Source organism: Mesorhizobium sp. WSM4840, assembly GCF_055811755.1.
The window spans coordinates 1-90016 of the sequence record NZ_JBVVQD010000027.1 but is presented as its reverse complement, the minus strand read 5'-3'; the positions used below and the strand labels follow the sequence as shown (position 1 = coordinate 90016).

Below are 90016 nucleotides of genomic sequence, written 5' to 3'. Positions count from 1 at the left end.
GGTGGCGATGGCGCCCTCGGCGACGCTGTTGGTGTTGGCGTTCGCCGTCGGCACGTCGTCGACGACGTCGATGGTGATGGTGTTGGTGATCGTGTTGCCGTTGGCGTCGGTCGCCTGGTAGGTGAAGCTCTCGACGTTGTTGACCGTGTTGGTGCCGTTGTTGGCATCGGCGCCGTCGACCGGTGCGGTCAGCGTGTAGCTGTAGGTGCCGTCGGTATTGAGGGTCAGCGTGCCATGCGAGCCGGTCGCGCTGCCGACCAGCGCAAAGGTGTAGGGGCCGCTGCCGCCGGAGACGTTGTCGGCGACCGTGCCGGTCACCGTCTCGGCCGGGCTCGGCGGATTGCTGCCGATCGCAAGTGCTGCTTCGTTGACCGTGGCGTCGTCATTGGCGGCCGCCAGGCCGCTGTCCGACAGGGTGATGGTCAGCGTCGTCGTCGACAGGTCGCCGTCGCCGTCCATGATGGTGTAGACGAAGGTGTCGGTGGCACCGCCGGCCGGCACGACGTTGGCAAAGCCGTCATAGCTGTAGGTGCCGTTGGCGTTCAGCGTCAGCGTGCCGTAGCTGCCGGCAATGCCGGCGCCGCCGAGCCCGCCGCTCACCGGGCTGGCGGTGTTGCTGCCGGCGGCCACGCCGACAACGCCGCCACCGGCGGCTGCACCGTCGGCGCCGAACACGTCGTCGGTGCCGTCGCTCAGCACGTTGCCGGTGGCGATGGCGCCCTCGGCGACGCTGTTGGTGTTGGCGTTCGCCGTCGGCACGTCGTCGACGACGTCGATGGTGAGCGTATCGTTGGCGCTCTGCCCGTCCTGGTCGGTCAGCACCACTGCAAAGTTCTCGAACAGGCTGTTCTCACCGAGGGCGGTGGGATGTGCCTCATTGTCGAGGAGCGTGTAGGTGTAGCTCACCTGACCTGTCGCGGCATCGTAGGCCGTCACAGCCAGCGTGTTGCCCTCCGGCGTCGTGAACGAGCCCGCCGTGAACACGCCGTTGGTGATGAAGGCCTGACCACCGATCGTCAGCGAGGCAATGCCGTCGGGCGAGGAGATGGTGAAGGTGCCCGTACCGGTCTCGGCCGTGCTTGACGGGTTCGAGCCGGGCCCGCCCGGCGTCCCGACATTTAACGCCTCTTCATTCACCGTCACGTCGCCGCCACGCGCCCCGGGCGTCAGGTCGCTGATCACCGGCGGTGCATCGCCGATCGAGATTGTCAGTGTCGTATGCGACAAGTCGCCGTCGCCATCCTTGATGGTGTAGGTGAACACGTCGTCGACGCCGCCGGGCGTGCCGGCATCGCGCGCATAGCTGTAGGTGCCGTCCGCGTTCAGCGTCAGCTTGCCGTAAGTCCCCTGGATCTGCATGCCAAGCGTGCCAGCGTCGTCCAGATCGGAATTCGTCGTGCCGCTCGTGACCCCGACCACCGTCGCGCCATCGGCGCCCTGCGTGTCGGCCGCCCCGTCAGTCACGTTGACGTCAAGGCCGTCTGTCCCGCCAGCAAGCACATTACCCGTCGCGGGGCCGAACTGACCCGCCGCGATGCTGTCCGTGTCGGCAATCGCCGTCGGCGCGTCGTCGACGATGTTGATGGCCAGGTTGCCTGGCGCTGCCGGATCGCCGTCGGCGTCCGTCACCGCGACCGGGAGGTTTACGCTGGTGGTGTCGCCGGAGGTGTTGTCGATGAGCGTATAGGAATAGCTGATCGTGCCGAGGCCGGTCGCGGGGTCATAGACATAGCTCGCTGTCAGCGAGCCGGTCGCGTCGGTGAAGGTCTGGGGCACGCCGGTCAGCACATGGCCGCCCAGCGAGACTTCCGACACGCCGTCCGGCGAGTTGAAGCCGATCGTGCCAGAGGTCGTCTCCGTGGCCGCAGGCTCGTTCGAGCCTTGTGACTCGCCGCTGCGTGCCGGCAGGCCAGCCTCATAGACCGTGGTCGAGGCCACAGGATCGATCGAAGGGGTAGAGTCTTTCTCCCTGACGCCAATCGTCAGTTCCCGCGGCTCCAAACGGCCAAACTGCAAGGCCGTCGGCGGCAGCAACGCCGACAGATCGAATCCATTGCCGATCCCACCGACTGGAACCGCGAAGTTTCCGCCGGCACTGCCCGGCGTCCCGTTTCCCGGCCCCGCCGAGATCGAGCCGTCGGCGCCGAAGGCAATGTCGACATGGCTTGCTTCAAGCGCCGCCAGCAAGGCGACGCGCGGCACCTCAATGTCGCCGAGAATAAAGGTCGGCACGTTCAGGGCACCGTCCTTGATGATGACCACCGAGCCGTCTGGCTGTTCGAGCAGAAGGTGGCGGCCATCGACTCGGATATTGTCGATGGCGACGTTGGCCGGAAATCTCACGGTGTTGCTGGCGTCGGCCACATATTCATGCGGCGCCGCGGCCGCTGGTGCATTGGCCGCTGCCGGCGCTTCCGTTTGCACTGGTGCGCCGTTGCCCACATCCGCCGGCACCGGCTCGGCTGCTGCCGGTTGCTCGGTCGAGGCTGCTTGCGCGACCTGGATACCTGCCGCCGATGCCAGGCCGCTGTGTTCATTGGAAGCAGAATGTTCGTCCGAGGAACCTGAAACACTGTCCAATTCGATAATGGTCGCCATAGCTGAAACCCCTCCGGTATTTCTCTGGAAGAGACAGCGGTCACCTCGGCTTTGCAACAGTCTGGTAATCTATTCCATATATCCTAATATGCATCTGCCACTATTTTTTACGCATGGTAAATCATATTTATATAACCCTATATATGTTGGCGCTGCAGACCGAATTGCTGGCAATCCTTACGACAATGACGCGAAAAAATAAGTATAAATATATATAAAAGTTTATACAAAATAGACGTATCCCTTTGCGGCAAAGTTATCCACCTTCCTTTCCAATAATTTGAGACAAGATTGGTAGCGTCCACAGTCAAAGGTGGGCGTTATGAAAAAAGAAAAGGCTGGCCTGGGCGGCCTCAAAATGCTCTTGCTGGCGGTCGGCCTTGTCGGCCTGTCGCAGCCAGCACTCGCGAATGCCATTGTGGCGGATGTCGATGCGGCCGGTGCGCAGCTGGAAAAGGTGCAGGCGCCGCCATGCCTCGGCGGCGTTTCGCTGGCGAGATTTCAGCCTTGGCGGCCTGCTGAAGCTTACCGCACAGATATGTTTCCCGGCAGCTACGGGCTAGCCGTTGCTGATTACGGGGAGGCTCTTTCGACGTCGCGAGGCGATGTCGGCATAGATCCTGTGCAGACGGCGGCGATAATCCCCGGTGTGTTCGGATCGGTTGCCTTGTCCATGCGCAACTCTCCCGTCTCGGCGCGCTGGGCACCTGTCTACAGGGCCATCGCCGGCTGCTCTGCGAGCAGTGCGTGCGAGCGCAAGAGCGCTGCTTTTGCCGAGATCGTTAACGCTGTCAAAGACCGGGGATTCAGCGACACGCTGTCCTTCGTCAACAGCAGCATAAACCGCGCGATTGCCTACAAGAAAGACAGTGCAGTTTACAGCAGGCTCGACTATTGGGCGAAGCCTTCGGAAATCCTCGAGCGGCGGGCTGGCGACTGTGAGGATTTTGCCATCCTCAAGATGGCGGCACTGCTGCGGGCCGGCATCCCGGCGCAGAGCATGTCGCTTGTTGTTCTCCAGGATCGCCGCAGAAAATTCTTTCATGCCGTACTGTCGGTGAGTACGGACAGCGGCACATTCATCCTCGACAGTCTCAACAACACTGTTTTGAAAGACAGCGATCTCCCTGATTATCTGCCGCTGTATTCCTTCAGCACTGACCGGGCGTGGATCCATGGCGCAAAACCAGGGGGCGCGCAAATAGCCGACATCAAAGGCGCTTTCGCAACGGTTGCTCCTGGCGAAGGTTCGGAGCCGGATATGTCCCTGTGAAAACTACGCGAAGCATCGTCAGCCTGGATTGAGCTGCACTTGCCCGGAGCGGCAGCTCTAAATTAGCCGTTGACGAACGCCATCAGCAGCTCCGGTTCGGGTACGGGCGCCCGCACTGCATTCAATTGACCCCGATACCGACGTTCGCCGGCGCCGATGACGAAGCCGCTGGCGATCGGAACTTCGCCATTGGCATCGAGTCGGGCAAAAATGTCAGCGACATTGAGATCCAGCGCAAGCTTGAGATCTTGTCGTGCATCATTGTTTGGTCCGGTCGGCAACTGACGCTTGACCAGCTGCTGGAACGGAGCATTGAAAGTCAGGATCTTCTTCGATGACGCCAAGGCAAAAGCGGGCGAGGGGCAGGCAACCAATATGGCATTGATCGTTCTGATCGATGCAAGCTTTCGCAGGATCAGGTTTTCATCCGCCAGCCCGAGTATGCAGGCCACGCGTATCGCCGACGTCAGATTGCCAGCCTTGGTTTGATTTTTGGCGATCTCGTCGATCAGCATGCCGATCGTGCATTTCCTGTTTTCAGCCATCTGCTTCAGCGACATCCAGAAAGCCTTTTCCAGACGAATGCCGCGGCGTATGCCGCCACGCGCGACAACCCGGAACTCCAGTCCGAAATCCTCTCTGGTGATCGGCAGGAGCAACCGATCATGGGTGCTGGGAGAAGAGTTGGCGCTAGCGCTCACTCATGGCCTCCTGACGCGCCTTGTTGATCGGCTTCAAAAGGTAACTGAGGATCGTCTTGCGTCCTGTCTTGATGTCGACCGAACAGATCATGCCGGGGATGATCGAATAGGCCTTGCCGTCCCTTTCGAGGGTCGACTTGTCCGTCGCGACACGCACCTGGTAAAAGGGCTCACCCGTTTTCTCGTCGACCAGGCTGTCGGCGGTGATGTTGGAGACCTTGCCTTCGATGCCGCCGAAGATCGAGAAGTCGTAAGCGGTGACTTTTATCAGCGCCTCCTGGTCGGGACGAATGAAAGCGACATCGCGTGGCGAGACGCGCGCTTCGACCAGCAAGGTTTCGGAGGTAGGCACGATGCCTGCCACGACCGAGCCAGGCTGGACGAAGGCGCCAACCGTGTTTAGCTCCAAGGTATTGACGATGCCGTCCACCGGCGAACGGATATCGGTGCGCGCTACCTTGTCGGTGGCTCCACGAATGGTTTCGTCCACGACCGAAAGCTCGGCCAGCGCCTGCGTCAGTTCATCCAGTGCTTCCTGCTGCAGCTGGAGGCCGAGCTCCTCAACCTGGAGTTGAGCTTCAGTGATCGTTGACATGATCTTCTTGACTGTCTCGCCGGACAGATTCAGCTGACCATTGAGTTCGGTTTGCTCCCGTTCGACCCGGATTTGCTCTGTCCTGGCCATCAGCCCCTTTTTGACCATTGATCCGACCAGTTTTGCCTCTTCGTCGCTAACGGCCAGATTCTTGGTGAGGCGTTCGGAATTGGCGGCTGCTTCGTCCAGTTCCTTCTCGCGCTGGTCGAGGCGCGATTTGAGAACCGACAATTTATTGTCGAAGTTTTCGCGCCGGGCTGTGAGAAGCTTTTGTTCATTGTCGCAGATTTGCGGAGCGATCGACTGAATGTCGGCCGGGCACGGAAAGGGTCCTGCGAGATTGCCGCTTTGTTCATATTTGAGCCTTGCGATTCGCACTTCAAGCGCGCGTGACTTGGCCTGCTGCTCGCCAAGGCTGGACGTATTCAGCGTGTTGTCGAGGCGAATGATCAGGTCGTTTTTCCTGACGACCTGCCCAATCTTGACGGCGATTTCCTGGACGACGCCGGCTTCGCTGGCCTGGATGATTTGGGTCTTGGACGCCGGGATGACCTTGCCGTCGCCGCGTGCGATCTCATCGACTTCGGCAAAAGACGCCCAAGCAACAAAAACGACGAAGAGCGCTCCTATGATGAATATGGAGGCCGACGCGAAAAGCGGCGGACGATCTTCTTTGGCAAGCATTTCCTTACGCCCCATTATATTGAACTCGCTCAATATAATCTATTTTTCATGAGCCACTTTTCTGCAGTGCCTTTACGACCTGTTCCTTTGGCCCATCTGCCACTATCCTGCCTTGCTCGACAACGATAAGCCGATCCACCAACTCAAGCATGCTGTAGCGGTGGGTCGACACGATCAGCGTCGTATTCCCGTCGAAAGCCACTTTGAGCTGTTTGATCAATTGTCGTTCCGAGGCCAGATCCATTGAACCTGACGGCTCGTCCAGGAAGACGATTTTCGGCTTGGTCAGCAGCAGCCGCGCAATTGCCACCGTCTGTCGCTGCCCCCCCGAGAGATTGGTACCCCGCTCGCCGACGTTCATGTCATAGCCGCGCGGGTGGCGAGAGACGAACTCGTCGACGCCGGCAGCCTTTGCGGCGTCGATGATTTCTTCGTCGGTCGCTTCGGGGCACGCCATCAGGAGATTTTCCTTGATGGTGCCTGAAAACAGATCGCCGGCCTGGGCGACGATCCCTACCGCAGCGCGAACCTCCGACGGGTGGTATTGGCGGATGTCGATGCCGTCGAGCAAAAGCTCTCCCGAGGTTGGGAGGAAAAGCCTGCCGATCAGGCGACCCATCGTCGTCTTGCCGGATCCTATGCGGCCGATGATGCCGATCCGTTCTCCCGGTTTCACCGAAAAATTGAGGCCGGCCAGAACCTCGTTTTCCGAACCGGGATAGACGAACCCGACATTCCTGAACACCATCGCACCGTTGCGGATGGGGCGGTTGACGAAGCCCACCGTGTCCGGCCGGTCTTCCGGTTGAGCCATGATCGAATTGATGATTCTCAACGAGAGCATGGCTTGCCGCAGTCTCGAAAGGGTGATGGCAATCTGGCCAAGCGGAGCAACCGCGCGGCTCGCGAGCATGACCGTGCCTATTATTGCTCCTGTCGAAATATGGCCTTCCGAGAAGGCATAGGCGCCGGCTACGACCAGGGCGACGGTCACAAGCTGTTGTATGGCCTGGGTGACGTTGCCGGCGGCGGCCGAAAGCTGCTTGATCTTTTCCGACGTATTGGCGGCGTTCTTGGAATGCTCGCCCCATTTCCGCAGCAGATACGCTTCGGCCCGCAGCGATTTGATCGTCTCCAGCGTCGAAATGGATTCGACCAGCAAGGCCTGGCGCTGAGAAGCCTCGTTCATCGAGGCGGCGACTCGCTTGCCGATACGTCGCTGCGTGATCAGCCCGACGATGACCGACGCCACGAAGGCCAATGCCGGTATGACCACCAGCCAGCCGCCTATCGCATAGATGACCAGAAGAAAGACGAACACAAAAGCCGTATCGATGAAGACGCTGATGGTGTTGGAGGTGAAGAACTCCCTCACGAACTCATATTGGGTTACGCGATTTGCGTATTCACCGGTCGAGCCAGGGCGCGCTGACAGAGACGAGTTGAGGACTTTTTCGAACAGAAGATATGATATTCGCAGATCTGCTTTGCGCCCGGCATAGTCGATGAGAGACGCCCTGGCGGTCTTCAAAAGCAGATCGAACAGAATGACGGCGCCGATGCCGATTGCCAGAACCCACAGCGTTGAAGTTGCCTTGTTCGGCAGGATTCTGTCGTAGACGTTCATGGTGAAGATCGGCGAGGCGATGGCCAGCAGATTGATGAATATCGCCGACAGGACCACTTTCGAATAGGTGCGCCAGAAGGCGCCCATCGTTCCCGTCAGCCAGTGACGCCTTTCTATCTTCGCCGCGGAACCGACCTTCATTCCTTCGGCGGCATTGGCATAGGTTATCGAAAAGGATACGCCGCCACTGATGAAACTGGCGGCAAGCTCGGATTTGGCGATGATCGTGCGGCCATCTTCCTGCGGGGCGGTCGTATATGCGCCGTCTTGCATCTCCGCCAGCAGAGCAACAGGCAACTGGCTGACGCGAAAGAGAATGGCAGGAAGATCGACACGACCGCGCAGAAAATCCCGGTGGCTGAATTCCTGGACCTCCAGACCGATCCGTTCGGCAAGATGCCTGATGTCCTCCACCTCTATTCGCGTCTCTGAAAGCGGAACCCCGGCGAACAGGACGGTTTCGGCGCTCGGCCTGCCGAGATATCCGGCAACAGCCGAAAAGCAGGCCTTGAATGCCTCTTTAGGGGAGAGGATGTTGGGTTGCTGATTCACGATCTGCCCGCAAGGACTCTCGATCGATCCTTAAACCGAGCTATTTTTTCCTGACCGGGGCGAGGATGTCGAAAGGCAGATCATTTTTCTGTTCCGACGGGGTGCGCGCATAGGTTTCGGTGTCAGCAGTCTCCGGCGTTGCAAACTCGGTCCTGGCATAAGCCGTCGCCTGTTTTGCCGGCTGAAGGTTCATCGTTTTCAGCAACTGCCCGGTCGCCGCCAGCAGCCGATACTCCGCGAAAAGCGATGCGTAGGAGGCAGTATCCGCCAGCGCTGCTGTGTTGAACCGCGTATTTTGCGCGTCAAGCACGTCGAGCAGCGAACGCTGTCCGACCTTGAATTGCTCGCGGTAGGACGCGACGATTTTTACGCTCTCGGCAGCTTGCTGCCGCAGAGTCTTGGCAAGTTCGGCTTGCCGGAAACGGCGATCCCACGAGGTGCGGACGGCTTCCTCGATTTCCCGCAAGACCTGATTCAATACAAGTCGCTGTTCGCTGGTACGACGTATCTGTTCCTGTTCGTTGGCCTTGTCGATGCCGCCTCGGTAGAGATTCCAGCGCAGCACGAGTCGCGCCTCCAGGTCGCTGCCGTCCCCGTAGTCGCCATCAATGTCATAACCGGCTCTAGCGACGCCCTCGGCGACAATAGCGGGACCGAATTTTGCGCGGGCCGCATCCACGAGGGAAGCGGCGGCGTCGATATCGCTATTGGCCATGTGGACGCGTGGATTGTTCTCCCGAGCCAGTCCCAGTGCCTCATCAAGCGACCTCGGCAGCGCGCCGGCGACATCGCCCGGCCTGGAAGCGTTGGTCAGCGGTTTTCCCACGGTCTTGAAAAACCGTATCTTGGACTGCTCCAGCTCTTCGGAAGCTTCCTGCAAGCGTGCCTTGGCTGCTAAAAGCCGCTCCTGGGCTTGTTGGCCGTCGGCATCGTTCAGCGCACCACCCGCGATGCCTTGCCGGATATCTCCGAGAATCCCCTGATGGAAGGCCAGATTCTTTTTCGCCTCGGAAACGATCGAAGCCTGCAGCATATATTCCAGGTAATCCTGGACGACGGAGAGCCCGATAAATTCCGACCGCTCCAACACCCGGAACGAGGCTCCGTCGACCCGCGACGCCTGACGGTCCAACTCGGCCCGCCGGGCCCCGCTGTCGTAGAGCGTCTGCCTAACCACGACGCTTGCTTCTGTCGGATAGAGGGGATCATCCTCCAGGGAAAGCGCCCGCTGGGACGAATTGTCGAGGCGGCGAACACCCGCCGACCCTTCGAGGTCGATGCTGGGAAGATAAAGGCCCTTGGCCTGGCGCAACTCGAATTCGATTGCTTCGCGGTTTTCTATTGCTTGGCCGATCTCCGGATTGGACTCGACGGCGACGGCCATCGCTTCCTTGAGCGTGAGGGCACCAGCGCTCCCGCAAGCCAGCATCGAAAATGTGAAGAGCAGGCCAAGGCGCTTGCCAATGGCCACTTTGATTGTCGTATTCATGGTCTACCCCACCCACGCTTCTGCCCGGTACTTTTTGTATGGCCCAAGTTTATATGGCCAAGCCTTCTCACCGAAGCTTTGACAAATTATCCGATAAATTCTTCGAATACGTCAGTGTTTATTGATTTAGGGCCGGCTCTAAATAGGGTTTGGGCCATAAAGTTTCGGGGATGTAGCAAAAATGGCACATAAAACGGGCGGCTCGCCACGGTTGTGGGCTGCGCCTGCGCCTGTATCAATGCTGCTCGCCGCCTTCCTTAAGCTTCGCGCAATCTTTGCAGTCTATTCTGCTTGTCGATTGGCGAGGGAACATGACGCGCAAGCCGCTACTGCTTTTTGCCTTCCCGGCTCTCATCCTTCTGATTCTGGCAGGGGGGCGAGCAGCGACGTTCCTGCTCGGAACCTATCCGGCCAGCCCCGCCGTGTGGCGGATCTGGCTTGAACTGCGCCCGTTGTCGATGATGTTCTGGCAGCAGGTCGACCTCTATCTCAGCGGTTCAATGGCCCTTGATGCCGCCATCCTGACCGCCGCATCGATCGTCTGCTGGATGGCTTGCCGGACGCGAAAATCGGCCGCGTTCTTCTTCCTTGCCAACCACGCCGCTCTGCTTTTCGCCGGGTTGATGATGGCTTCCAGCAGCCATTCTGAAACGGCGAGTACGATCGCGGCATTCACCGCACCCAGCGGCCATCCATTCTCGCTGATCCTCGATTTCACATGGCAGAACAGCCTGGTGCTGCTTCTGGGCACTGCGGCCTGCGCCTACTGTCATGTTGCGTTTCTCGGCGAGGCGCGACAGCGTTCCCGGGCGCTCGCCGTACGGCTTATTGCTCTGCAGCGGGATCTCTAATGCATGTCGCGCAAAAGTGCGCAGCGGTTTTGCGATAACGACATGCATAAGAACAAGAACTTAAAGCGCGTCGCATGACTCCATTCAAACGCGACGCGCTTTAGGACCCGGGGCACGCCGTGGTTTTCACGAAATAGGCCTTCACGTAGCCGTCCAGGCTGACCGACGGCAACGGATAGTAGGTGACCGGGCACCATTGCCGCTTTCGGTCGGCCCCGGCCGGCCGGCATGGGCCTGTGGCCACGATGATGCCGTTGTGATCGCTAGCGATTGCGCCCGTAGCCCTGGAGAGGTGGCTTGGCTGCGATCGGATATAGAGAACATCCCAAAAGTCGACATTGACAACATGGTAGCAGGTCGCAGCCGTCGCGCTCCCGATCGGCATTGCCAACAAGACGACGGCAGCTCTGCACGCAGCTGAACGCAAGAACCCGTCTCTCGATGTCTGTCGCTTCTAGTTGATTTTCTTGTAGTGGACCTTGCCGTCAGGCTGCACTATGCGCTGGTAGGACGCGTTTGGGGGAGGGGGCGGCGCCGCGATCCTCTTTTTGGGCGGGCGCGGCGCTTCGACGATACTGGGTTCGGTCGCTTCTTCGAGATCGGTGGCTGCTTCCGCCATGGTGCTGGTCGTGATCACGGAAGGTTCCGCGATGCTCGACATGTCGTCGTCACTATCCAGGGGCAGCTCCTGTTCAAGCCGGGCAATACTGCCTTTGACTTCGTTGAAGCTGCCATGCAGTTGACTGTCCAGTTTTTCAAATCGGCTTTGAAAGCCGTTGTTGACCGTATCGAGCCGGGCTGCGATCCGTTGCTCGAACGATCCGAGCTGTTCCAGCCGCCGTTCGACAAGGCGCAGATCGTTGATGCCGCGGTAGAAATAGACCGCGGCCGTTATGTTCACCGCCGTGATCAGCAAGGCGCCGACGGCGACAACGCCGATCATCCTTGCGTTGCTCGATTTCCCCACTGCGGCTTGCTCTTCAGTGTGGGTTGCCGGCCCAATGTCGATTGCCGGCATATCCGGGTCGCTGATCATCGTCATTGGACCACCACCTTTGCGCCGACCGAGACGCGCTTGAAGAGATCGATCACATCAGTGTTGGTAAGACGGAAACATCCCGATGTTCCGTCGAAGCCGATGCCCTTGGGATCGTTGGTGCCATGGATGCGGTAGAGCGTGTCGCGCCCGTCCCGCAGCAGATAGAGTGCTCTGGCGCCGAGTGGATTGTAGGGACCGGCGGGCACCATTTCCGGCAGCTCCGGCTGGCGGGCGCGCATTTCCCTGGGCGGGCGCCATTCCGGCCATTCCGTTTTCGCCCCGACCTTGACGATGCCGGTCCAGCCAAAGCCGTCGCGTCCGACGCTGATCTGGTAGCGCAGCGCCTGGCCCTGCCGGGTCACCAGATAAAGCGCCTTCTCGTCCTTGCGGATGATGATCGTGCCGGGATGTTCCGCGGTTTGGAGAGCAACCGCCTTGCGCAGGCTGGGGCCCATTGCCGGCAGCGGCGGCCGGTCCGACAGCGCGGATCGGGCATCGGCGAATTCCCAGGCCGGCATGCCCAAGGCAAGGCCGACGATACAGGCGCCGGCAAGCCTCGGGACGATGCGGTATCTACCGGGCGGCGTCATCGAGCCGCTCTTTGAACATCCGCTTCAGGTCCTTGTTGAAGCGCGCCCGTCCATCCACTTCGGAAGGCAGGATGGCCCGGTTCAGTGCGTCGGTCAGCAGCGCATTGTCCAGGCCGACCGACTTGATATGCGGCGCCTTGAAGATCTTCTCGAGTTCGCTGCGCGAAAAGTGGTTGCCGAACCATTTGCGCTTATGCTTGTTGGCGACCAGCGTGATGCTCACCGAATTGCCGCGCAGCTCGCGGATCTTCGTGTAGAGCCGCTTGCCTTGCCGCAGCGAGGCGACGTTGAGCTCGAAGACGATGAAGATCTCGTCGCTCGTCGAAAGCACGGAATTCTGCCAGGGGGTTTCGATATTCGGCAGGTCGATGACGATGTCGTCGAACCGGTAGGCGACGAGGTCCAGCAGCCGGAACACGAAATCGGCGCCCTGCGGCTCAAACGGCAGCTGCGGCCTCTCGAACGAATAGAGGGTCAGGCCGGACGGGCGAGAGAGCTTGATGACGTCCATCAGTTCGACATCGAGCCTTTCAGGCTGGCCGATAATGCCGGCCAGGTCGAACTGGTTGAACAGGTTGAGATAGGCGCCGCAGTTGGCGCTCTGGAAATCGAGGTCGACGAGGCAGGTCGAAGCCGCCCGTTCGGTGGATTTCGAGGCCAGGAATTCCGCCGCCGACAGAGCGATCGTCGTGGCGCCGGCGCCGCCGCTGGCGCTGATGAAAGTGATGATGCGGCTCTTGGTGCCCTGGTTGCCGGTGTCGTGAAAGGTGACCGCGTTCAGCAGCTCCTTGGCGTCGAGCGGCTTGTGCAGCCAGTCCGAGGCGTTCATGCGAACCAGGATGCGCGTCTTTTCGGAGGTCAACTCGTCGGAGACCGCGATCAGCGGTACGGTCGCCCACAAGGCGCGCGCCGCGACGATGCCGGGCTCGCCGAGCAGCTCGCCATTGGCCAGGTCGAGGATGACGATGCCCGGGCGCGTCTCAGCGGGCGGGCCCTTAAGGAAGTCAGCCGTCTCGGAAATCCTGACATCGTAGATGGCCAGCGCATCGAGCCGCGTCGCCACCTCGCGCTTGAACTGCGGATCCGACGAGAATAGGGCCACCTGCTTTCGTTTGGTCGGCAGAACCTTGGTGTTGATGGCGTTCATGACGCGGTACTCTTCAGGTCTTCGCCCGTAACCGTGCTCAGCATGGAGGGCATGGTGATGTTCGCAAACCCCATCAGCCCTTGCAAAAAGAAGAACTGGAAGGTCCGGTTCTGAAGGCTGACGGTGATTGTCGGCACCGGTCCGCCGAACCGAGTCTGGTAGCCCAGGCCAGTGGCGGAATAGGCGATGACGACATTGTCGCGCCGCAGGCCAGGAAAGAAATGACACATACCCGGCCGCTGGTTAGTCGCCAGCGCGGGACAGGCGTCGTCATTAGTGACTGCCGTATCGCCGCGGAAGATGCGACTGAAATTGGCAGCATTGAATGTGCCGCCATTGCTACAAGCCCCTGTGCCGGCGGTATATGCGCAGACGAAGGGTCCATAAGCGGCGGCCACCACCGGCGCGCCCGGTGTCGTCGTCGGTGCGGCTGTAGCTAGCGCGGTGGCAACCGGATCGGAAATAGACGCCAGGCGCGCGCCTAACTGGACGGCCTTGGTGGCGGCGTTCCATTGATAGAGGGCATAGCCGAAATCGACGAAACCGAGAACAAGGGCAAACAGCAGCGTCGCCACGATGGTCATTTCTACCATCGCCGCGCCGTCTTCCGATTTCGCAAAACGCTTGATCATGGTCAGAATCGGATCAACCGCTCCTCGTGAGAGCCGGTCAGCGTGATCGGACCGATTCCGATGAACGACAGCATGCCGACGCCGGCATATGGATAGTTGCCGGCCGCTCGGACGATGCAGACTTGTGCCGTGGTGGAGCGGTATTGGGTGACGCCGGCGACGACGGCGTCGTGACAGGAAGCGGGGGCGGCGATGGTCACCGTGACATCCGATGTCTGCCAGCCGCTGACGCGCGGAACGTCTGTCACTGTTACCGCCGCCTTGCCGAACACAGCAATGTTGGTGGCGATATCGACGCAGTTGATCGCCGTGAAACCGGGGTAGCTAGTATAGAGTTGGCTGTTGCACCGCGCGGCAAAGCGTGCCGCGTCCGACAGGCCGGCCTCCATCAGCAGCTTGTTATGGATCAGATTGCCGAACTCGAACACGCCCGCCGACAAGATCAGCATCAGCGGCGTGATCAGCGTCATCTCGACGAGCACCGCACCACGGCTGTCGCGTCGAAATCTGTCGAGGTGGCGCCATAGCGTTCGGATCATCGCCATCACCGATAAAGCTGGGCTTCGTCGCGAAGGAAGTTGTCGAGTGTGCCCTGGCCGCCGCGACCGGTAATGTCGACAAGTTCAACCATCACCGACGCATCATCCGATGGTGACGCAACCGGTTCAGTGAGGAAGAAGCTGCCGAAGGCTTCGACCGGCAGATTGGTGCTGTGGCCGGACAGGCCGTTGCCCGCAGCTTCGAGTGCAGCGCAGTTCAGGATCGCGCCATAAATCAACCGACGATCAACGGAGGTGACGGGCGGTTGGCAAGCTGCCGACGGGGTTCCAATCTCTCCACCTGTCGACGCGGTGCCCACCAACCCGGCCGATATCTCGTAACGGTAGACCTCATAGCGCGTCGGCTTGGTTGTATCCCATGACGATGGATAGGAGGCGGAACCGAAGTTGGTGCTCCAATAGCCGGAAAAATTCCAATCTCCGTCGCCCATCCTGCCGCCTTGATACGGCGTTGTCGCATCGCGCGGAAGACCCATCGTTCCAGCTTCGGTGAAGGAAAGCTGGTTCATGGCAGCGCATTGATTGACGCTACCTGTGGTCTGTATAGCCCCTTTTCGGACATTGGCGGCCGGGCCGTATTCAGCACTATCGAAGTGGTTACCGTTGGCTCCAATCCCGAAACGAACGTTGAAGGCGTCTTGTACCGGGCCGGCGTTCTGACCTGTCTTCGTAGTCACGTTCGCGGAGTTATAGCAGCCAATCGGCCTTGATGTCGCGATCGTCTGAGCCAGCGCTTGAGCACCATTTCCCACACTTGGCGGAGGCTCGAGGAAGCCGAAATTACCTGGACCAGCAGCAGCCCCATTTCCAACTTTCCGCAGTTCGATCAACCGACGATGGACAGCCGGATTGGAAACAGCCTGCTCAAGCGTATAACCCCCGGCATTGTTTGTCCCGTTCACCATCTCATAGGGGTTGCACATGAAGACAGGCGTAAAATCGCAGACGCCGGAGGTGAAGCCCGCCACGGCGACTGCCCCGACATTGAAACTGTTGCTGGCGCCGGATGACAAGAAGGAAGCCGGAAAGATCGCGGCAAATCCGACCGGGGTTACCGTGACTTCCACAAAACGGGCAAGTCTGGCGTCATTCAGTTCGTCGGTGATCACATTGGCGGCCACGATCGGGAGATTGTCGGTGGCCGGCAACGAGCGAAGATAGCGGCGTGTTACTCCGGCGGCAGCTAGCGTTTGAGGAGGGCCGGAGGTCGAGAAGGCGTATCGATTGCTTACCAGCGTAGCGATCGCCCTGTCAGCACGGATGATAGCGCCCGACGTCCCATCCAGCTCAGCCGCGCCCGCCAAAGCAAACGCATCCGCCCCCTTCTGAAGATCGTTGTGAAGGTTGTTGACCCGGCTCATATCGATCGCCAGCAGGGAAAAACCGATGATTGCCGGCAGCATGATGCTGACCAGTATCAGCGCTATTCCCCTTTGATCGTGCCAGAACGCGCGAACAATCCGCAGCATGGTCTTACTCTTGGCTCCCCTGACGCCAGTCACTTTGCCTGACGCTGAACCCGCACTCTTCTATTCAACCCCGGTGTTGCCGACGTTGACCGTGATGGCCGGCGGAGGCGGCGGCGGTGGTGGAAATTTGTAACTCTGGGCAACAGCGGCAGCGCGCGCGCCATCGCCTTCGATCGCCGTGTTCCTCGACGCCGGATTGAGCGGATCGACGGTCTGCAGCAGCGAATTGTATTTCTGCGTGTCGCCGGCAGCCAGTGTCACCGTTTCGTAATTGTTCAGGTAGTCAGCGGCGCAGCCCGTCAGCCCGCCGGCGCACAAGAGGATGAGCAAGATCCTATTTCTTGACATAGAGCATCTTGTCCTTGGATTTGAGGTCGAGCATGTGGCCGTAGGGACCGACCACGCCTTCGCCCAGTTCATATTTGCGAACCATGTCCTTGGTCACTTCGAGCTGACCGAGAATGAAGAGCTCCGGGTCGTTGGCGGACCGTGTCTTGTCGAACGGCGTCGCCAGCTGCTCGCCAGGCTTTACCGGCCGCACGATACGCGGCGTCACGATCACGACCAGTTCGGTCTCTTCCTTCTGGTTGCTCGAATTCCGGAATAGCGTCCCGACGATCGGCACCTGGCCGAGCCACGGCACCTGCCTCTGGATCTTGGTGTTCTTGCTGGACAAGAGCCCGCCGACCGCGAAGCTCTGGCCGTCGCGCAACTCGACGACGGTAGACAGCTTGCGGTTGGTGAAGATCGGGTCGCCGGCGACGGTGAAACCGGTGAGGTCGCTGACTTCCGGCGCCAGCCTGATGTTGATCTTGTCGTTGTTGAGCACGACCGGCGTGAACAGCAGATTGACGCCGAACTGCTTGTACTCGATGCTGATCTCGCCATCCTCGTCCAAGGTGCGGATAGGTACCTCGCCGCCGGCATTGAAGCTGGCGAGCTCACCGGAAAGAGTGGTGAGGTTGGGTTCGGCAAGCGTGCGCACCACCCCCTTGGCCTCGAGAGCCTCGATGATCAGGTCGACCTTGATGTTGCTGTCGATGACGCGAGTGATCAGCGCCGCGAATGGGTTGGTGTTCGAAAGAAGGCCGGTAAGCAGATTGCCGGGCCCCAGCACCACACCGTCCTCGTCGACGGCGGCTATGCCCGTTGCGGTGCGGGTCGTGCCGCTGCCGTTGGTGCTCCTGATTGAGACGCCAAGATCGCGGCCGGCATTGCGCTTGGCCTCCAGCACCCGCACTTCGAGGTTTACCTGCTGGCTGTCGTCGACGGTCACGGCGTTTATGATCGCATCGGGGCCATATTGCTGGGCAACCTCCATGATCGCCGCCAGCGTGGCGCCGTCCTTGACATGGCCGCCAAGCCTGACCTTGCCGTTGATCGAACCAATATCGATGCGCGCCGTGGGAGCGACCTGCCGGATCGCCTGCGCCATGTCGCTCACGTCGACGCCGACCTCGATCTGGATCACGCCGAGCGAACGCTTGTCTTCTGAAAAGAGGTTGACGGTGGTGGTGCCGGCGCTCTTGCCGATGACATAGAGCGTCCGGTCGGTCATTGGCTGGGCGTCGGCGATCTTCTCGTCGCCGACGACGATATCGCCGAGAGTGGCGTTCACCTGGATCGTCACCGACTGCGACATGGGCAGGAAAACACGGTGGACGCTGGGGTTCGACACATCGATCCTGCGGTCGGCTGCATGAGCAGGAAGATCGATCGGCAGTAGCATGACCGAACAGGCTAGCGCGGCAGCCGCCAGTGGTCCCCGGAACATACGCATCTAGACTACCCCCCTTGCCGATTCGTTCGGCAATACCCTAGCGCTATTTTTGTCGCGGCACGTCGTAAGATTCAAGCTTCACACCCCTGAAGACGCCGATTGTCGCACGTGTCGGCGGCTCCGGCTGCACATATTTGATCACTTCCTTAACCACTTCTTGCATCTGGGGTGCTGAGGCCACTGCCGGAGCAGGTTTTGCCTTGCTCAACAGGTCGAGCCTGCTTCCCACCCGTTCCACGGCCTGGGTCAGTCCGTTGATCTTGTCGTCCGCGCGCTTGCGCTCGGCTGCTGCCTCAGCCTCGGCTGCTGCCTGCTTGGCGAGTTCGGCCTGCCTAGCGGCAACATCGGCCGGCGTCTCGCCGGTCAGGTCCGAAAGCGTGACGCGTTCGGTCGTCTCGCCCTCGCTGGCGGCTGCCTGGCGAAGCGCCAGGGACAGCTGGCCGGCGTCGGCGGCGAGGGTAAGCTTCTGTGCGTCCTTGGTGCTGGCCTCGAGCGTGACCGCCTTCACCACCGTCGGGTTCTCGGTGCTTTCATCGGCGACCTGGTCGACGGCGAGCACCTTCATGCTCTGCAAAAGCACATCGACAAAACTCTGATCCGCCCCCTGGCCGGTGCGCACCTTGCGCGTCAGCAGCACATCGACCCGGTCGCCGGGGAAAACGAACCCGGCGACGCCGAGCACGTCGTTGACCCTGATGGAAACGGCCTTCATGCCTTCGCCGAGCACCGCTGAAAGTGTGGCACGCTGGCCGGGGCCAGTAATCTTGGTGGCGAGAACAGGCTCGTTGACACCGATCGCCTGCAGCGCCTGCCTGGTGCCTTCGCCCTCCAGCATTTCTTTCGTTGTCTTGAAAGCTCCGGTCGGAACCGCACCTGAGGGCCAGGCGACTTCGCGCAACTTGTCCGCCGACAGCGTGTCGCCGAACTTCAACGGCATCGCGGCCACCACAACCGTGTCGCGCTGGACATCATCCGGCCGCGCCATTGCACTGCGCTGGCTAGCCAGCCAAAGATTGGCGAGCACCACCGCCAGCACGCCGAACACGCCGGCGAGAACGATCATGATGACACTGTTTGCGCGCATTTCTTGCCCCACCCGACTGCGTTTGCACAGCTCACTGCATTACTCTTGATCATCGACGCCGGGATGTCACCGGCGTCGATGATTAGATCAAGATATCACGGCAGCGCCGCCTGGAGCGTCGTCCACTGGCCAGTGACCCACGCGCCGACAAGGATGATGGTGGCGATCACCGCCACGGTGATGATGCCGAGCAGAATGGTATATTCGACCATGGCAGCGCCGTTTTCGTCGTCGCGGAACTGCCGGGTCATCGTCATGAGCTTCTTCATGCCAATTTCTCCCTTTGGAGGTTTGAACCCGACGAGACGAGCCAAGGATGAAATCCATACCCAAGCATCCCCCGTCATCTCGATCTAAGTCCCGACGAAAATCAGAGTCAAACGGGATTAAGGGTTTCTTAACTTTCCTATACATGATCTGGCAAGAATATTGTCGATCTCAGGCGGACCAAAACATTGATTCGGCTCGTTTTTCAACCCTCTTAACCATTCGTTCACAATTTGGCCGCGGGTATGGCGGAAGTGGGGCAGCATTAGCGGTGATGCATATTCCTTTATATCTAAGGGCTTAGGTGGGCCCCATGACGGCTTTGTGGCAAAAAAGGCACTTGCATTGAAAAGCGAGTACTCGTGTTCCATTAGGACAGCGCCACTGACCAGATAAGCGTCGCGTTTTACTGATGCTTGATCTTAACTATGTCTGAAGTATTAAATTGCATGGTGTGCGGCTGGCGCTTGTGCCCTGCGTGGTTAACGTTTAGTTTCCGTGGCGACGGATTCTCGGGGGAGTATAACGCGATATGCTGGGGCGGTTCACCAAAGGGCCAAGCGAGTTGCGAGTCGAGCCAAAGGTCGAGCCGATGGCGGTTTTGCCCGCCACCCCGACGGTTTCTCCTGTTGTCGACCTCCAGCCGCATGGTGACGAGTTCCTGTCGCTCAAGGTCGAGCTCCACCGCCACCTCATTGATCGCTTCAACCTGACCGCCCTTGAAAACGCGTCCAAGGATGAAATCCTGAATGAGATCCGGCCGATCGTGCGGGAATTTGTCCGGGCTCGCAACGTGCCGCTGAATGCTCGCGAGCTCGATCAATTGACCAGCGACACCGCCGACGAGATGCTCGGCCTGGGGCCGATCGAGCCGCTGCTGAAAGACGATTCAATTTCCGACATACTGATCAACACGCACAATCGCGTTTTCATCGAGCGGCGCGGCGTGATCGAGGAGACCTCGATCCGTTTCCGCGACGAGGCGCATCTGCTGCGTGTCATCAACAAGATTGTCTCGGCGATCGGCCGACGCGTCGATGAATCGGCGCCGATGGTGGATGCGCGGCTGGAAGATGGGTCGCGTGTCAACATCGCGGTGCGGCCGATCTCGGTCGACGGCCCGCTGGTGTCTATCCGCAAATTCTCCAAGAATCCCTATTCGCTCGAACGCCTGATGGCGTTCAATTCAATCCGCCAGCCGATGATCGACCTTCTGCGGATCGCGGTGCAGGCACGCAAGTCGATCCTGGTTTCAGGCGGCACCGGCAGCGGCAAGACGACCTTGCTCAACGCCTTGTCGAGCTACATCCCGGCCAGGGAGCGCCTGATCACCATCGAAGACGCGGCGGAACTGCAATTGCAGCAGCCGCATGTCGGCCGCCTCGAAACCCGCCCGCCCAATGTCGAGGGCAAGGGCGAGGTCCGCCAGCGCGAACTGCTGAAGAACGCGCTGCGGATGCGGCCCGACCGCATCATCGTCGGCGAGGTGCGCGGCGAGGAAGCCTTCGACATGCTGCAGGCCATGAACACCGGCCACGAAGGCTCGATGACCACCATCCACGCCAACACGCCGCGGGACGCGATATCGCGATTGGAACAGATGGTCGGCATGGCGGGCATGCCGATGAGCCATGATTCAATCCGGGCGCAAATCGCGTCGGCGATCGACATCATCGTGCAGACGCAGCGTCTTTCGGACGGGGGAAGGCGGGTTGTTTCGATATCGGAACTGACTGGTATGGAAGGCAATGTCGTCCAGCTTCAGGAACTTTACCATTTCGTTCGCCGCGAGGTGAATGCGGAGGGTCAGATCGTCGGTGAATTTCGCGCCACCGGCATCCGTCCCCGCTTTGCCCAGGAAGCGGCGACGCTCGGCCATCACTTCGCCAAGGATGCTTTCAACCCGCAGGTTCCGCTTTGATGCCGTCGGGCCAGACTTTACTTTACCTCATCTATGTGCTGGTGGCAGCGTCGGTTATACTCGCGGCCGAGGCTCTGTACGTGACCTACGCCAAACGCCGCTCAACGGTCAGCACGATCAACCGTCGGCTGAAGCGGCTCGCTGACGAGGTTCCGGCCGAACAGACCTTGCAGGGATTGCTGCGAGAACGTGGGCTCACCGGCTCGGGCGACTTTCTGTTTGGCCTGATCGGGCTGAACAGGCTCTACACCCAGTCCGGTATTACCGGGAATCCGCTGTCGTTTGTCGCGATATTTATTCTCGCTGGACTGGTACTGGCACTGGTATTTGCGTTCCTGCTGCACTTTTCCGCCGTGGTTTCGTGTATCATCTTTCTTCTCGTCGGATTCGTCTTGCCGTTTCTGGTTCTCCGCCGCGCGCGCGCCAAGCGAATCCAGAAATTCGCGAAGCAATTGCCGGATGCACTTGACATGATCGTGCGTTCGCTGCGCGCCGGTCATCCGACTTCCGTGGCGATAGGTCTTGTCGCCCGTGAAATGCCTGATCCGCTCGGCACCGAGTTCGGCATCGTTTCCGACGAAATCACCTTCGGCCTTAGCCTTGAAAACGCGGTGCGGAAACTCTCGCAACGCGTCGGCTTCGAGGGCCTTCAACTGCTGTCTGTGTCGCTGTCGATTCAGGCCAAGACCGGTGGCAATTTGACCGAGATTCTGTCGAACCTCTCATCGGTGTTGCGCGAACGGCAGAAACTGCGGTTGAAAATCAGGGCGCTCTCGGCCGAGGGCCGAATGTCCGCGTGGATCATTTCCCTGTTTCCGCTCTTGATGTTCGGCATCCTCACAGGCCTCGCTCCGAGCTACTACGGTGATGTATGGGACAATCCGCTGATAATGCCTGTGTTCCTGATTTTCGGGCTGTGGGCGCTGCTGGGTGACTTCATCATGTATCGTATGGTCAATTTCGATTTCTGACGGAGGCGAGCCATAAACCTCCTTTCGAATACCCAGGATCTTAGCCTTCTGGTTTCCATTGCCGTCTTCCTGGCGGCCGTAGCGCTTTTCCTGGTTGGCTCGCTCGTCTTCTTGCCGGCGCTGCAGACGAGGAAACTGGTTTCGCAAAGCCTGATGGCAGAGAGCATTCCCAACCGGCGTTCGCTTGTCGGACAGGAAGAACTGGCAAGGATCTCAGCGCAGCGGCCGGTCGATGCCTATTTTCGATCGATCGAAAAGGAGCGGGACGAACCCAGCGCCCTGGACGCGAAGCTCTTTCGTGCCGGCTTCTATCAGACAAGCGCTCCACTCATTTATACTTTGTCGCGCCTTGGTGCGGTCTGTGTCGGCTTTGCCGTGACCTATGCGGTCCTGTCGCGGATATTGCCGCCCCAACTGCCCAGCCTTGTCGCTTTTGGAGGTTCAGCCTTGCTTGGGCTGGCATGCATTGTCATACCAAGCATCGCGCTCGACCGGTTCGAGAATGGGCAGAAGCAGATCTATCGTCGCGGCTTTCCGGATTTCATGGATATGATGATCACCTGCGCCGACGCGGGCATGAGCCTCGAGGCGGCCGTCGAGCGCGTCAGCAACGAACTAGCCGGCACCCACAGATGGCTTGGTATCCAGCTTTCGATCATGACTCTGCAGTTGCGCGCCGGCAAGCCATTGCGCGAGGCGCTGCGCGAACTGTCTGATCGCATCGGGCTTGAAGAGGCGCGGGCGCTGGCGGTTCTGTTCCGGCAATCCGAGGAACTCGGTACAAGTTTGACAGAGGCCTTGCGCGTATACAGCGACGAAATGCGTGGACAGAGAATCCTTCGGGCCGAGGAACGCGCCAATGCCTTGCCGGTGAAGATGATGATTCCATTGGGACTGTGCATCTTTCCGGTGGTGATGATGGTCGTCATGCTGCCTGTTATTATTCGAATGAAGGGCATTTTCTTCTAGGCAGGTATATGCTTTGGTCGAAATACAGAGTCGGGGGACTCTTTTGAGGGACAAAATGACAGGGACAATGCGCCTCGCAGCCGTAGCCGGTTTGCTGCTTATCGTGCTTTCCGGCTGTCAGACGGCTGATAGCGGCGTGGTCCGCACCAACGAGCCCTCAAAAGGTGACGTGACAGCCTTTGGCGATGCCTTCGATGGGCTGAAGACGGTCAGCGACGTCGAGTACTACGCCTCGGACCAGGCTGTTGCCGAAGCCAAGAACCAGTTCCGTGCGGAAAACTACGGCAATGCCGGAGCCCTGTTCTACAAGGCGACGCAACTGGCGCCCAATGATGGTGGTGCCTGGATGGGTCTGGCCGCCTGCAGCGATCGCATCCGCCGCTTCGACCTCTCCGACCACGCCTATCGCCAGGCCTTCCGGCTGGTCGGCGGGACGCCCGAATATTACAACAATGTCGGCTATTCCTATCTGCTGCGCGGCAAGCTGCAGGACGCACGCAGCAATTTCCTCAAGGCTTATGAGCTGGCGCCCAACGATCCGACCGTGGCCAACAATCTGCAGCTCCTGTCGTCCAGCGTGAAGAATCTCGAGCGGTAAGGCTATCGCATGTTGCTCGCCGCATCGCTGCTGCTGAAGGGACTAGCCATTCCTTTGCTGGCAAGGATCGCCTGGCTCGACTTCACCACCCAGAAGATATCCAACCAGAATGTGCTGCTGCTGCTTTGCCTGGGGTTGGGCTCGCTGACGCTCCTGTCGGTGCAATCCGGGTCGTGGTGGGACATGGGCCTGAGTGCGCTTGCCGGTCTTTTGCTGTTTGTTGCGCTCTTCCCGTTCTGGGCCCTGCGCAAGATCGGGGCCGGCGATGTCAAGCTGATGGCGGTGGTGCCGTTGCTGATCGGCGGGAGCGGCCTTGTCGTATTTTCAGTGCTGCTGCTGGTTTTCGCCCTCGCCACAGCATTGATCGTGAAAAATCCGTTCATGCTGCCCGCGGGAGTCTTTCGCCTGTACGTTCAGCACCTGGACCGCAAAGGCGTTGTGCCGTTCGGCGTACCGATCTCGCTCGCAGCGATCTGCACGATAGCGTTTCAGGCCTATAGCAACTTGACGGTCCTAAGCGGCATCTCGGTCTGACACTCGTGGCGCGCAAATCACCTTCTCAAATTAACCTTTCGGAAACCATTAACTTGCGCTCAAACCGGCGAAGTGCTTGGATTGGGCCTTGCCGGCGGGGCGCCGTATGGACATTCTCAATCTCAAAGCGCTTTTGATTGCGGTTCTGGTCTTCGTTCCGATCGAGCGCCTCTTCGCTCTAAGGCCAGGTCAAAAGATCCTCAGGAAAGCCTTCTTCAACGATCTCATCTACGCTCTGTTCAATGGCGTTCCTATAAGCCTTGGCCTGATCGCAGCTGTTACACTGGCAACAGGCACGGTGGGGCAGTTGATACCAGTCTACATCAGTAGCTCAGTTTCATCACAGCCATTTTGGCTCCAGGTTATTGAAATCATAGTCATCGCGGATATTGGCTTTTACTTGGCGCATCGTATGTTCCACGCCGTCCCGTTTTTATGGCGCTTCCATGCGATTCATCACAGTATTGAAGAACTTGACTGGCTGGCGGCGCACAGGGTTCATCCTGTTGATCAGGTTCTGACGAAGAGCGCGTCACTCGTGCCAGTTTACCTGCTGGGTTTCAGCAGCCCGGCGATCGCCCTGTTCGCGTTGATGTATCACGCCCACGGCTTGCTGCTGCACGCCAACGTAAAGCTAAACATCGGACCGCTTCGATGGATGATCGCCTCGCCCCAGTTCCATCATTGGCATCACGCTCATGAGCGAGTGGCATACGACAAGAACTTCGCAGGTCAACTTTCATTCATCGACGCGCTCTTTGGAACGATGTACCTGCCCGGTAAGGCTGTGCCGGAGCGCTATGGCGTCGATGATACCATTCCACCAACTTACGTCGAGCAACTCGCCTATCCATTTATTCCGAAGGGCAAAATCCATGAAGCTCCCACCAGCGGCGACGCGTGATTTCATCGGGCGCGCAATGATGATACTTTACTTCACGGTCTGCGCGACTTTGAAGGCCGGAGCATTGGTTACAGCTCTTCGCGGCGCAGAATGGCCAATAGCGCGAATTATCGGGCTCGTAGCAGACGTTGCCGCTCTCGGCTTCCTCGTTCTCGTTGTTGCAACGACAGTGGCGCGTCTTCCGCCGGTGAAGACAGCGCAGGGACTGGAACCTCGAATCTCGGCGCTGATCGGATGCTTTGCCACCGTAACATTGATCGCCGTCCCTCGAGTCGCGATACTTCCGCAGATTGAGTTCACTGCAGACCTGATTACCATCATCGGCTTCGCTCTTTGCGTTTGGTGCCTATGGTGGCTCGGCAGATCGTTCAGCATCGCTGCTCAGGCCAGACGGCTCGTCACCGCAGGCCCCTATCAAATCGTGCGCCACCCGCTTTATGTCTGCGAGGCGCTCGTCCTGCTCGGCATTCTTCTCGGTAATCCGACATGGGCAACGGTCGCAATCTGCGCGATCGCCGTTGCTTTCCAATACCGGCGGATAGTTAACGAGGAGAGGGTCTTGCGAGCGACATTTCCCGAATATCATGAATACGCCCAGCGCGTTCCGATGCTCTTGCCTCGTTTTTCTGGCGCATCTTTGCCGGCGGCTGACCCGCGATAACCTGTGTCGCATCTCAAAACACGCTCAAGGCGGGTAAATTCATCCAATACTGCGGTGAGGATTATGGCGCAAGAAACTACCTTTACGCGACGTTGATCACTTCAGGCCTGCTTGGGGCTGTTGACCTGCTGTGGCTGCCCTATTGGACCGTCCGCTTTTCGCCACTTAATTGGCATGACATTAGAGCAGTGGCACTATGCATCTGCTTGGCTGGTTTGGTTTCGTGGCTTGTCACGCGGCGCCTACGGGATGATTGTTCGCGGGCAGGCCAATTTGTTCGCCGGGCTTCCGAGTTCCTTGGAAGCTTGGTGCTTGTCGCGGCAGCCTTTGTCCCACTGCTGATCTGCACGACTATTTTAATCCATGTGGCCAGCGCCACTGGGCGCTCGCTTGCCGACCCGGTGCTCGCCGCTATCGATGCGCGAATGGGCTTCGATTGGCTTTGGTTCCTCTCCGTCACAAATAACCAGCTGGTAGCTCCTGTGCTGATCTTTGCCTACCATGCGCTCGGACCACAGGTGCCGTTTGTCCTATTGTTGAATATAGCTACAAACAGAAATGACAGGAGCTTGCAATTCATCGCCATGCTAGCCGTCTCATCGGTGCTCGCTGGAGCGATAATGACGCTCGTACCGGCTGAAGGCGCCTATGCGTACTTCAAGCCAACTGGAGAACAGTTCAACCATTTCACAGCCCAGGCAGGCATGTAGCATCACGAGACTTTGATGGCACTGCGATCCGGAGAACCGTTCGATCTGATCATGACCAGAAGCAATGGACTGGTTACCTTCCCGTCTTACCATACAGCTCTCGGTATAATAGTCGTCTATGCGCTTCGCGACTAACGCTGGCTGATGTGGCCGATAGCTGTTTTGAATGCTCTGATGATCATCGCCACCCTTCCCGAGGGTGGGCATCACCTGATTGATGTGCTTGCTGGCGCAATGGTTGGCGTGGCTTCGATCTTTGCCGTAAGAATGATTGGCGCTTATGAGCGCGGAAAGGTCGACAGCGTCGCGAGATCAGCGGTGAGATCGGAAGCGGGCCGCTGAGTCGGAAAGTTCGCCGCGCGTAAATCACAGAAAATTACGGCGGGGGCTCTCTAAGTGCCTGAAAATATGGCGATCCCGACAGGGCGGGACGAAGACGCTACCGGGTGAGGGATTTGTGTGACGTGCCTGATCGCGATGGCGGCGTCGACAGGAAACGCCCGCTGATGTTTTTGGCGCTACTTTATTGAAAAGCGTGGTGATCCCGACAGGAATCGAACCTGTGACCTACAGATTAGGAAACTTCCTACAATCCCTGCAGCGCAAGGCTTTGTCTGGCCAATGTCGCGTCCATGTCGCAGTCACTGCAGCAGAGCCGCCTCGGCGTTGGCCAATTCTGCGGCGTCATCGGACCGGGGAAACAGATGGCCGCAGGTGTCCATCGTCAGCCGGGGACATGATAGATGCGCTCGCCGGTCTTGATTGAAATATTGCCCTTGATGTCACAGCCAGCAGACGAGACGAATGCACTTACCGCATTCGTCAGATTGGATGAGTTCGACCACAGGTAATTGCCTGCTGTGCCGCCCATGGCAGCGACAAGTATCCAGCCATATGGAATGCTGTTGCGGGGCTTTGCTTTGCCCCATGGAAGATCGGCCATTGCCATCTCTCCCCCAGGGGAGAATGCGTTGGGGCGGCTTCGTCAAGCGGTTGCTAATGCAAGGCTTGACCTTGGATCGAGGTCGTGGTTCCTTTACCAAAAAAAGGAGGGAACCAACCCCCATGAAGAAGAAGCTGAAATTCAATTCAGCCAAAGTCCGAAGCGAACTGGTCGAGATCCAAGGCGGGAAATGCTACTATTGCAGGGAACCGTTCACCGAGACCGGACCGAAGCAAGCCACCCTAGAGCACAAGAAGCCCAAAATGCATGGCGGCACGAACAAGCGGTCCAATCTGGCCGCCGCTTGCCGTAAGTGCAATCAGCGTCTCGGCCGGCAAATGAACGCTGCCAAGCAACGAAAAGCTATGGGCGCCGAGCGCTCGAATGCGCCTGGAGTCTGAATGCGCGACAGCGGACTGACAGATCGTCCAGGCCGCGGCTGGACGCCCTGGGCGGAAGGCACCGGCGAGAGCGCCATCGATAAGATCTGGTGGGCGGCAAGGGTCTTGCACTTTCCCAAGCTGAGCGTTTCATGCTGGTTCGTCGGTATCGAGCACTGGGGATATCGCCAGCCTCGATGGTGTATGCGGAAGAAGCCGGCCGACTGGCAGCCTTTGCCCGATGTCTACGGATTGGCGCGCGAGGGGGAAAAGCTGGCGGCGATAGAGCGATTCCGGGCCGGAGCTCAGGCCAGGGCTTTGCAGCGCCTCATTCAGGCCGGCGAGAAGCGCCGGCGTGCGCGAGGCGCTTCGAGCGGCCAGCCGGAACGCGCGCTGGTGGGGCTCCTAAGGGCTAATCCAAGAGGCACTGGCACGCGAGCTTCCACTCGTCAGCCTGTATGATTCAGTAGTCTGGTGGAGGTGTCTCGACGATGTTCGGTATTGGCGCGATCGATGCCTTCTACGGTAATCGCGAACATCCCGTTTTCGACCCTTCCTATCCAGCCCTTTGCTTTTAGATACCAGAGATGAAACTCCAGATGTTCACGCGGACAGCCCGACATGCGTTCGAGTTCTTCATCGCCAATGCCAGGATTGTTGACGTCTTGTCGGCGTTTGACATAAAGTAGCGAGAGCAGTTTGGCCTGAATGACGCCGTCCCGTTCGATTCCTTTAGTGTTGCTGACTTCCTCAATCAACTCGCGGCGAAGTTTCAAATGGTCTTTATACTGAATGTCGTACTGCACGCGTTTGACCGGATCTTTGAGAGTATTATGGGCCTCCGCGATTTCACTGAAGCGTGATGCATCGCCGGTATCCTGATTGTCGGGATGGTAGCGCATAGCAAAATAACGAAATACCCGTTCTATCGTTTCCGAGTTGGCGTTCGGGCTGATTTCCAGGAGTTCGTAGTAGTCAATGAACAAAGTGGTGCTCCCACAACATCGCTATTGCGCACACAGTCGAGAGAACGTCGCCGGAGTGCCTTGCGGTCATAGCCAGTCGATGGTGCGCTCGATGATGCCCATCAACACGTTGAAGGCCAGAAATCCGCGCTTCCGGGTTTCTACTCGCTCAATTCGTGGCATTAGTCCCCCTCCCGTTTTGCAGATACTAGCGCGCAAGCTTCGCCCCTGCAAAGGGCTGCCCTCATTCCGGTCATCCGCCGATATACGTCGGCGATCATTCTCTCCAGTCGGGATCACTGATGCCCGCCTGGTAGTCCTCGTGCACCGATCCGATTTCGATTGACGGATCGTCTTCCAAGGCTCGAACTGCCCTCGCTATGAGTCGCTATTGGTGATCTCTGGTATAAGTGTCTGCTATGAAGGTAATCATGGACAACCGTTACCCGCCAGACTCGGACTTCGTCTGAATGGCGGCAAACGAATTCGGGCCGAGACCTGCGATGCCTTCAGGGCTTGTGTGGCGGCGCCGATCAATCGCGCCGGAATGTCCGTGATGGATCGGAGCAGGCGCAATGTGCTGATCGGTGCGTCTATCTTCGGAGCCCTGAGCCTTGCGGGGCTGCTTCCTACCATGTGCGCAATGCGGCAAATCAGGACAAAATCCCCCATGGCCGAAACCAGCCGTCCCAAACGGCCGCCGGGACAGGCGAAGCCGTTGCTGAAGGAAGATATCGCGCCGGTGCTTGCGCGCCTTGATGCCTGGTATGCTGCCCATCTGCCGCCAGACAAATATGTGTTCAATCCGCCGGCCACGGACGCGCAACTGGATGCGTTCGAGCGCCTGATCGGCCTCAAGATGCCGCGCGCCTATCGCGACCTATACCGATGGCACGACGGCGAAAACGACGACCGTAGGGGCCATATCTATGGGCATCCGCTGCTGCCGCTGCATCAGGCAGGGGCGCAATGGAAAGCCTGGGTCGATGTGCTCGCCGATTTCGGCGGCAATCGCTATGAAATTCCCGGAGGGGCGTGGCCTGAACACGCGGTTGACCCGGCCTATATCAATCCGCGATGGATACCGCTGACCCATGATGGCTCAGGCAATCATATCGGTCTCGATTTCGATCCCTGGCTCAGCGGTCGCGTCGGCCAGGTCATCCTCTTTGGGCGCGACGAAGACGTGAAGGCGGTGCTTGCGGAATCCCTTGGCAAGTTCCTCGAGTGGATCGCCGGCCTGCTGGAAAGCGGCAATTTCAGATTGGAAGCGGCGGAAGAGCCAGTGCTGCGCCGGTTCCGATTGAAAGCCCCCCCATCAAACGACTTCCACGAAGGCGCACGAAGTCTTCTGGGCGCACCTGGCCCCTTCCTATGACGGCACGTATTTCGGTGACGCACGTCCGTGCGAAGCGGGATAGGCATGGCATCGTGAGTCTGCAGGGTTGCAACTTGGTATTAGCCCTTGCCAGTGAGATCGAGACGAGGAATATAATCCTTCGTTGCGGCGACCACGAAACCGAGATCGCAATTCTCAAAGGGCGATGTGGCGCTCCAAAAACTTAAAATCGGTGGCTTCGGCTCTAGGCGTGCCGTTGGCGTTCATCGGGTTAGCCGGTTGACCGTCTCAATAATGGCCTTCGCAAGCGCTCCGCCCTCATGGACCGGCTCAGGACCATAGAGCAGCAGGAAAGCTTCTTCGCTCGGCAGCACGCCGGCGGGGCATGTCTGTTCAATAGCCATGCGAACCAGTTTGAGCGCGGCCCAGTCATTGCAGATGTTATCTTGGGCTTCCTCGCTGAGATGGTCGGCCCGACAGCCGCTGCGGAGTGGGCAACGACCGCCGGGCCTAACCGGCGGGGTGTGGGCGTGTCCGCCGGCTGGGACGAACAATAGCCATTTCATTCAGAATTGCTAATTTAGTAAATGATCATGATCCGCCCTCTAGCCACCAAATGGGACGGGCCTAGACTCGATTCCGTGCGTAAACCAGTGCGTGCCGACCCGGCCGGCTTGAGTTCATTCCTCCGATGATGCCTACCTTGGTCGCCAAGCCGCCCCAAGGCGATGACTGGATGCATGAAGCCAAATTCGACGGCTTACCGCTCGCAAATTATCATCGAGGACGGTGGCGTTCGCATTTTCACCCGGAGAGGCCTTGATTGGACTGCCAAGTACCGCGATCTCGCCGAGGCAGCCAAAGATCTCAACGTACAGAACGCCATCATTGACGGCGATGTCGTCGTCTTGAATGAGGCCGTTTGCAACATGGGGCGACATGAGCACCGAGAAAATCAAACGTAAGTATATGATTTTCTTGGTGATCCCGACAGGAATCGAACCTGTGACCTACAGATTAGGAATCTGCCGCTCTATCCTACTGAGCTACGGGACCACGCGGCCCGACACATAACCGCTTCGGACCGTTTCGCCAAGAGGCAGGCTTGATGCAATCGGCCGGTTGCGAGTGGATCGCAAAGATGAGCTGCGGATAGCGGAACTTCGGACCACCGCCGCGCTTTAGTGTGCCGAAGGAGAAGCCGCATGAGTGCTACGAAAGAGTTCTTTGAAACCTGGCTCCAGGAGAACGTCGGCGACCTGCCCGCTGAAAGCGAGGTGAGCGTGGCGGTCCTGGCTCAGCAATTCGAACAGGATGCCGACGCGGCCGGCTATGGTCACGAGGTGCGCGAAGACGAGATCGGCGACATTGAAGAGGCTATTGCGGAAGCCCTGAGCAAGGCCAGGGCAGGCGCAAAGCCGCAGGCTGCGGCCGAAGAGAGTGATCCGGCGCCCGTCATGGAGGCGCTGGAGGTCGACGACCCGAAGAGCGGACCATAGCGGTCCAGGCACCATCGATTGATTTTCGCATAGCTTCTTCCCAACGGTTGCGGCTCCCTCCACATGGCAGGGCTATCGCATATTGGTAAGTACCCCTCACCCGGATTGCCAACCGAATTGCGAAGGGCAATTCGGGGCAATCCGACCTCTCCCCAAGGGGAGAGGAGCCAGTGCTGACGCTTCTCTCTTCTCCCCGGCGGGGAGAAGGTGGCCGCCCACGGGTCTTGCCTCCGGCAAGCCCGAGGACAGGCTCCGCGGCCGGATGAGGGGCGGTTCTCATATGCGATTGCCCTACCCTATATGGGGGCAAGCCCGAGAGTAGGCTTTGTATGCATCAGGCGGCCAGCGCCGCCTCCGCGAGCTTCACCCAATAGCTCATGCCGTGCGGGATGACCTCGTCGTTGAAGTCGTAGGCCGGATTGTGGAGACCGGCGGTGTCGCCATTGCCGATGAAGATGAAGGCGCCGGGCCGCGCCTCCAGCATATAGGAGAAATCCTCGCCGCCCATCACCGGCTGGATGGCGCGGTGGACATGGGCCTCGCCGGCGACATCAGCCGCGACGTCGCTGGCAAAGGCCGTCTCCTCCGGATGGTTGAAGGTGACGGGATAATTGGCGTTGTAGTCGACCTCGATCGTTGCGCCGAAGGCCGCGCCCACGCCCTCGCAGATGGCGCGCACACGCTGCTCAGCCTTCCTGGCGACCTCCCCCTTCAGCGTGCGCACGGTGCCGGCGATCTCGGCGCTCTCGGGAATGACGTTGTAGGCGTCGCCGGCGTGGAACTTCGTCACCGACACCACGACAGCCTCGACCGGATCGGTGCTGCGCGAGGCGATCGTCTGCAGCGCGCCGACGAGCTGGCTGGTGATGACGATCGGGTCGATCGTGCCGTGCGGCATCGCCGCATGCCCGCCCCGGCCCTTGACGGTGATGGTGAATTCGGCGGTCGCCGCCATGATCGGGCCCGGCTTGATGGCGAATTGCCCGACCGGCAGGCCCGGCATGTTGTGCATGCCGAACACCTTGGAGATGCCGAAGCGCTCCATCATGCCGTCCTTGACCATCTCGTTGCCGCCGCCGCCGCCTTCTTCGGCCGGCTGGAAGATCACCGCAACGGAACCGGCGAAATTGCGCGTCTCGGCAAGGTATTTGGCAGCACCGAGCAGCATCGCGGTGTGTCCGTCATGGCCGCAGGCGTGCATCTTGCCCGGAACGGTCGAGGCGTAGGGTTTTCCGGTGATCTCGTTGAGCGGCAGCGCGTCCATGTCGGCGCGCAGGCCGATGCTCGTGCCTTCGCCCAGTCGGCCGCGGATGATGCCGACGACGCCGGTCTTGCCGAGGCCGGTCACCACATCGTCGCAACCGAAGGCCTTCAGCTTGTCGGTGACGAAGGCGGCGGTCTTGAAGACGTCGAAATTCAGCTCCGGCGTCTGGTGCAGATGGCGGCGCCAGCCGGCGACCTCGTCTTGCATTTCGGCGGCGCGGTTCAGGATCGGCATGATGGTTCCATCTCGCTGTTGGAGCAGACGGGCTCTGCCTGCTGCTTTGCAAATTGTGCCTGCTGTTTTACAATTGTCATTCAGGCACTTTGCCATGTTGACGTCACATAGGCTAAATAGCACCGCAAGATTGCGATCCGGATAGGGGCCGGATCACCATGCTGGCGATCGCGTAACAAATCTTACGGAGCCAGAGGCGACTGCGGCAAGAGGCGATTTCGGATTCCACCATGCGGTACAGGCATTTCCTCAAACTAAAGCGCGTCGCGTTTGACCGGCCTCATGCGACGACGCGCTTTAGCGTTGTTGTTTTTATGCATGTCGTTATCGCAAAACCGCTGCGCACTTTTGCGCGACATGCACGTTGGTTTATGCATGTCGTTATCGCAAAACCGCTGCACACTTTTGCGCGACATGCATTATTGCTGGCGGGCGCCGTGGCGCTTCCGGTGCTGGCCGGACCGGCTCTCGCCAATCCGACGATCGTGTTCGACCTGGGGAATGGCAAGATTCTCCAGCACCAGGAGGCTTTCAAGCGCTGGTATCCTGCCTCGCTGACCAAGCTGATGACCGCCTATGTGGCATTTCGTGCGATTGCCGCGGGCGAGGTCCAGCTCGATTCGCCGATCAAGGTCACGAAGCGTTCCGCCGGCGAGCCGCCGAGCAAGATGGGCTTCAAGCCGGGCTCGGTCATGCGGCTCGACAACGCGCTGAAGATGATGCTGGTCAAATCGGCCAATGATGTCGCCATGGCCGTCGGCGAGAACATCGGCGGTTCGCAGGCCGCTTTCGCCGAACGCATGAACACCGAGGCGCGCCGGCTCGGCATGACCGGAACGCATTTCGTCAACCCGAACGGGCTGTTTTCGCCGGACCAGTATACGACGGCGCGCGACCTCGGCTTGCTGGTGATGGCGATCCGCACGGAATTTCCGCAATATGCGCCATGGTTCTCAATCGAGGGCCTGGCCGTCGGCAAGAAGCAGATCGCGAATTACAATCTCCTGATCGGCCGCTATCCCGGCGCCGACGGCATGAAGACCGGTTTCGTCTGTCCCTCGGGCTTCAACATGATCGGCTCGGCAACACGCGACGGGCGCACGCTGGTGGCGGTGGTGCTTGGCGAGAAGTCGGCCGTCACCCGCGCCGAGACCGTCGCCAGGCTGCTCGACCACGGCTTTGCCACGCCGACACCAGGCTGGTTGACGGTGGCGGCGCTGCCTTCCTATGGCGACACCACATCGGTCAACAACCTGAATGACGAGATTTGCAGGAAGAAGCCGGCTAAGGAGCAGTCGGAAGCTGTCACTGTCGGCGACAAGAATGCGCCAAAATCTCCTTATCGGAAAAAGCTCGACCATGTGCCGACATTGGTCGCCGTCGGCCTTGGCGGCGCCACCGGGCCGAAGCCGAAGGCCATGCTCGATGCATCGGGCCGGGAATATGCCGACGTGCCGCTGCCGAGCTGGCGGCCCGACCTGCCGCCGCCGCCCGGCGCCGAGCCGGCAGTGATCGGTTCCGCCACTGCGGCCCGGGAGCCCGCCAAGGCCGTGAACTAGCCTGATGAGCAGCGGCTTTCCCATCGCCGTCTCGGTGCTGACCGGTTTTCTCGGCGCCGGCAAGACGACGCTGCTCAACCGGCTGCTCAGGGATCCCGCGCTTGCCGACACCGCGGTCATCATCAACGAGTTCGGCGAGGTGGCGATCGACCATCTCCTGGTCGAACAGGCCTCCGACGGCATCATCCAGCTTTCCGACGGCTGTCTCTGCTGCACGGTGCGCGGCGAACTGGTCGACACGCTGGCCGATCTCGTCGACCGGCTGCAGACCGGCCGCATCGCCCGGCTTGCCCGTGTCGTCATCGAAACCACCGGCCTCGCCGATCCGGCGCCGGTGCTGCAGTCGATCATGGCGCATCCGGCGCTGGTGCATGCCTTCCGGCTCGATGGCGTCATCACGCTGGTCGACGCGGTCAACGGCAATGCGACGCTCGACGGCCATGTCGAGGCGGTGAAGCAGGTGGCGGTCGCCGACCGCATCGTGGTGACGAAAGTCGATCTGGCCACCGATCCGCGCGACGTCGAGGCCCTGCGGGCCCGGCTGCGGCAGATCAATCCGGGTGCCGAGCTGCTCGATGCGGGTGACAGAAGGACCGATGTAGCGGCGCTGTTCGATTGCGGCCTCTACAACCCGGCCACCAAGTCCGCCGACGTGCGGCGCTGGCTGGGCGAGGAAGCCGCCCATGATCACCATGGCGATCATGACCACGGCGACCATGAGCACGATCATCGGCACGATTCCCGCGTGCGCGCCTACTCGCTGGTTCATGACGGGCCGGTGCCGTTTTCGGCGATCGAGATGTTCCTCGACCTGTTGCGATCGGCGCATGGCGAGCGCCTGCTGCGCATGAAGGGCGTCATCGAATTGCTGGAAGACCCATCACGGCCGCTGGTCGTCCACGGCGTCCAGAAGATCCTGCACCCGCCGGCGCGGCTGCCGTCCTGGCCGGACGGTCAACGCGGCACAAGGCTGGTGCTGATCACGCTCGACATGCCGGAAGACTACGTCCGCCGGCTGTTTGCCGCCTTCACCAACCGGCCATCGATCGACACGCCGGACCGCGCAGCGCTGGAAAACAACCCGCTGGCCATCGCCGGGCGTCTGTGAAGCTGCCAATCTCCCCCCTTGAGGGGGAGATGGCCGGCAGGCCAGAGGGGGTCGGCGCGACCGGACGCGGCCTCCTGCGGCAGATCAAGGTTGGCGCTTTACGCGCGGCGACCCCCTCTGTCGCCTTCGGCGACATCTCCCCCTCGAGGGGGGAGATTATCCCGCTCCGCGCTCGACGAGAAAGCGATGGCCGCCTGATGTCGCTGCCGTTTCGATCAGATGATGGCCGCTCTCGGCGCAGAAGGCGGGAATGTCGACGACGGCGAGGGGGTCAGTGGTTTCGAGCCACAGGCGGCTGCCCGGCTGCATTGAGGCCAACCGCTTTTTTGCCTTGAGCACCGGCAACGGGCAGTTCAGGCCTTTGAGGTCGTAGACGGCGGCGGTTGAGGGCCTGACTTCCTGGCCCCCATCTTCTTGTGCAGGCATGAACCTCAGCCGCCGAACATGCCGAGCAGCTTCTTCTTCAACCTTGTCGCCGTGCTTTCGGCGTCCGCAGCCTGCGTTTCGACTGCCGGGGCGGCCTGCGATGGCGCTACGGTGGCGGTGACGACAGGCATTTCTGCGGCGGTCTTGGCAGCTTCCTTCTCGGCCAGAGCCTGAGCCTTGGCCGCCTCTTTCTCGGCCTTGGCTGCCTCTATCGCCGCAAGCCTTTGCTCCTCGGCCTTCTGCTTGGCGGCTTTTTCCGCGTCGAGCGCGGCCATCTTGCGGCCCGCCGGCGAATCGATGCGGCCCATGCGCGCCGTCTCGGTCACCGAGCCGTCAGCGTTGAACGACGGCGGATCGATCGGCACGCGTTCGCCACGGGCGCGCTTCTTCGACCACTCGGAGACGATGCTGGCTTCCTTGATGCCGGCGATGGTCGGCTTGGGCGCCGGAACGCTGGCCTTGACCGCGCCGTTGAAGGCCGCTTCGTAGGTGCTCTGATAGGCATTGAAGGCGCTCTTCAGCGAATCCGGCTGCGTCGTCGCGGGGCAGGCGCCGGCCGGATCGAAGGTCGCGCCGTCAGCCGCGACCTGGTTGAAGACATAGCGCTTCTCGCAGACATCGACCTTCGGCGGCACTTTGGTGATTTCGAAATTATCGTAGCCGACCTTCAGCATCTTCCAGAATTCGTAGTTCGGATCTTTGCGATAACGCGCCATGTTGGCGGCGGTCATGCGGAACGGAAAGGCCTGGATCTGGAACTCGGTCTGCCCGCCCTGGAAGGCATCGCGGCCGAAGGCGTAGATCTGCTCGATCTGTGCGTCGGTCATCGAATAGCAGCCCGACGACGAGCAGGCGCCATGGACCATCAGATGGGAACCGGTGCGGCCATTGGCGCGGTCGTAGGCGTTGGGATAGCCGATGTTGAAGGCAAGGTGGTAGCTCGACCGCGGATTCATCTGCGCCGGACGGACCGTATAGAAGCCCTCCGGCGCCTGGCGGTCGCCTTCGGTGTATTTGGGACCCAGCTTGCCCGACCATTTGCAGATGTCGTAGCTGGCGACCAGGTCATAGCGGCCGTTGGTCTTGGCCTTCCAGATCTCGAGCTTGCCCTCTTCCTTGAAAATGCGGGCCATCACCGGCGAGGTGCGGGTCATGCCCTTGGCCTTCAAGCTGGCCAGGATCTTGTCGGGCAGCGGCTTGTTGGCCTGGGGGGCAAAATCCTTCATCGAAGAATCGGTGCAGCCGGCGACGCCTAACGCGGCAATCAGAAGTCCGGTGCGGGCAAGCTTGGCAAACATGGCTATGTCTTTTCTTTCGGCCGCAGGCATCAGCGCCGCAACCCTAAGTCCGTTAACCTTGAAAATTCCTTACCGCAAGCGCCGGACCTTACGGCAATCTGATTGAAACGAGCGCAGCGGCATTTTTGTGGCGGAAGTGCTCAATCTCGCCACATTGCAGCGCCGAAACAGTCTGGCGGTCCGTCCGATAGAAATCGGACGGCCTGAAGCTTCTTGTTTGACCATGATCTTTTCCGAAAACCGGTACCCACTTTTTGCTACGCTGACCTTCGGTTTGGGATCATGGTCTAGAGGTTTCGCCCCATGGCCAGGTACTTCTCGCGGCGCTGCTCACGAAAATCGGTGTTGGCGCCGGAGAATTCCTTCATTGTTTTGGCGATGAGATCGCCGGTCGCGGCAATCACCGTCTCCGGGCCACGATGGGCGCCGCCGAGCGGTTCGGGAATGATGGCGTCGATGATCTTCAGCTCCAGAAGATCCTGGGCGGTGATCTTCATATTGGTCGCCGCATCCTTCGAGCGGGTGGTGTCGCGCCACAGGATCGAGGCGGCGCCCTCCGGCGAGATCACCGAATAGATGGCGTGTTCGAGCATGTAGACGCGGTTGGCGGTGGCGATCGCGATGGCACCGCCTGAGCCGCCTTCGCCGATGACCACCGAGATCGACGGCACCTTCAGGCCGAGACAGGCGGAGGTCGAGCGGGCGATGGCTTCCGCCTGGCCGCGCTCCTCGGCATTGACGCCGGGGTAGGCGCCAGCCGTGTCGACCAGCGTCAGCAACGGGATATTGAAGCGGTCTGCGAGTTCCATCAGCCGCACCGCCTTGCGGTAGCCCTCCGGCCGCACCGAGCCGAAATTATGCCTCAGCCGGCTGGCCGTGTCCGAACCCTTTTCCTGGCCGATGATCGCGACCGGCTCGCCGCGGAAGCGGGCGAAGCCGCCGACGATCGCCTGGTCCTCGCCGAAATTGCGGTCGCCAGCAAGCGGCGTGAAATCGTTGAACAGGCCCTTGATGTAGTCGACGCAATGCGGCCTGTCCGGATGCCGCGCCACCTGCACCTTCTGCCACGGGGTCAGCGCCCTATAAGTGTCGCGCAATGCGTCGCGCACGCGTTTCTCGAGACGGCTGATCTCATCGCCGACATCGACCGCCTCGCCATTCTCGGCGAGCTTCTTCAGCTCGACAATCTTGCCTTCGAGATCGGCAACCGGCTTTTCGAAATCGAGGTAATTGTACATTCTTGAGCGGACCGATAAGCCGGGAGGCAAAGACTGACGGAACCTGGGAAATAGAGGCTCCGGGCGGTGGAACGTCGTCCTCACATAGCGATATGACGCCTAGTCGGCAAGCGGATGATGATCGTTGACCAGCCGCACCAGCCGCTCCTCCAGCACGTGCGTGTAAATCTGCGTCGTTGAAATATCGGCATGGCCAAGCAACTGCTGCACGGCCCTGAGATCGGCGCCGTTCTGCAGGAGATGGCTGGCGAAAGCATGGCGCAGCACATGCGGCGATATTTTCGCCGAGGCGATGCCGGCCCGCGCGGCAAGGCCCTTCAGGTCGCGGGCGAAAACCTGCCTGGAGAGATAGCCGCTGTCGCTTGCTGCCGGAAACAGGAACGGGCTATCTGCGAAAGCCGGCACCGTTGCCCGGGCAGCGAGCCAGGCCCGCATCGCCGTGCGCGCCTTTGTCGACAGCGGCACCATGCGTTCCTTGTCACCCTTGCCGCGCACCATGAAGAAACGATCGTCGCGCAGCGCCACCGTCATCGGCAGGCCGACCAGTTCGGAGACGCGCAGGCCGGTGGCGTAGAGTACCTCGACCAGCGCATGCAGGCGCAACGCCGCCAGGCTGTTGCCATCGTTCAGCGAGGCGTCAGCTGCTTCTTGCGCCGCACGGTCGATCAGTCGGCCGGTGGCGGCCTCACTCATCGTCTTCGGCAGCGGCCGGCCTTTCTTCGGACTGTCCAGGGTTCCGGTCGGGTCGTCGCCGCGCAGGCCTTCAGCATAGAGGAACTTGAAGAACTGGCGGATCGCCGACAGTTTGCGTGCCTGCGAGGTGGCGGCAAAACCGCGCGCGGCGACATCGTCGAGATAGGCGCGGATATCGGCGGCGGCGGCACCCGCGAGCCCGCCGTCGATCCCGACTGACGCGTCTTCGAGGTCGCGGCGATAGCTGGAAAGCGTGTTTTCGGCAGCGCCGCGCTCGGCACTCATCATTTCCAGAAAGGCTTCGATGCGAGCCGCGCTGTTCATTTCTCGGGTCAGTTTTTCTTGATTCAGTTTTTCTTGATTCAGTTTTTTTGGGGATTCAGCTTTTCGGGAGGAATGCGTACGCTCATTTCGGCCTTTCTCGGCTCGACGAACATCGCCAGAGCGAACATCGCGCCATAGACAATGCCGGCCAGAATCGTGAGCGTCACGACAAAGCGGAACAGTGTCGGCATCAATTCTCGCCCGTCTTGTTGTTCTGCGTTTCCAAACCCTGTGCCCTTATGAGACGCCAATCCGGCCAATTCAAGGGCCAAGCTCGGATGATGCGCGGCCGCGCCACGCTTGACGCAATCAGGCTTTTGATGTCGATACGCCGGCAAAGAGGGCCTAAGCAGGCATTCGTGGGCTGGCCCACGAATGCCTGCTTGGATTCTTTGGCTTGTCGCAGGTTCTTGTCGCGAAACCGTGGGACACTTTTGCGGAACCTGCTTAGAGACTGTTTCGAAATTCGCTCTGGCGAGTCATATGGTGGTGGTTTCGAGAACCGGCGCGCAGCGGACATTTGGGTCCGAGAGCACCGGAAGCGCAGGAAACGCCATCAGATGGCCGCCAGAGTAGATTTCCAAACGGTCTCTTAGAAACATCATGGTGTCATGAACGCGTTACCAGCAAATCCTCCTGATGAGAGCCATGCCGCGCTGCTCGGCCGGCTGGGCAGCCGTTCCATCGTCTTTGTCGGCCTTATGGGCGCCGGCAAAACGGCGATCGGCCGCAAGGTGGCGGCGATCCTGGGACTGCCTTTCATCGACAGCGATCAGGAGATTGAAAGCGTGTCGCGCATGAGCGTCCCGGAATTGTTCGAACGCTATGGCGAGACCGAGTTCCGGGCGCTGGAGCAGCGCGTCATCCTGCGTGTGCTGGAACACGGTCCGCAGGTGCTGTCGACGGGCGGCGGCGCCTTCATGAGTGCGCAGACGCGGGAGGCCATTGCCGGCCATGGCGTGTCGGTATGGCTAAAGGCCGAGATCGACCTCTTGATGGACCGCGTTTCCAAGAAGCAGAACCGGCCGCTCCTGAAAAGCGCCGATCCCCGCGCCGTGATCGAGCGGTTGATGGCCGAGCGCTATCCGGTCTACGCAGCCGCCGATGTGACCGTGCCGACCCGCGACGATCGCAAGGAGGTCATTGCGGCCGAGGTGGTGAGCGCGCTTTGCGGGCATTTCGGCGTTGCAGCCGCGACAGGCGAGGTGCGGTCGTGAGCATCAATGCGACAGTCACCGTCGAAGTCGGGCTTGGCGATCGTGCCTATGACATATTGATCGGCTCCGGCCTGCTTTTGCGCGCGGGCACCGAGATTTCGCGCCGCCTGCCAGGCACGCGCGCCGCGGTGGTCACCGACGTCAATGTCGCCGCAGCACACCTCGAAACGTTGAAGGCCGGCCTCGAAAAAGGCGGCATCCAGCCTGCCGTCATCACACTGCCGGCTGGGGAAAAAACCAAGAGTTTCGCGCATCTCGAGGAGGTGGTGGACGGCGTGCTCGCCGCAAGGCTTGAGCGCGGCGATGTCGTCATCGCGCTCGGCGGCGGTGTCATCGGCGATCTGACCGGCTTTGCCGCCGGCATCGTGCGCCGCGGCATGAATTTCGTGCAGATCCCGACTTCGCTGCTGGCGCAGGTCGACTCTTCCGTCGGCGGCAAGACCGGTATCAACAGCGCGCGCGGCAAGAATCTCGTCGGCGTCTTCCATCAGCCGAAACTGGTGCTGGCCGACACCGAAGTGCTCGACACGCTGCCGATCCGGGAATTCAGAGCGGGTTACGCCGAACTCGCCAAATACGGGCTCATCGATCGCCCCGACTTCTTCGCCTGGCTGGAGCAAAACTGGGGCAAAGTGTTTGCCGGCGGCCCGGAGCGAGCCGAGGCCATCGCCGAAGCCTGCCGCGCCAAGGCCGATGTCGTCGCCCGCGACGAGTTCGAGACCGGCGACCGCGCGCTGCTCAATCTCGGCCACACGTTCGGCCATGCGCTCGAGGCCGCCACCCGATATGACAGCGCCCGTCTTGTCCACGGCGAGGGAGTCGCCATCGGCATGGCGCTGGCTTATCGCTTTTCGTCACGCCTCAACCTGGCAAGTCCCGACGATGCGGCGCGCGTCGAGACGCATCTTCGCGCGGTTGGCCTGCCCTGGCGCATGGCCGACATCCCGGGCGAATTGCCTGATGCCGAGGCGCTGCTCGCCTTCATCACCCAGGACAAGAAGGTGTCGCGCGGCGCGCTGACCTTCATCCTGACGCGCGGCATCGGCCAGGCCTTCATCGCCAGGGATGTGCCGGCGTCGGAAGTGCTGTCGTTTCTGAGGGAGAACCATCCGGGTCAGCAGGAAAGCCGACCGGGTCAGCCGAAAGGCCGCCCGGGTCAGCAGAAGAGCCGCCTGGGTCAGCAGAGAGGCCGACCGGGATGAACGAGGGCGGCTGGATTGTCGCTGCTGTCCTGGCCGGGCTCGGCCTGCTCGCCTTCGCCTTTCGCGCGCGCCTGCTCGCCGCCTTCGGCTATGAATTGCAGCGCATCGAGCCGCAGCATTCGAACCATGATGAATCGCGCGGCGCCGTCGACGATTTTCGTCGCGACGGCCAGGTGGTGCGCGAGGATCGCGCCCGCATCGGTCGCCTGTCCGATCTCGATAAGCTCGAAGTGTCCGATGTCATGGTCCATCGCACCAACATGCGCTCGGTCAATGCCGACAATCCGCCGGAAGCGGTGGTGCGCGAGATCCTGCAGAGCCCGCATACCCGCATGCCCTTGTGGAAGGGCTCGCTCGACAACATCGTCGGCGTGCTGCATGCCAAGGATCTGCTGCGCGCGCTGAACGATGTCGGCAACGACTTTTCCCAGATCGACGTGATGAAGATCGCGACAAAACCGTGGTTCGTGCCCGACACCACGACGTTGCAGGAACAGCTCAACGCCTTTCTGCGCCGCAAGGCGCATTTCGCCATCGTCGTCGACGAATATGGCGAGGTCGAGGGGCTGGTGACGCTGGAGGACATCATCGAGGAGATCGTCGGTGAGATCGCCGACGAGCACGATATCGATATGCAGGGCGTCAAGCAGGAAGCCGACGGCTCCGTTGTCGTCGACGGCACTGTGTCGATCCGCGACCTGAACCGGGCGCTCGACTGGGACCTGCCGGACGAAGAAGCCACCACCATTGCCGGTCTCGTCATCCACGAGACGCAATTGATTCCGGACGAGAAGCAGGCTTTCACCTTTCACGGCAAGCGCTTCGTCGTCATGAAGCGCGACAAGAACCGGATCGCAAGGCTGAGGATCAGGCCGGCCGGCGACATTTAAAGCGCGTGGCGTCTGAAAAGATTCACGCAACGCGCTTTAAATTCTTATTTTTATGCATGTCGTTGTCCCAAAACCGCTGCGCACTTTTGGGCGACACGCATTAGTTCTGGTAGGTTCTGTCCCGGCTAACCAATCCTTGACTGGACGCTCGCCGCGCCGGCGTGCACTTTCGACTGGGCTGTCTGGAGACGACGGTGATCGATCGGCGAACCCTGCTTTTGATGTCGATGGCTTTGTTGCCGGCCAGCGCTGCGGCGGCATCGCGCCGGCGCTCGCCGTCTCCGCAAACCTTCGACTACGGACCGGCCAGGCTCGACGTCTACTCGCGCGATGGCGCAAGCTCCCTGCCTGTGGTCCTTTTCATCCATGGCGGTGCCTGGCGGGCCGGCAATCGCACCAACGTCAACGTCAAGCCGGCCTTCCTGCTCGACAATGGCTTCTGCTTCGTCTCGATCGACTACCGAATGCTGCCTAAGGCCGATGTCGCCACCCAGGCCGACGATGTCGAGCAGGCATATCGCTATGTGCGCGCCGACATCGCCAGATATGGCGGCGATCCGAACCGGATAGCGGTGATGGGCCATTCGGCCGGCAGCCATCTCGCCGCACTGACCGGGCTGCGCGGCGGTCTGCCCGGCGTCGCGGCGCTGGTTCTGAACGATACCAGGGCCTATGATCTGGAGGCGCTTGCGAGGAACGGCGGCATGACACCGGCCTATGCCCGGGCCTTTCCCGACCCGGCGCAGTGGCGCGCACTGTCGCCTGCCACCCATGTCGGGAGCCGCAAACATCCGCCGACCTTCATCGCCTATTCGCGCGCAGCGGGTCGTGCGGCAGTCTCACGGGCCTTCGCCGAGCGCCTGCGGGCGACCGGAACGGAGGTGACACTGTTCGACGGCACCGCCTATTCGCACATGTCGATCAATCGCGATTTCGGCGACGAAGGCGACGCCTTGACGCGTGCGGTGATGATTTTCCTGAAGGCAGCGCTCGGATAGAGCGGTTCATCGTTTCACGGAAACGCCGAACCGCTCTATCTCTTTGTTTTTGCGCAATTCCCTAGGGAAAGCGCTATGCGCTTTTCCCGGGAAAACCGTTTCACACTTTTCCTGGAATTGTTCTAATGCCTACCACCTGGTCTTTTCGTCCGGCGCGGCCGGCTCGATCGCCAGCGCATGGACACCAGCCTTCAATTCGTCGGCCAGCAATGCGTTGACCGCGCGGTGGCGCTCGATGCGGCTCATGCCGGCAAAGGCCGAGGAGACGATGCGGACGCGGAAGTGCGTCTCACCGGTGCCGTCATAGGTACCGTGATGATCGGAGTCCTGATGGTGATGGCCGGCATGGAGATGGCTTTCGTTGATAATGACCAGCCGCTCCGGCGAGAACGCCTTCTTCAACTTGCCTTCCATCGTTGACTGTATGGACATTCGTACTTCCCTTCACCACATATGGCTGGCGCATGACCCCAGAAAATCGGTGCCCTTTGCGCGTCCAGAAGGACGCGCGGTGCCGCCTCCGCGACAAAATTCGCCGATCGCCCGCTTTATGCCGCGATTCAGCGGTTAGGGCGATCATCGCGAAAATGTCAATTCTTGTTTCGCACCGGCGAACAGCCCATAAATGGGTGAGATGAAACCGTATCCCAAATATTTCGAGAAAATCCGCATCCGCCCGGAGAAGGATGCGGAGCTGAAGTCGCGCTCGCCGATCTGCCAGTGGGACGGGTGCAAGGAGGCTGGCACCCATCGCGCGCCGGTCGGGCGCATGAAAGAGGGCGAATATTTTCAGTTCTGCTTCGATCATGTGCGCGAGTACAACAAGGGCTTCAATTATTTCTCCGGTGTCCCCGATACCGAGATCGCCCGCTTCCAGAAGGAAGCGATGACCGGCCACCGGCCGACATGGAAGATGGGCGTCAACGGTGCCTCGACGCGCTCCTCGCCCGATTTCGCCCAGCAGCGTTCCGGCCGCGCCGGCTACTACAACCGCATGCGCGATCCGTTCGACCTGTTCAAAGGTCCGAAGGATCCGCGCGAAGCCCGCGAGCGCAAGGCCAAGCCGCTTGAGGCCAAGGCGCTGGAAACGCTTGGCCTTGATACAAAGGCGACTGGCAAGGACATCAAGGCGCGGTATAAGGAACTGGTGAAACGCCACCATCCGGATGCGAATGGCGGCGACAGAGGTTCGGAAGACCGGTTCCGCGATGTGCTCCAGGCCTATCGCGTGCTCAAGCAGGCAGGATTGTGCTGAGCGACCTTACGGTTCGTGTCGTTTTCAAACTTTCATAAGGTTGGAAAAGGCTTTAAGACCGCCCCCGGACAAAATCGATTGCCGGCGAAATCAGGCGTTTCGCCCGTGGAGACGTTGATACGATGAACAAGGTCGATCGCGACATCGCCAACCTGCCCGACACCACTGTGCCGGTGAAGGAGAAATTTGGCTTCGAGTCCAAGATGGTGGTGCCGGCCTATTCGGTGACGAGCGAGCATGTGCCCGACATCGACCCGGACTACCTGTTCGACAAGAACACGACGATGGCGATCCTCGCCGGCTTTGCCTACAACCGTCGCGTCATGGTGTCGGGCTACCACGGCACCGGCAAGTCGACGCATATCGAGCAGGTCGCCGCCCGCCTCAACTGGCCTATGGTGCGCGTCAATCTCGACAGTCATGTCAGCCGCATCGACCTCGTCGGCAAAGACGCCATCGTCGTCAAGGAAGGGCTGCAGATCACCGAATTCCGCGACGGCATCCTGCCCTGGGCCTACCAGCACAATGTCGCGCTGTGCTTCGACGAGTACGATGCCGGCCGTCCGGACGTGATGTTCGTCATTCAGCGCGTGCTGGAATCGTCCGGCCGGCTGACGCTGCTCGACCAAAGCCGGGTCATCCGCCCGCATCCGGCGTTCCGGCTGTTTTCGACCGCCAACACCGTCGGTCTCGGTGATACCACCGGCCTCTATCACGGCACCCAGCAGATCAACCAGGCGCAGATGGACCGCTGGTCGATCGTCACCACGCTGAACTATCTGCCGCACGACAACGAGGTGAATATCGTGCTGGCCAAGGCCAAGCACTATCGCGACGGCAAGGGCAAGGAGATCGTCAACAAGATGGTGCGTGTCGCCGACATGACGCGCTCGGCCTTCATCAATGGTGACCTGTCGACTGTCATGAGCCCGCGCACTGTCATCACCTGGGCCGAGAATGCCGAGATCTTCGGCGATATCGGCATGGCGTTCAGGCTGACCTTCCTCAACAAATGCGACGAGCTGGAACGCTCGCTGGTCGCCGAGTTCTACCAGCGCGCCTTCGGCCAGGACCTGCCGGAGAGCGCAGCGAACGTGGTGCTGGGCTAAGCATGGCTCGATTCCGATTTTCGGGGTCATGCTCCAAGGAATGATCGATGGCGGGTCCGGGCGACAACACGCGCAACAAGTCGAAGACGGGTTCTGAAGCCGACAGCTTCAAGCGCGCCGTCACCGTCTGCATGCGCGCGATTGCCGGCGACAAGGACCTCGAAGTCGGTTTCGCCAAGGATCGGCCGGCGCTCGCCGGCAGCCGCGCCCGGCTGCCTGAACTGCCGAAGAAAGCGTCCAAGGCCGACATCGCCATCACCCGCGGGCTAGGCGATTCCATGGCGTTGAAGCGCGCCTGCCACGACACGCGCATCCACACCAGGCTGGCGCCGGAGGGCAAACAGGCCCGCGCCATTTACGATGCGGTCGAGCAGGCTCGCGTCGAGGCGATCGGCTCCCGCGCCATGCAGGGCGTCGCCGACAACATCGGCTCGATGCTCGAGGACAAATACGCCAGGGCCAACCTCATCGACGTCAAGGACAAGGCCGATGCGCCGATCGAGGAAGCGCTGGCCCTGATGGTCCGCGAAAAGCTGACCGGCCGCGCCGTACCGAAGAGCGGCGAGCGGCTGGTCGACCTCTGGCGCCCGTGGGTCGAGGAGAAGGCAAGTGCCGATCTCGACGGGCTGTCGGCAAAGCTCGACGACCAGCAGGCTTTCGCCCGCGTCGTGCGCGAGATGCTGGCTTCCATGGAAATGGCCGAGGAACTCGGCGACGACCAGGAGACCGAAGACGCCGAGGACAATGACGAAAACCAGCCGCAAGGCGAGGACCAGAGCGAGGAGGGCGGCGAGGACGATTCCGGCTCCGAGCAGTCGCAGTCCGACGATACCGAGGCGTCGTCCGACGACGAGCAATCGGCCGAGACGGAGGCATCCGATGCCACCGCCGACGACCTGTCCGATGATGACGACGCCGATGCCGAGACACCCGGCGAGGCGCGCCGCAACGACAATCCCTTCACCAATCTGTCGAAGGAGATCGACTACAAGATCTTCACCACCGCCTTCGACGAAACGGTGGGTGCGGAGGACCTGTGCGAGGAAGAGGAATTAGATCGGCTGCGCGCCTTCCTTGACAAGCAGCTTGCCAACCTGTCGGGCGTTGTCGGCCGGCTGGCCAACCGGCTGCAGCGCCGCCTGATGGCGCAGCAGAACCGGTCCTGGGATTTCGACCTCGAAGAGGGTTATCTCGATCCGGCGCGGCTGGTGCGCGTCGTCATCGACCCGATGCAGCCGCTGTCCTTCAAGCAGGAACGTGACACCAAATTCCGCGACACGGTGGTGACGCTGGTGCTCGACAATTCGGGCTCGATGCGCGGCCGGCCGATCACTGTCGCCGCTACCTGCGCCGACATTCTGGCGCGCACGCTGGAGCGCTGCGGCGTTTCGGTCGAGATTCTCGGCTTCACCACCCGCGCCTGGAAGGGCGGGCAGGCACGCGAGAAATGGCTGAAGGAAGGCAAGCCGCCGAATCCCGGCCGGCTCAACGATCTGCGCCACATCATCTACAAATCCGCCGACCATCCGTGGCGGCGGGCGCGCCGCAATCTCGGCCTGATGATGCGCGAGGGCCTGCTCAAGGAAAACATTGACGGCGAGGCGCTGCTTTGGGCGCACAACCGCTTAATCGCCCGGCCGGAGCAGCGCAAGATCCTGATGATGATCTCAGACGGCGCACCGGTCGACGATTCGACGCTGTCGGTCAATCCGGGCAACTATCTCGAACGGCATCTGCGCGCGGTGATCGAACTGATCGAGACGCGCTCGCCGGTCGAGCTTTTGGCCATCGGCATCGGCCACGACGTTACCCGCTATTATCGCCGCGCCGTCACCATCGTCGATGCCGAGGAACTGGCCGGCGCCATGACCGAGCAACTGGCCTCGCTGTTTGGCGAGGAAAGTGCGCGGGACGCGCGAAGCGGCGGCGGCATACGGCGCGCCGGATGATTTTTTCGCGGGGCGGCTTTCGGCAGACGCTTTTCGCCGCCACAGCGCTTTTCGTTGCCGGCATCGCCCTGTCGCCTTGCATCGCCGCCGGCACCGCTTCGGTCGAGCCGATCGAAATCTCGGCACGGCCGATAGACCGGTTTCACATCGGCCGTGACGAGAAGCGGTTCGGCCCGCTCGAATTCGTCGGCGGGCTGGAAATGACCTCGCCGTCACGCGATTTCGGCGCGCTGTCGGCGTTTCGCTTCCTCAAGCCCGGCAGTGATTTTATCGGCGTCGCCGACACCGGTTTCTGGTTCTTCGGCACGGTTACCCATGATGCCGACAAGCGCCCGTCCGGCATTCGGAATTTCCGCATGCAGCAGATGGCCGACGAGGCGGGCCATGTGATCGATGAGAAATGGCAGGTCGACGCCGAAGGGCTTGCGGTCAAGGACGGCATTGCCACAGTCGGCTTCGAGCGCGATCACCGCATTGCACAGTTCAAGATCGAACCGGGCGACATGAAGCCGCCGTTCAGGCAGCTCGACTTCCTGGTTCCTGCCTGGGAGCTCCGACGGAATCGTGGCTTTGAGACCATCACCCACGCCAATCCTCACGGGCAGCACGAAGGCGGCCTGGTCGTGGTCTCGGAAAAGAGCCTCGACAAATCAGGCAACATCTATGCGGCTGTTATCGAAGGGCCGCACAAAGGCGTTTTCACCGTTAAGCGCAACGGCGATTTCGATATCACCGACGGCGCCTTCCTGCCGGACGGCGACCTCTTGCTTTTGGAGCGCAGCTATTCGATGGCCCGCGGCGTCAAGATCCGGCTGCGGCGCATCTATGGCGAGAGCGTTGAGAAGGGCGCCGTTGCCGACGGGCCGGTGCTGATGGAAGCCGACATGAGCTACCAGATCGACAACATGGAAGGGCTAGACGTCTGGACCCGCGACGACGGCGCGCTGATGGTGTCGCTGATCTCCGACGACAACCACTCGATGCTGCAGCGCAATCTCTACCTGGAATTTGTGCTGCACGAGGATTGAGAGGCGGTCGGCAAGGGACGGCTCTACAGCTTCGCGCCGGTTGCCGCAGGCCGGGGTCCGTTGGTCGCGATCCAGATGACGTGGCGCGCGCCGCGCTTGCCATTGGCGCGGACCTTGACTTCCTCGACCGCGAAGCCTGCCTGCTTGAGCCTGCGGGCAAAGCCGCTGTCGGGTCCCTGTGACCAGACCGCCAGAACGCCGCCGGGCTTGAGCGCTGCTCTCGCGCTGATCAGCCCGGCTATACTGTAGAGAGCATCGTTGGCCTGGTGGACGATCCCTTCCGGACCGTTGTCGACGTCGAGCAGGATGGCATCCCAGGCCGAGGCTTCCGATCGTATGAGCTGCCCGACATCCATTTCGCGAACAGTCACGCGCGGATCGTCGAGACAGCCGCCGAACACCGCCGCCATCGGGCGGCGCGCCCACGCCACGACGGCGGGCACCAACTCGGCGACAACGATACCGGCATCGGTGCCAAGCTCGGCAAGGGCGGCGCGCAGCGTAAAACCCATGCCCAGTCCACCGATCAGGATTTTGGCTTGCCGGCGGCCGGCAATCCTTTGGCAGGATAGCCTCGCCAGCGCTTCCTCGGAGCCGCTGAGGCGGCTGTTCATCAGCTCGTTCGAGCCGAGCATGATCGAGAATTCGGCGCCGCGTTGTTTCAGGCGAAGCTCGTGGTCGCCGTCAGGCGTTTGCGCGGTATCGAGCTGGACCCATGGGATCATGCTCGAGAACCTGTGAGCATGATCTTTTCCGAACCGAAGGTCAGCGATAGCAAAAACCGGTTCCCACTTTCAGGGATCATGCTCTATGCCGCCAGTGCCGGCTGGCTCCAGCGGGCGGCAAGCAGCCGGTAGGGGATCAGCGCCACCACGGCGATGATCAGCTTCACGCCGAGGTCGCCGAGCGCCCATGACACCCAGCGCATGGCCTCGACCGGCAGCACGCCCATCAGCGGCGCTGTTTCGAGCGCGAAGCCATCGTTCGGGCCAGCGAAGGCGAAAGCCGCGGAAAAAGCGACGGTGAAGAACACGGCGGTGTCGAATACCGAGCCGACCAGCGTGCCGACGATCGGCGCCCGCCACCAGCTCTGCCGGCGCAGCCGGTTGAACACGGTCACGTCGAGCAATTGCGCGATCAGGAACGCGGTGCCGGAAGCCGCCGCAATGCGCACCAGCCGGTCGGCGGCCGTTTCGAACTCGATCAGACCGTAGCGGAACAGCAAGGGCGGGATGACGACCGAGCAGATCACCGCCGCCGTGAAGCCGACAAACACGATCCGGCGCGCCACGGCCGGACCGTAACGGCGGTTGGCAAGGTCGGTGACCAGGAAGGAGAACGGATAGGTGAAGGCGCCCCAGGTCAGAATGTCGGCCAGCGACAAGCCGCCGATCGCACCTTGCAGCGGGAACTGCACGAGGATGTTCGACGCCACCACGACAAGCGCCATGGCCGCAACAAAGGGCAGATATCGGGAGAAAAAACTCATTTTTTTATCCTGGGTAATGGAACCAGCGGGGTGTCATGCCGAGTTCGGACGACACTCCTTGGAAGGCGGTTGCCTGAAAAATTAAGCGGCCGGCTGTTCGGCAAGCTTCTTGGCGATCTGCTTCTTCAGCAGGCGCGCGCGCTGCGACAGCTCCTTGGCGTCGGCCTTGGCCAGGAACGCATCAAGGCCGCCGCGGTGCTCGACCGAACGCAGCGCGTTGGCCGAAATGCGCAGGCGCACATTCTGGTTCAGCGCTTCCGAGATCAGCGTCACATTGACGAGATTGGGCAGGAAGCGACGCTTGCTCTTGTTATTGGCGTGGCTCACATTGTTGCCGGACATGACTGCCTTGGCAGTGAGTTCGCAGGTGCGGGACATGGTTCTAAACCTTCAGTTCTCGGTCTGGCCAAACATTCGACCCGCGCCGGGTGGCGCGCGGTTTCGGTCAGGCGGCCTTATGGAAAAAGTTGGCGTTCCATAGTTGCATTTCGCCGATGCGTCAAGCTCCGGCTTGCGCGCGGGTGTGACGACGCCTTTCACATAAAGGCCGGAATTCAGCCTATAAGCGGTCGCACAAGGAGATACTAGGCCGGAGTTGTCCGCTTCCGCTGAAAAATCGAGGATCAATCCCCGCCATGCTTCGTTCGTCTCATGCTCTCCTTGCCTCGCTTGCCGTCGCGCTGCCGACGGCAGCGTCTGCTGCCACGCCACAATCCTTCAAGGGCGAGTATACGGTGTCGATCCTCGGCCTCTCGGTGGCAAAGGCAACCTTTTCCAGCAGTTACGAAGGCGATACCTATTCGATCGACGGCAGCGTCTCCAGCGCCGGCCTAGCCACAATCTTCGACGACACACGTGGCACGATCTCGTCAAAGGGCAAGATTTCGGGCAAGCAATTGCAGCCGCAAGCGTTCCACGCCGACTACAAGTCGGGCGAGAAGGCGTCGATGATCGATATCCAGTTCGCCAATGGCGCCGTTATCGCGACGAAGGTCGTGCCTGCGCCGAAGAAGCGCAATCCCAAGAATTGGATACCGCTGGGCGCCGGCCATCTCGCATCGGTGCTTGATCCGATGGCCGCCACCGTCATCCATGCCGATAGCCTCGACAAGGTCTGCGGGCGCACGGTGAAACTCTATGACGGCGAGATGCGTGCCAATCTGACGCTGACCTACGAGTCGAAAGGCTCGACCTCGGTGCGCGGCTACGAGGGCGATACCGTCACTTGCAGGCTGGGTTTTGAGCCAGTGGCGGGTTACCGCAAGAACCGCAAAGCTTTGAAGTACCTGAAGGATCGCAGCCGCATCATGGTGACGTTTGCACCGGTCGGCCAAACCGGCGTATATGCGCCGATCCACGCCACGGTCGGTACGAAAATCGGCACCCTCACCGTCAGCGCGGAGCGGTTCGAAGCGACAGAATAGGCGCGATCGCGCGCCGCCGGAGACGGACATGGGGCGCGCAACACTGATCGGCTTCTCGGCGATCGCCATGTGGGCGCTGCTGGCGCTGCTTACGGACGCCTCCGGCGCGGTGCCGCCGTTCCTGCTTTCGGCGATCACCTTCACGATCGGCACCGGCGTCGGGCTCGTCGCGCGGCTGTTCACGCCGGCCACCGACAGCAGCGAGAAGATACCGCCGCAAGTGTGGCTGATCGGCATTGCCGGCCTGTTCGGCTATCACTTCTTCTACTTCACCGCGCTGCGCAACGCGCCGGCGGTGGAGGCGAGCCTCATCGCCTATCTGTGGCCGCTGCTGATCGTGCTCGGATCGGCGCTGATGCCGGGCGAGCGGCTGGCCTGGAACCATGTCGTCGGCGCGCTGCTCGGCCTTGCCGGCACTGTCCTGATCGTCACCAAGGGTGGCGGGCTTGCCTTCGACGCACGCTATGCCTTCGGCTATGCAATGGCCGGCGTCTGCGCCGTGCTGTGGTCGTACTATTCGCTGTTGTCGCGCCGCTTTCCGTCGGTGCCGACCAGCATCGTCACCTGGTTCTGTGCGGCTACGGCAGCGCTTTCGCTTGTCTGCCATCTCATGCTGGAACAGACGGTGCTGCCTGTCGGCGCCGGCCAGTGGCTGGCCGTGCTCGGCCTCGGCCTGATGCCGGTGGGCGCGGCCTTCTACGCCTGGGATATCGGCGTCAAGCGCGGCAACATCCAGGTGCTGGGCGCGGCGAGCTATGCCGCGCCGCTGCTGTCGACGCTGGTGCTGATATCAGCCGGTTTCGCCGAGCCGTCTCTGCGGATACTCGCCGCCTGCGTGCTGATAACCGGCGGGGCAGCCCTTGCGGCGAAATCGCTGTTCTTGCGCAAGAGGGCTGCGAGCGAGGCAGAGGCGTGATGCCGTTTCCCGGCGGCATCGACGCCAACGCCAATGCGACGCTGCTGTTTTCGCTGGTGGCGGCGGTGATCTACGTCTTCACCATCGACATGCCGCCGACGCTTGCGCGTTCTGCGGTCAAGACGCTCGCCGTGGCAATGCTTGGCGTGCTGGCATCGCTGCAGGGCGGTCCGTGGCTGCTCGTAGCGGCGCTGACGCTCAGCGCCATCGGCGACGCGTTGCTGTCACGCGAGGGTGAAAAGGCTTTTCTCGGCGGGCTGGCCAGTTTTCTCGTTGCGCATGGGCTTTACATCGCGCTGTTCCTGCGCTTCGGCGACGGGGTCGGGCTGCTCTCGGCCGAGCCGTGGCGCGCGGCGATTGCTGTGGCAATGGCCGTGTTCGCGCTCGCCATGCTTTTTGCGCTCTGGCGCCGTGTCGGCCCTGCCTTGCGCCTTCCGGTCGGCGTCTATATCGCGGCAATCCTCGCCATGGCGATTTCAGCCCTCACCCTGAGCAATTTCTGGATCATCTGCGGCGCCGCGCTGTTCATGGCGTCCGACGGGCTGCTCGCCTCGGAAAAGTTCCTGCTGAGCGCCATCTCGCCGCACCGCGCCTGGACGCGCCACGCGGTCTGGATGCTGTATTACGCCGCCCAGCTGGCGATCACGATGGGTTTCCTGCTGGGTTAGGGAGGTCGATATTCAAGTGATGCGGGCCTGCAAACGGGGGTTTTCCTGCGCTTCCCGTACTCATATTCCCAAACGTTACGCCCCGTTCCGGTTCTCGGAATCCACCTGTTTGGTCGCTTCGCATCCGTCTTCGACTCCGGCTCGGCCTGACCTGAATCTCGACATAGCTAGGGCGTTCCCGGCTGCCAGCCCGGTGCTGCCAGTTCGAAGGCGGCGAAATCGAAGCCTGGCGCCACGGTGCAGCCGACCAGCGTCCACTCGCCCAGGCTGCGTGCCGATTGCCACCAGCCTGCCGGCACGACGATCTGCGGCCGCTCGCCCGCCGCCAATGCCGTGCCGAGCACCTGCTCGATCACCGGTCCGTTTTCCCGGTGCATCGACAGCTCCAGCGAAGCGCCGGCGTAAAAGTGCCAGACCTCGGCCGCGTCCTTGACGCGGTGCCAGGCCGACACTTGCTCCTGCTCCAAAAGGAAATAGATCGCGGTCGAATGCCCGCGCGCGCCCTCCGCGCCATCGCGGAAGGTCTCGGCATACCAGCCGCCTTCCGGATGCGGTTTCAGGCCGAGCGTTGCGATGATTTCGGCGGAACTGGTCACGATTTCCAGTACGTCATGGTGCTCAGAAGTTGTCCTTGCGCTTGCGAATTTCGGCGAACACTTCGGCGTCGGAGGCTTTCTCCATGCCGAGATGCTTGCGGATTGCCGGGTCGTGCCAGCGCAGGAACGGATTGGTCGACAGTTCCTCGCCGATCGTGGTCGGCAGCGTCGGCTTGCCGTCGGCGCGCAGCGCCTCGATTTTCGCAGCGCGCTCCTTCAATGCCGAATTGGTCGGGTCGACGGTCAGCGCGAAGCGGGCGTTGGAGAGCGTGTATTCATGGCCGCAATAAACGACCGTCTCGGCCGGAAGTGCCGCGAGCTTTTTCAACGAATCGTACATCACCGGCGGCTTGCACTCGAACAGCCGGCCGCAGCCGAGCGCGAACAGCGTGTCGGCGGTGAACGCCACTTTCGATGCAGGCAGATGATAGGAGACATGGCCTGCCGTGTGGCCGGGCGTGGCGATCACGTCGATCCTCTCGTCGCCGAGGTGGATGACCGAACCTTGCTCGACGGTTTCGTCGATGCCGGGGATTTTTGCCTTTTCCGCTTCCGGTCCGACAATGCGCAGCTTGAACCGCTCCTTCAGCGCCAGATTGGCCTCGACATGGTCGACATGGTGATGGGTGGTCAGGATCATCGTCGGCGTCCAGCCGGTACGCTCGATCGCGGCCAGGATCGGCGCCTCCTCGGGCGCGTCGATGATCGCGGTCTGGCCGCTTTTCGGGTCATGCACCAGCACACCGAAATTGTCGCTGCGGCACATGAACTGTTCGATTTCAACCGGCATGGCGTCTCTCCACTAGTGCGCCGTGCGCCCAGTTGGACGCACAAAGGACGCTCTAACACTTTTTATCTGCTGCATCGTGCTTTCCGAAATCGAAACCGATTTCGGGCCGATGCAGTAGTCGCCGCAGACATAGGGCGCTTGCCCGCGGATGTCATCCGCGTTTGTAGAACTTGGCGCCTTTGTTGAACTTGGACAGCATCGAAGATACCGTCCCGCGCATGCATTCCGATATCGTCGACCTTCGCTCCTTCTATTCGACCACGCTCGGGCGATTGGCAGAACGCTCGATCACCATGGCGTTGTCCTCGATATGGGCTGTCGTGCCCAATGAGCGGCTGGTCGGCCTTGGTTACACCTTGCCGTGGCTGGAGCGGTTCGGCACCGACGCCGAGCGCGTCTTTGCCTTCATGCCGGCAACGCAAGGCGCGGTGGTCTGGCCGGCTACGGGGCCGACCGCGACCGCACTGGTCTTCGATGAGGAATTGCCGCTGGTCGATGCCTCCATCGACCGCATGCTGCTCGTCCATTCACTCGAACATGCCGAGAACCCGCGCGAGACGCTGAACGAAATCTGGCGGGTGCTGTCGCCCGCCGGCCGCGTCGTCATCGTCGTGCCCAACCGGCGCGGTGTCTGGGCCCGTTTCGAGCATACGCCGTTCGGCAGCGGCCGGCCGTTTTCGCGCGGCCAGCTCACCGAATTGCTGCGCGAAGCAAACTTCACGCCCGCGGCCTGGTCCGACGCCCTGTTCTTCCCGCCATCGCGGCGACGCTTCATGATGCAGTTCCACAATGTGCTGGAGCGCGCCGGCCGCAGGTTCTGGCCGATCTTTTCCGGCGTCATCGTGGTCGAGGCGCAGAAGCGGCTCTATCAGGGCGTGCCGGTCGTCCAGCGCGCCTCTCGCCGCGTCTTCGTGCCGGTTTTCTCGCCGCATGGCGCCACAAGGCTCGGCCGGATATCGCCGACCGGGAACGCAACATTGCCGGGCCGTCGATGACATGTTCGTGATCGGAATCGCAGTTTTTCTCACCTATCTGTCGAGGGCGGGTTAGGTACCCGATTGAGTCGACATGTTCATCGGTTCCAGCACCGCTTCCGAATTCAAGGACTTCACCAATGGCTGATTATCCGGATGTCGAAGCCAGCGCCAAGCCGGTTGCCGCGTCGATCGAAACCAGCAGCCTGCGTGACCAATTGGCGACCATCAAGCTGGCGCTGGGGACCTCGCCGATCCGCAAACACCTGCTCTGGGCCTGCGTCGGCATAGTCGCCGTCATTGTGGCAACCTCGATCGGGCAGGTTCTGCTCAATCGCTGGAACGAGCCCTTCTACGATGCGCTGGCTCGGCGCGACATGCAGGGCTTCCTGCACCAGCTTCTGGTCTTTGCCGCCATCGCCGGCGGGCTCGTGGTGCTCAATGTCGGCCAGACCTGGCTCGACCAGATGATCCGGCTGAAGCTGCGCGAGGCGTTGACCCTCGATCTGATCGGTGAATGGATGCGGCCGGCCCGCGCCTTCCGGCTCGCCAACGCCGGCGCCATCGGCGTCAACCCTGACCAGCGCCTGCAGCAGGATGCCGGGCATCTCTCCGATCTTTCCACCGGTCTCGGCATAGGGCTGTTGCAGTCGTTCATTCTGCTTGTTTCGTTCGTCGGCGTCCTATGGTCGCTGTCTTCGGGCTTCGTCTTCCATATCGGCGGCTATTCGCTGGCCATTCCGGGCTACATGGTGTGGGCCGCGATCCTCTATGCCGGCACGGCCTCCTGGCTGAGCTGGCTGGTCGGACGGCCGCTCATCCGCTTCAACAGCGACCGCTATACGCGTGAAGCGGAGCTGCGCTCCTCGGTTGTCCGCGTCAACGAGAATGTCGATGCCATCGCGCTTGCGCACGGCGAGGCCGACGCGAGACGACGGCTCGAGCTCGACCTCGGCACGGTGCTGGGCGCGATGCGGCGCATCTACAGCGCCCAGATCAATCTTTCCTGGGTGACCGATACCTATGGCTGGATCACTGTCGTCGCGCCGATCCTCGTCGCCTCGCCGGTCTATTTTGCCGGCGATATCAGCTTCGGCGGGCTGATGATGGCAGTCGGCGCCTTCAACCAGGTGCATGCCTCGTTGCGCTGGTTCATCAACAATATCGGCGGTATCGCCGATTGGCGCGCCACGCTGATGCGCGTCGCCGATTTCCGCATCGCGCTCGTTGAAACGGATGTGCTGCACGATAGCGAAGAACGCATCACGATCGGCGAAAACCCGAATGGCAGGCTGACATTCGAGAACCTCGAGGTCGCGTCGCGGGATGGATGTACGAAGCTCGCCGAGCCCCATATCGAAATCCGCGCCGGCGAGCGCGTCATGATCACCGGAGATCCGCGCGCCGGCAAGACGCTGTTCTTTCGCGCCATTGCCGGTCTGTGGCCGTGGGGAAGCGGGCGGATCGGCATGCCGGCCGGAGAGGTGCCCGCCTTCGTTCCCCGAAAACCCTATTTCCCGCTCGGCACGCTGCGCGAAGTGCTCGACCACGCCGATGCGGCGGTTAGCGACGCCGAGATCTCGGCGGTGCTTGCCGAGGTCGGTCTCGGGCGTCTGTCGTCCTCGCTCGACCGCTCGGCGCGGTGGGAGCGCGAATTGAGCGATGACGAGCAGCGCCTGCTTGCCTTTGCCCGGCTGGTCTTGCGGCAGCCGAAATGGGTGATCATCGACGAGGCCTTGGACACGTTCGACGGCGCGACGCTGAGGCGGGTGCTGTCGATGCTGGAGGCGCGTCTGGCCGACGCCGCAATCCTCAACATCGGCCGAGGCCAGCAGAACATTGAATTCTTTCCACGCTCATTGGCGATCGTGAAAGACATCGAGCGACCGGCTCTCAAGCCAGTCCGTGTCAGGGCCGGCGCGATCGAACCACCCCCGGCCGTCACCGCAGCCTACCAAGAGACGTAGCCGGCCATACGCCGGCAAGCTTTATTTCGCCGTGATCGCAGCGAAAGATTGCCGGTATCGTTCGGAAGTCTGCGGCGTTGGACCCATGCTTGACGCGCTTAAAGCGCGTCCCGGTGAAGAGATTCAAGAGATTCATGCGACACGCTTTAAGCCTCTGTTTCTATTCATGTCGTTACCCCAAAGCCGCTGCGCACTTTTGGGCGACATGCATTAGCCTGCTTGCCTGCCTTGCCTGCGCTCAGGCAGCACCACTGGCCGCGCCCGCCGATGCCATTGCAGTGGACGTCGAACTGGTGCTGGCGGTCGACATTTCGCACTCGATGGACGAAAAGGAATTCGCGCTGCAGCGCGCCGGCTATGTCGAGGCGCTGCGCCACCCCGACTTCATCAATGCGGTGCGTTCGGGCGTGACCGGCCGCATTGCGCTGGCCTATTTCGAATGGGCAGGCACCGTCCGCGACGATGCGGTCATTGCCTGGCAGGTCATCGACAATGCTGAGAGCGCTAACGCTTTCGCCGACAAGATCGAGGCGCGCCCGTTCAGGAGCTTTCGCGGCACCTCGATTTCCGGTGCGCTCGCCTTCGGCGCCAAGCTTTTGGATGGAGCCGCTTTCGACGCGACGCGCAGCGTCATCGACATTTCAGGCGATGGCCCCAACAATACCGGGATGCCCGTCACCACGACACGCGACGCCGCGGTGGCAAAGGACATCGTCGTCAACGGCCTGCCGATCCTGATCAGCCCGTCGCCCAGCTTTAGCCATCTCGACCGGTACTATGCCGAGTGCGTTACCGGCGGGCCAGGTTCCTTCGTGCTGCCGGTCTATGCCGCTTCCGAATTCGTGACCGCCATACGCCGCAAGCTGGTCCTGGAGGTCAGCGGTGTTGCCGGTCCCAGGGCCGCTCCCGCGACACTCCGGGTCGATGCGGCAACGCCGGTCGACTGTTTGCAAGGCGAGCGCGGCCGCCAGTTTTTCTCCGATCCGTATTTTCCGGAGCTTGATCGCTAGCTAGACTTGGTCGATGAATGGCGAACAGTCGCAGATGGTCTCCGGACTCTTGCCGGCCGCGCGCCATATGCGACGGCCGTTATCGCTTCAGCAGGAACACAGCTTGCTGGCCAAAGAAATTCCAGAACCACCAAGGCATCGACAGGCCGATTTTCTGGCCATTGGCGTCGAGCGCGGTTGCCTTTTCTACCGTTGCGCCGAGCTCTTCGCAGAGATTGACGAAGTCGCGGATGGTGCAGAAATGGATGTTGGGCGTGTCGTACCAGGAATAGGGCAGGTCCTTGGTCACCGGCATCCGCCCTTCGACGAACAGCGAAAGGCGCACCCGCCAGTGGCCGAAATTGGGGAAGGAGACGATGGCGTGCTTGCCGATCCTAAGCAACTCGTCGAGCACCAGCTTCGGGTTGCGGGTCGCCTGCAAGGTCTGCGACAGGACGACGAAATCAAAACCCTTGTCGGGATAGAATTTGAGGTCCTTGTCGGCGTCGCCCTGGATGACGGACAGGCCGCGCGCCACGCATTCGTTGACGCCGCGCTGCGACAGTTCCATCCCGCGGCCGTCGACCTGCTTCGTCGCCTGCAGCAATTCGAGCAGCAGGCCATCACCGGAGCCGACATCCAGCACCCGCGACTGCGGCGGGATGAGATCGGCGACGACTTCGAGGTCGACGCGCTGGGCGTGGTTGACACTCATGATCGTGGCTTTTGCTTGGCGCATGACCTTGATCCGAAAAGTCTGCAACTTTTCGGGGCCATGCGCTGCCTGGCACATGATCCCGGTCCGAAAAATCTGCAACTTTTCGGGGTCATGCGCTGATGCATGGCGAAAGATGCCGGTCCGGAAAGCCTGCAATCTTCAGGGATCATGCGCTGAGCCCCCTGGCGCGCGCCGCCGAGGCGATGAAGCCGTTGATGGCAGCAAACAGCTCCGGCTCGTCGAGCAGGAAGGCGTCGTGGCCGCGATCGGTCTCGATCTCGACGAAGGATACCGAGGCGCCGGCCGCGTTCAGCGCGTGAACGACCGAGCGGCTCTCCTCGGTCGGGAACAGCCAGTCGCTGGTGAAGGAGACCAGGCAGAAACGGGTTCTGGTGCCGGCAAAGGCGTCGGCCAGCCGGCCGCCATGATCGGCGGCGAGGTCGAAATAGTCCATCGCCCGGGTCATGTAGAGATAGGAGTTGGCGTCGAAGCGGTCGACGAAGGTCATGCCCTGATGGCGCAGATAGCTCTCAATCTGGAAGTCGGCGTCGAAACCGAAGGTGAGCGCTTCACGGTCCTGCAGGTTGCGGCCAAACTTCCGGTGCAGGGCCGCCTCCGACAGATAAGTGATGTGAGCGGCCATGCGCGCCACAGCCAGTCCCTTTTCCGGGCGCTTTCCCTGCTCGAAATATTTGCCGCCATGCCAGTCCGGATCGGCCATCACCGCTTGCCGGCCGACCTCATGGAAGGCGATGTTCTGCGAGGAATGGCGCGCGCCAGTGGCGATCGGCAGCGCTGAGAAAACGCGCTCCGGATAGCTCGACGCCCATTGCAGCACCTGCATGCCGCCCATCGAGCCGCCGAGCACCGAGAACAGTTTTTCGATGCCGAAATGATCGACCAGCATCAACTGCGCCCGCACCATGTCGCGGATGGTGATGATCGGCAGGTCGAGCCCGTAGGGCTTGCCGGTGGCTGGATTGGTCGAGGCGGGGCCGGTCGAGCCGAGGCAGCCGCCGATGACGTTTGAGCAGATGACGAAGAAGCGGCTGCTGTCGATGATCTTGCCGGGGCCAATCAGCACTTCCCACCAGCCCGGCTTGCCGGTCACTGGATTGGTGCTGGCGACATGCTGGTCGCCGGTCAGTGCATGGCAGACGAGGATGGCGTTGGAGCGGGCGTCGTTGAGGGTGCCGTAAGTCTTGTAGGCGATCTGGAACGGTGACAGCAGCGTGCCGGCATCGAGCTTGAGCGGCTTGTCGGCACCGAAACGCAACACCGGGCTCGATGGCTCGTCGGCCTCGTTGTTGGTTCTTTTAGTGCGCAGCGCGACCATCGCATCCTCTTACATTAACCCATCGCGCTTTCCGAAAGTCGATTCCGATTTTCGGGTCGATGCGACTGTCCGGCCGGCTACGGACAACAAAAAAACCGACATCGCCTTCGCAAAGCCGGTTACAGGATGCAAACGGCCCTTTAGCGAGTTGTTTAACGTGGCTGCAAGCCGACCGGCCAAATCACCACGGGATTTCGCCTTTCTTCTAGGACCGGAGCGTCTCGGCGTCAACGGCCAGTCGTTCACCCATGCCAGTCGCTCACCCATGATCGCCGCCTCTCGACATTCCAGGCCACGGCTTGTATTTCCGCTGCGGCTTCTAGTGTGGCGAATCCGAAATTCGCATCGCGTTGGAGCAGCGCAGTGGGCGAATTTCGGATTCGCCACACTAGCAACCAATGAATTCTAGTGTGCTGGATTTGAAGTTCCTGAGCGCTGTTGCCACCAAAATGGCAGGAACTTCAAATCCACCACACTAGGTGGAAGCGTTCTCGACGGATTTTTGCAATATGAACCAGGCATCGGATCAGGCACGTCCAACGCCCCGCGCGGGGATCATGGACATCGAAGCCTATGTGCCGGGCAAAAGCACGGCGCCGGCCGGCGTTGCCAAGGTCCACAAATTGTCGTCGAACGAGAACCCGCTCGGCCCCTCGCCGAAGGCGATAGAAGCCGCGCGCGACGTCGCGGCCAAACTCGACATATATCCCGACGGCACCGCCAGGCGCCTGCGGGAGGCGATCGCTGAGGTGCATGGCCTCAACCCGGCGAACATCGTCTGTTCCAATGGTTCCGACGAGATTCTCGGCCTGCTTGCGCAGACCTATCTCGCGCCCGGCCATGAAGCTGTGATCACCGAACACGGCTTCATGGTCTACAAGATCTACATCCAGTCGGCAGGTGCTGTCCCGGTGTCGGTCAAGGAAACCAATGAGCGCGCCGACGTCGATGCGATCCTCGCTGCGGTGACGCCGCGTACCAGGATCATCTTCCTCGCCAATCCCAACAACCCGACCGGCACCTATTTGCCGTTCCAGGAGGTGCGCCGCCTGCATGCCAGCCTGCCTCGAAACGCGCTTCTGGTGCTGGATGCAGCCTATGCCGAATATGTCCGCCGCAATGATTATGAAGCCGGCGTCGAGCTGGTGGCTGGCGCGGAAAACGTGGTTATGACCCGCACCTTCTCCAAGCTCGGCCTCGGCGGTGCGCGGATCGGCTGGATGTACGCGCCGATGCATATCATCGACGCGATCAACCGCGTGCGAGGTCCCTTCAACGTCAACGCGACGGCGATCGAGGCCGGCATTGCCGCGATCCGCGACCGCGCCCATGTCGAGCGCAGCGTGGCTCATAACGACACTTGGCTGCGATGGGTGAGCGAGGAGTTGACCAAGCTCGGACTGCGGGTGACGCCGAGCGTCGGCAATTTCGTCCTCATCCACTTTCCCGAGGACAAAAAACATTCGGCGGCGGCTGCGGACGATTACCTCTGTGCGCGCGGCTATATATTGCGGCGCGTTTCCGGCTACGGCTTCCCCAATGCACTGCGCATGAGCATCGGCACCGAAGAGGCCAATCGCGGCGTTGTCGCCGCCCTCGCGACATTTCTGAAAAGCTAGAAGACCATGACATCACCGATGTTCGAAAAGATCGCGCTGGTCGGCATCGGCCTGATCGGCTCGTCGCTGGCCCGCGTAATCCATCGCGAAGGCCTTGCCGGTCACGTCGCCATCTCGACGCGCAGCGAAACGACCCTGGCGCGGGCGCGGGAACTCGGCCTCGGCTCCTCCTACGCGATGGACGCGAAAGAGGCGGTCGGCGATGCCGACCTGGTGATCGTTTCGGTGCCGGTCGGCTCTTCAGGCGAGGTCGCCGAGGAAATCGCACCGGCGCTGAAGCAGGGCGCCATCCTCACCGATGTCGGCTCGACCAAGGCGTCGGTCATCGCGCAGATGCAGCCGCATGTGCCTGCTGGCGTGCATTTCATTCCCGGCCACCCGCTGGCCGGCACTGAAAAATCGGGCCCGGACGCCGGCTTTGCCGAACTGTTCGAAAACCGCTGGTGCATCTTCACGCCGTTGCCCGGCACCGATCCGGCCGCCTTGGAAAAGCTCTCGGAATTCTGGCGCCGTTGCGGCTCCAACATCGACACGATGGATCCCCAGCATCACGACATGACGCTGGCCATCGTCTCGCACCTGCCGCACATCATCGCCTATAACATCGTCGGCACCGCCGACGATCTGGAGTCGGTGACCAAGTCCGAGGTGATCAAATATTCGGCCTCCGGCTTTCGCGACTTCACTCGCCTGGCCGCGTCCGACCCGACGATGTGGCGGGACGTCTGCCTGCACAACAAGGACGCCATCCTCGAAATGCTGGCGCGGTTCTCGGAAGATCTGGCCTCGCTGCAGCGGGCGATCCGCTGGGGCGACGGCGAAAAACTTTTCGACCTGTTCACCCGCACCCGCGCCGTCCGCCGCTCGATCATCGAGGCCGGTCAGGACATCGACGTACCGGACTTTGGCCGGCAGGCAGTCGAGCACCCGGCCAAGGGATAGAGCATCGGACCCAAAGTGGGTACTGGTTTTGGGAAAATCCGATGCTCAAACAAAAAGATAGAGCAGCGGTACGATTCGATTTGAAGGCCCGCCGCTGTCTCAGGCCGGCCAGTGAGCCGCCATCATCGCCAGTGTCTCGGCCCTGTCCGGCGCGCCCAGCCTGCCGCCGAAGCGCAGGCATTTGAGCGCGGCGGCGGCGCTGGCAAAGCGCAATGTCCGTTCGATCGGCATCGCCTCCGCCAACCCGACGGCAAAGGCGCCGTGAAACACGTCGCCGGCGGCAAGCGTATCCACTGCCTTGATCCTTGGCGCTGCGACATGGCGCACGGACCCAGCCGAGCGGTCGAACCACCAGCTTCCCGCCGCGCCGCCGGTCACCGCGACAAACGCATCGGTGCGTCTGCCCAGCGCTTCACAGGCCTTTTGCGGACCTCGTTCCTCGCCGCCGAGGATGAACGCCGCCGGCTCCGACGCGACGATGTGCGAGGCCAGCGGAAACAGCCGTTCCAGCACGTCCCGTGGCGCGGTGTCGGCGTCCAGTATGGCCGGACGGCCGATTTCGCGCGCCGCCGCCATGGCCAGAGCTGCTGCGCCCGGCCAGCGCACATCGACCAGGATGGCGTCGAATGCGGTGAGATCTTGAATGGGGAGCGCCCCGGGGTCGGCCTGGGCGAGTTGGTCATAGAATGGAACGATGATGCGCTCGCCATGCGTGTCGACCAAGATGGCCGACAGTGCCGACCGCGCGCCGCCGACGCGCCGGACAAAGCTGCAATCGACGCCTTCGGCCTCGATCCCGGCGACCAGCTGATCGCCGACGAGGTCGTCTCCTGCGCTCGCCCATAGCGATACGTCCGCGCCGAGGCGGCGTGCGGCGCAGGCCGCGCTCGAAGCCATGCCCGAGGCGATCTGGACGCCGTCGGACGCGATGAACTTGCCCTGACGTGCCGGAAGCGTGTCGACGCGAAGGATGGTATCGAGCGTCAGCGCGCCAACACTCAGGAGCTTCACCGGGCTGTTCATCTATCTTCCTGTTTCATCATGATCTTCTCCGAACTGGAGGTTCGCAATCATGGTCTAATCGACCGGCTTGATCCTGCCCAGCGGGATAAAACCCAGCGAGGCCTTGCCCTTGACGACCTTGAGGGGCATCGACGGTTCGTTGCCAAGCATCGCCAGCCCGGCAAAGCCGGTTTTGATCTGGCTCTTTTGCTCGGGAATGGCCTTGCCGAGGATTGCCGCCACCGCCTTCGGATCGCTGAGCTTGATCATCAGGTCGGCGTCGATCAGCCCGTCGGCATCGACCGACACCGGTCCGGAAACGGTGACGCGCGCGGTCCCCGACGACAGATCGAGCTTGCCGATATCCATCGCCTGGCCGCGCAGGCTCTCTGTTTGTGTCTTGATCAGCGCCACGCCGTTCTTCAGCGTCACGTCGCCACTGCCGTCGAGCGGCGGCAGCACGCGGCCATCGATCGCCCCTGGTTCGATTTCGAGATTGGTGAAACTCCCGGAATAGTCGATGTCCTGGCCGTTCGGACGCAGTTGTCCGGCCGCTGTCCCGGCGCTGAACAGCTCGACCGGGTCTGTGCCATCCGCCGGATCGGTTTGGGCTGACAGGCCCTCGGCCTCCAGTGAAACGCGCCGGGGCAGGGGCCAGGACAGTTTGACGGTCGCTCGCAGATTATCCCAGTCGATCCACAGCGGCGCCATCCCCGGCACGGAGGTCCTGAGCGGCCCCCGCAGGTCGGCGCCAGGCGACAGGATCTGGGTGATATGCGTGACGGCGTTGAGGCTGCCGAGCGAGGCTGCGACGTTCCTGTTGTCGTCCTGATAAGCCAGGCTGTCGCAGGAGATGGCGAAGCTCAAGGGATAGCCGCTGACCGTGAGATTGGCGCAATCCGCCTCGATGCCATTGCCGTTGAGCTCGGCCACCGCTCTGTCGGCTTCGCTCTTGACCTTGTCCGCCAGGTAGAACCAGCCGGCGCTGTAGAGGCCGAACAGCACAAGGATGAAAGCGCCAAGCCAGAAGAGGCGGCGGCGAAAATTCGGCGGACGCTCGTCACTTGACGTCATGCTGCGGCTCTCGCTAGCGCGTGTTGCACAGGGGACTGTCGTTTCCGGCAACATCAGGTAGACGGAGACGGACTGAAAAAACACCGATTCCAGTGCGGTGCTGCAACCAGGCTTGGCGATATGGGCGATTTTTGGGTTTTTGGCTACGGTTCGCTGATCTGGCGGCCGGGATTTGCGCATGTCGAGACGCGGCGCGCCCGCCTCCACGGCTACCGCCGGTCGCTGTGCGTCTACTCCTTCGTGCATCGCGGCACGCGCGAACGGCCCGGCCTGGTGCTCGGCCTCGACCGTGGCGGCTCCTGCATTGGGCTGGCTTTCCGCGTCCCCGGTGATCTGCGCAACGAGGTCATCACCTATCTGCGCGAGCGCGAGTTGGTCACCAATGTCTATCGCGAGCGCATGCTTAGCATTCGCCTCGACAATGACGCTACGAACGGCGAGACGGATGGGGGCGAGACGGTCTCGGCCGTCGCCTATGTCGTCGATCGTGCCCACGAGCAATATGCCGGCGCGCTCGATGCTGCCGATGCGGCGACAGTCGTTCGCGGTGCGGTCGGCCAGTCGGGAAGGAACGAGGACTACGTGCTCAGCACGCTGGAGCACCTCGAAGCGCTGGGCATCCGCGACCACTGGCTGGAAGAGGTGGCGAAACGGATCGGGTCGTGATCTTCTTTCGTTGTTTGACCATGATCTCGAAAACCGGTTCCCACTTTTTGCGTCGCAACCCTTCGGTTCGGGATGATGGTCCGGGTTACATCCTGAAAATCTGCTTTCCGAGATCGGCGCGATCCAGGCTGTTTGTCACGGCGAGCTCGAACTCCGCCAGCGGATGGATGCCGCCGACAGGAACATGGAAATCGGGTTGGCCGAAGATGTCGACAATTTCGCGCAACACTGGCCGGTCGGCTTCGACAGGCGGCGAAAAGAAGTAGCGGTAGATATTTGCCCTGATCTCGAGGCCGCTCAGCAGCACGTCGAAATTGTGCAGTTCGAAACGCTCGGTGCTCATGCCGCCATTGATAACCATCTGCCCGCCCATCGCCAGGGTGCGGATCAACTCGCCAGTGACGGGTCCGCCGACATTATCGATGATCCCGTTCAGCTTGGCGCCGTCGGTCATGTCCATGACTGCTTCCCTGATGCCGACCTTCAAACCCGACAGATCGAGGATGGCGGTGGCACCAAGCCGCTTCAGGTCCAGCCTGTCGCGCGATCGTCGCACGAGCGCAATCACGTTGATGCCGCGCCGTTGGGCGAACTGCATCACCATCGTCGAAACCGATGAATAGCCGGCCGTGACGGCCAGCCACTGTCCAGGCTGCACACGGGAATCCGCCAGCAGGTCCCAGGCGGTGATGGGGTTCACCATCTGCCCGGCGCGTTCGACCGGATAGCCGGCGGGCAGCGGGATCAGCCAAGCGACCGGGACGGCCGCATATTCTGCCCAGCTGTTGTAGTAGCTGAATGCGACAAGCGTGCCCGGTTTCAAGGCGACGTTCGCACCCACGGCCTCAACGATACCGGCGCCATGGTTTCCGGCGATCTGGTGGGGGAAATGCGGCTTCTTCGGTTCGGGATAGAGGTTCTGGATGAACAGAAAGTCGCCAGGGTTGATCGAGGCGGAGACCATCCTGAGCAGCACCTCACCGTCGCCGATTCGCGGCATGGGCACGTCGCCGAGATAGAGCACGTCCTGCGGCGAGCCGATTGCGTCGAATACAACTGCTTTCATGGTGGTCTCCAATAACGGGCGATCTGGCCATGCAATCTGGACGCGGCCAGATCGCAGGCACCGGTGTTTGCATCGGCGTCGCGGAACCTAAGGCCGCTGGCAAAAATCGGAATTGGCAGATTTGACAATCTATGTGCTAAACTTGCCATAGTTGTTCAAAGGAGCCATCTTGGACAGTCGTCCCGTCCACGCCGTGATCTGGCTGCCGTCGACCTTCTATTCGGCCGTCGCCGCGACGCTTGTCGAAATGTTCGAGTTGGTGAATACCATTCGCGGCGCGCCGGCGATTTCCTTCGAATTCGTGGCACGGCAGGCCGACGCCACGACGACGCCTGGCATTTCCTTTCACACCCGACGCGAACCCTCGCAGCGTATGGACCTGCTGGTCCTGCTGGCCATGCCCGGTATGCAAATCCCGGAGCTTGTTGCCGCGCTGGAGGAAGAGAGCCGCCACGCCGCGCCGCTTATCGCAAGTGCGCAACGAGACGGCGCCATCATCGCCGCGCATTGCGGGGCCGGTTACTTCCTGGCAGACGCCGGTCTTCTCGACCGAAAGCGCGCGACGATCTCCTGGTGGCTGAAGACCGATGCCCAGCGTCGCTTTCCGAAGGTGCGTTGGGACGCTTCACGTGTGCTGATCGGGGACGGACGGATCTACACTTGCGGCGGCGGTTTTTCAGGCCTGGAGCTCGGCAAGGCGCTTCTGCGGGATCTTGGCTTCGCCAGGGAGGAGCGCCTGGTTCGCAAATTGCTGGTGCTGCCGCCGTCGCGGCAGATCCAGACACCCTACGAGTTTCCGCTTACCGATCTGCTGCCTTCGCAAGAGCCGTTCCGCGGCCGGCTCGAAACTTTGTCCAGAAAACAGCTCGGAGCGCTCGACCTTGCCTTCCTTGGTGCGCAACTCGGTCTGTCGCCGCGAACGCTTGCGCGCCGGTTTTCCGATGAATTGCACACCACTCCCGGCCGATGGATCCAAGACCGGCGCCTTGAGGCCGCGAAAACACTTCTTGAAAGCACCAAACTCGGTATTTCGGAAATATGTTACCTGGTCGGATACCGGGACACGGCCTCATTCAGCCGACTTTTCAACCGCGTGGTCGGACTGCCGCCTGGTGAATACCGGCGCCAGAGCCAGTAGACATCGGCTGGAACCTCGAACGCGGTGGATCGCGCCCCCGGATCGCGCCCTTGTGAAGCAGTGGTCCGTCGGAAAGAATGGCCAGGCCTTTGACCTCGGCGCGGTGAGACCTAGGTAAGCGAGGGCTTTTCGTCCGCTCCTTTCCATTCCCCACGGAGATCAGTCTTGCAGAAACGTCGTCTCGGTCAAACCGACCTGTCCATCGCGCCGCTGGTTCTGGGCGGCAACGTCTTCGGCTGGACCGCCGACGAGAAAACTTCTTTCGACCTGCTCGACCGCTTCGTCGGCGCCGGTCTCAACGCCATCGACACCGCCGATTCCTACTCGCGCTGGGTTCCCGGCAACAAGGGCGGCGAATCCGAAACCATCATCGGCAAATGGATGAAGAGCCGCGGCAATCGCGACAAGGTCGTGGTGATCACCAAGGTCGGGTCGGATATGGGGCAGGGCAGGAAAGATCTCTCCGCTGCCTATATCGAAAAGGCCATCGATGCGTCGCTGCAGCGGCTACAGACCGATGTCGTCGATCTCTATCTGTCGCACTGGCCGGACTCGACCACCCCCTACGAGGAAACGCTCGGCGCCTACCAAAAACTGCTCGCCAAGGGCAAGATCCGCCATGTCGGCGCTTCCAATCTCGACGGCGGCCAGTTGCGCGCCGCGCTCGACGTGGCAAGCCTGCGGGGCCTGCCGCGCTATGCGGTGCTGCAGCCGGAATACAATCTCTATGATCGCGCCTCCTTCGATGGGCCGCTGCGCGATCCGTGCATGGCCGAGGATATCGGCGTCATCAGCTATTTCAGCCTCGCCAAAGGGTTTTTGAGCGGCAAATACCGCAGCGAAGCCGATCTCGGCAAAAGCGCGCGTGGCGACGGCGTGAAGGGCTATCTCAACGGGCGCGGCATGCGCATCCTGGCAGCACTCGACGCCGTGTCGACGCGTCACGCGGCCAAGCAGGCGGAAGTGGCGCTCGCCTGGGTGATCGCGCGGCCCGGCGTAACGGCGCCGATCGCCAGCGCCACGACGCTGGACCAGGTCGACAGCCTCGCCCGCGCCGCATCATTGAAGCTCAGTCCGGACGATATCGCTGAGCTCGACAGCGCGAGCGCATAGACGCCAGCGCGAAGCGGCGGCTTGATCAACAGCAGCCAAGGACCGTGCGCGGCCTGCGCCGGAAGGCTCCCTGCACGATCGTTCAAGACGCCCTGGTCTGTCCTGCCATACCATTGCCCGCATCGCGCCTGGATACTGGTATACAGATGTCCGAACTGGTCTTTTCCCATCCGGAACTATGGCAGCAATTGCTCGCACTTGTGCTGGCATCGGCGGTCGTGATGGGTAGTCCGGGGCCGGCGACGATAAGCGTCACCGCCGTTGGCGCCGCCTTCGGTCTGCGCGATTCGCTCCGCTACGCCTCGGGCATCATTCTTGGGACGGTCGCCGTGCTTTTGGTCGTGGCGACGGGCATTACGGCCATGCTTGCCTCTGTGCCGAAGCTTACACCGCTCCTGGCGCTGGCATCCGCAGCCTACATCCTCTACCTCGCCTTCAAGATAGCAACGGCTCCGCCTCTGGCAGCGCGTACCGGCGGGGCGGCACGTCCCACATTCCTCGGCGGGTTTCTTCTGGCCGTCGCCAACCCGAAAGCCTATGTGGCGATTGCCGCCGTATTTGCCGGCACGTCGTCCGCCGGTGAGCTCGATGCAGGGCTCAAGCTGGCGGTCCTCGCTTCGATGATCGTCGCCATCCATGTCCTGTGGCTTCTCGCCGGAGCAGCGTTTGCGCGCTTCCTGCGCAAACCGCTGGCCTCGCGGATCATCAATCTGACGTTCGCGGCGACACTGGTTTTGACAACGGCGCTGGCTGTGATTCCCTAGGGGATACTGCCGACCAAGCAGATGGTTCAGGCCGGGGTATCGGAGCCAAGTTCCCTCAGCCGCTTTACCGCTGTCGGCGGCATTGGCGGCGGGTTTGGCGCCTGGGACGCCTCGATGAGCAGCTGGTCACAGGCGGCTTCCGTCTCGCCGATCAGCCGTTCCATGAATTCCTCCTTGCCCAACCCCGCCGGGATCGGCGGCAGGAAGCGCGCCTTGATCGTGCCGGGATAGCGCAGGAATTTCCGGCGCGGCCAGTAGAGGCCGGCAACATGGGCGACCGGCACCACGGGAATGCCAAGCTGGGTATAGAGCTCGACGATGCCGTATTTATAGGCCGGCTCGTCGCCCGGCGCCCGGCGCGTGCCCTCGGGATAGATGATCAGCTGGCGGGGATTGCGCGCCAGCTCCTGCCTAGTCGCGGCGACCACCGCTTTCAGCGCCTTCGAGCGGCTGCCGCGGTCGACCGGGATCATCCGCATTTTCAAAATGTACCAGCCGAAGAACGGGATCCAGGTCAGTTCCCGCTTCAGGATGTAGATCGGATCTTGCAGGAGGGGGAAGAAGGCGATCGCGTCCCAGAAGGATTGGTGCTTCGGCGCCAGGATGAAGGAACCCTCGGGCAGGTTTTCCTGGCCGGTGATCTCGCTTTTGGTGCCGGCGATCTTGTCATAGAGCCACATGCTGGTGCGCGACCAGAATTTCGGCACAAACCAGGCGCGGTGGCGCGGCGACAGAAAATAGTACGGGGTCCAGAGGACCATCTGGACGATCAGATTGACGTAGAAGACGAGGTTGAACGCCAGCGAGCGAATAAGGAGCATGTGGGAAGTGCCCGGTGAGGAGGTGTGCGTTGGTTACACCAAGCGCGAGCAAAAGGAAACGATGCGAGATCGATCCGACTTGATGAACCCGCTATCCGTACGTCAGGCCTGCCACGTCGCTTGCACCAGCCGCTTCTTCAGGCGTGGGGCGGCGAAATCGAGGAACGCGCGCAGTTTCACCGGCAGTAGACCCTGGCCGGCATGCACGAGACTGACCGACCATGGCTGCGGCTCGAATGCCTCCAGCACGGTGCGGAGCGTGCCGGACCGCACCGCAGCAGTGATCTGGTAGGAAAGCACCCTCGTCATCCCGGCGCCGGCAATCGCGGCATCGATCGCCGCTTCCGCGGTGTTGACCCGAAGCCGTGAGCGGATCGGAACAGTGAGGTCGCTCTTGCCGGTGGAAAAAGTCCATGCGGCAGGAGCGGTGAGCCCTTCGAAGGTGACGCAGCTGTGTGCCGCGAGGTCTTTCGGCGTCTTTGGCATGCCGTGCTCGGCCAGATAGGCCGGGCTCGCGCAAACAACGCGCCGGATCGAGCCGATGCGCGTGGCCACCAGGCTCGAGTCGGGAAGCTCGCCGATGCGGACGGCGAGATCGATGTGCTCCTCGGTCAACTGGGTTATCCGGTCGGCGAGCATCAGGCGGATAGCCACGTCGGGGTAGGCGGCAAGGAAGCCGGTGACGACCGGCAGCACATGCAGGCGGCCAAAGACGATCGGCGCGGTGATGATCAGATCGCCCGTCGGGGCGCTGTATTCGCCGGCGGCGGCACGCTCGGCCTCGCCGACCTCGTCGAGAATACGATGGCAGGCAGCGAGGTAGGCGTGACCCGCGTCGGTCAGCGTCAGCTGCCGCGTCGAGCGGTTCAGGAGACGCGTCTTCAGATGCCGCTCCAGGCCGGAGACTTTGCGGCTGACCGTTGCAAGCGGGATGCTAAAACGGCGTCCGGCGGCCGAAAGGCTGCCGGCCTCCACCGCGGCGACGAAAAGCGACATGGCCTCGAGGCGATCCATACTTCTCCCGGAAATTGGAAGGATCAATTGCAAATATGACAGCTACATCCGAATGATGGAAGGGGCCATGTTTTGGCGGCGAAGCTGATCAATGAGAAGGAATGCCGATGCCCCGTATCCCTACGCCCGCGTCCATAGAGGCCGCGCCTGCTGCGTCGCAGCCGATGTTACATGCCGTCGAGAAGCAACTCGGCGTCGTGCCAAACCTCTTCAGGCTTGTTTCCAATAGCCCGGCTGCGCTTGAAGGCTATCTCAGTCTGTCCGGAGCGCTTGCCAAAGGCCGCCTGCCCGCGCCGACGCGCGAGCGCATCGCTCTGGCGGTCGCCGAGATCAATGGCTGCAGCTACTGCCTTTCCGCCCACACCTATCTCGGCAAGAACCTCGCCAAGCTTGACGATGCCGAGATGGTCGCCAATCGCGGCGGCGGGTCCAACGACCCCAAGGCCGCCGCAGCGGTGCGTTTCGCCGCCAAGATTGCGCGCGACCGCGGCCATATCGGTGACGAGGATCTCAGCGCCGTCAGGCTCGCAGGCTACGACGATGCGCAGATCATCGAGATCGTCCAGCATGTCGCTCTCAATGTCTGGACCAACTATGTCAATGAGGTTGCCAGGACGGAGATCGACTTTCCTGTCGTTTCTGCCCGCAAGGCAGCCTGAATTCAGCGACCACTGTGTCGGCTTTTTGGAAAATCCGATGCTCAAACAAAAGAGATAGAGCGGCGGTACGGTTCGACTTGAAAGTCCGCCGCTCTAGCCCATCGCAAGGAGTTCCCATGTCTGAAAGCCGCCCACCGCTACCGCCATTCACCGCCGAGACCGCCGCACAAAAGGCACGCATGGCGGAGGATGCCTGGAACTCCCGTGATCCGGCACGGGTCGCGCTTGCCTACACAATCGACAGCCGCTGGCGCAACCGGGCCGAGTTCCTGCAAGGGCGCGACGCCATCCAGACCTTCCTCACACGCAAATGGGATCGCGAACGCGACTACCGGCTCATCAAGGAGGTCTGGGCGTTCCGCGACAACCGTATCGCCGTGCGTTTCGCTTATGAATGGCACGACCACAGCGGCTCGTGGTTTCGCAGCCACGGCAACGAGAACTGGGAGTTCGATGAGCTTGGATTGATGCGCTTGCGCATCGCCAGCATCAACGACCTGCCGATCCTCGAGGCCGACCGCAAATATCATTGGCCGCTTGGCCGCCGGCCGGACGACCATCCCTCTCTGACGGAACTCGGCCTTTGAAGGAGGCTTTCCATGAATGCTCACGTCTTCACCAGCGATGTCGCCTTTACGCCAACCGTCAAGGCGATCCAGGCCCGCAAAGGCTCACGTGATGCCTATGCCCGTGTCGAGGAGCGTGGCGGCTGGCAAGCCGATATCACGCCCGATCTCGCCGCCTTTATCGAGGCGCAGACCAGCGTCTTCCTGTCGACGGCCAATGGTGAGGGCCAGCCTTATATCCAGCATCGCGGCGGGCCGGCCGGCTTCCTCAAGGTGCTCGACGAGCGGACGATCGGCTTCACGGATTTCTCCGGCAACAGGCAATTCATCACCCAGGGCAATCTGGACGACAACCCCCGCGCATTCCTGTTCCTGATCGACTATGCCCACCGGCAGCGCATCAAGATCTGGGGCAGCGCGCGTGTCGTCGAGGACGATGCCGAACTGATGGCGAAGCTGATGCCGGAAGGCTACAAGGCGCGCCCCGAGCAAATCATCCTGTTCACGGTTTCGGCTTGGGATTCCAATTGCCCGCAGCACATACCACAGCGTTTCGAAGCGGCCGATGTGGCGGCGGCGCTGGCCGAGAGGGACAAGCGTATCGAATGGCTCGAACAGGAGAACGCGCGTCTGCGTGACGCCTCAAGCGCCACAGTCAAGGAATGATGCCGCTGCCGGTTCCAGATCGGCTCAGTTCGGCGCAGCAGCCTCGGCCAGCGCGACGCCGGTTGGCGTTGGCTTTACCGGCACGATGCCGCGGGCCAGCGCCAGCAGATATTTGTTGTATTCGGTGAACAGCACGCGCAGCGCCCTCGGCTTGGTCAGCCAGCCGCCATTGCCGAGATTGCTGTTGACCACTGGATAGGGCTCGAGCTTGGCCTTGTGCAGCAGCCGGCCCATTTCCAGCAGGCTGCGCGGCATGTGATAGTTGTTGGTGACAAGAATCACGGTGCCATAGGCGTGGTCTTCCACCCACTTGGCACTTTCCTCGGCATTGCCGATCGTATCGAGCGCGGCGCGGTCGATATCGACGCAGCAGGAAAACAATTTCTTGTCGCCGCGGGTCGCGACCTGAAGCTGGCGGCGGCTGGCGGAAGGATGCACGCCGCTGATCAGCAGCCGCTCGCCCTTGCCGGATGCCAGCAGACCCATAGCGGCGTCGAGACGTGAATGGCCGCCGGTCAGCACGATGATGGCATCGGCTTTTGCCGGATTGGTAGGCGTCGCGAGACGGCTGACGGTGTTGGCGAACCAGCCGAAGCCGCCGGCAAACAGCGTTGCCAGCACGAGCAGAAAGAACGCGGAGATGCGCAACGCGCCTGCCAATCGGCTAGGCTTGGCGCGCTCGCGGGAACGCGTAATCACCAAGGGCAACTGTCCAGCCATTCCGGTCGAGTCGCGCGCGTCCATCATCTTTATCGTTAACCCCGAAATGCGGCGTTTAGTAGGTGAAAAAGCACACATTACGTTACGTTAATTCTCTATTCGTGATCACCCCGCGTCCGGTTGGCGGACATCGATGTCGCTGAGATAGGTGACGACGGTGGCATGGGAGGTTGCCGCCGTCAGCGCACCGATGACCAGCACCATGAGGACAACGCCGAGATAGCCCGCCGAACCGATGGCGAAATTGCCGAACAAGGCGGTCGCCTGATCTGCCTCAGGCGTTGCCATGTTGCGCGACGACCACCATGAGAAGACGATGAAGACGAGCACCGCCGCCGCACCCCCGGCGGCTGCACCCTTCATGCCGGTGACCAGAAAGTGGTGGCGGAATTCGCGCGCGATGAAGCGCGCTTCGGCGCCGACGAAATGCAGCACCTCGATGATGTGGCCGTTGCCGGCCATGGCGCCGCGCGTCGCGAACACCACGGTCAGCACGGTTGCCGACAGCATCAGCGCCAGCACGGCGATGCCGATGGTCACCGTGGTGCGGGCCATGGCCACCAGCCGGTCGACCCAGGTGCGATGGTCGTCAAGCGCTGCACTGGGCAGTTTCGGCGTGATCGCGGCGCGCATTGCGGCGAAGTCGGGCGGGTTGTTCTCGTCTATGGTGACGATGATCAGACGCGGCACCGGCAGGTCGTCGATGTTGAGACCCGAGCCGAGCCACGGCTCCAGTAGCCGCGCCGTGGCATCGCGGTCGACGATCCTGGCGCTCTTCACGCCAGGAAATTCGCCAGCGATCTGCGAGGCCTGGGCAAGTGCTGCCTCCATGTCGAGGCCGTCTACCGGCTTGATCTGGATCGTCGCCTCGCGTGAGATCTGGTTCTCCCAGACCGAGGCGGTGTCGCGCACCAGCGTCACCGCGCCGAAGGTCAGGCAGGAGAGGAACGTCATGATGGCGATGACCAGGACCAGAGCCCGGCCGGCGATGTTCTGCGCCGGCACGATCGGCGCCATCTTGCGCTGAACGCGCTGCGTCGTCGCAGCCTTCACGGCGTGCTGGTCTTCGACATGGTGAACGGAATGGTCAGTCATAGATATCCAGCCTTCCGCCGGCCAGGATCATGCGCCGTGCGTCGACCTGTTCCATCAGGCCGAGGTCGTGGGTTGCGATCACCACCGCGGTGCCCAGTCGGTTGAGTTCGATGAACAGCCGCAACAGGCGCCGCGCCAGCGGCGGATCGACATTGCCGGTCGGCTCGTCGGCAAGCAGGATCTCGGGCTGCTCGATCAGCGCCCTGGCAATTGCGGCACGCTGTTTCTCGCCACCCGACAGCACCGGCGGCAGCACATGCATACGCTCGCCAAGGCCGACCCATTTCAAGAGCTCGGTCACGTCGGTGCGGTAGCTCGCCTCCTCGCGACCGCGCACGCGCAGCGGCAAGGCCACGTTCTCGTAGGTCGTCATGTGGTCGAGCAGGCGAAAGTCCTGGAACACGACGCCGATGCGCCGCCGCAGATGCGGCAGCTCGGTGCGCGAGATGCGCGAGCGGTCCTTGCCGAAGATGGTGATCAGTCCGCGCGTCGGCTTGAGCGACATGAACAAAAGCCGCAGCAGCGTCGTCTTGCCGGCGCCCGAAGGGCCGCTCAGGAACTGGAAGGAGCGCTCCGGTATGTGCAAGGAAATGTCGCGGAGGATTTCCGGTCCCATGCCATAGCGGAGGCCGACATTTTCGAAGCGGATCACGTTCGACGACCTGAAACTTGCGGCGGCGACGAGCCAGCCTTCTCTGAGAAAAGACCATCGGCCGGCATGGTTAACCGGCGGTTAATTCTGAGGTTTTTTGGGTGCGTCACAGGGGTACCGATGGGGAAGCGTTAACCATTTCCGTTTACGCAAAAGAAACGAAGAGCGAACAAGTTCCGTAGTGCTGGGGCCATGATGGCTGAGGATCGAACCGCGCGCCCGGTTTCCGGCGAAATCATGGCCGACACGGCCGCGCCGGAACGCATCATGCGTGATCCGGCCGACGACATCGTCGATGCCGACTACGAGGTGCTGACGCGCCGCACCGCCAGCATGGACCCTTCACCGCCGTTTTCGCGCGTGATCGCCACGCCATCGCTCGAAGGCATGGACATGCTGCGCAAGCCGAAAGCCGCGATGGAACGGCTGCGGGCGCGCGGCGGTCCGATCTTCTGGATCGCCGGCCTCAGTGCCGTGTTTGCAGCCTTCTGGGTCTCGGGCGGGCACGCGCTGGTGCGCCAGGCGCCGCTTCTTCTTGCGGCACAGGAAGCGGGCGTTGCACTCACCATTTCAGGCGTTACGTCGCGTATCGATGCGTCCGGGCCGAAACCTGTCCTGTTCGTCGTTGGCGAGGCCGCGAATGACGGCGCCAGTCCGTCGCCGTTGCCGCCGCTGGAAATCCGGGTCACCGGCAATGACAGGCGCACAACCCGCTATACGCTGGAGACATTCAACCGTTTGCTGGCGCCCGGCGAAAGATTTGGCTTTTCGAGCCGGCTCGACATGCCTAGAAACGGGGTCAGGACCGTCTCGGTCACCTTCGCCAACTAGGGCGATCATTTCTGGAAAGGCTGCCAATGCCAGTCGTGCGCGGCAAGGATATCGAGGTTCTGTTTTCGGCGTCGGCGATTGCCCGCCGCAATCTGGAGCTCGCCAAGGAGATCGCCGAGCGCGACTATCACGACCTTCTGGTGATTTCGGTGCTGAAAGGATCGTTCATTTTCGCTGCCGATCTCATCCGCGCCATGCACGATGTCGACCTGTCGCCCGAGGTCGAGTTCATCTTTATTTCCAGCTACGGCGCCGGCACCACCAGCGGCGAGGTGAGGGTGCTGCGCGACATCGACAACGAGGTCGCCGGCCGCGACGTGCTGTTGATCGACGACATTCTCGAATCCGGCAAGACGCTGTCCTTCACCCGCGACCTGATGCTGTCGCGCGGCGCCAAAAGCTGCGCCATCGCCGTGCTGCTCGACAAGCGCATGCGGCGCCAGACCGCGCTCAACGCCGACTATGTCGGCTTCGACTGCCCCGACTATTTCGTCGTCGGCTACGGCATGGATGTCGCCCACGCCTTTCGCGAACTGCCGTTTGTAGGCGTCGTCAAGGGCGACGCCTAGGGTGTGCTGATATTCAGGTGAGGCCGGCCTGCAAACAGCGGCTTCCTGCGCTTACTACAGCGCCGCGCGCCTTCTTGGGCGCGCAAAGGACGCTGTAGAACTCTGATTTTGCGCATGACCTTTCCGAAATCAAATTCGATTTCGAAATCATGCGCGGGCTCACGTACCAAAAGTAAGCTCCGCTCCGGTTCTCGGAAGCCGCTGTTTTCGACTCGGCCTGACCTGAATCTCAACACACCTTGGTGCTCGATCCGTGCGCTGGGCTTGAAATCGCTGTATGCAATTCTTCGATGCGGCGCGCTCCGGATTTTCTCCCTGACTGCGGTTGCGGTTCAGAAAAAGTCAACTTTTCCACGCCAACATTCCGCTATGGCAAAGCTCCTGATCGTCGAGGACGATGAATCCGTCCGCACTCTCGCCGCCCGCGCGCTCGAACGCGCCGGGCATATGATCGACATCGCCGCCGACGGCGCGCAAGGGCTTGCCCTGATCCGCGCTGCACGTGGCGGCTACGACCTTGTCGTCTCCGATATCCGCATGCCGGAAATGGACGGCATCCAAATGGCCAAGGCGGCGGCGTCGCTTTTCCCGGCGATGAAGATCTTGCTGATGACCGGCTATGCCGACCAGCGCGAGCGCGCCGAGGAATTGAACGGCGTCATTGTGGATGTCGTGCAGAAGCCGTTCACGCTGGCCGAAATCCGCGCGCGTGTCGAACAGGCGCTCGCCTGTTTTGCCTAAAGCGCGTCGCGCCCGAAGGGATTCATGCGATGCTTTAAGTTCTTGTTTTTATGCATGTCGTCGTCCCAAACCGCTGCGCACTTTTGGGCGACATGCATTAGAATCCAAGCCTAATCGCGGTCAGGCGGGATCGCAGGTCGCCGCGATTGCCGGCCCGCTGCTCCGGCGCCGGCTGGCATGGAGCGCGAACAGACCGGCGCCGATGATGAGGGCGGCGCCGACGACGGTGGTCGATCGCGGCACTTCGGCAAAGAACAGGAAACCCCACAGCGGCGACCAGATGATGCCGGTGTATTCGAAAGTGGCGACGCTGTTGGCGGGCGCCAGCCGGTAGGCTTGCGACAACAGAATCATCCCGGCCGAAGCGACGAAGCCGCAGGCGGCCATCGTCAGAAAATCGATCGGCGTCGGCCAGATCCATGGCCTGACCAGGAATTCGAGGCTCGGATGCGTGGCGTGAGCTATTCCTGCCAGCCAGAACAGCCCGGCGACCGCTGCAGCGCCCAGGAGATAGACGCCGTTTTGATAGAACGCCATGACCGTGGATGATTCGGTGTCGCCGATCTTGCGGGCCATCAACTGCGAAAAGCCGTACAGCACCGCCGAGGCCAGCGACAGCAGCGCCGCCCAGTCGAACAGCCCGGCACCGGGCCGCAGCGTCACCAGCACGCCCAGCATCCCGACCATGACGGTGACCAACGTCTGCCACGCCACGCGTTCGCCGAGATAAGGGCCGGCAAGCGCCATGATGAACAGCGGTGCCATGAAATAGAGCGCCACCGCGTCGGCAAGCGGCAGGGCGGCGATTGCCAGGTAGTAGACCGTGTAGGAGGTGAACAGGATGAAGGCGCGCATCGTCAGCATGCGAAATCGCTTCGAAAAGATCGCGCTGAGCCCAACATCGGCGTGAACAAGAGCGAGAAGAATGGGCAGGGCGACGATCGAGCGGATCGCCATCACCTCGGTCACCGGATAGGTGCTCGATACGGCCTTGATCAGCGGATCCTGGAGCGAGAACACCAGAACGCCGAGGCAAAGGCTTGCCATGCCGAAAACGATCCGGTTCTGCATGTCGTTCGACGGCTCCTTGCGTGTGCGGCCCGAGAGCTGGGCCTGGAAATTTTTGGTTTATGCATGTCGTTGCCCCAAAACCGCTGCGCACTTTTGGTCGACATGCATCAAAAAGAACCCGCCACCGTTTCGGGCAGCGGGTACGAGTGAGGACTCTAGATTGGTCCGCGGCCGATTTCGCAGCCGCATATCCAATGGGTGAAGCGACTATTATCCGCCGTTTGACATGTTGCAAACGAATTGGAATGATACCAGCAATCAGATTTTCTTATGGCGGACAAATGAAGCCCACGCTTGACAGCGATCTGCTGCGCACCTTCGTCGCGGTTGCCGAAACCGGCAATTTCACCAAGGCAGCGGAGCAGGCCGGCCGTACCCAATCGGCGGTTTCGATGCAGATGAAGAAGCTCGAAGATGTGGTCGGCGACAGCCTGTTCGAGCGCGGCTCGCGTGGTGTGGCGCTGACGCGCCGCGGCGGCGAGCTCATCGTCAACGCCCGACGGATCGTATCGCTGCTGGACGAGACGGCGGCATCGATGGTCGCGGCGCCGCTTGGCGGGCCGGTGCGCATCGGCATTCCCGAGGAATATGGCCACGCGATTCTGTCGCGCGCGCTCGGCGCCTTTGCCAAGCGCCATCCTCAGGTCGACATCACCGTCCGCTACGCGCATTCCGGTGCGCAGATCGCGGCGCTCGCCGCCGGCGAGCTCGATCTGGCGGTGGTGTTCGAATGGCAGGATCTGTCCGGCGGTGAGGTGCTGATGCATGACCCGACCGTGTGGGTGACGTCAGAGCTGCATCACATGCATGAGGAGCGGCCGGTGCCAATCGCACTCTACAACCGTGCCGGCTGGTGCAAGGATTTCGCCATCAAGTCGCTGGAACAGCGCGGTCTCGCCTATCGTGTCGCCTATACCAGCGATACCAATGGCGGCCTGCGGCTCGCTGTCACCTCCGGGCTGGCGATCGCGCCGATCTCGCGCAGCAACATCCCGGCCGGCTGCCGCGAACTTACGGCAGCCGATGGGTTCGGCGACATTGATTCCTCGAACGTGGTGCTGCGGCGCAATCCGAACGCCTCCGGCGAGGCCATCGACGGCATGCAAGAGGCGATCCGAGAGGCGTTCACCAACCGCTAGTGGTATGCGCCTAACATAAGAGTCCAGCTTGGGATTCCCTTTGTCGCGTGCGCATGCGAGTCGTCGGCATGCGTACAGGAATATCCCTCACCGTTTCGCCGACCGATCGCCAGCGCCTGGCAGCGCTGATCAAGGATCGCAATGCGCCCCAGAAGCACGTCTGGCGCGCCGAGATCACTCTGTCAGTTGATCAAGAAAACGACCGCCCCGAACGATTCGAACTATCACGCGAATCGCGGCAGCAATCTTCGACGCGGGAGGCTACAAGGACGGTGCCGAGCGTGAAAGTGCCTGGCTCCCGAAAAATGTACTGGCGTTGGCGAAAGAACGCTCATCAAAGAAATGTCGATGCGATTTTGCTCGTTCAAAAGATATCGAGTTTTTCATTAACTGACTAAGGAGGGCCGGATACCTTGCCGCCGCCTAATCCCGGGCGTCTTGTTTTTTCTATGTAGTATACGGTTATTTACGTTGCCAAAGGTCAGGCAAAGCGCCAACGTCACTGCGGGGATCGGATTTCGTGGACAAATCTGGCAAAGAGGGGATTGCAAAATGACCACCCGACGAAACCTTCTCCTAGCCGCCTCGGCTCTCGCCGCGACAGCGACGTCGCTGAAGTTGCGGCCTGCCGAGGCGGCCGACGACATTGCCGACTTCCTGTTCGTCCAGACCGCCGATGCGATGACCTACGACAAGGCAACGAACAAGCTGACGCTCGTGGATATTGCGACCTCGACGCTGTTCTTCACGGATCGGCCGGAGCGCGTCGCCGGCAATATGAAAACGGCGGCCTTCGTCCCGTTCTGGAGCACAGGTAAGGACAGCTTCCTGTCCGACCCGCCGAACGCCGACCTGTCGATCATTGAGGGCGAGGAACTCAGGCAGGTCGTGGTCGTCCTCAAGGACCCACAACTGAACGGCAGCGACCTCACTTATACGGTCCAACTCGTCGACGGAGAGATGCCCGACAAGGGCTCCGAGGTGTCGGTCTTCATCGACATCATCGGCATGCCGCTGACGCCGCTATCGTATGCTGGGGTGGCAAGGCGATCGTTCAGGCGGGCGGTGCTCTATTGATCCTGAAAACCGAGCGGGCAGTTCGAAGGCCTTTTTAGCAACTATCAGTCGTCGGACAGGTCACTGGGCCTGGGAAAGTCTGGAGGATGAAATGAACGTGTCACGTCGCACAGTTTCGCTCGGCGGCTTAGGCCTGCTTGCCGCTACGTCGCTAAGACCGACGGCGGGCAATGCCGAAGGTTTCGTTGCAGATCTGATCGGGGGTTCAGACGAATTCGGCTTAGCGGTCGAAGCCTACACCTATGGCTACCCGCTGATCACCATGGAGATGACCCGCCGCGTCGTCACCAACGTCGCGAAACCCAAGGGCACCAAGGGCCCAATGGGCCACGTCATCAAGCTTCGCGCGTATCCGGACGCTAGTTTCACCGACGTGACCGCTCCCAATGCGGACACCCTTTACACCACCGCATTCGTGGATGTGGGGAAGGAGCCATGGGTCGTCAGCCTTCCGGATATGGCGGATCGTTACGCTCTGTTCCCAATGCTTGACGGTTGGACGACAGTGTTCGACGTTCCTGGCAAACGCACGACAGGGACGGGCGCGCAAACCTACGCAATCACCGGACCCGGCTGGGAGGGCAAGCTCCCCGACGGCGTCAAGGAATACAAGTCGCCAACCAGTTTGGTCTGGCTGCTGGGTCGCATCTATTGCACCGGCACCAAGGAGGACTATGCCGAAGTGCATAAGCTGCAGGATGAGGTGAAGCTCGTTCCTCTGAGCGCCTACGGCACCGACTGGACTGCGCCGGCCGGCAAGGTCGATTCGTCGATCGACATGAAGACCGCTGTTCGTGAGCAGGTCAATGCGATGGATGCTGTCGAGTACTTCACGCTCCTGTGTGAGCTGATGAAGACCAATCCTCCAACGGAGGCGGATGCGCCGATGGTCGAGAAAATGGCCCAGATCGGCATTGTGCCCGGTCAGGATTTCGACAAGAGCAAATTCGATCCGTCGTTTGCGAAGCGTATCCCTCAGGTCGCTTTCGATCGCATCATGCTGCACTTCAAGTTCAGTGACGGCGACGTGAAGGATATCAACGGGTGGGGTTACACGACCAAGACGGGCATCTATGGTACGAACTATATTCAGCGCGCCCTGGTCACGGCAATCGGGCTCGGTGCAAATCGTCCCCAAGACGCCGTGTATCCGACTTCGATGAAGTCCGACAGCGGCCTTATCAGCCGCGCCTATTCGGGCACGGAGAAATACGTCCTGAAGTTCAAGAAGGGGAAGCTGCCTCCGGTCTCGGGCTTCTGGTCGCTGACTATGTACAACGAGAAGTATTTCTTCGTCGACAACCCGCTCAATCGCTATTCCATCAGCGCCCGCCAACCGCTGCAGGCGAACGCTGACGGCTCGGTCGATCTCTTGATCCAGAACGAGTCCCCGGGCGCTGACAAAGAGTCGAACTGGCTGCCGGCTCCGAAGGACAAGTTCGTCCTGATGATGCGGCTCTACTGGCCGAATGAAAGCGCCCCTTCGATCATCGATGGCTCGTGGGTTCTGCCACCGGTCAAGAAGGTGAGCTGAAGCCGGTCTTCGACGCACGGCCCGGGATTTTCAAGGATTTACCTTCGACCCCGGGCCAGCAACTGGACCCAGCATCGGGTGGGTCGGGCCTGTTCTTCGCTGCGGCGTGATAGGCCACGTCCCGCAGAGGGCGACAAGCTGCGAGCGACAATGTCATTGGATTGAGAAATTATCGCCTGCAATGACCACCATCGTGAACGTTGGCTTCCGCCCCTGGGGGCGGTCATAGCTTCATTGCTTCGCGTAAGCTGCAACGGGTCACGACTTCCCGTTCAAATTCTCTGAGGGAAGGGCAGAGAAGGGTCGAGAGCGGTATTTCGGGTCGGGTACCAAGCGTTGGATTTTGACCACTAGAGCATCGGACCCAAAAGCCTGCCCTCGGGCCTGACCCGAGGGTGGGTACCGGTTTGGGAAAATCCGATGCTCAAACAAAAAGATAGAGCGGCGTCACGGTTCGACGTGATAGTCCGCCGCTCGAGAGCATGTCGCCTAATTGCGCAGCCCGGCGATGTCGGCCGCCATGACCGTGCACGCCGATCTTCCTGATATAGAGGGCAGCTTTACTTCAGCTCCAGCAGCCGCTCCAGATAGCTGCGCTCGATGTCGGGGCTGAGCGCGTTGCCGAGCCGCTTGCGGATCGCTTCGAGGATCTGGCGGGCGCGCTGCACATCGATCTCGTCCGGCACCTTCACCGAATCGCCGAAATCGGGACCTTCGGTGGCGCGCGGCCGGCCGAGCGGATCGCGGTCGGCGTTCTGCTGGCGGCCGCCCCGCTCGCCTTCGCCCTCGTCGCCCTGCATGGCCTGCAATTGCTTCATCATGTCCTTGGCGCCCTTGCGCAACGCTTCCAGCGCGCGGCCCTGGTGACCGACGGCCTGGTCGCCATCGCTGTCGCCAAGCGCCTGTTCGGCGTTGCCCATGGATTTGCCGGCCTCGCCAAACCCTTCATTGGGCTCGAGACCCATGCCTTCGAGGCCTTTTCTCAGCTGCTCGAGGTCGCCTTGCAGCTTGCCCTGGCCTTCCTGCAACCGCTTCAGCGCGTCGGCGAATTCCTGCGGCGTCATCGGCTTCGGCCGGCCGAGCGGATCGCGGTCTTCACCTGGGCCGGGCTGCTCGCCCTGTTCGCCCATTTGGCCCTGCTCACCGTTCTCACCGAGCTGCTCATCGCGATTCTGCCCGCGCTGTTGCTGGCCGCGCTGCATCTGGTCCAAGCGGAAGGTCTCGTTCATCATCTCCTGCTGGCGCCGCATGATCTCGCCGAGCTTGTCCATCTGCTGGCGCATTTCGCTGTTCTGCTGGCCGCCCTGCTGCTGACGTCCGGCCTGCAGATTGTTCATCATGTCCTGCAGTTGCGAAAGCAATTGCTGCGCGCTGTCGCGGTCGCCTGATTTCGCCAGGTTTTCGATCTGGTCCATCATGCGTTCGATGTCGCTCTGGCGCAGTTCCTGGCCGTTCTGCTGCATCTGCGGCGCGTTTGGATTCTGTTGTGCGCGCTGGGCAAATTCCTGCAGGAACTGGTTCATCGCCTCGCGCAGTTCCTTCATCGCCTTGTCGATTTCCTCGTCGCTGGCGCCGTTCTTGATCGCGTCCTGCAGCGCCTGCTGCGCCTGGCGCAGCCGCCTCTCGGCTTCCGAAAGATTGCCTTCCTCAATGCCGAGCGCGATCTCCCACAGATAGGCGACCTCGTCGCGCAACTTGTCGTCATTGTCGGCCATCTTCAACCGGGTGCGAGCGCTCATGATGGCGAGGTAGTGCGCCATGTTGTCGAACGTGTCTTCGGGCCTGAGCGTGATCGCGTCCATCAGGTCGAGCACGCGGCTCTTGGCGTTGGCGTCGAGCGCCAGCACGCGGCGCTGCTCGATCACGGCCCTCGCCAGCGGGTTGGAGAAAGGCCGCTCCGGCATCACCAGCGTCTTGGTTTCGCTGGTTGCCGTATGGCCGGCATCGTCGGTGGCGACAAGCCTGAGCTTGATGTTGCCGCCGGCCCAGACATGCTCGGTCAGGTCCTTCGTGGTCTTGGCGGCATTCCCCTTGGCGCCGCGGCGCGGCAGCGTCAGCGGCATTTCGGGCGGGCCATAGAGCGGATGCGCATTCGGCGCCGGCGGGTCGGCCAATACGAAATCCGCCTTGGCGGAGGCCGCGCCATAGTCGTCGTCGATCTGGTAGTTGAGTTCGAAGGAGCCGTTGACGGCGCGTTTCGGCTCGCCGACGAAGCGGATCTGCGGCGGCTTGTCAGGGATCACTGCGAAGGCCCAGTTGCCGAGTTCGTCACTGCCCGAGTTCAGCGTCAGCGTGCCGTTGGCGGTCAGCTTTCCGGTAAACTGGCGCACCGTAGATGGCGTTGCCGTAGAGGGCGTTGCCGCCGCCGGCTTGGCCGCGTCGGCCTGCTGCCCGGCCGGCTCGATGGTGCGGGCGTTGCCGTCGGCGTCCGCGTAGCTCAGCGTTTCCTCGCCGGAACCGCCGGTGACGCGCAGCGACACATCGCTGCCTTCCGGAACAGTGAAGGTGGGCGCAGCCTGATTGCCATTGTCGGCGAGGGCTGGGTTGGCGAGGGCTGGGGACGTGAGGAAGACCGGCGGCCTGCCGGTGTAGGCCGGCGGCGTCACCCAGGCGTCGATGCGCGGCGGCACGGCGTCCCGCGCCGCGTGGGCACTGAACCCGTCTGCGATGCGGCCGCCCGACGGTCCGAAGGAGAAGGCAAAGGCGGTGACCAACAAAAGCGCCGCCACGGCGCGCAGCCCCCACGGGTCGCGCTCCGGCACCCGGGTGCGCGGCAGGTCGCCACCGAGGTTGCCGAGTTTTTCGGCCATGCGTTTCTGGTGCTCGCGCCACAGCGCTTGCGAAAATATGCTTTCCCTGCCGCTCGGCCGGTCGGTCTGCACCAGCACCGGGCTGTGCAGCAACTGGTTGGCCGCCTCGATGCGCCGGTCGATCTCGGCGCTGGTCGGCACCCGGAAGAAACGTAGGGGATAGAGCGCGGCAAGGGCTGCGATGCCGAACACTGCCATGAGGCCCATGCGCGCCGCGTCGGGCAGCAGAAGGAAGAGGCCGAGCCACGAGGCGCTGAGGAACAGGCTGGCGACAATGAGCAGCGGAAGCAGCAACGGCCAGCCACGCTCGACCGTCATCGAGACCCGCGTCGCCAGTCTGCTCAGGGCAAGGCGCCCGGCCAGGCTGCGATCGCTGGTGAAGGTGGGTCGTTGCGTCATCGGCCCTTCCTGCTCGGGCGGGATAACCCGAACCTCACAAATCTATCGCACCGGCCCGAAAATCGGATGCGAAGGACTCAAAGTTTTAGATGCACGTCACTCGAAGCATATCAACAAACACGGCGAAGGCGAGGCGGTTCCCGAAAACGTGAACAATACTGCCTCCATTATCGTCAGAATTTAGCCGGATTGGCGTTTGCACCGCAGACCAGCACGGCGACACGCTCGCCCGCAGCCGGCGCGTAGCGGCCGGACAGGAGCGCTGCGAACGCCGCTGCGCCGCCCGGCTCGGATATGATTCGCACCCGGTCCCAAAGCGCCGCCTGGGCGGCGATGATCTCGTCGTCGCTGACCAATATGGAACGCTCGACGAAGGCCTCGGCGATTGGAAACATCATTTCGCCGACGCGCTTCGGCGCCAGCGAATCGGCGGCGATGCCCTCAGTCGGCGCATCGACGGGCTGGCCGGCCTCGAAGGCGCGATAGAGCGTCGGTGCACCCTCGGGCTCGACGGCGATGATCCTGATGCGGCCGGCAAACCAGGCGGCGATGCCGCCGATCAGGCCGCCGCCACCGACGGCGACCAGCAGCGTGTCGAGCTCCGGCAGGTCAGCCTCGATCTCGAGGCCGAGCGTGCCTTGCCCGACAAGCGTTTCCTCCTGGTTGAAGGCGTGGATCTGCAGCGCACCGGACTTTTCCGCGAAACTTTCGCTGGCGGCCAGCGCCTCGGCATAGCGCGCGCCGCCGACGACCAGCTCGGCGCCGTAGCCGCGGATGCGTTCCAGCTTGGCCGGCGGACTCACTTCGGGAACGAAGATCGTCGCCTTGTGGCCGAGCCGCATGGCGGCATAGGCGACCGCGGCACCATGATTGCCGCCGGATGCGGCGACGACGCCGGCCGCGGGAACCGGCCGTTCGAGAAGATTGGTGAACGCGCCGCGCGCCTTGAACGAGCCGGAATGCTGTAGACATTCGAGCTTCAGGTCGACGGCAAGAGGCGGACGGCCGAAATCGGCCATGTCGACGCGCAGCACCGGCGTGTGGCGCACGAATGGCCGGATGCGCGGCTCCATTGCGGCGATGCGTTCGCGGGTGATTATATTGCCGTTCAGCATGGTCTGCTCCCGAGGTTGACATCACTTAGTAACTTAGCAAAATGGCTAAATGCAAGAGGTTGATGTCTTCAAGGCGATTGCCAACGAGCGCAGGCTGCAAATCCTCGATTGGCTGAAGGACCCGCGCGTGCATTTTTCGCCGCAGGCCGATGGCGATCTGGTCGAGGACGGCGTCTGCGCGCTGCTGATCGCGGAAAAGCTTGGCATCACCCAGGCGACGCTCAGCGAGCATATGCGGGTGCTGACCCAGGCGGGCCTTCTGCGCAGCAAACGCATCAAGCAGTGGACATTCTATCGCCGCGACGAGGGCAGGATCGCCGAGACCAGGGCGCTGATTCAGCACCGGCTGTAGCGCTACAGACGATCTATTCTTGTTTGACCATGATCTTTTCCGAAAACCGGTTCCCACTTTTTCGGGATCATGGGTCTATTCCAGCCAATCAGGCAGAGAATCCAGCCCGATCAGCTCGTCATAGGTCTGGCGCGGGCGCACGACATGGAAACGGTCGCCGTCGACCAGCACTTCGGGCACCAGCGGCCTGGTGTTGTAAGTGCCGGCCTGCACCGCGCCATAGGCGCCGGCGGTGGCGACGGCGATCAGGTCGCCGGCCTTCAGCCGCGGCAGGTCGCGGTCGAGGCCGAGATAATCGCCGGTCTCGCAGACCGGGCCGACGACGTCGACCGTCATGCGCGGCGCCGCGGCCGGCTGCTGCACCACCGGCTTGATGTCATGGAAGGCGTCATAGAGTGTCGGCCGGATCAGATCGTTCATCGCGGCGTCGACGACCAGGAAGTTCTTGGCGTCGCCCTCCTTCACGAAGATCACTTGCGAGACGAGGACACCGGCATTGCCGACGATCAGCCGGCCCGGCTCAAACATGACCTTCAGTCCGAGCTTGGCGACGTGCTTCCTGACGATCTGGGCATAAGCGTCCGGCAACGGAGGGGGGCTGTTGTCGACGCGGTAGGGAATGCCGAGACCGCCGCCGAGATCGATATGCTCGATGGCGTGCCCGTCGGCACGAAGCACGCCGACCAGTTCCACCAGCAGCGCGAAGGCGTCGTCGAAGGGCTGCAATTCGGTGATCTGGCTGCCGATATGGGTGTCGATACCGGTGACCTTGATGCCAGGCAGTTCAGCCGCGCGGGCATAGACCTGTCGCGCCTTCTGCCAGGGAATGCCGAACTTGTTCTCGGCCCTCCCGGTGGAGATCTTCTTGTGGGTCTTGGCATCGACATCCGGGTTGATGCGCAGCGAGATCGACGCCACCTTGCCCAGGGCCGTGGCGCGGGTCGACAGCAGTTCCAGTTCCGGCTCGGATTCGACGTTGAAACAGAGAATGCCGGCCGAGAGCGCAAAATCCATTTCGCGCGCGGTCTTGCCGACGCCCGAAAACAGGATCTTGTTGCCCGGAATGCCGGCGGCCAGCGCGCGGCGCAGTTCGCCTTCCGAGACCACGTCGGCGCCGGCGCCGAGTTTTGCCAGGATCTTCAGCACCGCCTGGTTGGAATTCGCCTTCATGGCATAGCAGACCAGCGCGTCGAGCCCGGCAAAGGCCTGCGCAAACACGTGGAAATGCCTGGTCAGCGTCGCCGTCGAATAACAATAGAACGGTGTGCCGACGCTTGCGGCGATATCTGATATCGCCACGTCCTCGGCATGCAGCACGCCGTCGCGGTAGTCGAAATGGTTCACGAGAGCGGTTCCGGAAGTTGGAGCACGATGAGATCGGCCGATCTCATCGGCTCTAGATCAACGGGTCGAGAATGAACTTCTTGTCCTTGACCGGTTTTTCCGGCTCGGGCGGCACGGGCTGCTCGGCCTTTTGTGCATCCTTGCGCGCCTGCACGGCCGCCTCATAGGGCGTCTCGAGCCCGGCTTTCCTGCCGCAGGCCGTTACGGTTGCCAGCGCCGCCAGCAGCGCGAGCGTCACCAAAATCCTGCTTGCGGTCATCGATCCATCCGTCCGAAACTTTTGCCCGCCGCTTTTAGCCGAGTTTTTCTGGCATTGCACCTAGTGTGGTGGATTTGAAGTTCCTGTCATTGATGGCATTCGCGTTAAGGAACTTCAAATCCAAAACCACACTAGTGTCATGATCGCGTAATTCGTGCGATTATTGCGTTGATTCGATTGGAGATGCGATGCATGGGACGAGTTGCT

General features: G+C 61.6%; 91 protein-coding genes, 1 tRNA gene, 1 pseudogene and 1 riboswitch. Of the genes and pseudogenes, 48 read left to right on the top strand and 45 right to left on the bottom strand.

Features of this window, described 5'->3' with window-relative positions; genetic code table 11:
* On the bottom strand, positions 1-2598 hold a 2598-nt coding region (locus AC0L3I_RS28315; RefSeq protein WP_473529073.1), incomplete at its 3' end, for a beta strand repeat-containing protein.
* Positions 2599-2920: 322 nt separating this feature from the next.
* On the opposite strand from AC0L3I_RS28315, the gene AC0L3I_RS28310 reads away from it, so the two are divergent.
* Positions 2921-3871 carry a transglutaminase-like cysteine peptidase gene (locus AC0L3I_RS28310; protein ID WP_473529072.1) on the top strand — a complete coding sequence of 317 codons (951 nt, stop codon included), beginning with the start codon at positions 2921-2923 and terminating at the stop codon, positions 3869-3871.
* Positions 3872-3933: 62 nt separating this feature from the next.
* Here the strand turns inward: AC0L3I_RS28310 and AC0L3I_RS28305 are convergent, their stop codons facing one another.
* From AC0L3I_RS28305 to AC0L3I_RS28290, 4 genes are read right to left on the bottom strand one after another with little or no spacing between them, the layout of a single operon-like run.
* Positions 3934-4572 (bottom strand): ribbon-helix-helix domain-containing protein, encoded by a 639-nt coding sequence (locus AC0L3I_RS28305; protein WP_473529071.1) that lies wholly within the window; start codon positions 4570-4572, stop codon positions 3934-3936.
* Complete coding sequence (locus AC0L3I_RS28300) at positions 4562-5851, bottom strand: HlyD family type I secretion periplasmic adaptor subunit (RefSeq protein WP_473529070.1); 1290 nt, start codon at positions 5849-5851, stop codon at positions 4562-4564. Before AC0L3I_RS28300 ends, AC0L3I_RS28305 begins: the two co-directional genes overlap by 11 nt.
* Before the next feature lie 46 nt (positions 5852-5897).
* Entirely contained in the window at positions 5898-8030 is a 2133-nt protein-coding gene (locus tag AC0L3I_RS28295; protein ID WP_473529069.1) for a type I secretion system permease/ATPase, read from the bottom strand.
* A gap of 40 nt (positions 8031-8070) precedes the next feature.
* Positions 8071-9519: a TolC family protein gene (locus AC0L3I_RS28290; protein WP_473529068.1), complete on the bottom strand. Its 1449-nt coding sequence runs from the start codon at positions 9517-9519 to the stop codon at positions 8071-8073.
* 311 nt (positions 9520-9830) lie between these two features.
* Between AC0L3I_RS28290 and AC0L3I_RS28285 the strand changes: the two genes are divergently transcribed.
* Positions 9831-10370, top strand: coding sequence for a hypothetical protein (locus AC0L3I_RS28285; protein WP_473529067.1), 540 nt, complete (start codon positions 9831-9833; stop codon positions 10368-10370).
* A 454-nt stretch (positions 10371-10824) separates the two neighbouring features.
* Here AC0L3I_RS28285 and AC0L3I_RS28280 read toward each other — a convergent pair whose 3' ends face one another.
* The 10 genes from AC0L3I_RS28280 to AC0L3I_RS28235 form a co-directional block, all read right to left on the bottom strand.
* A complete protein-coding gene (locus AC0L3I_RS28280; protein ID WP_473529066.1) occupies positions 10825-11412 on the bottom strand; it encodes a hypothetical protein in 588 nt (195 codons plus the stop codon).
* The gene (locus tag AC0L3I_RS28275; RefSeq protein WP_473529065.1) at positions 11409-11999 is read right to left on the bottom strand and encodes a L,D-transpeptidase; all 591 of its coding nucleotides are present in this window, start codon (positions 11997-11999) and stop codon (positions 11409-11411) included. The genes AC0L3I_RS28280 and AC0L3I_RS28275 overlap by 4 nt, the downstream gene beginning before the upstream one ends.
* Complete coding sequence (locus AC0L3I_RS28270; protein ID WP_473529064.1) at positions 11983-13146, bottom strand: CpaE/TadZ family protein; 1164 nt, start codon at positions 13144-13146, stop codon at positions 11983-11985. The genes AC0L3I_RS28275 and AC0L3I_RS28270 overlap by 17 nt, the downstream gene beginning before the upstream one ends.
* Positions 13143-13778, bottom strand: coding sequence for a TadE/TadG family type IV pilus assembly protein (locus tag AC0L3I_RS28265; RefSeq protein WP_473529063.1), 636 nt, complete (start codon positions 13776-13778; stop codon positions 13143-13145). Before AC0L3I_RS28265 ends, AC0L3I_RS28270 begins: the two co-directional genes overlap by 4 nt.
* 2 nt (positions 13779-13780) lie before the next feature.
* A complete protein-coding gene (locus AC0L3I_RS28260; protein ID WP_473529062.1) occupies positions 13781-14317 on the bottom strand; it encodes a TadE/TadG family type IV pilus assembly protein in 537 nt (178 codons plus the stop codon).
* A 5-nt stretch (positions 14318-14322) separates the two neighbouring features.
* Positions 14323-15807 carry a TadE/TadG family type IV pilus assembly protein gene (locus AC0L3I_RS28255; protein WP_473529061.1) on the bottom strand — a complete coding sequence of 495 codons (1485 nt, stop codon included), beginning with the start codon at positions 15805-15807 and terminating at the stop codon, positions 14323-14325.
* A 60-nt stretch (positions 15808-15867) separates the two neighbouring features.
* Positions 15868-16137 (bottom strand): hypothetical protein, encoded by a 270-nt coding sequence (locus AC0L3I_RS28250; protein ID WP_473489691.1) that lies wholly within the window; start codon positions 16135-16137, stop codon positions 15868-15870.
* A 4-nt stretch (positions 16138-16141) separates the two neighbouring features.
* On the bottom strand, positions 16142-17587 hold the full coding sequence (locus AC0L3I_RS28245) for a type II and III secretion system protein family protein (protein ID WP_473529060.1): 1446 nt from the start codon (positions 17585-17587) through the stop codon (positions 16142-16144).
* Positions 17588-17630: 43 nt separating this feature from the next.
* Positions 17631-18671, bottom strand: a complete 1041-nt coding sequence (gene cpaB, locus AC0L3I_RS28240; RefSeq protein WP_473529059.1) for a Flp pilus assembly protein CpaB — start codon at positions 18669-18671, stop codon at positions 17631-17633.
* Positions 18672-18766: 95 nt separating this feature from the next.
* Positions 18767-18940, bottom strand: coding sequence for a Flp family type IVb pilin (locus tag AC0L3I_RS28235; RefSeq protein WP_473529058.1), 174 nt, complete (start codon positions 18938-18940; stop codon positions 18767-18769).
* A gap of 530 nt (positions 18941-19470) precedes the next feature.
* Here AC0L3I_RS28235 and AC0L3I_RS28230 point away from each other — a divergent pair.
* From AC0L3I_RS28230 to AC0L3I_RS28190, 9 genes are all read left to right on the top strand, one after another.
* Positions 19471-20859 (top strand): CpaF family protein, encoded by a 1389-nt coding sequence (locus AC0L3I_RS28230; protein ID WP_473529057.1) that lies wholly within the window; start codon positions 19471-19473, stop codon positions 20857-20859.
* The gene (locus AC0L3I_RS28225; protein ID WP_473529056.1) at positions 20859-21830 is read left to right on the top strand and encodes a type II secretion system F family protein; all 972 of its coding nucleotides are present in this window, start codon (positions 20859-20861) and stop codon (positions 21828-21830) included. Before AC0L3I_RS28230 ends, AC0L3I_RS28225 begins: the two co-directional genes overlap by 1 nt.
* 153 nt (positions 21831-21983) lie before the next feature.
* Positions 21984-22799, top strand: coding sequence for a type II secretion system F family protein (locus tag AC0L3I_RS28220; RefSeq protein WP_473529055.1), 816 nt, complete (start codon positions 21984-21986; stop codon positions 22797-22799).
* 55 nt (positions 22800-22854) lie between these two features.
* Positions 22855-23397 (top strand): tetratricopeptide repeat protein, encoded by a 543-nt coding sequence (locus AC0L3I_RS28215; protein ID WP_473529054.1) that lies wholly within the window; start codon positions 22855-22857, stop codon positions 23395-23397.
* A 9-nt stretch (positions 23398-23406) separates the two neighbouring features.
* Positions 23407-23931, top strand: a complete 525-nt coding sequence (locus tag AC0L3I_RS28210; protein ID WP_473529053.1) for a prepilin peptidase — start codon at positions 23407-23409, stop codon at positions 23929-23931.
* A gap of 106 nt (positions 23932-24037) precedes the next feature.
* On the top strand, positions 24038-24835 hold the full coding sequence (locus tag AC0L3I_RS28205; RefSeq protein WP_473529052.1) for a sterol desaturase family protein: 798 nt from the start codon (positions 24038-24040) through the stop codon (positions 24833-24835).
* Positions 24807-25496, top strand: a complete 690-nt coding sequence (locus AC0L3I_RS28200; RefSeq protein ID WP_473529051.1) for a methyltransferase family protein — start codon at positions 24807-24809, stop codon at positions 25494-25496. The genes AC0L3I_RS28205 and AC0L3I_RS28200 overlap by 29 nt, the downstream gene beginning before the upstream one ends.
* A gap of 308 nt (positions 25497-25804) precedes the next feature.
* Positions 25805-26206, top strand: coding sequence for a phosphatase PAP2 family protein (locus AC0L3I_RS28195; RefSeq protein WP_473529050.1), 402 nt, complete (start codon positions 25805-25807; stop codon positions 26204-26206).
* Positions 26207-26350: 144 nt separating this feature from the next.
* Positions 26351-26548, top strand: coding sequence for a phosphatase PAP2 family protein (locus tag AC0L3I_RS28190; RefSeq protein WP_473529049.1), 198 nt, complete (start codon positions 26351-26353; stop codon positions 26546-26548).
* Positions 26549-26930: 382 nt separating this feature from the next.
* On the opposite strand, the gene AC0L3I_RS28185 is transcribed toward AC0L3I_RS28190, so the two are convergent.
* Entirely contained in the window at positions 26931-27149 is a 219-nt protein-coding gene (locus tag AC0L3I_RS28185) for a hypothetical protein (protein ID WP_473529048.1), read from the bottom strand.
* 122 nt (positions 27150-27271) lie between these two features.
* Here AC0L3I_RS28185 and AC0L3I_RS28180 point away from each other — a divergent pair, with 122 nt between their 5' ends.
* On the top strand, positions 27272-27550 hold the full coding sequence (locus tag AC0L3I_RS28180) for an HNH endonuclease (protein ID WP_473529047.1): 279 nt from the start codon (positions 27272-27274) through the stop codon (positions 27548-27550).
* A 428-nt stretch (positions 27551-27978) separates the two neighbouring features.
* On the opposite strand, the gene AC0L3I_RS28175 is transcribed toward AC0L3I_RS28180, so the two are convergent.
* A complete protein-coding gene (locus AC0L3I_RS28175; protein WP_258121800.1) occupies positions 27979-28515 on the bottom strand; it encodes a DnaJ domain-containing protein in 537 nt (178 codons plus the stop codon).
* Between the two features lie 373 nt (positions 28516-28888).
* On the opposite strand from AC0L3I_RS28175, the gene AC0L3I_RS28170 reads away from it, so the two are divergent.
* A complete protein-coding gene (locus AC0L3I_RS28170) occupies positions 28889-29872 on the top strand; it encodes an SMI1/KNR4 family protein (RefSeq protein WP_473529046.1) in 984 nt (327 codons plus the stop codon).
* A gap of 701 nt (positions 29873-30573) precedes the next feature.
* On the top strand, positions 30574-30798 hold the full coding sequence (locus tag AC0L3I_RS28165) for an ATP-dependent DNA ligase (protein WP_473529045.1): 225 nt from the start codon (positions 30574-30576) through the stop codon (positions 30796-30798).
* A 14-nt stretch (positions 30799-30812) separates the two neighbouring features.
* Here AC0L3I_RS28165 and AC0L3I_RS28160 read toward each other — a convergent pair.
* Positions 30813-30889, bottom strand: a tRNA-Arg gene (locus AC0L3I_RS28160).
* A gap of 149 nt (positions 30890-31038) precedes the next feature.
* Here AC0L3I_RS28160 and AC0L3I_RS28155 point away from each other — a divergent pair.
* Positions 31039-31332 (top strand): hypothetical protein, encoded by a 294-nt coding sequence (locus AC0L3I_RS28155; protein WP_473529044.1) that lies wholly within the window; start codon positions 31039-31041, stop codon positions 31330-31332.
* 334 nt (positions 31333-31666) lie between these two features.
* Here AC0L3I_RS28155 and AC0L3I_RS28150 read toward each other — a convergent pair whose 3' ends face one another.
* Complete coding sequence (locus tag AC0L3I_RS28150; RefSeq protein WP_473529043.1) at positions 31667-32830, bottom strand: M20 aminoacylase family protein; 1164 nt, start codon at positions 32828-32830, stop codon at positions 31667-31669.
* A 371-nt stretch (positions 32831-33201) separates the two neighbouring features.
* On the opposite strand from AC0L3I_RS28150, the gene AC0L3I_RS28145 reads away from it, so the two are divergent.
* Both AC0L3I_RS28145 and AC0L3I_RS28140 read left to right on the top strand, forming a co-directional pair.
* Positions 33202-34389, top strand: a complete 1188-nt coding sequence (locus AC0L3I_RS28145; RefSeq protein ID WP_473529042.1) for a D-alanyl-D-alanine carboxypeptidase family protein — start codon at positions 33202-33204, stop codon at positions 34387-34389.
* A gap of 4 nt (positions 34390-34393) precedes the next feature.
* A complete protein-coding gene (locus AC0L3I_RS28140) occupies positions 34394-35497 on the top strand; it encodes a CobW family GTP-binding protein (protein WP_473529041.1) in 1104 nt (367 codons plus the stop codon).
* A 156-nt stretch (positions 35498-35653) separates the two neighbouring features.
* Here AC0L3I_RS28140 and AC0L3I_RS28135 read toward each other — a convergent pair whose 3' ends face one another.
* From AC0L3I_RS28135 to AC0L3I_RS28115, 5 genes are all read right to left on the bottom strand, one after another.
* Positions 35654-35923 (bottom strand): sulfurtransferase TusA family protein, encoded by a 270-nt coding sequence (locus tag AC0L3I_RS28135; RefSeq protein WP_473529040.1) that lies wholly within the window; start codon positions 35921-35923, stop codon positions 35654-35656.
* 5 nt (positions 35924-35928) lie between these two features.
* Positions 35929-37221 (bottom strand): L,D-transpeptidase family protein, encoded by a 1293-nt coding sequence (locus AC0L3I_RS28130; protein WP_473529039.1) that lies wholly within the window; start codon positions 37219-37221, stop codon positions 35929-35931.
* Positions 37222-37508: 287 nt separating this feature from the next.
* A complete protein-coding gene (locus tag AC0L3I_RS28125; RefSeq protein ID WP_455850115.1) occupies positions 37509-38459 on the bottom strand; it encodes an acetyl-CoA carboxylase carboxyltransferase subunit alpha in 951 nt (316 codons plus the stop codon).
* A gap of 99 nt (positions 38460-38558) precedes the next feature.
* Entirely contained in the window at positions 38559-39476 is a 918-nt protein-coding gene (locus AC0L3I_RS28120; RefSeq protein WP_473529038.1) for a site-specific tyrosine recombinase XerD, read from the bottom strand.
* Between the two features lie 38 nt (positions 39477-39514).
* A complete protein-coding gene (locus AC0L3I_RS28115; protein WP_095493454.1) occupies positions 39515-39667 on the bottom strand; it encodes a histidine kinase in 153 nt (50 codons plus the stop codon).
* Positions 39668-40087: 420 nt separating this feature from the next.
* Here AC0L3I_RS28115 and AC0L3I_RS28110 point away from each other — a divergent pair, with 420 nt between their 5' ends.
* The 4 genes from AC0L3I_RS28110 to AC0L3I_RS28095 all read left to right on the top strand — a co-directional run bounded on the left by AC0L3I_RS28110 (position 40088) and on the right by AC0L3I_RS28095 (position 43783).
* Positions 40088-40693 carry a shikimate kinase gene (locus tag AC0L3I_RS28110; RefSeq protein WP_473529037.1) on the top strand — a complete coding sequence of 202 codons (606 nt, stop codon included), beginning with the start codon at positions 40088-40090 and terminating at the stop codon, positions 40691-40693.
* Positions 40690-41895 carry a 3-dehydroquinate synthase gene (aroB, locus tag AC0L3I_RS28105; RefSeq protein ID WP_473529036.1) on the top strand — a complete coding sequence of 402 codons (1206 nt, stop codon included), beginning with the start codon at positions 40690-40692 and terminating at the stop codon, positions 41893-41895. Before AC0L3I_RS28110 ends, aroB begins: the two co-directional genes overlap by 4 nt.
* Positions 41892-42785 (top strand): HlyC/CorC family transporter, encoded by an 894-nt coding sequence (locus AC0L3I_RS28100; RefSeq protein WP_473529035.1) that lies wholly within the window; start codon positions 41892-41894, stop codon positions 42783-42785. The genes aroB and AC0L3I_RS28100 overlap by 4 nt, the downstream gene beginning before the upstream one ends.
* Before the next feature lie 194 nt (positions 42786-42979).
* Entirely contained in the window at positions 42980-43783 is an 804-nt protein-coding gene (locus AC0L3I_RS28095) for an alpha/beta hydrolase (RefSeq protein WP_473529034.1), read from the top strand.
* 129 nt (positions 43784-43912) lie between these two features.
* On the opposite strand, the gene AC0L3I_RS28090 is transcribed toward AC0L3I_RS28095, so the two are convergent.
* Complete coding sequence (locus AC0L3I_RS28090; RefSeq protein WP_077372975.1) at positions 43913-44215, bottom strand: BolA family protein; 303 nt, start codon at positions 44213-44215, stop codon at positions 43913-43915.
* A 193-nt stretch (positions 44216-44408) separates the two neighbouring features.
* Here AC0L3I_RS28090 and AC0L3I_RS28085 point away from each other — a divergent pair, with 193 nt between their 5' ends.
* From AC0L3I_RS28085 to AC0L3I_RS28070, 4 genes are all read left to right on the top strand, one after another.
* A complete protein-coding gene (locus tag AC0L3I_RS28085) occupies positions 44409-45038 on the top strand; it encodes a J domain-containing protein (RefSeq protein WP_036262308.1) in 630 nt (209 codons plus the stop codon).
* 122 nt (positions 45039-45160) lie between these two features.
* Positions 45161-46147 carry a cobaltochelatase subunit CobS gene (gene cobS, locus AC0L3I_RS28080; RefSeq protein WP_258121816.1) on the top strand — a complete coding sequence of 329 codons (987 nt, stop codon included), beginning with the start codon at positions 45161-45163 and terminating at the stop codon, positions 46145-46147.
* Between the two features lie 47 nt (positions 46148-46194).
* A complete protein-coding gene (gene cobT / locus AC0L3I_RS28075) occupies positions 46195-48096 on the top strand; it encodes a cobaltochelatase subunit CobT (RefSeq protein ID WP_473488101.1) in 1902 nt (633 codons plus the stop codon).
* Positions 48093-49124 carry an esterase-like activity of phytase family protein gene (locus AC0L3I_RS28070; protein ID WP_473488102.1) on the top strand — a complete coding sequence of 344 codons (1032 nt, stop codon included), beginning with the start codon at positions 48093-48095 and terminating at the stop codon, positions 49122-49124. Before cobT ends, AC0L3I_RS28070 begins: the two co-directional genes overlap by 4 nt.
* A 23-nt stretch (positions 49125-49147) precedes the next feature.
* Here the strand turns inward: AC0L3I_RS28070 and AC0L3I_RS28065 are convergent, their stop codons facing one another.
* The 3 genes from AC0L3I_RS28065 to rpmB all read right to left on the bottom strand — a co-directional run bounded on the left by AC0L3I_RS28065 (position 49148) and on the right by rpmB (position 50991).
* Positions 49148-49849 carry a spermidine synthase gene (locus tag AC0L3I_RS28065; protein WP_473488103.1) on the bottom strand — a complete coding sequence of 234 codons (702 nt, stop codon included), beginning with the start codon at positions 49847-49849 and terminating at the stop codon, positions 49148-49150.
* Positions 49850-49932: 83 nt separating this feature from the next.
* On the bottom strand, positions 49933-50613 hold the full coding sequence (locus AC0L3I_RS28060) for a queuosine precursor transporter (protein WP_473488104.1): 681 nt from the start codon (positions 50611-50613) through the stop codon (positions 49933-49935).
* Between the two features lie 81 nt (positions 50614-50694).
* Positions 50695-50991: a 50S ribosomal protein L28 gene (rpmB, locus tag AC0L3I_RS28055; RefSeq protein ID WP_023797188.1), complete on the bottom strand. Its 297-nt coding sequence runs from the start codon at positions 50989-50991 to the stop codon at positions 50695-50697.
* Between the two features lie 257 nt (positions 50992-51248).
* Between rpmB and AC0L3I_RS28050 the strand changes: the two genes are divergently transcribed.
* The 3 genes from AC0L3I_RS28050 to AC0L3I_RS28040 are packed head-to-tail and all read left to right on the top strand — an operon-like array spanning position 51249 to position 53621.
* Positions 51249-52037, top strand: coding sequence for a DUF3108 domain-containing protein (locus tag AC0L3I_RS28050; protein ID WP_473488105.1), 789 nt, complete (start codon positions 51249-51251; stop codon positions 52035-52037).
* Positions 52038-52065: 28 nt separating this feature from the next.
* Entirely contained in the window at positions 52066-52953 is an 888-nt protein-coding gene (gene yddG, locus AC0L3I_RS28045; protein WP_473488106.1) for an aromatic amino acid exporter YddG, read from the top strand.
* Positions 52953-53621, top strand: coding sequence for a lysoplasmalogenase (locus AC0L3I_RS28040; RefSeq protein WP_473488107.1), 669 nt, complete (start codon positions 52953-52955; stop codon positions 53619-53621). Before yddG ends, AC0L3I_RS28040 begins: the two co-directional genes overlap by 1 nt.
* Before the next feature lie 167 nt (positions 53622-53788).
* Here the strand turns inward: AC0L3I_RS28040 and AC0L3I_RS28035 are convergent, their stop codons facing one another.
* A complete protein-coding gene (locus tag AC0L3I_RS28035; RefSeq protein WP_473488108.1) occupies positions 53789-54217 on the bottom strand; it encodes a cupin domain-containing protein in 429 nt (142 codons plus the stop codon).
* Positions 54218-54239: 22 nt separating this feature from the next.
* Entirely contained in the window at positions 54240-55007 is a 768-nt protein-coding gene (gene gloB, locus AC0L3I_RS28030) for a hydroxyacylglutathione hydrolase (RefSeq protein ID WP_473529033.1), read from the bottom strand.
* Positions 55008-55225: 218 nt separating this feature from the next.
* On the opposite strand from gloB, the gene AC0L3I_RS28025 reads away from it, so the two are divergent.
* The 3 genes from AC0L3I_RS28025 (at position 55226) to AC0L3I_RS28015 (ending at position 58958) form a co-directional block, all read left to right on the top strand.
* The gene (locus tag AC0L3I_RS28025) at positions 55226-56002 is read left to right on the top strand and encodes a class I SAM-dependent methyltransferase (protein WP_473488135.1); all 777 of its coding nucleotides are present in this window, start codon (positions 55226-55228) and stop codon (positions 56000-56002) included.
* A gap of 119 nt (positions 56003-56121) precedes the next feature.
* Positions 56122-57948: an ABC transporter ATP-binding protein/permease gene (locus AC0L3I_RS28020; RefSeq protein ID WP_473529032.1), complete on the top strand. Its 1827-nt coding sequence runs from the start codon at positions 56122-56124 to the stop codon at positions 57946-57948.
* A 209-nt stretch (positions 57949-58157) separates the two neighbouring features.
* The gene (locus AC0L3I_RS28015; RefSeq protein ID WP_425294106.1) at positions 58158-58958 is read left to right on the top strand and encodes a DUF1194 domain-containing protein; all 801 of its coding nucleotides are present in this window, start codon (positions 58158-58160) and stop codon (positions 58956-58958) included.
* A gap of 79 nt (positions 58959-59037) precedes the next feature.
* Here the strand turns inward: AC0L3I_RS28015 and metW are convergent, their stop codons facing one another.
* Both metW and metX read right to left on the bottom strand, forming a co-directional pair.
* On the bottom strand, positions 59038-59652 hold the full coding sequence (gene metW / locus AC0L3I_RS28010) for a methionine biosynthesis protein MetW (RefSeq protein ID WP_023797197.1): 615 nt from the start codon (positions 59650-59652) through the stop codon (positions 59038-59040).
* Between the two features lie 169 nt (positions 59653-59821).
* Positions 59822-60991: a homoserine O-acetyltransferase MetX gene (gene metX, locus AC0L3I_RS28005; RefSeq protein ID WP_473529031.1), complete on the bottom strand. Its 1170-nt coding sequence runs from the start codon at positions 60989-60991 to the stop codon at positions 59822-59824.
* A 120-nt stretch (positions 60992-61111) separates the two neighbouring features.
* Positions 61112-61189, bottom strand: a riboswitch (SAM riboswitch).
* Between the two features lie 311 nt (positions 61190-61500).
* On the opposite strand from metX, the gene hisC reads away from it, so the two are divergent.
* Both hisC and AC0L3I_RS27995 read left to right on the top strand, forming a co-directional pair.
* On the top strand, positions 61501-62610 hold the full coding sequence (gene hisC, locus AC0L3I_RS28000; RefSeq protein ID WP_473529030.1) for a histidinol-phosphate transaminase: 1110 nt from the start codon (positions 61501-61503) through the stop codon (positions 62608-62610).
* Between the two features lie 6 nt (positions 62611-62616).
* A complete protein-coding gene (locus AC0L3I_RS27995; RefSeq protein ID WP_473488113.1) occupies positions 62617-63552 on the top strand; it encodes a prephenate/arogenate dehydrogenase family protein in 936 nt (311 codons plus the stop codon).
* A 99-nt stretch (positions 63553-63651) separates the two neighbouring features.
* Here AC0L3I_RS27995 and AC0L3I_RS27990 read toward each other — a convergent pair whose 3' ends face one another.
* A complete protein-coding gene (locus AC0L3I_RS27990; protein WP_473529029.1) occupies positions 63652-64575 on the bottom strand; it encodes a sugar kinase in 924 nt (307 codons plus the stop codon).
* Between the two features lie 54 nt (positions 64576-64629).
* Complete coding sequence (locus AC0L3I_RS27985; protein ID WP_473529028.1) at positions 64630-65628, bottom strand: DUF2125 domain-containing protein; 999 nt, start codon at positions 65626-65628, stop codon at positions 64630-64632.
* A 120-nt stretch (positions 65629-65748) separates the two neighbouring features.
* On the opposite strand from AC0L3I_RS27985, the gene AC0L3I_RS27980 reads away from it, so the two are divergent.
* On the top strand, positions 65749-66294 hold the full coding sequence (locus tag AC0L3I_RS27980; protein ID WP_473529027.1) for a gamma-glutamylcyclotransferase: 546 nt from the start codon (positions 65749-65751) through the stop codon (positions 66292-66294).
* Between the two features lie 85 nt (positions 66295-66379).
* Here AC0L3I_RS27980 and AC0L3I_RS27975 read toward each other — a convergent pair whose 3' ends face one another.
* Positions 66380-67360: a quinone oxidoreductase family protein gene (locus tag AC0L3I_RS27975; RefSeq protein ID WP_473529026.1), complete on the bottom strand. Its 981-nt coding sequence runs from the start codon at positions 67358-67360 to the stop codon at positions 66380-66382.
* Between the two features lie 169 nt (positions 67361-67529).
* Here AC0L3I_RS27975 and AC0L3I_RS27970 point away from each other — a divergent pair, with 169 nt between their 5' ends.
* From AC0L3I_RS27970 to AC0L3I_RS27960, 3 genes are all read left to right on the top strand, one after another.
* On the top strand, positions 67530-68498 hold the full coding sequence (locus AC0L3I_RS27970) for a GlxA family transcriptional regulator (RefSeq protein ID WP_473529025.1): 969 nt from the start codon (positions 67530-67532) through the stop codon (positions 68496-68498).
* Positions 68499-68663: 165 nt separating this feature from the next.
* On the top strand, positions 68664-69611 hold the full coding sequence (locus AC0L3I_RS27965; protein ID WP_473529024.1) for an aldo/keto reductase: 948 nt from the start codon (positions 68664-68666) through the stop codon (positions 69609-69611).
* Positions 69612-69757: 146 nt separating this feature from the next.
* Entirely contained in the window at positions 69758-70375 is a 618-nt protein-coding gene (locus AC0L3I_RS27960) for a LysE family translocator (protein WP_473529023.1), read from the top strand.
* Between the two features lie 26 nt (positions 70376-70401).
* Here AC0L3I_RS27960 and AC0L3I_RS27955 read toward each other — a convergent pair whose 3' ends face one another.
* Entirely contained in the window at positions 70402-71196 is a 795-nt protein-coding gene (locus AC0L3I_RS27955) for a lysophospholipid acyltransferase family protein (RefSeq protein ID WP_473488119.1), read from the bottom strand.
* Between the two features lie 102 nt (positions 71197-71298).
* The gene (locus tag AC0L3I_RS27950; RefSeq protein WP_473529022.1) at positions 71299-72210 is read right to left on the bottom strand and encodes a LysR family transcriptional regulator; all 912 of its coding nucleotides are present in this window, start codon (positions 72208-72210) and stop codon (positions 71299-71301) included.
* Positions 72211-72317: 107 nt separating this feature from the next.
* On the opposite strand from AC0L3I_RS27950, the gene AC0L3I_RS27945 reads away from it, so the two are divergent.
* The 3 genes from AC0L3I_RS27945 (at position 72318) to AC0L3I_RS27935 (ending at position 74101) form a co-directional block, all read left to right on the top strand.
* Complete coding sequence (locus AC0L3I_RS27945; RefSeq protein WP_473529021.1) at positions 72318-72869, top strand: carboxymuconolactone decarboxylase family protein; 552 nt, start codon at positions 72318-72320, stop codon at positions 72867-72869.
* A 116-nt stretch (positions 72870-72985) separates the two neighbouring features.
* Positions 72986-73456, top strand: a complete 471-nt coding sequence (locus AC0L3I_RS27940; RefSeq protein ID WP_473488121.1) for a nuclear transport factor 2 family protein — start codon at positions 72986-72988, stop codon at positions 73454-73456.
* A 12-nt stretch (positions 73457-73468) separates the two neighbouring features.
* On the top strand, positions 73469-74101 hold the full coding sequence (locus tag AC0L3I_RS27935; protein ID WP_473488122.1) for a pyridoxamine 5'-phosphate oxidase family protein: 633 nt from the start codon (positions 73469-73471) through the stop codon (positions 74099-74101).
* Between the two features lie 24 nt (positions 74102-74125).
* Here the strand turns inward: AC0L3I_RS27935 and AC0L3I_RS27930 are convergent, their stop codons facing one another.
* The 3 genes from AC0L3I_RS27930 to ftsE all read right to left on the bottom strand — a co-directional run bounded on the left by AC0L3I_RS27930 (position 74126) and on the right by ftsE (position 76568).
* The gene (locus tag AC0L3I_RS27930; protein WP_123148632.1) at positions 74126-74848 is read right to left on the bottom strand and encodes a YdcF family protein; all 723 of its coding nucleotides are present in this window, start codon (positions 74846-74848) and stop codon (positions 74126-74128) included.
* A 78-nt stretch (positions 74849-74926) separates the two neighbouring features.
* Positions 74927-75916 (bottom strand): cell division protein FtsX, encoded by a 990-nt coding sequence (locus tag AC0L3I_RS27925; RefSeq protein WP_473529020.1) that lies wholly within the window; start codon positions 75914-75916, stop codon positions 74927-74929.
* Positions 75909-76568, bottom strand: coding sequence for a cell division ATP-binding protein FtsE (ftsE, locus tag AC0L3I_RS27920; RefSeq protein ID WP_010911739.1), 660 nt, complete (start codon positions 76566-76568; stop codon positions 75909-75911). The genes AC0L3I_RS27925 and ftsE overlap by 8 nt, the downstream gene beginning before the upstream one ends.
* Positions 76569-76760: 192 nt before the next feature.
* Here ftsE and AC0L3I_RS27915 point away from each other — a divergent pair, with 192 nt between their 5' ends.
* The 3 genes from AC0L3I_RS27915 (at position 76761) to AC0L3I_RS27905 (ending at position 78709) form a co-directional block, all read left to right on the top strand.
* Positions 76761-77399 carry a hypothetical protein gene (locus AC0L3I_RS27915; RefSeq protein WP_473529019.1) on the top strand — a complete coding sequence of 213 codons (639 nt, stop codon included), beginning with the start codon at positions 76761-76763 and terminating at the stop codon, positions 77397-77399.
* A gap of 26 nt (positions 77400-77425) precedes the next feature.
* Entirely contained in the window at positions 77426-77968 is a 543-nt protein-coding gene (hpt, locus tag AC0L3I_RS27910) for a hypoxanthine phosphoribosyltransferase (protein ID WP_292424711.1), read from the top strand.
* A gap of 369 nt (positions 77969-78337) precedes the next feature.
* Entirely contained in the window at positions 78338-78709 is a 372-nt protein-coding gene (locus AC0L3I_RS27905; RefSeq protein ID WP_027153386.1) for a response regulator, read from the top strand.
* Between the two features lie 120 nt (positions 78710-78829).
* On the opposite strand, the gene AC0L3I_RS27900 is transcribed toward AC0L3I_RS27905, so the two are convergent.
* Positions 78830-79780 (bottom strand): DMT family transporter, encoded by a 951-nt coding sequence (locus AC0L3I_RS27900; RefSeq protein WP_473529018.1) that lies wholly within the window; start codon positions 79778-79780, stop codon positions 78830-78832.
* Between the two features lie 281 nt (positions 79781-80061).
* On the opposite strand from AC0L3I_RS27900, the gene AC0L3I_RS27895 reads away from it, so the two are divergent.
* The 4 genes and pseudogenes from AC0L3I_RS27895 (at position 80062) to AC0L3I_RS27880 (ending at position 83530) form a co-directional block, all read left to right on the top strand.
* Positions 80062-80919, top strand: coding sequence for a LysR family transcriptional regulator (locus AC0L3I_RS27895; RefSeq protein ID WP_473529017.1), 858 nt, complete (start codon positions 80062-80064; stop codon positions 80917-80919).
* Positions 80920-80987: 68 nt separating this feature from the next.
* Positions 80988-81101, top strand: a pseudogene (locus tag AC0L3I_RS27890) (IS630 family transposase); the annotation flags it as partial.
* A 370-nt stretch (positions 81102-81471) separates the two neighbouring features.
* Positions 81472-81996: a hypothetical protein gene (locus AC0L3I_RS27885; protein ID WP_473488128.1), complete on the top strand. Its 525-nt coding sequence runs from the start codon at positions 81472-81474 to the stop codon at positions 81994-81996.
* A 91-nt stretch (positions 81997-82087) separates the two neighbouring features.
* Entirely contained in the window at positions 82088-83530 is a 1443-nt protein-coding gene (locus AC0L3I_RS27880) for a DUF1254 domain-containing protein (protein WP_473488129.1), read from the top strand.
* 560 nt (positions 83531-84090) lie between these two features.
* Here AC0L3I_RS27880 and AC0L3I_RS27875 read toward each other — a convergent pair.
* Positions 84091-86739, bottom strand: coding sequence for a TIGR02302 family protein (locus AC0L3I_RS27875; RefSeq protein WP_473529016.1), 2649 nt, complete (start codon positions 86737-86739; stop codon positions 84091-84093).
* 173 nt (positions 86740-86912) lie between these two features.
* Complete coding sequence (locus tag AC0L3I_RS27870; RefSeq protein WP_473488131.1) at positions 86913-87854, bottom strand: threonine/serine dehydratase; 942 nt, start codon at positions 87852-87854, stop codon at positions 86913-86915.
* 49 nt (positions 87855-87903) lie between these two features.
* Between AC0L3I_RS27870 and AC0L3I_RS27865 the strand changes: the two genes are divergently transcribed.
* On the top strand, positions 87904-88206 hold the full coding sequence (locus AC0L3I_RS27865) for an ArsR/SmtB family transcription factor (RefSeq protein ID WP_192365059.1): 303 nt from the start codon (positions 87904-87906) through the stop codon (positions 88204-88206).
* Positions 88207-88281: 75 nt separating this feature from the next.
* Here the strand turns inward: AC0L3I_RS27865 and lysA are convergent, their stop codons facing one another.
* Positions 88282-89550 carry a diaminopimelate decarboxylase gene (gene lysA, locus AC0L3I_RS27860; RefSeq protein ID WP_473529015.1) on the bottom strand — a complete coding sequence of 423 codons (1269 nt, stop codon included), beginning with the start codon at positions 89548-89550 and terminating at the stop codon, positions 88282-88284.
* Between the two features lie 52 nt (positions 89551-89602).
* Positions 89603-89809: a lipoprotein gene (locus AC0L3I_RS27855; protein ID WP_095493413.1), complete on the bottom strand. Its 207-nt coding sequence runs from the start codon at positions 89807-89809 to the stop codon at positions 89603-89605.
* Positions 89810-90016: the final 207 nt, after the last annotated feature.

What these genes read in the sequence shown, in the direction of transcription:
- AC0L3I_RS28310 (WP_473529072.1), top strand. Translation starts at nt 2,921, where the DNA reads ATGAAAAAAGAAAAGGCTGGCCTGGGCGGCCTCAAAATGCTCTTGCTG.
- AC0L3I_RS28300 (WP_473529070.1), bottom strand. Translation starts at nt 5,851, where the DNA reads ATGCTTGCCAAAGAAGATCGTCCGCCGCTTTTCGCGTCGGCCTCCATA.
- AC0L3I_RS28290 (WP_473529068.1), bottom strand. Translation starts at nt 9,519, where the DNA reads ATGAATACGACAATCAAAGTGGCCATTGGCAAGCGCCTTGGCCTGCTC.
- AC0L3I_RS28285 (WP_473529067.1), top strand. Translation starts at nt 9,831, where the DNA reads ATGACGCGCAAGCCGCTACTGCTTTTTGCCTTCCCGGCTCTCATCCTT.
- AC0L3I_RS28280 (WP_473529066.1), bottom strand. Translation starts at nt 11,412, where the DNA reads ATGACGATGATCAGCGACCCGGATATGCCGGCAATCGACATTGGGCCG.
- AC0L3I_RS28275 (WP_473529065.1), bottom strand. Translation starts at nt 11,999, where the DNA reads ATGACGCCGCCCGGTAGATACCGCATCGTCCCGAGGCTTGCCGGCGCC.
- AC0L3I_RS28270 (WP_473529064.1), bottom strand. Translation starts at nt 13,146, where the DNA reads ATGAACGCCATCAACACCAAGGTTCTGCCGACCAAACGAAAGCAGGTG.
- AC0L3I_RS28265 (WP_473529063.1), bottom strand. Translation starts at nt 13,778, where the DNA reads ATGATCAAGCGTTTTGCGAAATCGGAAGACGGCGCGGCGATGGTAGAA.
- AC0L3I_RS28260 (WP_473529062.1), bottom strand. Translation starts at nt 14,317, where the DNA reads ATGATCCGAACGCTATGGCGCCACCTCGACAGATTTCGACGCGACAGC.
- AC0L3I_RS28255 (WP_473529061.1), bottom strand. Translation starts at nt 15,807, where the DNA reads ATGCTGCGGATTGTTCGCGCGTTCTGGCACGATCAAAGGGGAATAGCG.
- AC0L3I_RS28245 (WP_473529060.1), bottom strand. Translation starts at nt 17,587, where the DNA reads ATGCGTATGTTCCGGGGACCACTGGCGGCTGCCGCGCTAGCCTGTTCG.
- cpaB (WP_473529059.1), bottom strand. Translation starts at nt 18,671, where the DNA reads ATGCGCGCAAACAGTGTCATCATGATCGTTCTCGCCGGCGTGTTCGGC.
- AC0L3I_RS28235 (WP_473529058.1), bottom strand. Translation starts at nt 18,940, where the DNA reads ATGAAGAAGCTCATGACGATGACCCGGCAGTTCCGCGACGACGAAAAC.
- AC0L3I_RS28230 (WP_473529057.1), top strand. Translation starts at nt 19,471, where the DNA reads ATGCTGGGGCGGTTCACCAAAGGGCCAAGCGAGTTGCGAGTCGAGCCA.
- AC0L3I_RS28225 (WP_473529056.1), top strand. Translation starts at nt 20,859, where the DNA reads ATGCCGTCGGGCCAGACTTTACTTTACCTCATCTATGTGCTGGTGGCA.
- AC0L3I_RS28220 (WP_473529055.1), top strand. Translation starts at nt 21,984, where the DNA reads ATGGCAGAGAGCATTCCCAACCGGCGTTCGCTTGTCGGACAGGAAGAA.
- AC0L3I_RS28215 (WP_473529054.1), top strand. Translation starts at nt 22,855, where the DNA reads ATGACAGGGACAATGCGCCTCGCAGCCGTAGCCGGTTTGCTGCTTATC.
- AC0L3I_RS28210 (WP_473529053.1), top strand. Translation starts at nt 23,407, where the DNA reads ATGTTGCTCGCCGCATCGCTGCTGCTGAAGGGACTAGCCATTCCTTTG.
- AC0L3I_RS28205 (WP_473529052.1), top strand. Translation starts at nt 24,038, where the DNA reads ATGGACATTCTCAATCTCAAAGCGCTTTTGATTGCGGTTCTGGTCTTC.
- AC0L3I_RS28200 (WP_473529051.1), top strand. Translation starts at nt 24,807, where the DNA reads ATGAAGCTCCCACCAGCGGCGACGCGTGATTTCATCGGGCGCGCAATG.
- AC0L3I_RS28190 (WP_473529049.1), top strand. Translation starts at nt 26,351, where the DNA reads ATGTGGCCGATAGCTGTTTTGAATGCTCTGATGATCATCGCCACCCTT.
- AC0L3I_RS28185 (WP_473529048.1), bottom strand. Translation starts at nt 27,149, where the DNA reads ATGGCCGATCTTCCATGGGGCAAAGCAAAGCCCCGCAACAGCATTCCA.
- AC0L3I_RS28180 (WP_473529047.1), top strand. Translation starts at nt 27,272, where the DNA reads ATGAAGAAGAAGCTGAAATTCAATTCAGCCAAAGTCCGAAGCGAACTG.
- AC0L3I_RS28165 (WP_473529045.1), top strand. Translation starts at nt 30,574, where the DNA reads ATGAAGCCAAATTCGACGGCTTACCGCTCGCAAATTATCATCGAGGAC.
- AC0L3I_RS28155 (WP_473529044.1), top strand. Translation starts at nt 31,039, where the DNA reads ATGAGTGCTACGAAAGAGTTCTTTGAAACCTGGCTCCAGGAGAACGTC.
- AC0L3I_RS28150 (WP_473529043.1), bottom strand. Translation starts at nt 32,830, where the DNA reads ATGCCGATCCTGAACCGCGCCGCCGAAATGCAAGACGAGGTCGCCGGC.
- AC0L3I_RS28145 (WP_473529042.1), top strand. Translation starts at nt 33,202, where the DNA reads ATGCATGTCGTTATCGCAAAACCGCTGCACACTTTTGCGCGACATGCA.
- AC0L3I_RS28140 (WP_473529041.1), top strand. Translation starts at nt 34,394, where the DNA reads ATGAGCAGCGGCTTTCCCATCGCCGTCTCGGTGCTGACCGGTTTTCTC.
- AC0L3I_RS28135 (WP_473529040.1), bottom strand. Translation starts at nt 35,923, where the DNA reads ATGCCTGCACAAGAAGATGGGGGCCAGGAAGTCAGGCCCTCAACCGCC.
- AC0L3I_RS28130 (WP_473529039.1), bottom strand. Translation starts at nt 37,221, where the DNA reads ATGTTTGCCAAGCTTGCCCGCACCGGACTTCTGATTGCCGCGTTAGGC.
- AC0L3I_RS28125 (WP_455850115.1), bottom strand. Translation starts at nt 38,459, where the DNA reads ATGTACAATTACCTCGATTTCGAAAAGCCGGTTGCCGATCTCGAAGGC.
- AC0L3I_RS28120 (WP_473529038.1), bottom strand. Translation starts at nt 39,476, where the DNA reads ATGAACAGCGCGGCTCGCATCGAAGCCTTTCTGGAAATGATGAGTGCC.
- AC0L3I_RS28115 (WP_095493454.1), bottom strand. Translation starts at nt 39,667, where the DNA reads ATGCCGACACTGTTCCGCTTTGTCGTGACGCTCACGATTCTGGCCGGC.
- AC0L3I_RS28110 (WP_473529037.1), top strand. Translation starts at nt 40,088, where the DNA reads ATGAACGCGTTACCAGCAAATCCTCCTGATGAGAGCCATGCCGCGCTG.
- AC0L3I_RS28100 (WP_473529035.1), top strand. Translation starts at nt 41,892, where the DNA reads ATGAACGAGGGCGGCTGGATTGTCGCTGCTGTCCTGGCCGGGCTCGGC.
- AC0L3I_RS28090 (WP_077372975.1), bottom strand. Translation starts at nt 44,215, where the DNA reads ATGTCCATACAGTCAACGATGGAAGGCAAGTTGAAGAAGGCGTTCTCG.
- AC0L3I_RS28085 (WP_036262308.1), top strand. Translation starts at nt 44,409, where the DNA reads ATGGGTGAGATGAAACCGTATCCCAAATATTTCGAGAAAATCCGCATC.
- cobS (WP_258121816.1), top strand. Translation starts at nt 45,161, where the DNA reads ATGAACAAGGTCGATCGCGACATCGCCAACCTGCCCGACACCACTGTG.
- cobT (WP_473488101.1), top strand. Translation starts at nt 46,195, where the DNA reads ATGGCGGGTCCGGGCGACAACACGCGCAACAAGTCGAAGACGGGTTCT.
- AC0L3I_RS28070 (WP_473488102.1), top strand. Translation starts at nt 48,093, where the DNA reads ATGATTTTTTCGCGGGGCGGCTTTCGGCAGACGCTTTTCGCCGCCACA.
- AC0L3I_RS28065 (WP_473488103.1), bottom strand. Translation starts at nt 49,849, where the DNA reads ATGATCCCATGGGTCCAGCTCGATACCGCGCAAACGCCTGACGGCGAC.
- AC0L3I_RS28060 (WP_473488104.1), bottom strand. Translation starts at nt 50,613, where the DNA reads ATGAGTTTTTTCTCCCGATATCTGCCCTTTGTTGCGGCCATGGCGCTT.
- rpmB (WP_023797188.1), bottom strand. Translation starts at nt 50,991, where the DNA reads ATGTCCCGCACCTGCGAACTCACTGCCAAGGCAGTCATGTCCGGCAAC.
- AC0L3I_RS28050 (WP_473488105.1), top strand. Translation starts at nt 51,249, where the DNA reads ATGCTTCGTTCGTCTCATGCTCTCCTTGCCTCGCTTGCCGTCGCGCTG.
- yddG (WP_473488106.1), top strand. Translation starts at nt 52,066, where the DNA reads ATGGGGCGCGCAACACTGATCGGCTTCTCGGCGATCGCCATGTGGGCG.
- AC0L3I_RS28040 (WP_473488107.1), top strand. Translation starts at nt 52,953, where the DNA reads ATGCCGTTTCCCGGCGGCATCGACGCCAACGCCAATGCGACGCTGCTG.
- gloB (WP_473529033.1), bottom strand. Translation starts at nt 55,007, where the DNA reads ATGCCGGTTGAAATCGAACAGTTCATGTGCCGCAGCGACAATTTCGGT.
- AC0L3I_RS28025 (WP_473488135.1), top strand. Translation starts at nt 55,226, where the DNA reads ATGCATTCCGATATCGTCGACCTTCGCTCCTTCTATTCGACCACGCTC.
- AC0L3I_RS28020 (WP_473529032.1), top strand. Translation starts at nt 56,122, where the DNA reads ATGGCTGATTATCCGGATGTCGAAGCCAGCGCCAAGCCGGTTGCCGCG.
- metW (WP_023797197.1), bottom strand. Translation starts at nt 59,652, where the DNA reads ATGAGTGTCAACCACGCCCAGCGCGTCGACCTCGAAGTCGTCGCCGAT.
- metX (WP_473529031.1), bottom strand. Translation starts at nt 60,991, where the DNA reads ATGGTCGCGCTGCGCACTAAAAGAACCAACAACGAGGCCGACGAGCCA.
- hisC (WP_473529030.1), top strand. Translation starts at nt 61,501, where the DNA reads ATGAACCAGGCATCGGATCAGGCACGTCCAACGCCCCGCGCGGGGATC.
- AC0L3I_RS27995 (WP_473488113.1), top strand. Translation starts at nt 62,617, where the DNA reads ATGACATCACCGATGTTCGAAAAGATCGCGCTGGTCGGCATCGGCCTG.
- AC0L3I_RS27990 (WP_473529029.1), bottom strand. Translation starts at nt 64,575, where the DNA reads ATGAACAGCCCGGTGAAGCTCCTGAGTGTTGGCGCGCTGACGCTCGAT.
- AC0L3I_RS27985 (WP_473529028.1), bottom strand. Translation starts at nt 65,628, where the DNA reads ATGACGTCAAGTGACGAGCGTCCGCCGAATTTTCGCCGCCGCCTCTTC.
- AC0L3I_RS27980 (WP_473529027.1), top strand. Translation starts at nt 65,749, where the DNA reads ATGGGCGATTTTTGGGTTTTTGGCTACGGTTCGCTGATCTGGCGGCCG.
- AC0L3I_RS27975 (WP_473529026.1), bottom strand. Translation starts at nt 67,360, where the DNA reads ATGAAAGCAGTTGTATTCGACGCAATCGGCTCGCCGCAGGACGTGCTC.
- AC0L3I_RS27960 (WP_473529023.1), top strand. Translation starts at nt 69,758, where the DNA reads ATGTCCGAACTGGTCTTTTCCCATCCGGAACTATGGCAGCAATTGCTC.
- AC0L3I_RS27955 (WP_473488119.1), bottom strand. Translation starts at nt 71,196, where the DNA reads ATGCTCCTTATTCGCTCGCTGGCGTTCAACCTCGTCTTCTACGTCAAT.
- AC0L3I_RS27950 (WP_473529022.1), bottom strand. Translation starts at nt 72,210, where the DNA reads ATGGATCGCCTCGAGGCCATGTCGCTTTTCGTCGCCGCGGTGGAGGCC.
- AC0L3I_RS27945 (WP_473529021.1), top strand. Translation starts at nt 72,318, where the DNA reads ATGCCCCGTATCCCTACGCCCGCGTCCATAGAGGCCGCGCCTGCTGCG.
- AC0L3I_RS27940 (WP_473488121.1), top strand. Translation starts at nt 72,986, where the DNA reads ATGTCTGAAAGCCGCCCACCGCTACCGCCATTCACCGCCGAGACCGCC.
- AC0L3I_RS27935 (WP_473488122.1), top strand. Translation starts at nt 73,469, where the DNA reads ATGAATGCTCACGTCTTCACCAGCGATGTCGCCTTTACGCCAACCGTC.
- AC0L3I_RS27930 (WP_123148632.1), bottom strand. Translation starts at nt 74,848, where the DNA reads ATGATGGACGCGCGCGACTCGACCGGAATGGCTGGACAGTTGCCCTTG.
- AC0L3I_RS27925 (WP_473529020.1), bottom strand. Translation starts at nt 75,916, where the DNA reads ATGACTGACCATTCCGTTCACCATGTCGAAGACCAGCACGCCGTGAAG.
- AC0L3I_RS27915 (WP_473529019.1), top strand. Translation starts at nt 76,761, where the DNA reads ATGATGGCTGAGGATCGAACCGCGCGCCCGGTTTCCGGCGAAATCATG.
- hpt (WP_292424711.1), top strand. Translation starts at nt 77,426, where the DNA reads ATGCCAGTCGTGCGCGGCAAGGATATCGAGGTTCTGTTTTCGGCGTCG.
- AC0L3I_RS27905 (WP_027153386.1), top strand. Translation starts at nt 78,338, where the DNA reads ATGGCAAAGCTCCTGATCGTCGAGGACGATGAATCCGTCCGCACTCTC.
- AC0L3I_RS27900 (WP_473529018.1), bottom strand. Translation starts at nt 79,780, where the DNA reads ATGCAGAACCGGATCGTTTTCGGCATGGCAAGCCTTTGCCTCGGCGTT.
- AC0L3I_RS27895 (WP_473529017.1), top strand. Translation starts at nt 80,062, where the DNA reads ATGAAGCCCACGCTTGACAGCGATCTGCTGCGCACCTTCGTCGCGGTT.
- AC0L3I_RS27885 (WP_473488128.1), top strand. Translation starts at nt 81,472, where the DNA reads ATGACCACCCGACGAAACCTTCTCCTAGCCGCCTCGGCTCTCGCCGCG.
- AC0L3I_RS27880 (WP_473488129.1), top strand. Translation starts at nt 82,088, where the DNA reads ATGAACGTGTCACGTCGCACAGTTTCGCTCGGCGGCTTAGGCCTGCTT.
- AC0L3I_RS27875 (WP_473529016.1), bottom strand. Translation starts at nt 86,739, where the DNA reads ATGACGCAACGACCCACCTTCACCAGCGATCGCAGCCTGGCCGGGCGC.
- AC0L3I_RS27870 (WP_473488131.1), bottom strand. Translation starts at nt 87,854, where the DNA reads ATGCTGAACGGCAATATAATCACCCGCGAACGCATCGCCGCAATGGAG.
- AC0L3I_RS27865 (WP_192365059.1), top strand. Translation starts at nt 87,904, where the DNA reads ATGCAAGAGGTTGATGTCTTCAAGGCGATTGCCAACGAGCGCAGGCTG.
- AC0L3I_RS27855 (WP_095493413.1), bottom strand. Translation starts at nt 89,809, where the DNA reads ATGACCGCAAGCAGGATTTTGGTGACGCTCGCGCTGCTGGCGGCGCTG.